Source organism: Providencia sp. PROV189 (assembly GCF_028480065.1).
Lineage (GTDB): Bacteria > Pseudomonadota > Gammaproteobacteria > Enterobacterales > Enterobacteriaceae > Providencia > Providencia stuartii.
Genome location: NZ_JAMPOG010000003.1, coordinates 115,344 through 230,686, shown reverse-complemented (window position 1 = coordinate 230,686; position 115,343 = coordinate 115,344). Strand labels below are relative to the sequence as shown.

At 41.6% G+C, this 115,343-nt stretch carries 102 protein-coding genes, 2 pseudogenes and 1 riboswitch (2 of these 105 cut by a window edge); of the genes and pseudogenes, 56 read left to right on the top strand and 48 right to left on the bottom strand.

The window, feature by feature from the left end:
* Positions 1–1,572, bottom strand: the 5' portion of a protein-coding gene (guaA, locus tag PR833_RS02385) for a glutamine-hydrolyzing GMP synthase (protein WP_060561063.1). It extends 6 nt beyond the left edge of the window; 1,572 of the gene's 1,578 nt are visible here — the first part of the coding sequence; its start codon is at positions 1,570–1,572; its stop codon lies beyond the left edge, outside the window.
* An 86-nt stretch (positions 1,573–1,658) separates the two neighbouring features.
* Positions 1,659–3,125, bottom strand: a complete 1,467-nt coding sequence (gene guaB / locus PR833_RS02380; protein WP_004920523.1) for an IMP dehydrogenase — start codon at positions 3,123–3,125, stop codon at positions 1,659–1,661.
* A gap of 171 nt (positions 3,126–3,296) precedes the next feature.
* On the opposite strand from guaB, the gene xseA reads away from it, so the two are divergent.
* A complete protein-coding gene (xseA, locus tag PR833_RS02375; RefSeq protein WP_272525853.1) occupies positions 3,297–4,676 on the top strand; it encodes an exodeoxyribonuclease VII large subunit in 1,380 nt (459 codons plus the stop codon).
* Between the two features lie 45 nt (positions 4,677–4,721).
* On the opposite strand, the gene PR833_RS02370 is transcribed toward xseA, so the two are convergent.
* The 5 genes from PR833_RS02370 to maeB all read right to left on the bottom strand — a co-directional run bounded on the left by PR833_RS02370 (position 4,722) and on the right by maeB (position 13,516).
* A complete protein-coding gene (locus tag PR833_RS02370) occupies positions 4,722–6,977 on the bottom strand; it encodes a TonB-dependent receptor domain-containing protein (RefSeq protein WP_036940515.1) in 2,256 nt (751 codons plus the stop codon).
* A 121-nt stretch (positions 6,978–7,098) separates the two neighbouring features.
* Entirely contained in the window at positions 7,099–9,288 is a 2,190-nt protein-coding gene (locus tag PR833_RS02365; protein ID WP_272525852.1) for a S9 family peptidase, read from the bottom strand.
* Between the two features lie 20 nt (positions 9,289–9,308).
* The gene (locus PR833_RS02360; protein ID WP_004920535.1) at positions 9,309–10,112 is read right to left on the bottom strand and encodes an energy transducer TonB; all 804 of its coding nucleotides are present in this window, start codon (positions 10,110–10,112) and stop codon (positions 9,309–9,311) included.
* Positions 10,113–10,233: 121 nt separating this feature from the next.
* On the bottom strand, positions 10,234–11,121 hold the full coding sequence (locus tag PR833_RS02355) for a ChaN family lipoprotein (RefSeq protein WP_036940522.1): 888 nt from the start codon (positions 11,119–11,121) through the stop codon (positions 10,234–10,236).
* A gap of 115 nt (positions 11,122–11,236) precedes the next feature.
* Positions 11,237–13,516, bottom strand: a complete 2,280-nt coding sequence (gene maeB, locus PR833_RS02350) for an NADP-dependent oxaloacetate-decarboxylating malate dehydrogenase (protein ID WP_014656109.1) — start codon at positions 13,514–13,516, stop codon at positions 11,237–11,239.
* 423 nt (positions 13,517–13,939) lie between these two features.
* On the opposite strand from maeB, the gene PR833_RS02345 reads away from it, so the two are divergent.
* The 4 genes from PR833_RS02345 to PR833_RS02330 all read left to right on the top strand — a co-directional run bounded on the left by PR833_RS02345 (position 13,940) and on the right by PR833_RS02330 (position 16,893).
* On the top strand, positions 13,940–14,560 hold the full coding sequence (locus PR833_RS02345) for a LuxR C-terminal-related transcriptional regulator (protein WP_014656110.1): 621 nt from the start codon (positions 13,940–13,942) through the stop codon (positions 14,558–14,560).
* Positions 14,561–14,711: 151 nt separating this feature from the next.
* A complete protein-coding gene (locus PR833_RS02340) occupies positions 14,712–15,083 on the top strand; it encodes an ArsC family reductase (protein ID WP_040133223.1) in 372 nt (123 codons plus the stop codon).
* A gap of 14 nt (positions 15,084–15,097) precedes the next feature.
* Positions 15,098–16,228, top strand: coding sequence for a succinyl-diaminopimelate desuccinylase (gene dapE, locus PR833_RS02335; protein WP_004920549.1), 1,131 nt, complete (start codon positions 15,098–15,100; stop codon positions 16,226–16,228).
* Positions 16,225–16,893, top strand: coding sequence for a M15 family metallopeptidase (locus PR833_RS02330; protein WP_004920553.1), 669 nt, complete (start codon positions 16,225–16,227; stop codon positions 16,891–16,893). The genes dapE and PR833_RS02330 overlap by 4 nt, the downstream gene beginning before the upstream one ends.
* Positions 16,894–16,938: 45 nt before the next feature.
* On the opposite strand, the gene PR833_RS02325 is transcribed toward PR833_RS02330, so the two are convergent.
* Positions 16,939–17,325, bottom strand: a complete 387-nt coding sequence (locus tag PR833_RS02325; protein WP_181710202.1) for a DUF454 family protein — start codon at positions 17,323–17,325, stop codon at positions 16,939–16,941.
* 173 nt (positions 17,326–17,498) lie between these two features.
* On the opposite strand from PR833_RS02325, the gene PR833_RS02320 reads away from it, so the two are divergent.
* Entirely contained in the window at positions 17,499–17,690 is a 192-nt protein-coding gene (locus tag PR833_RS02320; RefSeq protein ID WP_004920559.1) for a YpfN family protein, read from the top strand.
* On the opposite strand, the gene PR833_RS02315 is transcribed toward PR833_RS02320, so the two are convergent.
* The 5 genes from PR833_RS02315 to ypfJ all read right to left on the bottom strand — a co-directional run bounded on the left by PR833_RS02315 (position 17,671) and on the right by ypfJ (position 22,786).
* Positions 17,671–19,683: a tRNA(Met) cytidine acetyltransferase TmcA gene (locus PR833_RS02315; protein ID WP_113532671.1), complete on the bottom strand. Its 2,013-nt coding sequence runs from the start codon at positions 19,681–19,683 to the stop codon at positions 17,671–17,673. The genes PR833_RS02320 and PR833_RS02315 overlap by 20 nt on opposite strands.
* 7 nt (positions 19,684–19,690) lie before the next feature.
* Entirely contained in the window at positions 19,691–20,143 is a 453-nt protein-coding gene (locus PR833_RS02310; protein WP_272525851.1) for a DUF441 domain-containing protein, read from the bottom strand.
* 108 nt (positions 20,144–20,251) lie between these two features.
* Positions 20,252–21,592, bottom strand: a complete 1,341-nt coding sequence (locus tag PR833_RS02305; protein ID WP_088499236.1) for a hypothetical protein — start codon at positions 21,590–21,592, stop codon at positions 20,252–20,254.
* A complete protein-coding gene (locus tag PR833_RS02300) occupies positions 21,592–21,885 on the bottom strand; it encodes a DUF7677 family protein (protein ID WP_004920570.1) in 294 nt (97 codons plus the stop codon). Before PR833_RS02300 ends, PR833_RS02305 begins: the two co-directional genes overlap by 1 nt.
* Positions 21,886–21,895: 10 nt before the next feature.
* Positions 21,896–22,786 (bottom strand): KPN_02809 family neutral zinc metallopeptidase, encoded by an 891-nt coding sequence (gene ypfJ / locus PR833_RS02295; RefSeq protein ID WP_116820361.1) that lies wholly within the window; start codon positions 22,784–22,786, stop codon positions 21,896–21,898.
* Positions 22,787–23,163: 377 nt separating this feature from the next.
* Between ypfJ and PR833_RS02290 the strand changes: the two genes are divergently transcribed.
* The 6 genes from PR833_RS02290 (at position 23,164) to PR833_RS02265 (ending at position 27,468) form a co-directional block, all read left to right on the top strand.
* On the top strand, positions 23,164–23,622 hold the full coding sequence (locus PR833_RS02290; RefSeq protein ID WP_014656117.1) for a PPC domain-containing DNA-binding protein: 459 nt from the start codon (positions 23,164–23,166) through the stop codon (positions 23,620–23,622).
* A 14-nt stretch (positions 23,623–23,636) separates the two neighbouring features.
* Positions 23,637–24,218, top strand: coding sequence for a membrane protein (locus PR833_RS02285; RefSeq protein ID WP_014656118.1), 582 nt, complete (start codon positions 23,637–23,639; stop codon positions 24,216–24,218).
* 2 nt (positions 24,219–24,220) lie between these two features.
* Entirely contained in the window at positions 24,221–24,925 is a 705-nt protein-coding gene (locus PR833_RS02280; RefSeq protein ID WP_036940535.1) for an energy-coupling factor transporter transmembrane component T, read from the top strand.
* Complete coding sequence (locus PR833_RS02275) at positions 24,916–25,761, top strand: energy-coupling factor ABC transporter ATP-binding protein (protein WP_272525850.1); 846 nt, start codon at positions 24,916–24,918, stop codon at positions 25,759–25,761. Before PR833_RS02280 ends, PR833_RS02275 begins: the two co-directional genes overlap by 10 nt.
* Positions 25,748–26,560, top strand: coding sequence for an energy-coupling factor ABC transporter ATP-binding protein (locus PR833_RS02270; protein WP_004920586.1), 813 nt, complete (start codon positions 25,748–25,750; stop codon positions 26,558–26,560). Before PR833_RS02275 ends, PR833_RS02270 begins: the two co-directional genes overlap by 14 nt.
* Positions 26,561–27,072: 512 nt before the next feature.
* Complete coding sequence (locus PR833_RS02265) at positions 27,073–27,468, top strand: hypothetical protein (protein ID WP_102780501.1); 396 nt, start codon at positions 27,073–27,075, stop codon at positions 27,466–27,468.
* Positions 27,469–28,018: 550 nt separating this feature from the next.
* Here the strand turns inward: PR833_RS02265 and purC are convergent.
* The 3 genes from purC to dapA all read right to left on the bottom strand — a co-directional run bounded on the left by purC (position 28,019) and on the right by dapA (position 31,096).
* Complete coding sequence (purC, locus tag PR833_RS02260) at positions 28,019–28,732, bottom strand: phosphoribosylaminoimidazolesuccinocarboxamide synthase (protein ID WP_004920604.1); 714 nt, start codon at positions 28,730–28,732, stop codon at positions 28,019–28,021.
* A 389-nt stretch (positions 28,733–29,121) separates the two neighbouring features.
* Positions 29,122–30,171 (bottom strand): outer membrane protein assembly factor BamC, encoded by a 1,050-nt coding sequence (gene bamC / locus PR833_RS02255; RefSeq protein WP_004920611.1) that lies wholly within the window; start codon positions 30,169–30,171, stop codon positions 29,122–29,124.
* A 16-nt stretch (positions 30,172–30,187) separates the two neighbouring features.
* Positions 30,188–31,096 (bottom strand): 4-hydroxy-tetrahydrodipicolinate synthase, encoded by a 909-nt coding sequence (dapA, locus tag PR833_RS02250; protein ID WP_004920614.1) that lies wholly within the window; start codon positions 31,094–31,096, stop codon positions 30,188–30,190.
* A gap of 274 nt (positions 31,097–31,370) precedes the next feature.
* Between dapA and PR833_RS02245 the strand changes: the two genes are divergently transcribed.
* Both PR833_RS02245 and bcp read left to right on the top strand, forming a co-directional pair.
* Entirely contained in the window at positions 31,371–31,928 is a 558-nt protein-coding gene (locus PR833_RS02245; RefSeq protein WP_004920620.1) for a glycine cleavage system transcriptional repressor, read from the top strand.
* Positions 31,929–31,942: 14 nt separating this feature from the next.
* Positions 31,943–32,413, top strand: a complete 471-nt coding sequence (bcp, locus tag PR833_RS02240) for a thioredoxin-dependent thiol peroxidase (RefSeq protein WP_004920623.1) — start codon at positions 31,943–31,945, stop codon at positions 32,411–32,413.
* A gap of 230 nt (positions 32,414–32,643) precedes the next feature.
* Here the strand turns inward: bcp and PR833_RS02235 are convergent.
* A pseudogene (locus PR833_RS02235) lies at positions 32,644–33,165 on the bottom strand (O-acetyl-ADP-ribose deacetylase).
* Positions 33,166–33,176: 11 nt separating this feature from the next.
* Positions 33,177–34,250, bottom strand: a complete 1,074-nt coding sequence (locus tag PR833_RS02230; protein ID WP_004920629.1) for an AI-2E family transporter — start codon at positions 34,248–34,250, stop codon at positions 33,177–33,179.
* A 139-nt stretch (positions 34,251–34,389) separates the two neighbouring features.
* Here PR833_RS02230 and PR833_RS02225 point away from each other — a divergent pair, with 139 nt between their 5' ends.
* A complete protein-coding gene (locus tag PR833_RS02225) occupies positions 34,390–35,853 on the top strand; it encodes a beta-barrel assembly-enhancing protease (protein ID WP_061063943.1) in 1,464 nt (487 codons plus the stop codon).
* Positions 35,854–35,865: 12 nt separating this feature from the next.
* Positions 35,866–36,222, top strand: a complete 357-nt coding sequence (arsC, locus tag PR833_RS02220; protein ID WP_014656124.1) for an arsenate reductase (glutaredoxin) — start codon at positions 35,866–35,868, stop codon at positions 36,220–36,222.
* A gap of 31 nt (positions 36,223–36,253) precedes the next feature.
* Here arsC and hda read toward each other — a convergent pair whose 3' ends face one another.
* From hda to upp, 3 genes are all read right to left on the bottom strand, one after another.
* Entirely contained in the window at positions 36,254–37,015 is a 762-nt protein-coding gene (gene hda / locus PR833_RS02215) for a DnaA inactivator Hda (RefSeq protein WP_004920642.1), read from the bottom strand.
* A gap of 62 nt (positions 37,016–37,077) precedes the next feature.
* On the bottom strand, positions 37,078–38,379 hold the full coding sequence (uraA, locus tag PR833_RS02210) for a uracil permease (RefSeq protein ID WP_004920645.1): 1,302 nt from the start codon (positions 38,377–38,379) through the stop codon (positions 37,078–37,080).
* A 66-nt stretch (positions 38,380–38,445) separates the two neighbouring features.
* The gene (gene upp / locus PR833_RS02205; protein WP_004920648.1) at positions 38,446–39,072 is read right to left on the bottom strand and encodes a uracil phosphoribosyltransferase; all 627 of its coding nucleotides are present in this window, start codon (positions 39,070–39,072) and stop codon (positions 38,446–38,448) included.
* Between the two features lie 439 nt (positions 39,073–39,511).
* Here upp and purM point away from each other — a divergent pair, with 439 nt between their 5' ends.
* The 15 genes from purM (at position 39,512) to fbaB (ending at position 63,183) form a co-directional block, all read left to right on the top strand.
* Positions 39,512–40,552 carry a phosphoribosylformylglycinamidine cyclo-ligase gene (gene purM, locus PR833_RS02200; protein ID WP_036940555.1) on the top strand — a complete coding sequence of 347 codons (1,041 nt, stop codon included), beginning with the start codon at positions 39,512–39,514 and terminating at the stop codon, positions 40,550–40,552.
* Positions 40,552–41,187 carry a phosphoribosylglycinamide formyltransferase gene (gene purN, locus PR833_RS02195; RefSeq protein WP_004920661.1) on the top strand — a complete coding sequence of 212 codons (636 nt, stop codon included), beginning with the start codon at positions 40,552–40,554 and terminating at the stop codon, positions 41,185–41,187. Before purM ends, purN begins: the two co-directional genes overlap by 1 nt.
* A 264-nt stretch (positions 41,188–41,451) precedes the next feature.
* A complete protein-coding gene (gene speG, locus PR833_RS02190; RefSeq protein ID WP_004920666.1) occupies positions 41,452–42,039 on the top strand; it encodes a spermidine N1-acetyltransferase in 588 nt (195 codons plus the stop codon).
* Between the two features lie 183 nt (positions 42,040–42,222).
* The gene (ppk1, locus tag PR833_RS02185) at positions 42,223–44,292 is read left to right on the top strand and encodes a polyphosphate kinase 1 (protein WP_104873531.1); all 2,070 of its coding nucleotides are present in this window, start codon (positions 42,223–42,225) and stop codon (positions 44,290–44,292) included.
* A 6-nt stretch (positions 44,293–44,298) separates the two neighbouring features.
* Positions 44,299–45,828, top strand: a complete 1,530-nt coding sequence (gene ppx / locus PR833_RS02180) for an exopolyphosphatase (protein ID WP_004920671.1) — start codon at positions 44,299–44,301, stop codon at positions 45,826–45,828.
* A gap of 184 nt (positions 45,829–46,012) precedes the next feature.
* On the top strand, positions 46,013–47,473 hold the full coding sequence (mgtE, locus tag PR833_RS02175; RefSeq protein ID WP_004920674.1) for a magnesium transporter: 1,461 nt from the start codon (positions 46,013–46,015) through the stop codon (positions 47,471–47,473).
* A 597-nt stretch (positions 47,474–48,070) separates the two neighbouring features.
* Positions 48,071–49,426, top strand: a complete 1,356-nt coding sequence (locus tag PR833_RS02170) for an MFS transporter (protein WP_004920676.1) — start codon at positions 48,071–48,073, stop codon at positions 49,424–49,426.
* A gap of 273 nt (positions 49,427–49,699) precedes the next feature.
* Positions 49,700–50,929 carry an MdtA/MuxA family multidrug efflux RND transporter periplasmic adaptor subunit gene (locus PR833_RS02165; RefSeq protein WP_004920679.1) on the top strand — a complete coding sequence of 410 codons (1,230 nt, stop codon included), beginning with the start codon at positions 49,700–49,702 and terminating at the stop codon, positions 50,927–50,929.
* Positions 50,929–54,051, top strand: a complete 3,123-nt coding sequence (locus tag PR833_RS02160; RefSeq protein WP_004920682.1) for an MdtB/MuxB family multidrug efflux RND transporter permease subunit — start codon at positions 50,929–50,931, stop codon at positions 54,049–54,051. Before PR833_RS02165 ends, PR833_RS02160 begins: the two co-directional genes overlap by 1 nt.
* A complete protein-coding gene (gene mdtC, locus PR833_RS02155; RefSeq protein ID WP_272525849.1) occupies positions 54,051–57,128 on the top strand; it encodes a multidrug efflux RND transporter permease subunit MdtC in 3,078 nt (1,025 codons plus the stop codon). The genes PR833_RS02160 and mdtC overlap by 1 nt, the downstream gene beginning before the upstream one ends.
* Positions 57,129–57,141: 13 nt before the next feature.
* Positions 57,142–58,536 carry a two-component system sensor histidine kinase BaeS gene (gene baeS, locus PR833_RS02150; protein ID WP_014656130.1) on the top strand — a complete coding sequence of 465 codons (1,395 nt, stop codon included), beginning with the start codon at positions 57,142–57,144 and terminating at the stop codon, positions 58,534–58,536.
* Positions 58,533–59,228 carry a two-component system response regulator BaeR gene (baeR, locus tag PR833_RS02145; protein ID WP_004920688.1) on the top strand — a complete coding sequence of 232 codons (696 nt, stop codon included), beginning with the start codon at positions 58,533–58,535 and terminating at the stop codon, positions 59,226–59,228. The genes baeS and baeR overlap by 4 nt, the downstream gene beginning before the upstream one ends.
* Positions 59,229–59,373: 145 nt before the next feature.
* Positions 59,374–60,753: a prephenate-dependent tRNA uridine(34) hydroxylase TrhP gene (trhP, locus tag PR833_RS02140; RefSeq protein WP_004920692.1), complete on the top strand. Its 1,380-nt coding sequence runs from the start codon at positions 59,374–59,376 to the stop codon at positions 60,751–60,753.
* A gap of 428 nt (positions 60,754–61,181) precedes the next feature.
* On the top strand, positions 61,182–62,087 hold the full coding sequence (gene yegS / locus PR833_RS02135; RefSeq protein WP_004920694.1) for a lipid kinase YegS: 906 nt from the start codon (positions 61,182–61,184) through the stop codon (positions 62,085–62,087).
* 46 nt (positions 62,088–62,133) lie between these two features.
* Positions 62,134–63,183: a class I fructose-bisphosphate aldolase gene (gene fbaB / locus PR833_RS02130; protein WP_036940565.1), complete on the top strand. Its 1,050-nt coding sequence runs from the start codon at positions 62,134–62,136 to the stop codon at positions 63,181–63,183.
* A 46-nt stretch (positions 63,184–63,229) separates the two neighbouring features.
* On the opposite strand, the gene thiD is transcribed toward fbaB, so the two are convergent.
* Positions 63,230–64,027 (bottom strand): bifunctional hydroxymethylpyrimidine kinase/phosphomethylpyrimidine kinase, encoded by a 798-nt coding sequence (gene thiD / locus PR833_RS02125; protein WP_004920698.1) that lies wholly within the window; start codon positions 64,025–64,027, stop codon positions 63,230–63,232.
* A gap of 52 nt (positions 64,028–64,079) precedes the next feature.
* A riboswitch (TPP riboswitch) is annotated at positions 64,080–64,170 on the bottom strand.
* 274 nt (positions 64,171–64,444) lie between these two features.
* On the opposite strand from thiD, the gene pagP reads away from it, so the two are divergent.
* Entirely contained in the window at positions 64,445–65,020 is a 576-nt protein-coding gene (gene pagP, locus PR833_RS02120) for a lipid IV(A) palmitoyltransferase PagP (protein ID WP_014656133.1), read from the top strand.
* A gap of 79 nt (positions 65,021–65,099) precedes the next feature.
* Here pagP and PR833_RS02115 read toward each other — a convergent pair whose 3' ends face one another.
* From PR833_RS02115 to mgrB, 3 genes are all read right to left on the bottom strand, one after another.
* Positions 65,100–65,510, bottom strand: a complete 411-nt coding sequence (locus PR833_RS02115; protein ID WP_036940567.1) for a GFA family protein — start codon at positions 65,508–65,510, stop codon at positions 65,100–65,102.
* Between the two features lie 52 nt (positions 65,511–65,562).
* Positions 65,563–66,945: an amino acid permease gene (locus PR833_RS02110; protein WP_004920703.1), complete on the bottom strand. Its 1,383-nt coding sequence runs from the start codon at positions 66,943–66,945 to the stop codon at positions 65,563–65,565.
* Positions 66,946–67,141: 196 nt separating this feature from the next.
* On the bottom strand, positions 67,142–67,252 hold the full coding sequence (gene mgrB, locus PR833_RS02105; RefSeq protein WP_376738365.1) for a PhoP/PhoQ regulator MgrB: 111 nt from the start codon (positions 67,250–67,252) through the stop codon (positions 67,142–67,144).
* A gap of 623 nt (positions 67,253–67,875) precedes the next feature.
* Here mgrB and PR833_RS02100 point away from each other — a divergent pair.
* The 3 genes from PR833_RS02100 to brnQ all read left to right on the top strand — a co-directional run bounded on the left by PR833_RS02100 (position 67,876) and on the right by brnQ (position 70,883).
* Positions 67,876–68,259 carry a helix-turn-helix domain-containing protein gene (locus tag PR833_RS02100; RefSeq protein WP_004920708.1) on the top strand — a complete coding sequence of 128 codons (384 nt, stop codon included), beginning with the start codon at positions 67,876–67,878 and terminating at the stop codon, positions 68,257–68,259.
* A gap of 262 nt (positions 68,260–68,521) precedes the next feature.
* Positions 68,522–69,334, top strand: a complete 813-nt coding sequence (gene yidA, locus PR833_RS02095) for a sugar-phosphatase (RefSeq protein ID WP_272525848.1) — start codon at positions 68,522–68,524, stop codon at positions 69,332–69,334.
* Positions 69,335–69,551: 217 nt separating this feature from the next.
* Entirely contained in the window at positions 69,552–70,883 is a 1,332-nt protein-coding gene (brnQ, locus tag PR833_RS02090; protein WP_004920713.1) for a branched-chain amino acid transport system II carrier protein, read from the top strand.
* A gap of 26 nt (positions 70,884–70,909) precedes the next feature.
* Here brnQ and yddG read toward each other — a convergent pair whose 3' ends face one another.
* Both yddG and PR833_RS02080 read right to left on the bottom strand, forming a co-directional pair.
* Complete coding sequence (yddG, locus tag PR833_RS02085; RefSeq protein WP_004920715.1) at positions 70,910–71,818, bottom strand: aromatic amino acid DMT transporter YddG; 909 nt, start codon at positions 71,816–71,818, stop codon at positions 70,910–70,912.
* Between the two features lie 183 nt (positions 71,819–72,001).
* Positions 72,002–73,459 (bottom strand): alanine/glycine:cation symporter family protein, encoded by a 1,458-nt coding sequence (locus PR833_RS02080; protein ID WP_004920719.1) that lies wholly within the window; start codon positions 73,457–73,459, stop codon positions 72,002–72,004.
* Positions 73,460–74,110: 651 nt separating this feature from the next.
* Between PR833_RS02080 and PR833_RS02075 the strand changes: the two genes are divergently transcribed.
* Complete coding sequence (locus PR833_RS02075) at positions 74,111–74,347, top strand: DinI-like family protein (RefSeq protein ID WP_004920724.1); 237 nt, start codon at positions 74,111–74,113, stop codon at positions 74,345–74,347.
* 354 nt (positions 74,348–74,701) lie between these two features.
* Entirely contained in the window at positions 74,702–75,076 is a 375-nt protein-coding gene (locus tag PR833_RS02070; RefSeq protein WP_004920727.1) for a hypothetical protein, read from the top strand.
* A gap of 67 nt (positions 75,077–75,143) precedes the next feature.
* Here PR833_RS02070 and PR833_RS02065 read toward each other — a convergent pair whose 3' ends face one another.
* Positions 75,144–75,518: a hypothetical protein gene (locus PR833_RS02065; RefSeq protein WP_014656135.1), complete on the bottom strand. Its 375-nt coding sequence runs from the start codon at positions 75,516–75,518 to the stop codon at positions 75,144–75,146.
* Between the two features lie 336 nt (positions 75,519–75,854).
* On the opposite strand from PR833_RS02065, the gene PR833_RS02060 reads away from it, so the two are divergent.
* Together PR833_RS02060 and PR833_RS02055 are read left to right on the top strand one after the other, a co-directional pair.
* Positions 75,855–76,076: a hypothetical protein gene (locus tag PR833_RS02060; protein WP_004920733.1), complete on the top strand. Its 222-nt coding sequence runs from the start codon at positions 75,855–75,857 to the stop codon at positions 76,074–76,076.
* Positions 76,077–76,382: 306 nt separating this feature from the next.
* Positions 76,383–76,739: a hypothetical protein gene (locus PR833_RS02055; RefSeq protein ID WP_272525847.1), complete on the top strand. Its 357-nt coding sequence runs from the start codon at positions 76,383–76,385 to the stop codon at positions 76,737–76,739.
* A gap of 63 nt (positions 76,740–76,802) precedes the next feature.
* On the opposite strand, the gene PR833_RS02050 is transcribed toward PR833_RS02055, so the two are convergent.
* Positions 76,803–77,306: a DUF1543 domain-containing protein gene (locus PR833_RS02050; protein ID WP_014656136.1), complete on the bottom strand. Its 504-nt coding sequence runs from the start codon at positions 77,304–77,306 to the stop codon at positions 76,803–76,805.
* A gap of 266 nt (positions 77,307–77,572) precedes the next feature.
* Between PR833_RS02050 and PR833_RS02045 the strand changes: the two genes are divergently transcribed.
* On the top strand, positions 77,573–78,724 hold the full coding sequence (locus PR833_RS02045) for a pyridoxal phosphate-dependent aminotransferase (protein WP_272525846.1): 1,152 nt from the start codon (positions 77,573–77,575) through the stop codon (positions 78,722–78,724).
* Between the two features lie 51 nt (positions 78,725–78,775).
* Here the strand turns inward: PR833_RS02045 and PR833_RS02040 are convergent, their stop codons facing one another.
* The gene (locus PR833_RS02040) at positions 78,776–79,120 is read right to left on the bottom strand and encodes a DMT family protein (protein WP_036943916.1); all 345 of its coding nucleotides are present in this window, start codon (positions 79,118–79,120) and stop codon (positions 78,776–78,778) included.
* A gap of 162 nt (positions 79,121–79,282) precedes the next feature.
* On the opposite strand from PR833_RS02040, the gene PR833_RS02035 reads away from it, so the two are divergent.
* Both PR833_RS02035 and PR833_RS02030 read left to right on the top strand, forming a co-directional pair.
* On the top strand, positions 79,283–79,768 hold the full coding sequence (locus tag PR833_RS02035; protein WP_104873537.1) for an N-acetyltransferase: 486 nt from the start codon (positions 79,283–79,285) through the stop codon (positions 79,766–79,768).
* Positions 79,769–79,894: 126 nt separating this feature from the next.
* Entirely contained in the window at positions 79,895–80,677 is a 783-nt protein-coding gene (locus tag PR833_RS02030) for a class I SAM-dependent methyltransferase (protein ID WP_053109926.1), read from the top strand.
* On the opposite strand, the gene PR833_RS02025 is transcribed toward PR833_RS02030, so the two are convergent.
* Both PR833_RS02025 and PR833_RS02020 read right to left on the bottom strand, forming a co-directional pair.
* The gene (locus tag PR833_RS02025) at positions 80,674–81,120 is read right to left on the bottom strand and encodes a hypothetical protein (RefSeq protein WP_041704994.1); all 447 of its coding nucleotides are present in this window, start codon (positions 81,118–81,120) and stop codon (positions 80,674–80,676) included. The two genes, PR833_RS02030 and PR833_RS02025, sit on opposite strands and share 4 nt — an antisense overlap.
* A gap of 149 nt (positions 81,121–81,269) precedes the next feature.
* Positions 81,270–81,608: a GlpM family protein gene (locus tag PR833_RS02020; protein ID WP_004920759.1), complete on the bottom strand. Its 339-nt coding sequence runs from the start codon at positions 81,606–81,608 to the stop codon at positions 81,270–81,272.
* A gap of 361 nt (positions 81,609–81,969) precedes the next feature.
* Here PR833_RS02020 and PR833_RS02015 point away from each other — a divergent pair, with 361 nt between their 5' ends.
* Together PR833_RS02015 and PR833_RS02010 are read left to right on the top strand one after the other, a co-directional pair.
* Positions 81,970–83,607 (top strand): methyl-accepting chemotaxis protein, encoded by a 1,638-nt coding sequence (locus PR833_RS02015; protein ID WP_014656143.1) that lies wholly within the window; start codon positions 81,970–81,972, stop codon positions 83,605–83,607.
* Positions 83,608–83,751: 144 nt separating this feature from the next.
* Positions 83,752–84,594 carry an MBL fold metallo-hydrolase gene (locus PR833_RS02010; RefSeq protein WP_014656144.1) on the top strand — a complete coding sequence of 281 codons (843 nt, stop codon included), beginning with the start codon at positions 83,752–83,754 and terminating at the stop codon, positions 84,592–84,594.
* A 149-nt stretch (positions 84,595–84,743) separates the two neighbouring features.
* Here the strand turns inward: PR833_RS02010 and PR833_RS02005 are convergent, their stop codons facing one another.
* The 4 genes and pseudogenes from PR833_RS02005 to icd form a co-directional block, all read right to left on the bottom strand.
* Positions 84,744–85,133 carry a nuclear transport factor 2 family protein gene (locus PR833_RS02005; protein WP_004920765.1) on the bottom strand — a complete coding sequence of 130 codons (390 nt, stop codon included), beginning with the start codon at positions 85,131–85,133 and terminating at the stop codon, positions 84,744–84,746.
* 311 nt (positions 85,134–85,444) lie between these two features.
* Positions 85,445–86,085: pseudogene (gene catA, locus PR833_RS02000) on the bottom strand (type A chloramphenicol O-acetyltransferase).
* Between the two features lie 261 nt (positions 86,086–86,346).
* On the bottom strand, positions 86,347–86,622 hold the full coding sequence (locus tag PR833_RS01995; protein ID WP_014656146.1) for a hypothetical protein: 276 nt from the start codon (positions 86,620–86,622) through the stop codon (positions 86,347–86,349).
* A gap of 262 nt (positions 86,623–86,884) precedes the next feature.
* Entirely contained in the window at positions 86,885–88,138 is a 1,254-nt protein-coding gene (gene icd / locus PR833_RS01990; protein ID WP_004920773.1) for an NADP-dependent isocitrate dehydrogenase, read from the bottom strand.
* A gap of 806 nt (positions 88,139–88,944) precedes the next feature.
* Between icd and rluE the strand changes: the two genes are divergently transcribed.
* From rluE to PR833_RS01950, 8 genes are all read left to right on the top strand, one after another.
* On the top strand, positions 88,945–89,619 hold the full coding sequence (gene rluE / locus PR833_RS01985; RefSeq protein WP_272525845.1) for a 23S rRNA pseudouridine(2457) synthase RluE: 675 nt from the start codon (positions 88,945–88,947) through the stop codon (positions 89,617–89,619).
* Entirely contained in the window at positions 89,612–90,061 is a 450-nt protein-coding gene (locus PR833_RS01980) for an NUDIX domain-containing protein (protein WP_053109924.1), read from the top strand. The genes rluE and PR833_RS01980 overlap by 8 nt, the downstream gene beginning before the upstream one ends.
* A gap of 181 nt (positions 90,062–90,242) precedes the next feature.
* Entirely contained in the window at positions 90,243–91,346 is a 1,104-nt protein-coding gene (gene mnmA, locus PR833_RS01975) for a tRNA 2-thiouridine(34) synthase MnmA (RefSeq protein ID WP_004920779.1), read from the top strand.
* Positions 91,347–91,348: 2 nt separating this feature from the next.
* The gene (hflD, locus tag PR833_RS01970; protein WP_004920781.1) at positions 91,349–91,981 is read left to right on the top strand and encodes a high frequency lysogenization protein HflD; all 633 of its coding nucleotides are present in this window, start codon (positions 91,349–91,351) and stop codon (positions 91,979–91,981) included.
* Positions 91,982–91,999: 18 nt separating this feature from the next.
* Positions 92,000–93,370, top strand: coding sequence for an adenylosuccinate lyase (gene purB, locus PR833_RS01965; RefSeq protein WP_060561081.1), 1,371 nt, complete (start codon positions 92,000–92,002; stop codon positions 93,368–93,370).
* A 210-nt stretch (positions 93,371–93,580) separates the two neighbouring features.
* On the top strand, positions 93,581–94,255 hold the full coding sequence (gene phoP / locus PR833_RS01960) for a two-component system response regulator PhoP (RefSeq protein WP_004920785.1): 675 nt from the start codon (positions 93,581–93,583) through the stop codon (positions 94,253–94,255).
* Between the two features lies 1 nt (position 94,256).
* Entirely contained in the window at positions 94,257–95,714 is a 1,458-nt protein-coding gene (phoQ, locus tag PR833_RS01955; protein WP_169342236.1) for a two-component system sensor histidine kinase PhoQ, read from the top strand.
* A gap of 86 nt (positions 95,715–95,800) precedes the next feature.
* Positions 95,801–96,925: a ribosomal protein uL16 3-hydroxylase gene (locus PR833_RS01950; RefSeq protein WP_061063935.1), complete on the top strand. Its 1,125-nt coding sequence runs from the start codon at positions 95,801–95,803 to the stop codon at positions 96,923–96,925.
* A 67-nt stretch (positions 96,926–96,992) separates the two neighbouring features.
* Here PR833_RS01950 and pepT read toward each other — a convergent pair whose 3' ends face one another.
* The 6 genes from pepT to ssuE all read right to left on the bottom strand — a co-directional run bounded on the left by pepT (position 96,993) and on the right by ssuE (position 102,764).
* The gene (pepT, locus tag PR833_RS01945) at positions 96,993–98,225 is read right to left on the bottom strand and encodes a peptidase T (protein ID WP_004920791.1); all 1,233 of its coding nucleotides are present in this window, start codon (positions 98,223–98,225) and stop codon (positions 96,993–96,995) included.
* 205 nt (positions 98,226–98,430) lie between these two features.
* The gene (locus PR833_RS01940; RefSeq protein WP_148271227.1) at positions 98,431–99,360 is read right to left on the bottom strand and encodes a sulfonate ABC transporter substrate-binding protein; all 930 of its coding nucleotides are present in this window, start codon (positions 99,358–99,360) and stop codon (positions 98,431–98,433) included.
* A gap of 106 nt (positions 99,361–99,466) precedes the next feature.
* Positions 99,467–100,615 carry an FMNH2-dependent alkanesulfonate monooxygenase gene (gene ssuD, locus PR833_RS01935; protein WP_053109919.1) on the bottom strand — a complete coding sequence of 383 codons (1,149 nt, stop codon included), beginning with the start codon at positions 100,613–100,615 and terminating at the stop codon, positions 99,467–99,469.
* Positions 100,616–100,639: 24 nt separating this feature from the next.
* Positions 100,640–101,395 carry an ATP-binding cassette domain-containing protein gene (locus PR833_RS01930; RefSeq protein WP_040133239.1) on the bottom strand — a complete coding sequence of 252 codons (756 nt, stop codon included), beginning with the start codon at positions 101,393–101,395 and terminating at the stop codon, positions 100,640–100,642.
* Entirely contained in the window at positions 101,392–102,171 is a 780-nt protein-coding gene (ssuC, locus tag PR833_RS01925; protein WP_004920799.1) for an aliphatic sulfonate ABC transporter permease SsuC, read from the bottom strand. The genes PR833_RS01930 and ssuC overlap by 4 nt, the downstream gene beginning before the upstream one ends.
* Positions 102,172–102,173: 2 nt before the next feature.
* Positions 102,174–102,764, bottom strand: a complete 591-nt coding sequence (gene ssuE / locus PR833_RS01920; RefSeq protein ID WP_004920800.1) for an NADPH-dependent FMN reductase — start codon at positions 102,762–102,764, stop codon at positions 102,174–102,176.
* Positions 102,765–103,163: 399 nt separating this feature from the next.
* On the opposite strand from ssuE, the gene PR833_RS01915 reads away from it, so the two are divergent.
* Positions 103,164–103,874 (top strand): SDR family oxidoreductase, encoded by a 711-nt coding sequence (locus PR833_RS01915; RefSeq protein ID WP_061063932.1) that lies wholly within the window; start codon positions 103,164–103,166, stop codon positions 103,872–103,874.
* A 63-nt stretch (positions 103,875–103,937) separates the two neighbouring features.
* Here PR833_RS01915 and cobB read toward each other — a convergent pair whose 3' ends face one another.
* Positions 103,938–104,774, bottom strand: coding sequence for a Sir2 family NAD+-dependent deacetylase (cobB, locus tag PR833_RS01910; protein WP_014656156.1), 837 nt, complete (start codon positions 104,772–104,774; stop codon positions 103,938–103,940).
* A gap of 305 nt (positions 104,775–105,079) precedes the next feature.
* On the opposite strand from cobB, the gene PR833_RS01905 reads away from it, so the two are divergent.
* Together PR833_RS01905 and PR833_RS01900 are read left to right on the top strand one after the other, a co-directional pair.
* Positions 105,080–105,577: a TIGR00645 family protein gene (locus PR833_RS01905; RefSeq protein WP_196734031.1), complete on the top strand. Its 498-nt coding sequence runs from the start codon at positions 105,080–105,082 to the stop codon at positions 105,575–105,577.
* A gap of 131 nt (positions 105,578–105,708) precedes the next feature.
* On the top strand, positions 105,709–106,266 hold the full coding sequence (locus PR833_RS01900; protein ID WP_121874556.1) for a class IV adenylate cyclase: 558 nt from the start codon (positions 105,709–105,711) through the stop codon (positions 106,264–106,266).
* A 36-nt stretch (positions 106,267–106,302) separates the two neighbouring features.
* Here PR833_RS01900 and lolE read toward each other — a convergent pair whose 3' ends face one another.
* From lolE to lolC, 3 genes are read right to left on the bottom strand one after another with little or no spacing between them, the layout of a single operon-like run.
* Positions 106,303–107,550 carry a lipoprotein-releasing ABC transporter permease subunit LolE gene (gene lolE, locus PR833_RS01895; RefSeq protein ID WP_014656158.1) on the bottom strand — a complete coding sequence of 416 codons (1,248 nt, stop codon included), beginning with the start codon at positions 107,548–107,550 and terminating at the stop codon, positions 106,303–106,305.
* Entirely contained in the window at positions 107,550–108,251 is a 702-nt protein-coding gene (lolD, locus tag PR833_RS01890; RefSeq protein ID WP_004920807.1) for a lipoprotein-releasing ABC transporter ATP-binding protein LolD, read from the bottom strand. The genes lolE and lolD overlap by 1 nt, the downstream gene beginning before the upstream one ends.
* On the bottom strand, positions 108,244–109,446 hold the full coding sequence (gene lolC, locus PR833_RS01885) for a lipoprotein-releasing ABC transporter permease subunit LolC (RefSeq protein ID WP_272525844.1): 1,203 nt from the start codon (positions 109,444–109,446) through the stop codon (positions 108,244–108,246). The genes lolD and lolC overlap by 8 nt, the downstream gene beginning before the upstream one ends.
* Before the next feature lie 195 nt (positions 109,447–109,641).
* On the opposite strand from lolC, the gene mfd reads away from it, so the two are divergent.
* A complete protein-coding gene (gene mfd / locus PR833_RS01880) occupies positions 109,642–113,088 on the top strand; it encodes a transcription-repair coupling factor (protein WP_272525843.1) in 3,447 nt (1,148 codons plus the stop codon).
* A 71-nt stretch (positions 113,089–113,159) separates the two neighbouring features.
* Here the strand turns inward: mfd and umoD are convergent, their stop codons facing one another.
* Positions 113,160–113,768: a UmoD family flagellar biogenesis regulator gene (gene umoD, locus PR833_RS01875; protein ID WP_004920810.1), complete on the bottom strand. Its 609-nt coding sequence runs from the start codon at positions 113,766–113,768 to the stop codon at positions 113,160–113,162.
* A gap of 812 nt (positions 113,769–114,580) precedes the next feature.
* Positions 114,581–115,343: the 3' portion of an NAD(P)/FAD-dependent oxidoreductase gene (locus PR833_RS01870; protein ID WP_036940768.1), read on the bottom strand. Its footprint extends 542 nt past the window's final position; only the last 763 of its 1,305 coding nucleotides appear in the window; its start codon lies off the right edge, out of view; the stop codon is at positions 114,581–114,583.

Genomic DNA, 115,343 nt, shown 5'->3' with positions numbered 1-115,343 from the left:
CCATTCGATCGTTGCTGGTGGCTTACCGCTGATATCATACACGACCCTTGAAATCCCATCGACCTCATTGATAATGCGGTTTGAAACACGGCCTAAGAAATCATATGGTAAATGAGCCCAGTGTGCGGTCATAAAGTCAATTGTCTCAACTGCACGTAAAGAAACAACCCAATCGTATTTACGACCATCACCCATCACACCAACAGAACGCACAGGCAGGAATACCGTAAATGCTTGGCTAACCTTGTGATAAAGCTCTGCTTTGTGTAGCTCTTCAATAAAGATAGCATCGGCACGACGCAGAAGATCACAATACTCTTTTTTCACTTCACCTAAAACACGTACGCCGAGGCCTGGACCTGGGAATGGGTGACGATATAGCATGTCGTATGGCAAGCCAAGTTCAAGACCAATTTTACGAACTTCATCTTTGAACAGCTCTTTCAATGGCTCAACTAGGCCTAACTTCATGTCTTCTGGTAACCCACCGACGTTATGGTGAGATTTAATGACATGCGCTTTACCCGTCGCTGACGCCGCAGATTCAATAATATCTGGATAGATAGTACCTTGTGCCAACCATTTAACTTGCGTTTGTTTTGAAGCTTCTTCATCAAACACATCGATAAATACATGACCAATCGCTTTACGTTTTGCTTCTGGGTCGTGAATACCTGCTAATGCACTCAGGAAACGATCTTCTGCTTTCACATGGATAATGTTTAGGTCAAATTTACCTGCAAACATCTCCATCACTTGATCAGCTTCGTTTAAACGCAACAAGCCGTTATCAACAAATACACACGTGAGTCGTTTACCAATCGCACGGTTTAACAACAAAGCGGTTACAGAAGAATCGACACCGCCAGACAGTGCTAAAATCACATGATCATCGCCAATCTGCTCTTTGAGGCGTGCTACAGTATCATCAATAATCGCCGCTGGCGTCCACAGAGCTTCACATTGGCAAATATCCTGCACAAAGCGCTTCAGAATATTGAGGCCTTGGTAAGTGTGTGTTACTTCTGGGTGGAATTGAACACCATAGAATTTTTTCTCTTCATTTGCCATGATTGCAAATGGGCAGTTTGGTGTACTTGCGATAGTTTTAAAATCCGCGGGGATCGCAGTCACTTTATCGCCATGGCTCATCCAGACATCCAGCACTGGCGTACCATTTTCGTTGAGTGAGTCTTGAATATCACGGAACAAATCACATTGCTCAGTGATTTCAACTTTTGCGTAACCAAATTCACGCTCACCAGAAACCTCGACGGTACCACCAAGTTGCATTGACATGGTTTGCATGCCATAGCAGATACCTAAAACGGGTATACCTGCATTAAATACATACTCAGGAGCACGTGGGCTATCATTTTCTGTGGTGCTTTCTGGGCCACCAGAAAGGATGATACCGTTTGGATTGAATTCACGGATTTGCTCTTCTGAAACGTCCCACGCCCAGAGTTCACAATAAACGCCAATTTCACGAACACGGCGAGCAATCAGTTGTGAGTACTGTGAGCCGAAATCAAGGATAAGAATGCGATGCTTATGGATATTTGTTGTCATTTGAGGAGAATTCCAAAAATTCAAGTCAAAAATAGAAAATTGGTAGCTCCGTAATTAACTACGGAGCTACCCTGAATCATTATCTGTTATTGTCCCAGACGGTAATTCGGGGACTCTTTAGTGATGGTTACATCATGTACGTGGCTTTCTTGGATACCCGCACCACTAATACGGACAAACTCGGCTTTAGTACGAAGATCATCAATAGTACCACAACCTGTCAGCCCCATACAGGAACGTAATCCACCCATTTGTTGATGGATAATATCTTTTAGACGGCCTTTATAAGCAACACGCCCTTCAATCCCTTCTGGAACTAATTTGTCAGCCGCATTATCAGACTGGAAATAACGGTCTGAAGAGCCTTTAGACATTGCGCCTAATGAGCCCATGCCTCGATAGGCTTTATAGCTACGTCCTTGGAAAAGGATAGTTTCACCCGGAGATTCTTCTGTTCCTGCAAACATGGAGCCAACCATAACACAGGCTGCCCCTGCGGCAATCGCCTTAGAAATATCGCCAGAAAAACGAATACCGCCATCGGCAATTACAGGGATACCTGTTCCTTCTAATGCCTCGACAGCATCAGCAATTGCCGTAATTTGCGGTACACCGACCCCCGTCACGATACGCGTAGTACAAATAGAACCAGGGCCGATACCCACTTTAACGGCACTCACACCCGCTTCCGCTAGTGCTTTTGCACCCTCAGCCGTTGCGACGTTACCACCGATAATCGGTAAGTCTGGGTATTTTTTGCGTGTTTCACGAATACGTTGCAATACACCTTCAGAGTGACCGTGTGAAGAGTCGATCAATAATACGTCGATTCCCGCAGCCACCAGCGCATCAACACGTTCTTCGTTGCCCGCGCCAGCACCAACTGCCGCACCAACACGCAGACGACCTTGTTCGTCTTTACAAGCATTTGGTTTACGTTCTGCTTTTTGGAAATCTTTAACTGTGATCATCCCTAACAGGTGGAAGTTATCATCGATCACTAGGGCTTTTTCAACGCGTTTTTCGTGCATTTTTTGCAGTACAACTTCACGAGCTTCGCCCTCTTTTACCGTAACGAGACGCTCTTTCGGTGTCATTACCGCAGTGACAGGCTGATCCAGATCGGTAACAAAACGAACGTCACGACCTGTAATGATCCCCACAAGCGATTTATCCGCAGCCACAACAGGATAACCAGCAAAACCATTACGTTCTGCCATTTCTTGAACTTCGCGGATCGTTGTCTCAGGGGTAACGGTAACCGGATCAGTTACAACCCCACTTTCATGTTTTTTCACGCGACGAACTTCTTCCGCTTGGCGCTCAATAGACATGTTTTTGTGGATAAAACCAAGGCCACCCTCTTGAGCCAGTGCAATCGCAAGATCAGATTCAGTCACTGTATCCATCGCTGCAGAAAGCATAGGAATATTCAGGCGGATAGTTGCAGTCAGTTGGGTTGATAGATCGGCCGTGTTTGGTAATACGGTTGAGTGTGCAGGAACGAGCAATACGTCGTCGAAAGTTAGAGCTTCTTTTTTTATGCGTAACATAGGCAATATCTCACCAGGCAGCGTTATGGAAAGGTATAAAATATTGCCGCGGCATTATACACACCGAAACCGATTGCCTCCAGTCCTTTTTTGAAAAAAAACTTGATAACTCCTCTGACTAGGTTAGTATCAACCAATTAAGTCATTGTTTTAGAATTTGATCTAGCTCACATGTCGACTCAACAAAATAGTGGAATTTATTCTGTCAGCAAACTCAATCAAGCTGTCCGTGAACTTCTAGACCGCCAAATGGGTAAAATATGGCTGACAGCCGAAATATCAAACTTTTCGCAACCTAGCTCTGGTCATTGGTATCTCACATTAAAAGATGACAAAGCTCAGGTTCGTGCGGCTATGTTTCGCGGACAAAATGCACGCGTCACATTTCGTCCACAAAATGGTCAACAAGTTTTAGTACGGGCAAGTGTCACACTTTATGAGCCTCGTGGTGACTATCAAATTATCATTGAAAGCATGCAACCGGCTGGCGAAGGTCTGCTACAGCAGCGTTTTGAGTTACTCAAACAAATGTTAGGCGCAGAAGGCTTATTTGATGTAACACATAAGCAGCCTTTACCCTCCCCTGCAAAACGCATTGGTGTTATTACCTCAGCAACAGGCGCTGCATTACACGACATTCTGCATATTTTACGTCGCCGTGACCCATCACTCCCAGTTGTGATCTACCCAACAGCCGTTCAAGGAGATCAAGCTCCTGCACAAATTGCCCGAGCGATTGAGTTAGCCAATAAACGAGGTGAGTGTGATGTACTGATTGTGGGGCGTGGTGGTGGCTCATTAGAAGATTTGTGGGCGTTTAATGAAGAAATTGTCGCTAGAGCTATTTTTGCTAGCCGATTACCTATTGTTAGTGCGGTAGGTCATGAAACGGATATCACGATCGCCGATTTTGTGGCCGATGTTCGCGCTCCGACGCCTTCGGCTGCCGCTGAATTGGTTAGCCGTAACCAAGTGGAATTAATTCGCCAATTAGATTCTGCTCAACAGCGTCTTGAAATAGCGATGGATTATTACCTTGCAGGGCAGCAGCAACGTTTTAGTCGTTTACAGCATCGCTTACAGCAACAACATCCACAACTCCGTTTAGCAAGGCAACAACATCAATTGAGCCTGCTTAATCAGAAACTGACCCAAACTATCACAAGGCGGTTGCAAACCGCTCAGCTACGTCATGACCAATTGCAACGTCGGCTGTCACAACAAGACTTGCGGCCTCAATTACAACAGCAACATCGGTCGCTACAACAGACACAATACCATTTACAGAATATGATGACCGAGTTACTGAATAGCTATAAGCAGCGTTTTGCGGTCGCTTGTTCAAAAATGGAAACGGTCAGCCCACTGGCTACATTGGCTCGTGGCTTTAGTATTAGTGAAACCTCTGACGGTGCAGTATTGAAAAAAACTTCTCAGGTGAAATTAGGCCAAAAGCTTAAAACACGCCTAAATGATGGGTGGGTAGAAAGTGAAGTCACTGATATCACTAAAATGAAAATGAAACGTGCACCTCGTTCTGTTTTAAAATAGGCGTAAAGGGTATCAACACGTTGATACCCTGATATTGATTACGAGTTAGAAGCGAACGACACCACCTAGCATATATGAACGCCCTCTTGCCGTTGCGTTATTATTACCACGCACTTCCATAATGGCCGTCGAATTTGAACGGTTCAAGGCGTCAGAATAAACCTCATTGGTCACATTATTCACTGTAAACATCAATGTGACATTTTTATTGATTTCATAATCAGCATACAAGTCAATAACTGTCGGTTGCTTTTCATATTTATCTTTCAATGCATCACCATTATTATCAACTAATGATTCAACGCCAATACGCTTTGCTGGCCCTGTAACAGTGATGACTGAGCCTAATGTCAACTTTTCATCTAATAACCGAACACCTGTATCTAGCGTCAAATAATAGTCTGGTAACTCAGTAAAATCCCCCGCACTAAAATCAGCAACGCTGGCTATCGAATTAGGCTGGTCACCCGTCTCTTTGGTATAAGATAATGTTGAATAAAAAACGCCTGCATCATAATTAGCTTGTAATTCATAACCCCGTAAGTTGACCTCGCGTGGATCGTTCATATAGATATAACTTTTCTGCATAAAATCCGGGAACTCTTTATCCCAGACACTTTCATTCATCAAACACCATGTAAATTCAGCATATGATCTTGGTCGACACAACAAATAAGGCTTACTGGTAATATAATCCTTAATTCTAGTATGGAACCAAAGCGCTTTCATCGTGAATTGGTCATCTTGCACGATGAGATCAGGTCTCATGCTATTGAAACCAATTTGCCATGTTTGTGCTTTTTCTCCTTTTAAGAATGGGTTCATTGAGTTACCGCCATTCTGAGAGAAAAATACCTCTTGGGAATTTGGTGCACGCATTGAGTGTGCGTAACTTACAAAAGGTTGAAATTCAGGAATGATTTCTGCCGAAAGCAATACCCCCGGGTTGAAGCCTCCCTCTTTTAAGTTTATTGATGCGTCGCCTTGAGGAAAACATTTAACGTCATCATCGCAAGCGGGTTTAAACCCTTTTAGCTTGTAATGTGCATAATTCAGATTAAAAGTGGCTGAGTAAATATCATATTTAGCATTGAATTGCGTATACAAACTCATTAAGTCTAATGTGCCACTGGGTGAGAACTGGTTATAAATGATTGTATTTTGGTCAGATACCGAACTTACTTTACGTTCATATTTATTTTTTAACAGCTTAGAACCTATTTTCCATTCATAGTCCGTCTCCCCATAAGAAAAACGACTCGTATTGGCAAGATTGATCCCATCTGCATTATTTTTGGATTCACCTTGACGTAATGCCCAACCCAATGAATCCCCTTCAAATGTCTGCTTACTCTCTCCATGACTAATAATAAGCTCAGTATCAATTAACTCATTAAGTGGCGTATATTTATATTTAAGATAATAATCCTCGCTATTTATTTTACGGCGAGTTAATTTATTTTGATAAAAACGCCCACTAAATTCTAATTCATGGCTATCATCAGGTTTATATTTCAATTTGGTGAGTTGCGATTGGGGTTTTTGTTTAAAAGTATGATCAGTGGCAAAATCATCACTATCATAACCTGCACCATTTTTATAATTCGCGGGGATATTATGACCACTGACTGCAATTAAGCCACCTAAATATCCATCATTGGTATTAACTGGCGTTTTCCCTGCAACGGCAACCATGCCATTATAGCCTAATCCATTATCCCCCCAACGGGCTTTGCTTCTTAAGCCATATAAGTTGCCATCAAAAATCACATCGTCAATACCGATAGTTCTAAAATTAGCGCTACCTACAAGTGCATTGACACTCTCTCCACCATTTAACTGCCCTTTTTCAACTTCAACTTTAACAATAAAGTTGGGATCAATTAATGCCCCAAAATCATTATTTGGTTGTTGACCATGGGTGTAGTTACTCGGTGAAATGCCATAATATGTTTGGCTAATACCATCCACCATCATATTAACACGACCAAATCCACTCAAACCGCGGATATTGACATTGACTGTACCTTGGCTCGCGTCCATTTGGGTGTAGGTTCCCGGCATAGTACGAATAATTTTATCTAATCCTTCCAGTTTATTTTGCGTACCTACTGCACTAAATGCCCCAGGCTTTTCTAAGGCTTTAACTAATGGCGTTTGTTTCTCAGTACCTGAAATTTTTAATTTACTAAATTGTACGATATCTTTATTTTGTTGTTGCTGTGTATCTTCTGCAAAAGCAATACTATGAAGCCCAGCACATAATAAGCTGGCTCCTACTATTTTTAATTTATTATTCATTAAACCATTCCTGTAAACGCGATAATTAAACATGCGCTCACATGCATCCAAATAAAATTTAATGCTTTAATTTTGCCATGCAACTGTTCGGCTATCGTTAAGAAACAATAGCCGAACCATTTTACAATAATGAGTTATTAGTATATTCGTTTTTCAATTGTGGAAAATAATGTTTTTTATCTTCCAGCATTAAAATAAAGCTGTAATCTAGGGCAATATCATCCAATGCATTATAGCGGCCTGATTTACCACCATGCCCCGCATTCATATTTGTCTCTAACAATAATAATGAATCTCCTTGTTTATATTCACGCAATTTTGCCACCCATTTTGCCGGCTCCCAATATTGCACTTGAGAATCATGTAAGCCCGTTGTCACTAACATATGAGGGTATTTTTGTTTTTTGACATTATCATAAGGGCTATAAGCCTTAATACGCCAATATGCCTCTTCATTTTCAGGATTACCCCATTCGTCATATTCACCGGTGGTCAATGGAATTGATGGATCTAACATTGTCGTCACCACATCAACGAATGGAACAGAAGCGACAACCCCTTCATACAGTTCAGGCGCCATATTCACTACGGCTCCCATTAACAGTCCACCTGCACTTCCTCCCATGGCATAGACATGGCCTTGTTTTCCATAACCCTGATTTATCAGTGCATTTGTCACGTCAACAAAGTCAGTGAATGAGTTCATTTTATTCACTGTTTTCCCTTGTAGATACCACCGTTTACCCAGTTCACCACCACCGCGAATATGGGCAATCGCGTACACAAAGCCTCTATCTAGCAGTGACAGACGTGAAGAGCTGAATGAGGGATCAATGCTGTAACCATACGCACCGTAGCCATAGACTAATAATGGATTTTGCCCCTCTTTAAATAAATCTTTTCGGTAAACTAATGAAACAGGAACTTTCACACCATCTTGTGCCGTCACCCACAAACGTTCACTTTGATATTTGGATTTATCAAAATCTTTCACTTCTTGCTGTTTTAATAACTGCCTTTCTTGTGTCTGCATATTAATTTCATACACAGAAGAAGGTGTCGTCATTGATGAATAGCCATAGCGCAACTTATCGGTATCAGACTCTGGGTTGTTATCAATCCATGCCATATAAGCGGGATCATCAAAACGGACATAATTTTCAGCTTTGGTTTGCCAATTAATTTGACGGAGATTAACCAAACCGTTTTGCCGCTCTTCCAGTACTAACCATTGGTTAAATAGCTCAAAATCTTCCAAATCCACATCATCACGTGGAGCGACTAAAGTCTCCCAATCGCTTTTGCCATCATGACTTGTGATATACAGACCAAACAATGGGTGTTGATGGTTCGAACGAATATAAAATTGACCGCGAAAATGATCAGGATAATATTCAACGCCCGTTTTACGAGGTTGGAAAACGTTAGCCTCATTATGTGGCTTGTTTGCATCAATTAAGCGATATTCCGACGTCTCAGTACTTGTGATTCCAATAAAAATATAATCTTTGGAAGTTGATTTAGAGATGCTGACATAAAAAGTATCATCTTTTTCTTCATACATCATGACATCTTGATGCTGTTGTTCACCGATTTGGTGGCGGAACACTTGATATGGCAACAAGGTTTGTAGGTCTTTATTTACATAAAATAAAGTGTTGCTATCATTGGCCCAAACAATATTGCCCGATGTATTCGTTAACTCATCATTTTTCCACGCTTGGCTGTCTAATGAACGGAAAGAGACCGCATAGTTATTACGACCCTCTCTATCTTCCGCAATCGCCACGATTTTATTGTCTGGTGAAACGGTAAGCGCACCTAAACGGTAGTACTCGCTCCCCTCCGCTCGTTGATTACCATCAACCAGTGTTTGCCACTCTCCTTCGCTATTCACAGGTCTGCGTTCATAAATAGGATAGTTTTTACCTGCTTCAAATCGGCTACGATAGGTATAGCCATTAAAGTCATAAGGTACAGACTCATCATCTTGTTTCATGCGTGAAAGTAATTCATCATAAATCTGTTTTTTTAATGGTTGGCCCAACGCCAGTTGCTGTTGACTATAGGCATTTTCTTTTTCTAAATAATCAATAACTTCTTGTGATTTTCTATGGTCGTCTCTCATCCAATAATAGTTATCGACACGCACATCACCGTGTGTCGTCATTGTATATGGCTGCTTTTTCGCTTTTGGTGCTGACATCTGTTCCTCCGCAAGGGCATGGCCTGCATGTAGTCCAATAAATGCTATTAGACAGAATTTAGCGATTCGAGTGGATACTGACAATAAATCTGTTCTTATAATCATTCTGTTACCCTGATTAACCGTTAGTTTTCAAGTGTGAAGTCTATTGGCATTCTTACCGTAACTTTGCCATTCCTAAGCATTTCGGCTGGAGGGATGGGAAGTGGTTGTGCTCGAGAAAGGACTTTTTCGGCTTCCCTATCAAGAGAGCGAGTTCCTGACCCTTTAATCAGTGAGCTTTTAATAACATAGCCCTGAGCATCAACGTCAAATTCAACCACAGGAATTCCTGTGCGGTTACGTCGCCGAGCATCATCAGGGTAGCGTTTAAATTTATTCAATTGGCCGAGAACGAGAGCCTGCCACGCTTTTTCTGCATCCAGTTGCGATTGTGATTGACTATTGAAATCAGCCGCAATCTTATTGCTCTGTTTCAATGCAGCAGCATCACTAGTCACAGGCGCTGAATTTGATTTTGAGTTATCACTTTCAAGCTTTTTAATAGGCTTTTTAGGCGGTTCTTTCTTCTCTTTTTTAGGCGTCGGTTGTGGCTTTTTCTTTTCGGTTTTGGTTACTAACAGTTCAGCATTTTCATTTACGGGTGCGGTAGGTAGCTCAGACTGCTCAGGTTCAGCTTCTTGGGCTTTACTTGCCACAGAGACCTCCTGCACTTGGCCGATATTCACTTCTGTGACCTGTTTAGCTTCCGCTTCCATGGAAACTTCCACCACAACGGATGGTGGTGGCACGGGATTATCCCACTGTTGATCGTCAGAGCTGCGTAAAAAAAGTCCAATAACTAAAAAATGTAATGCAATTGCAACAATAACCGCACTACCCATTTTCATACTTTGGTTCTGGTAGTGCTCAAATGTAATCGTACTCATTTTAATCTTATTTGCTGTGCCAAAAAACCCAAATGATAATCAATTTCATATGCAAATGAAAACTATTTTTATTCAAATTTGTTTCATTATCACAATTACATTACAAATAATTATAAAATGATTATTTTTCAACCGCTTGATTTACACTAGGCGTATACCAAACATAATCCGCATGAAGATTATCGATAGCATTCCCTTTTTCTGAAATGATCAGCACAGTAAATTCAGCATCAGGAGCCAGATCTTGCACATGTAACGGTACACCAATAGCTCGTGTCGCATGATACCCCCCCACAAACAACAAGGCTGGGGTTGGTGCTTGTAACAGTGATTTAGCCATACGACGATCACGCATTTGTTGAATAACCGTCATCTTTTCAACCTGCTCCGGTGTTAATTTGCCGTCATGAGAGGTTTCAATCGTCTTACTGATCAACTCCTGCACGACAGGTTGAGTCGAATATACGCCATTTAATACTGGCGGATTTTTGTATGCTTCCTTGACCTCTTCCTTATTCAAATTTGCTGAAAGTAGTGGGTACGGGGCTTTTAATAGTTGTTTAGTCAACTCGCCATACTGCTCCCACGGCCATCCACTATTCCATTTAATCGACAACTGCAATTTTTCATCGCGAATATACGGATCTCCCTGCATTTGTGCTTTCACTGAGTTAATACTTTTTTGCTGATCTGGTTGGAGCATTTCAAGTAACACTGAGCCTTGTGGACGCGTTTTGTGCATCTCTTGAGCCAGCCACTGCTCTATTTGGTGATGATACATATTGTCGTGTTTTTCACCGACAATAACGCGAGATGATTGAGATAACTGCTCAATAAGCTGTTGAGGTGTAATGGATTGACCTGATTGTAAGTCAATGATTTGCCCTTGTCCGGTAAGCTGACTATCTAGCTCTACCGGCTTTTGTTCTATTTGCTGTGCACAACCCGCAACCAACAATAGCGCCATTGCGATAAGGGAGGACTTTGCCTTCAATGTTACTGATATCATTATCTTTTCCATCTATTGAGTACAGGATTACCCAAAATACAGATAATGAGAATGATTTTCAATTAAAAAGGCCTCTAAATATTAAAATTTAGAGGCCTTTAGATATTAAGTGAAATTATAGTGGATGTGTTTGTGCTTCAACAGCAGCCAATGCCACCATATTAACAATACGACGTACAGAAGCTATCGCGGTGAGGATGTGTACAGGTTTTGAAACCCCCATTAACACCGGACCTACCGTCACACCATCAGAGCTTGTTACACGTAATAAGTTATAGCTAATACGTGCCGCTTCCATATTTGGCATGATCAACAAGTTTGCTGACCCTTTTAGTGGGCTATCAGGCATGACATCTTTACGGATAGATTCAATCAATGCAGCATCGGCATGCATTTCGCCATCGATTTCAAGATGCGGCGCTTGAGCCTTGACCAGCGCTAATGTATCACGCATTTTTTGTGCGGATGCACAATCAGAAGAGCCGAAACTGGAACGGGATAACAGTGCCACTTTCGGTTCAATACCAAAACGGCGCACCGTATCGGCTGCCATTAAGGTAATTTCCGCTAGCTCTTCTGGTGTTGGATCTTCGTTCACATAGGTATCGGCAACAAACGTGTTACCCGTTGGTAATAATAGTGCGTTCATCGCCCCTGCTGCATGAGCGCCTTCACGGAAACCGAACAGATTTTTTACTACGCTATAGTGTTCGCTGTAACTACCAACGGTTCCACAGATCATACCATCCGCTTCACCACGAAGTACCATGATACCGCCGATTAAAGTCGGGTTACCAATCACCGCACGACGTGCCATCTCTTGTGAAACACCACGGCGTTTCATGATTTGGTAATATTCTTGCCAGTACTCTTTGAAACGTGGATCGTTTTCATTGTTAACCACTTCAAAATCTTTCCCTAGCTCAATATGCAGGCCAAGTTTTTGAATACGTTTCTCAATCACACTTGGGCGTCCAACTAGAATTGGGAATGCTAAGCCAAGGGAAACCAACTCTTGTGTCGCATGTAATACGCGCTCTTCTTCCCCTTCTGCCAAAACAATACGTTTTTTCTCTTTTTTGGCTTGTGAAAAGATAGGCTTCATAAACAAGTTTGTTTTATAGACAAACTGGTTCAGTTTTTCGATATAAGCATCAAAGTCTGCAATTGGACGTGTGGCAACCCCTGAATCCATCGCCGCTTTTGCCACTGCTGGCGCAATTTTAACTATCAAACGTGGATCAAAAGGCTTCGGAATAATGTATTCAGGGCCGAAGAATAAGTCTTGGTTGCCATAAGCAGAAGCAACTTCCTCACTCTGCTCTGCCAACGCTAAATCAGCAATCGCATAAACACAAGCGAGTTTCATCTCTTCGTTGATGGTCGTTGCGCCAACATCCAACGCGCCACGGAAGATGAACGGGAAACATAATACGTTGTTCACTTGGTTAGGATAATCAGAGCGGCCTGTACAAATAATGGCATCTGGACGTACTTCTTTTGCTAATGGCGGTAAAATTTCAGGTTCAGGGTTAGCAAGCGCTAAAATAAGCGGGTCTTTCGCCATGGTTTTCACCATGTCTTGGGTCAGCACACCAGGACCAGAACAACCTAAGAAAATATCTGCATTTGGGATCACATCCGCAAGGGTTCTTGCGCCATTATCTTCAATGGCATAGGCGGCTTTTGTGACATCCATTTTTTCATCACGGCCTTTATAAATCACCCCTTTGGAGTCGCAGACTGTGATATTTTCGTGTTTTAAACCTAGTGCAACAAGCAGGTTCATACATGCAATTGACGCTGCACCTGCACCTGAAACGACTAGGCGAACATCACCGATATCTTTTTTAACAATACGAAGGCCGTTGATCACCGCCGCCGTACAAATAATTGCGGTTCCGTGCTGATCATCATGGAACACAGGGATATTCATTCTTTCGCGCAGCTTCTGCTCAATATAAAAACATTCAGGCGCTTTAATATCTTCTAGGTTGATACCCCCAAAAGTTGGCTCAAGAGAAGCAATAATATCAACAAGTTTATCGGGATCGGTTTCATCAACTTCGATGTCGAACACATCAATGCCAGAAAACTTCTTAAATAGCACCCCTTTCCCTTCCATAACGGGTTTACCCGCCAAGGCCCCAATATTACCTAATCCCAAAACCGCTGTACCGTTTGAGATCACACCGACAAGGTTCCCTTTCGCGGTATAACGATACGCTGATAGTGGCTCTGAGGCGATTTCAAGACATGGAACCGCAACCCCTGGTGAGTATGCAAGAGCCAAATCGCGTTGAGTCGTTAATGGTTTAGTCGGTGTTACAGTTATTTTTCCTGGATGAGGAAACTCATGAAAATCAAGAGCACTTTGTTTTAATTTATCATCCATCATCAAGTCCTTTCAAAGTAGGTAGGGTAAAAGCAGTAAACAGTATAAACAGTTCAGACAAGCAAATCATGATCTTGATGACAATTTCCAGAAAATTCTTTCGGTTACATCAGTTAGTAATACGAGTTAGCCTAAAATATCACCTCAAACTCTCACTCAATCAATATACTTGAAGGCCAATTATATATTATAGATATAATTACTTTTGATAATTTTAATCATATAAAAATCGAGTTATTATTTTTTTGGTTTTCTATTTCGGGGTTCTGAATATTAATTATATAAATTAATAATTAAATACAATGAGCATTAAAAAATAGTAATAAAGGCGAAAATTGAAGGCTATAACATATTTAATGTAATGGCGTGTTTGCTATTAAGCTGTCCTCTTTTATTATTGTCAGGCATAAAAAGGAATCTACTATGTCTTCCCAAACCGTTATGATTATTGATGAACATCCTATTTATCGCTATGGTTTACGGCACCTTATCGACTCAGATGCATATTTCACTGTCGCAGCTGAATGCTGTAATTGCTCTGAAGCACTTGATATTGCTGACAAACTACAACCTGACATAATACTAACTGATATCAATATTTATGGTACTAAAACATTCGAAACAATTCGCTTATTACGTAAACGCTGCCTTAAGTCGTATTTATTAGTTTTATCATTTTCAGCTTTAAAAACAGATATCTACAATGCTATTGATGCAGGCGCACAAGGCTATCTGCTTAAAAATAGTGAACTTGATATGCTGATGAATAGCATGCGAAAAGCAGCGGCTGGGCACCATGTATTTAGCGAAAAAGTCTATCAATATCTCGTTAATCGCCATAAAATTAATGACCCATTATCATCATTAACGCGCAGAGAATGCGAAATATTGCATGAAATGGCGGCTGGATTAAAAAATAGGGAAATTTCCCAATTACTTTTTATTTCAGAAGAAACAGTAAAAGTGCACATCCGTAATTTACTTAAAAAACTAAATGTACGCTCCCGATTAGAAGCAAGTCTAATATACATGAGAGCAAAATAATATATTTACTATAATTAATTTATTATGAAATAATTTAATTAACTATTAATTTAATCATTAGATTAACTTTTCTTTCCCACAGAAAGCTAGATCCTGAATAGATTTTCGCGCATTATGTAGGGCTAACAGTAAATCATCAAAGGAAAATTTTATGTCAAACAGCACTTCTTCCCCTTACATTATGTATGGTATTAAAAATTGTGACACGATCAAAAAGGCGCGTCGCTACTTGGAAGATAATGGCATTAATTATCAATTTCATGATTACCGTGTTGAGGGGATTGATGATGCCTTATTATCGGCGTTCATCGCTCAGCTCGGTTGGGAAGTTTTAGTTAATAAAAGAGGCACAACTTGGCGTAAACTCAGTGATGCTGAAAAAAATGCCGTTGTTGATGCTGAAAGCGCCAAAAAAGTGTTATTGGCTGAACCTGCGATGATCAAGCGCCCAATTCTCGTTTCAGCAGACAACCGCTATCTTGTCGGTTTTTCCGCTGATGAATATCAACAATTTACTCAATAAGCCGGAGCGCAGTGATGGATTGTCCTGTTATACAACTCGCTCAAGAACTCATCTCTCGCCCATCAATTAGCCCTGATGACCAAGGGTGTCAGGCATTATTAATTGAACGACTCGAAAAAGTAGGGTTCACCGTTGAAAAAATGTTATTTGATGATACGGCTAATTTCTGGGCTTATCGAGGTGCCGACGGCGAGACCTTAGCATTTGCAGGCCATACGGATGTCGTTCCCGCTGGGGATGAGACAAAATGGCAAACGCCCCCTTTCATACCAACCATTATCAACCAACACCTTTATGGTCGTGGTGCAGCGGATATGAAAGGCTCCGTTGCAGCTATGGTCGTCGCTGCCGAGCGTTTTGTACAAAAACATCCCGATCATCGTGGTCGGTTAGCCTTTTTAATCACGTCCGATGAAGAGGCAAAGGCGACAAATGGTACGGTTAAGGTCGTTGAAACGTTGATGCAACGTAATGAGCGGTTAGATTACTGTTTAGTGGGCGAGCCTTCTAGCCAAACTCAACTCGGTGATATCGTTAAAAATGGCCGCCGAGGCTCTATCACAGCGAATTTAACGATTTTAGGCACGCAAGGGCATGTCGCATATCCACACCTTGCCGATAATCCAGTACATCGAGCGACAAATTTTTTACAAGAACTTGTATCAACACAGTGGGATCAAGGTAATGAATTTTTCCCCGCGACCAGTATGCAGATCGCCAATCTTCATGCGGGTACTGGTGCGACAAATGTTATTCCGGGTGAGTTTTTCGTTCAGTTTAATTTCCGATTTAGCACAGAATTAACCGACAAAATCATCCGTGAGCGTGTTGAAGAGATGCTAGCACGACACCAATTACGCTATGAAATTGAATGGAAGCTTTCGGGCCAGCCTTTCTTAACCCGTACAGGGAAATTAGTCGACGCCACCGTGCAAGCTATTCATGAATTCACGGGGCGCACTACAGAGCTCTCAACGAGTGGTGGGACATCTGATGGGCGTTTTATTGCTCAAATGGGGGCACAGGTCATTGAATTAGGGCCACTCAATGCCACTATTCATAAAGTTGACGAGTGTGTCAGTGTACATGACCTACAGCAACTGGCACGGATTTATGAACGCATAATGGAGCTACTGTTACTATGATGACCATCGCCATGCTCACCGGCCGTTCAACCGACCATCTCGTGACATTAGGCGGTAATCACCGCCTACAATTTAATGCGACAAAAGCATTTTTGTCCATGCAACAAGCGGCGGCGAAGGCTGGCTTCAAGCTCCAATCCGCCAGTGCATTCCGTGATTTTTCACGTCAGCAACTGATTTGGAATGAGAAGTTTACCGGAAAGCGCCCCGTTCTTGATAAACAAAGTAATCCGCTAGATATTAGCGTATTAAGCGAAGGCGAATTATGTGAAGCTATTTTGCATTGGTCCGCCCTGCCGGGCGCAAGCCGCCACCATTGGGGCACGGAAATTGACGTCTATGACCCATTGCGTCTCCCTGAAGGGCAATCACTGCAACTTGAGCCATGGGAATACGAACAAGGCGGCTATTTTGCTGAGCTGAATCAGTGGCTAAGTGACAATATGGCCACATATGACTTCTACCGCCCTTTCACCGCTAAAAATGCAGGTGTTGCCTATGAACCTTGGCATATTAGCTATTGGCCCTTATCCCATGACGCTGAGCAACTGTTGACCCCTCAAGTGGTTCAATCTGTTTTACAAGAAGAAGTTATCTTGGGTAAAGATTGGCTATTAGCGAATCTAGAATATGTTTTTAATCGCTACATTAAAATTCCAGAATAGCCTCAAAAAGCGCCAAATCTCTTGGCGCTTTTTCATTTAACACCATCATACTTTATTATCATTCGATACAGGTTTATCTATCACCGGTAATCGATACATAAAAATCACTAGCCAGCATAACAGGACAAATAGACCTAACTTTAACCACCAAAAGTTCACAACCCAAATTGAAATCGTAAACGTAACTAATATCACGGCTATCGCTTTAGGTTTAGCGCCTTTTGGCAAACCTTTATACGTTTGCCAATGTCGGATATAGCCACCAAACCATGAACGATAAAGTAACCAGTGATGAAAACGCGGCGATGAGCGAGAAAAGCACCATGCCGCCAATAAGAGAAAGGGGGTTGTTGGCAGTACCGGCAATACAACGCCTAAGCATGCTAATATTACCGCGAGCCAACCTATTAGGATCAACAATCCTTTTTTTATATTCAAAATGGCTCTCCCAACGGCTTCAAAAACATGATTAAATAAACCCAATGACTAGGGTATACCCTATCGAAATTCAAATAGTAATGTGATGCCAAATGTGTGCCTGTAAAAGTTTCAACTTTTCATCCACCTTTTTAATCACCTCTTATTAGCAAGCACAAAGGCGACATATGCATTGGTTAGCAGATTATTGGTGGGTGATCCTACTGATTTTAGTTGGCGTCATCTGGAATTCTATCAAAGAGATGATGCGAGTAGATCATAAAAAATTTCTTGATAATAAACCCGAGCTTCCCCCTCATAAAGATAACAATCATCTTTGGGATGATAACGATGATTGGCCTAAAGATAAGAAGGGCTAATTTTTTGCGCTATCGTTTTAACAAGCTCAGGGTGGTCACGTTGCACAACGTCTTTAACTTCTGCCCTTGCTTGTTGTAACCACGCTTTTTGCCCCGTTAATGATAGCTGTTGGCAAATCTCTTCCAAAGATAACTGTAGTTGAAAATAGAAACGCAGCAGCTTCAACCCACCTTCTTGATGCGCTAATAAACGTTGTATCGCCGCACTACTCGCTGCCAACGTACGATGATAAAAGCCAAATCCAACCAGTTCAATCCAATCTTCGGGCGTTAAATGCTGCTTATCACATGTCGGCAAGTGGAATGGCTCAAGGTCACGACGCCAAAAGAGATCCCTTGGCAAGTTGTGTTTGGCTTGCTCACACATGCGTTGTGCTTGTGATGATAGCGGTAAAATCGCCATCGCCGTGTAACATCCACTGCTTGCTTCAAGGTGTTCACCAACACGTACTAATTGATAACCCGCTTGTTGCCAAAAACGTAATAACTCCGGTGTCAGACCAAAACTCACTGATAAAAAATCTTTGCCTTGGTAAACGGCCTGCTGTTTTTGAGCGTCAAGCAGTTGTGAGCCAATTTTTTGTCGGCGATAAGCAGCCTCAACCGCGATCCTCGTTGCACGTAGTGATGACATCTGAGGCGCCTCAGGGAAGTAATAATGAGCAGCAAGGGATTGTGCCACTAAACTCCCCCTAGGGCGGCGGAGACCAGCCCAAATTTGCCAACTTAGTTGGCTATCTAACCCACCTTCTTCAACCATCCATAAGGCTCCAATCAATTGCGTCGCCGATTTGGCCAACATAAATTGCTGGCGACTTGCATCAAGTAACCGACGAAGATCGAGAGGGGATGTTCGATAATGTGCACTGGTGAGTAATCCATAAAAACTTTTCAGTTGTTTAGGATCATCAACTAATTGTTGCTGGCTGATAGGCTCAATTAGCTGTAATGGCGAGTGATCGTTTACACCTTCAGGCTCTTCTAGTAATAATGCCTGATTGAGCCAATGTTCAAGGGGATCATGCTTAGCCCAGCGGATAGGCTCGACTAAATCGAGAGCAGTAAAACCGCCCAATTGCGCACAAAACTTATTGATAAAGCCTCGCCCTGTTCCTTCATAGCCATCCACCGTTGTCGTTAATAAAACACGTGGAAAATAATTGACCAGTTGGCGCAGAATATAACTTGGAATCGCTGCCGCTTCATCAATAATCAACCAGTCAGCTTTTATGTCACCATTCTTCTTACAGTAACGTAATAATTCATCTGGCGCCCAAAAATTGAGCGGCTGACCGGCTGATTTTTCTAGTGTTCGTATCGCGACTTTAGCAGGCGCACAGCACCAGCACTCCCCTTGCCAGTTGCGGATCAACATTCCTGCAAGGGTCGATTTCCCTCGCCCACGGGGAGCGATGATCCCCCAAACACCGTCATTTGCGGATAACAACTGTTCCAGTACATATTGCTGAGCCGGTGTCGCCTCACCCGAAGGTGGTTGCCAATGCTCTTTTTCGGGTAAAAGAGAAAAATGCGCTGGCTTATCTTGTTGCCAAACCAGCACGTCAGATTGCGCCTGTATCAACTGCTGTAAATGATGCACAAAATTAGGCGTGGCGATCATGCCATTTTGCTCATTCCATCGAATACTATCGTTATCCAATGAATACGCCCACTCAGTTTGTGGTGGCGTACATAAAACCAGCAAGCTCCCAGCCTTTAATGCCCCAGCAAGCATAGCGAGAGCCTCGCTATGCAAACCTTCTCTTGCATCAAAGACCCCATGTAAAAACTCTCTGCCTAATAATAAATGTGCATTTTTAACGGGCAATGCCCCCGTTATTGTTGATGAAAGGGCCTGCCAATCACCCGCGATAATTGATTGAATTTCATTTAATTGTTTATCTATCCACAAGCTCTCACCAGAGAGCACCAACAAGCGCCGATGACCACAATCATTAAGTTGAGCACAGATTTTAGGAAGTGAATAATTCATATACCCGCTAAGATTTACCGATCAATAATGACAAGATCCCTGCTGCGATAAGAGGACCAACAGGAACACCACGGAAGAGTGCTACGCCGACAACCGTGCCAACAAGTAGGCCTGCTACTGTTGAAGGTTGATGTGACATTAACGTAACACCACGGCTTCCCAACCAAGAAACTAACACCCCGATCACAATAGCAAGCAGTGATTTCCAATTTAAAAAGGAACCTAATACATCTTGTGCTGAAATTTTACCACTAGCAATAGGAGCCATCACACCAATAGTTAATATTAATATCCCAATCGTTAACCCATATTTCTCTACCCAAGGAAAGAAATTATTTAAAGGTGTGATCCGCACCACCAGCAAAAATAACATAGCTAATGTCACCGTCATATTATGACTGATGATCCCAAGGCCTGCTAAAACCAGTAAAATTATCAAGGTAGGATCGACTTGACTCATATTGTATTCCCTGTAAAACGTGCTGCTTTTGCTTATAAAATTAGCGAAAGATAAAAAGTACGGCTTATGTTATTGGCTCACCGAATAAGAAGCAAACGTCACGGCATATTATTGCCCGATATATTGTTGAAATAAGATATTTACAGGCTCTCCTCCGATAGCGATCATTTTATTTTTGAAAGATGCGGGTAAATCACCATTCGACTCGGAAGGTAATGTCATTAATTCAGTAATGAACGGGTCTAATCCTGATGGATTATTGGCGACCTTCTGTAAAATAGTATCTAATTTTCGCCAAAATGTAGCGCCTTGAGAATAGAACTCAGCATAAACAGAGCGATCCCCTGCTTTAAATCGCTTATCTAGTTCAATAAAAGTATGTGTCACTGGAGCATTTAATGGCATCATTGCAGATTCAATTGACGAAACAATTTGTGGCTGGCTTTCCATCTGTTTTAATGCTTTCAAAGCATAATATTGAGCAAGGCCTTCCTCAACCCAAGCTGGCTGCGTTGATTTATTTTCCCTTACCATATCAATAAGTTGATGAAATTGCTCATGGGCAATAACAAGTTGGGTTTTTGCATTATTGAGATTAATGTTTTTATCATCCTTTTTATCAGAATATAAATAGTTAGCCACGAAACTGCGACCACCCGCCGCCCCACCAATAAAGCCATTTTTTTCATTACTGCCGAGCCAAATCACCAACAATGTATTATCACGCTTGTCTTGAGGTGAAATTGATAACGCTTTGGTTAAATACTTTAAGGCTTGTTGGTGATAACCATTTAGCTGATATTGATCGGTTAACGTGACGTTGTCACTAAAATAGCGAACTTTCATATTCGTTAAGTCCACTTGTTGCAATCGAATATCCCCCACTAAATAAAATTCAGGCGCCTTATAATAGGCAGGAACCGACCACGCGCTTGTATTTTCAGCTTTCGCGCCATAGATAGCGATCCCATCGGCAGCACGAATAATCCCTTCTTCATCATTGACTAAGCGCAATAATGACGTAGGCTCAGAAAGCAATATCTGTTTTTTGTTTTGATATTCACTGGTAATGAAAATAGTCGCTTGCTTCGAGGCGTCAACATGCCCTTTTGCAACTTTATTAGGGAGGACATGCCACGAAACCCGTTCACAACCTATAGGCACAATCCATTCATTTTCGGTATTTTTCTTTAACAACGTACCTTGGCACTGAGGATGGTTAATTTGCGGTTTTAACCCCCACGCTTCCCCTCTCACGATCAATTTTTGTTCCTGCTCGGATTTAGGTAAATCCATGGAGAGCGTTAACATCCCCTCCGTTGATAGATCATCAATGGTATAATGGGTTTTCGCTGACGCATTTATCAACCCGAAAAATAAAAGCGTGGTTATCAATATGGTACGCGTCAAATAGAACACTTTAACCTCATATTTGGGCAGGTCATACATTAATATAGAGCGACTTCCCACTCTTCAAAAGGAGGGTCAACGTTAAAAGAAGCATCACAGTAACTTCGAATATAATCCGTTGCTCTTTTCTGCGCATGAGTAAAATTCAATACTTCCCCTGCCTCATCAATTTCCAGTGTATTGATAAATATTGCGTACGCTTGTTCAATAGCACTCGGCTCCTCGCCATACAGCGACAAATAATCAATCCCCTCGAGCATGTAATGTGAACCACTTGCCATAAAATAGCTGAAAGTTCTAATCGCCCCACTAACGCTATGGCTGAGCTTCATCTGAGCCTCCTTAAAATGTATTTTGCGCTGAAAAGGTGTTGCAGCTATTGATATCTCCCGTCTCAAACCCTTTTTTAAACCAAAAATAGCGCTGTTGTGAGGTGCCATGCGTAAAACTATCTGGGATCACGCGACCTTGGCTCTGCTGCTGTAATCTGTCATCACCAATTGCCTGAGCCGCATTCAACGCGGATTGTAAGTCGCCATCGTCTAAGATGCCCTCTTTATCCATATTGTGCCCCCAAACACCCGCAAAACAATCGGCCTGTAATTCAAGTTTCACCGACAGTTTGTTGGCTTCTTTTGTACTTACACCTTGCTGTAATTTTCTTACTTGCCGTTCAATGCCTAATAAGTGCTGCACATGATGGCCGATTTCATGAGCCACGACGTACCCTTGCGCAAATTCACCACCAGCCCCTAATTTGGTTTTCATGTCATTATAAAATGACAGGTCGATATAAACTTTATTATCAGCTGGACAATAAAACGGCCCCATAAATGCTTTACCTTGCCCACACGCTGTCGAAGTACCATTGCGATAAATGACTAATTTAGGCTGCTGGTATTGTTTGCCTAGCTTTTTAAATTCCGTTTGCCAAACATCTTCTGTGGAAGCAAGCATCACTGACGTAAAGTCGGCTAACTGTGCCTCTTGTGGGCTAATGGTACGATTTTGGGCTTGTTGCGAAGAGTGATTACCGATAGGCTCTCCGGTAATTAACCCCGTGAGATCAACGCCATAATAGCCAGCTACGACAATAACAATCAGAATAACAACGCCACTTTTTCCTCGTAATGGAATTCGTATCCCCCGACCATTGCCTTGAAAACCCCCTGATGAATTTTCTGATCTTCTATCTTCAATATTGTCGCTACGACGACGGTCTTGCCAACGCATAATCACCTCTATAATCAGCAAATAAACGGTTTAGTCACAGTTTAAACTCAAAATCGTTACAATTGACTTAATTATTTTTATTCATACCACGTCATCGCCTGCTTAGCACTCTGAACTAACACAGATGTTCAACATTTTAACCTTATTAATTAAGTGGATATATTGTTTTTTAACTGATTGTTTTTCACTTAACGCAAATTAATCGCAATTCCAATTAAATAAGCAATAGAAAACACTTCGTTACTGATATCTCCTTGATTGTTACTTATAATAATATGAGGTCAATATAAAATTATTATCACTGACGATATCACTGTATTTCGCCGAGTTGACAAATCACCTTATATTCAAGTCGTCATATAATTAGGATCACTCATATGAATGTAGCTTTCCCTCCCGCCTCCAATGCGCGCTATTTTGCCCTGCGATTACGGCCCGGCGAGGATGTTATTCCAACACTGCGTCATTTTATTCAGCAGAACCACTTAAAAGCCGCTTTCATTGCTGGTTGTGTTGGTAGCTTAACTCGCGTTAATTTGCGTTTTGCAGGAAAAGAGACAACCGATCAATTTGTTGGTCGATACGAAATTGTTTCACTTATCGGCACATTAGATAGCGAAGGCGAACATTTGCATTTAGCCATTTCAGATGAAAATGGTCATGTGCAAGGGGGGCATATGATGCTTGACTGTACCGTTAGAACAACGTTAGAGCTTGTTATTGGGGAATTAGAGCATATCACTTTCACTCGTCAATATTGCGAATTATCTGGATATGACGAATTAGCAGTTTCTGAACGCACGCCCCACAACTCCCATTCTTCTGTTCATCGCTAAGGAGCGGTGTATTCATGCCAAAATCATCTACTCTTTCGAGCCGTACTTTAGCGTTAATTGTTTTTTCAATCGCTATTAACATGTTAGTTGGGCAAATAAGCTCAAGCATTAAGTTGCCAATTTTTCTTGATTCAATTGGCACAATCATTTGTGCTTTATTAGCCGGCCCTTGGATCGCTGCATTAACCGGATTATTAACCAATCTATTATGGGGGTTACTCAGTGGCCCAATTGCCGCCGCTTTTGCCCCTGTTGCGATGATGATAGGCCTCAGTGCAGGGTTACTCGCTCATGCTGGATTTTTTCGGACGTTACCTAGAGTTATCTTTTCCGGCATCGTCATTACATTAGCATTGATGTTAGTTGCTGTGCCTATCCGTACTTATTTATTTGCAGGTACAACAGGTAGCGGAGCCGATTTTTTCGTCGCTTACTTCCATGCTGTGGGAGAAAACCTACTTGAATCTGTTGCCATTACCGTACTAGGAGCCAACATTGCAGATAAAATAGTGTCGGCACTCATTGCGTGGTTATTAGTGCGTCGCTTACCGCTGCGTGCACAACAAAACTTTCCAAATATGGCGCGAGTAAGATAAATATGCATCCTTTTACCTCGCTGACATTATGGTTCTGGCTCAGCTTTACTGTTGTTCTATTACCATTTGACTGGCCGTTAATTGTCGTCAGCCTGGTGACTTTTGCTATGCTACTCGCATGGCGCCAAGCACGTTACCGCTATCGCTATGTTATTGGCTTGATGCTACCAATGGCATTAGGGCTATGGCTGATCCATAGTGGTTGGCTAACCTACTGGCTGACAGGCGAGTTTTCTGTTGCGACACAGCAGCAAAAAGCCTTGGCTTTATGGTTTCGGCTTTTAGCCATTATCAGTAGTGCACAACTGTGGCTACAGTATGTGTCGACTGAAAAATTGATTAGAGCGCTATTTGCTAGCCGTTTACCAACCAGCTTTTCATATTTATTAGCTGGGCCACTCTTGTTTGTTGAACAACTACGGCAACAAATCAGCAGTATCAAAGAGGCACAGTTGGCACGAGGCGTCCCCCTTGATGGCAATCTGTTACAACGATTTATGTCATTACCGGCATTGATACTGCCACTCGCAACCCAAGCACTCAGTGAACTGGCTATCCGTGGAGCTGCCTTGGATATGCGTGGTTTTCGTGCCGTGAGTCAGCGAACAACGTTGGGCGCCCCAAAAGACAACCTCTTTCAAGCCATTTGTCGTTATGCCATTTTAGTCATTATCATCATTGAAGGAGGGATCGACTGGTGGTGGTAAATTTACAACGACTATGTTTTACCCACAAAGGTGCGGGATCAACCACCTTAGGCCCTATTGATATACAATTAGCAGCAGGACAGTGGCTTGCCATCTTAGGGGGCAACGGTAGCGGTAAAAGTACACTCGCTCAACTGCTCTGTGGTTGGTTACCTGAATTGATTACAGGTGAACTTAGTGGTGTCGCTGAGGTTTTATCACAACCCATATCACAAGGCCACTTAGCAATACTCAGTGCGCAACGCCAACTGATCCAACAATCACCACAATTACAATTATCCGGTTGCACATTCAATGTGGAACAAGAAATTGCCTTTGGCCCTGAAAACCTTGGGTTACCTGAAGCACAAATCAGGCAGCGGGTTAACGAAGCCATTGCGCTTACGGACTGCGAAGCTTTACGCCATCGACACCCCGCGACCTTATCAGGTGGAGAAGCCCAACGCGTTGTCATCGCAAGCGCACTCGCCATGCAGCCTAAGTTATTATTATTGGATGAGGCATTTAGTCGCCTCACACCAAAAGCCGCCCATACCCTGCTACTTGCGTTGAAACACTATTCTCAACGTACCAATTGCAGTGTGATCCTGTTTGAGCGCCAACTACTTCCTGCGATGAGTTTTTGTGAGCAACTGATGTTATTAGATGCGGGTAACGTCATCGCCACAGGTACTGATAGAAAAAAACTTTTTTCGGTGGCACAAACCACCATTAATATGCCCGATGCTTGGCGTGCACTTGGTTATTTAATCAATCAAAATGCTTGGCCTACTGACATTCCCAATGATAACAACGCATTACTTAAGGCATTTAAGGAGTATTATGCTACTTTTTGAACATATTGATTATCGTTGGCCTAAAAGTACCCAAGAGACCATTTCACAGCTTTGTTTGCGTCTCGAAGCGGGCGAATGGGTTGCATTAGTTGGTGACAATGGTGCTGGAAAATCGACACTCCTGCGGCTTGCTGCGGGTCTATTGCGCCCAACACAAGGTGAGATCCACTTTAATCACCAAAAACTTGCCGCACTGAACGCTATACAACGTGCCAGTCAAATTGGTGTTTTATTCCAAGAGGTCGAAAAACAAGTTTTCCATAGTCGAGTAAAAGATGAAGTCGCATTCGGCCTTAAACGACAAAAGCTATCTCAATCAGAGATAGAAAAACGGACGTTGGAAGCCCTTGAATGTTGCCATTTGCAAGATGTTGCCAATAGTCACCCTCTTGATTTAGATGCAGGTCAACGGCGTATGGTGGCTGTCGCCAGCCTGAGTGCGATTTCCCCCAAAGTGCTGCTATTAGATGAACCTACTCGTGACTTTGATGCACGTTGGCTCGCTTGCTTTGAGCGTTGGTTGGCATTACAGCGTACGATGGGCACGACGCTACTCGCCATTAGCCATGATCTTGATTTTGTTGCTCGCCATTTCAAGCGGGTTATTCATCTATCAGCAGGTAAAATCATTGCTGATGGTCCGCCTGAAACCGTACTTAACCACCCTGATTTACAACCGGAATCCGTGCTTCCAACACCAACACTGTATTCATTGAGTCACGCATTGGATATCGCGTTAGAAAGCGACCCTAAACGTTGGGCTGATAAATTTATCCGTATTAGCCGCGAGCCAATCTGACTTTTCAGCTTGAACGTTATCAGTTTTTATATGGTTGTCGACCCTTGATATCAACACTAAGGTTTGATTTATTGCGGTGATAACGTCTTAGCTTATATCTAGATATCGATATCAGACAGGTAAAAAATGCCATGTTAATGGTAAACTATCCCGAGTCAAGGTTGGGCAAGTGTGTGTCATGCTGCTCTGTTTTATTATTTGTAGCATGATAGGCCCGATGTATATAAATAACCCGTAAGAGAACTTTGGCTGTATAGACGAATTAAAACCAGAAAACTAATTATCTTCCTAAGTAAAAGCTGTAAACATCCATTATGCAGCTTCCCCACTAAAACAGCTCAGTAAAACCGATAACCTAAACGCCAAGATGTTAGTTAAAGCGTCAATACAGTTGTATAATGAAAAGTGGTCACAATTATCTGTGTTATATGTATGAAACTAAAATATGAATTCCTTAAATATCACTTTGTATTCTATGATCTGATCTTCGAACAGATGACTAAGGTTTAATCATGCGGGCAATCCAAACGCTATTTTGTATCTTCTCCCTACTATTTTCGGTGATAGGATACTCTGCTGACAATAAGTTAACCTTAGTTATTGCAGGTATGACTTCGCAACAAGTGGTTTCTATTATGGGGGAACCTTCTGATTCAGCAACGATAGAAAATGCCACCCTATTGCTCTATACCAAGCGCCCTACCATGCTTAAAATGCAAAATACTGTTCAACACTTTATTTTCCTTGATAACAAATTGGTAGAGTACGGTGAAAAGCATATTGAACCCACACATTCAGCCTATAACCTGATACCTGCCACTGAGCAACTACAGTTATGGTTAGCAGAGCAAGGCAAAGATCTTAATCCATCTGCGGCGGCTCATGACCTTACGACCAACAAAAAATAGCACCAATAATAGCGGCTTAGCTTTCTGACATCCCCCTCGTTTAAGGGCATTTCGTCCAAAAAATCGAATGTCGAGTGTATTCGCAAAGTTGCCCATCGTATTTTCAAAGCTAAAAGTGTTGATAAGACAGCCATCATTCTCCTTATCGCCCATGAATAACAGATGAGCAGCTAAAGATACCAAACCAACTCATCGCTGACGTAATCAACTCGCCCTTTACACCATGATTTAAAAAAAAGAAATTCTTTGAAAACGGAAAATGAGCAACATGCGTGTCCATTGTAATGCCATGTTTCTCACCTACGACACGATAGTTGATAGGTGGTCGTTCTTCGGGTTGTGTCGGTGTACAACAGCATCACAGCATCGATTTTGCGAGTGCGATGATTTTCGACCTAATGCCATGGTTTCGAACTGACATCATTGAGGGGAAGGTTTTTTAGGTTGCCGCTTAGTGCATTATTCATACTGATTAGTTCAAAGCCCTCACTAAACAGCGAGGGCTTTGTCAGCACTCTAAGCGACTTTTTAAAACCGATTAGATAACAAATTAATCTAATTTTACGCCGATACGACGCGCAACTTCCTCGTAAGCTTCAATTAAGCCACCGAGGCTTTGACGAAAACGGTCTTTATCCATTTTATTGAGGGTCTCTTTATCCCACAGGCGGCTACCATCTGGAGAGAACTCATCACCAAGTACGACCTTGCCTTTGAACAGGCCAAACTCCAATTTAAAATCAACGAGGATCAGCCCTGCATCCGCAAAAATTTTTGATAACACTTCATTGGCTTTATAACTTAAGCGCTTCATTTCCGCCAAGTTTTCTTTGTTCACCCACCCAAAAGTTTCACAATACGACTCATTCACCATCGGGTCATGTTTTGCATCATCTTTTAAGAACAAATCAAACAATGGTGGATTTAATTCCATCCCTTCTTCGACGCCAAGACGTTTAACCAAAGAGCCTGCTGCACGATTACGAATAACGCACTCTACGGGCACCATATCCAGTTTTTTTACCAATGCTTCTGTGTCAGAGAGCAACGCTTCCATCTGTGTTGGAATACCCGCCTCTTCTAATTTGCTCATAATAAAATGGTTAAACTTATTGTTTACCATCCCTTTACGCTCGAACTGCTCGATACGCTCGCCATCGAGTGCTGATGTATCATTACGGAATTCCAGAATTAAAAGGTCAGGATCCTCAGTGGTATAGACCGTTTTCGCCTTACCACGATACAACTCAGCTTTCTTTTGCATCTTACACACTCCAGAGATGGGATTATTCAATTAGGGTATCAACCTGCAAAATTGTGTCTGCAGATCCAGATAAGTAACAATAAAATGGTTGAAATTTACCCTTTTACCGTTACTTTTCTGCTCTGTTTCAATAAGTTATTGAATAAAAGCACCTAACAAGCTAACTAACTGATATTCAATATTTTATCTACTGTACCTAATTATAATAATAAAATCCACGCACAGACGCAAACGATTACTTAAGCTTAAACACTGGTTTTTTGTCCATTTCGCTGACCATAAAAATGAAGCTATTAATCGATTGGCATAAAGGAAGGTTGTAGGTATGACTTAAATGCAAAAAAGCCGCAACCTCAAATAGAGGCTGCGGCTCCATAACAAAGTAATAATTACTTGTCGCCGACTTTACTGAAAGCCGCTTTCAGTGCAGACACCATCTCATCATTTTGTTTCTGAGTCAGTGGTGTACCCTTAGTATTAATAAACTGCAAGCTACTGCGGTTATTCAAATCACCGACTTGAATTTTATAATCCGCTTCTGGAATTGATGGGTCATCAATCCCTAAATTTTGCCATTCTGAACTGCTCAGGCCTTTATAAGTTACCATCACAGAGCCATTTGAACGACTGCGATCACCCACTTTCATACCGATGCTTTCCAGTTTACGTGGTAAACGCTCCCAAACAGCATCAAATGGTGCACGTACGATGACAACAGGCAAGCCCGTGGCATCACTGCCAGATTGAACATCAATAATGCCATATGCACTTTGGATACTATTTTTATTGGATGTATCACGTAAAGCATACAGGCTATCGGTTAACTCATTTAGCAATAATTTGTTATAACGCTGAATTTCAGCCTGGTCCGTCACCGCTTCTGTACCTTGACGTAGGCCTAAATTCGTTACCGTCAGCGCGATCATGCCCCCTTGAGGTTGCACAGTGACTTTATGACGGCTTTCTAATGGAACGTCTTCATCCGCACGTTCCCATTTTACCCAATCCGTTTCAATCGAGCGCGACCCATCGTCTTTTGTCGTGACTGGAATATTACGCTGTTCCAAAATCATAGTGACTTGTGACCATAGCGCACTATTCTCAGGTGTATTTTCAAGCAACAAGCGGCTTGCTTCCGCGCTATCTTCAGTACGTGAACCCGCTAATTGCGAAATAGACAGTACAGGAGGGCGAATATCGAGTGCTTTACCTACTGGGCCAGATGAGGCAACTTTAGGGACGTCATATTCGCCATTTTGCAATGGTAATGTCATTCCCTGAGGTATATTCAACACTTTCAATGGCGCGGCATCGAGATAATCTTCGTTACCGCTGACCTGACGTTTATAGCGCTGATCGCTGGAACAGGCTGCCAGTAACACAACGAGTGACAGGCCAGCAACCTTCATAACCTTCGATTTTTGCAATAATGTTGCCATTAAAATTCCCTAAATTTTACAGTAGCCCAGCGAATCTCAGGGCCTGCTCCACTTTTTGTTGGCCTGACTCTGTTAACGGTGTCATTGGTAACCGTAATGTAGCGTCAGCAATCAAGCCAAGACGGTGGCAGCCCCATTTCGCTGGAATTGGATTAGGCTCAACAAATAACTGATGATGCAGACCCATCAGACGTTTGTTTAATTCACGAGCCTCAGTATATTTGCCCGCAAGCGCTAAGTCACACATTTTTACCATTTGTGCGGCTGCAACGTTAGCTGTAACAGAAATAACGCCCTGACCACCCAACTGCATGAAGTCGAGTGCCGTTGCATCATCACCGGTGAGCAACACAAAATTATCATCAACCAGTTCTTTGATTTGGTGAACCCTTGCTAAGTTCCCTGTCGCCTCTTTAATTGAAACAATATTCGCCAATTTAGCCAAGCGACCTACCGTTTCAGGCAATAAGTCACAACCTGTACGTGATGGTACATTATAGAGAATTTGTGGCAAGCTCGTGTTTTCTGATATTGCTTTAAAATGCTGATACAACCCTTCTTGTGAAGGCCTATTATAATAAGGTGTGACTGTCAGACAAGCAACAACACCTGAATTTTCAAACTCTTTTGTCAGAGAGATAGCTTCTGCAGTGGCATTTGCGCCAGCTCCTGCAATGATGGGGATGCGTCCGTCTGCCAGTTCTAGAGTTGTATGCACCACTTCAACATGTTCTTTATGAGTTAAGGTGGCAGACTCACCCGTTGTCCCAACAGACACAATCGCAGAAGTGCCGCTCTCAACGTGGTAATCAACTAATCTTTTCAAACTTTGTTTATCCAAACGACCATTTGAATCCATTGGTGTAATTACCGCAACAATACTGCCAGTTAAAAATTGTTTATAGTTTGTGTTTGAGTGAGACATAGCTATACCCCCTAAATAGTTTAGTCTCCATGGTACTTTTTCATTTCAAAGAAGAAAACCACCCAACCACAGGTTTTTAATGAATTTTGTTAATACCGCTAGGATTAACTTAAATAGAAGTAATAATTCTCGATCATGACTCGCAAGAGTGAATCTGCCCTCTTGGCAGATTCTTATTTTTGTGGTTTCCTTACCATCATCACCAAGCAGATTTTGTGCTTGAAAACATTGAGCAAAAAAGCGAATCTGCAAATTAAAAAATAAGGAACAGACTTTGCCTAAGACTGAACAGCAATTTCTTGTAATTACTGCGCTGGGTACCGATCGTCCGGGCATTGTGAATACCATCACTCGATTGGTGAGTGAATGTGATTGCAACATCGAAGACAGCCGTTTAGCGATGTTTGGTAAAGAATTTACCTTTATTATGATGCTTTCGGGTAGTTGGAATGCGATTGCACAAATTGAGGCTATTTTGCCACTAAAAGGGGCTGAATTAGAGTTACTCATTGTGATGAAACGGACGCAGAGCGTACAGACGACAGATTACCCATCAACGGTAACCGTCAATGTCGTCGTCGATGATGCACCACGCATCGTAGAACAATTTACGAATTTATTTACAACCCAGCAATGTAATATCGCGGAGCTTGTGTCAAAAACACAGCCTGCAAGTAATGGTATGCCGGCGCAACTTGAAATACAAATCACGGCACATCATCCATTGGATGATAATGGCATAATTATAAAGAATAAATTTCAACAACTATGTACAATGCTCAACGCTAAAGGCAACATAAGCATTGTAAATAATCCCAAAATGCAGAGTTAACGGAGATATATGTAATGAACCCATTGAAAGCCGGTGATAAGGCGCCTCAATTCAGCCTTCCTGACCAAGATGGTGAAATCATCAATCTTTCAGATTATCAGGGTCAACGCGTATTAGTTTACTTCTACCCTAAAGCTATGACCCCAGGGTGTACCGTTCAGGCATGCGGCCTGCGCGACGAAATGGAGACACTAAGAGAAAAGGGTGTTGAAGTTTTAGGCATTAGCACAGATAAACCCGAAAAATTGTCTCGTTTCGCTGAAAAAGAGCTATTGAACTTCGCACTATTATCAGATGAAGATCATCAAGTATGTGAACAATTTGGTGTATGGGGTGAAAAACAATTCATGGGTAAAACTTATGACGGCATTCACCGCATTAGTTTTCTCATTGATGCAAATGGAACTATTGAACATGTATTCGATAATTTCAAAACAAGCAATCACCATGAAATTGTTCTCGAGTACATAAATACTCACGCTTAACATTTAATTTGATAGGGTTGTTTAGCTTTATGCAACCCTTCTCATCCCCCTTCCCTTTATATATTTCATTACTGACTAACCTAAAAGCTAAAAGTTTTTTAGTCATCTGATTGACTGAATCATTTGAGTTAAATGGCATACTGATGGTAATGAAAGGGAAGATAGAAAAGATAGCCAAATACAGGCTCAACTTAGACTTGTTGAACCTGTTTAGCCATTAATACTATTTGCTACCGTTGAAGCTGTTGTTGGTATAAACGGTAGTTTTCCTCATCGAAGCAAACAAAAATAACTTTCTTTGGCAAGCTATTGGCGGCGAGATAGTTAGCCACAGTTTCACAGGCAATCTGTGCCGCTAATGGCTTAGGAAAGCGATAAATGCCTGTACTGATATTGGGAAAAGCAATGGTTTCGATTTGATATTCGCTCGCCAACCTCAAACTAGATAAATACGCATTGGCTAAGATTTGCGCCTCTTCATGGGTTCCATCTTGCCAAACAGGCCCTACCGTATGGATAACATACTTAGCAGGTAACTTACCTGCGGTGGTGATCACCGCGTTTCCAGGCTTACAACTACCCTATTTTGCTCTAATTTGCCGGCATTCATCAAGGATTGCACTACCACCCGCGCGATGAATCGCGCCATCAACGCCACTACCACCGAGTAAAGCACGATTCGCGGTATTAACAATCGCATCGACGGCAGTTTTCGTGATATCACCTTGCTGTAGTTCAATTTGAGTTTGCATTTCCCTCTCCATCATTCCAATTTTTGCTGACTCTCGGACGTATCCTCTGGCCACACATTGATAACAGCCTTAATCAGCGTTGCCAATGGAATAGCAAAGAAAACGCCCCAAAAACCCCATAAGCCACCAAAAATCACGACCGATAAAATAATCACTAACGGATGAAGGTTAACCGCTTCAGAAAAGAGTAATGGAACAAATAAATTACTATCTAACCCTTGAATAACAAGATAAACAATAATTAATGACCAAAAATCACTGCCAATTCCCCACTGGAATAGCGCCACCAATACCACCGGGATCGTCACAGCCACCGCACCAATATAGGGGATCAAGACTGAAACCCCAACCAGCACTGACAACAATACTGAATAGCGCAAATCAAAGTAGGCAAACCCAGCGTAGGTACAGACCCCGACAATCACCATTTCGGTCACTTTGCCGCGTAAATAGTTGGTGATTTGCTGATTCATCTCGACCCAAACTTTCCCCACCAACAAGCGGTTTCTTGGCAATACCTTTTGAACGCTACTGATAATTTTTTGTTTATCTTTTAATAAGAAAAACATCATTAAAGGCACAAGTACGGTATAAATTGCCAAGGTAAATACGCCAATGAGCGAGGCCACCGACATTTTAACCACCGATTCCGCCACTCCAGATAAACGGCTGCGGAGATTATCTGCCATCATATCGATAATACCCGCATCAACCAACGCTGGGTAACGCTCTGGTAATGTTTGCGCGAACTCGTTAAAACGCGTTACCATTTTAGGTAAGTCACCAACGAGATTGATCCCTTGTTGCCACGCCGTTGGTGCAATAATTAAAATAACCATGGCACTAATTCCAGCAAACAAGGTCAAAATAATACTGACTGCAACAACACGCGAGCAACCGATACGCTCAAGTAAGTGTGTTGGCCATTCAAGGAGATAAGCCAATACTATCGCGACCAATAAAGGGGCTAAGATATTGCTGAAGAAAAAGATGATACAGAAGCCGACAATGAGCAACGTAAACAGTGCAACAGCCTGTGGATCAGCAAAACGTCGCCGATACCATTGTAATAACATTTCCAGCATTTATTAGCTCCTTGGAAATTAATGCTTTAAAGACAGTTCCTAAATTATCGAAAATTATACCAATTAACAGACATTTCGGTAGCTTTTGCTATCATGGATTGATCTCAAAATTAATCGTTGTACGGGATGCAATTGTTTCATGAATAAAAAACTGAAAAATCCACTTCTAGTTTTATTGATAGCCGCGTGCGTCAACGGCGCTGTGCTCCCTGCTTACAGTGCCGTTGAGGACACACTTCCTGATATCGGTACGACAGCGGGTGGTACACTGAGCATCAATCAAGAAATTATTATGGGTGATGCTATCACTCGCCAGATCCGTGCCAGTACACCATTGATTTACGACCCACTGCTTAATCAATACATCAATAAGCTGGGGATGCGGTTAGTGAAAAGTGCCGACTCCGTGAGAACGCCCTTTAAATTCTATTTGGTGAATAACCCCAATATTAACGCCTATGCCTATTTTGGGGGTAATGTGGTGCTGCACTCCGCACTATTTCGCTATAGCCAAAATGAGAGCCAATTAGCTTCTGTCATGGCGCACGAAATTTCTCACGTAACGCAGCGTCACTTAGCACGCATGATGGAAGACCAAAAAAGCACCACTCCCCTTGCGATTGCCGGTACGATTGGGTCGTTATTATTAGTTATGGCAAACCCACAAGCAGGGTTCGCCGCTTTAACGGGAACCATGGCAGGCGTCCAACAAGGAATGATCAGTTTTACTCAAGCCAACGAGCAAGAAGCAGACCGTATTGGCTTACAGACCTTAAGGCGAGCAGGTTTTGATCCTCACTCTATGGCCGACTTTATGCAAGTGATGTCAGATCAAACCCGCTATATGTCAAAACCCCCTGAAATATTGCTGACTCACCCACTACCAGATAGCCGTTTAGCGGATGCGCGTAACCGTTCTAATCAGTATCCAAAGGTTACCATACCTTCATCAGAAGACTTTATGCTAGCCCGTGTTCGTATTTTATCCATGTATACGTCAGGACAACAGCATGCATTAGATCAAATTCTGGATAATTATAGTCGAGGCACTCCTCAAGAAAAGATAGCGGCTGACTATGGTCGTGCTTTGAAGTTATCGCAAGATAAGAAATATGCCGAAGCGACCAAGATCATGAGCAACCTACTGGAAAAACAACCCGATAATCCTTGGTTTATCGATGTTATGACAGATTTGGATATTGAGCAAAATCGTGCAGCCCAAGCGGTGACTCGTTTACAAAATGCATTAAAAAAATCACCAAGCAACCCCGTATTACAAATCAACCTTGCCAACGCTTTAATTAACAATAAGCAGTATCAAACGGCTATTTCATTACTGAACAAATATACCTTCAATTATCCCGAGGATCCTAATGGTTGGGATCTGTTAGCTGAAGCCTCAGCGAAATCAGGTAAGCGTAATGAAGAGCTAGCCGCTTATGCAGAAGGTATGGCGCTTCGAGGTAACTATGATAACGCGATTAATTATCTCAGCGAAGCGAGTCGAAAAAGTCGTCTGGGAAGTTATGAGCAACAACGCTATGATGCTCGCATAGATGAGCTAAGAAAATTACAATTAAGAGACAGTAAAGCTAAACCGTAAGGAATGATGACCATGACGGATACAATTACCATTTATCATAATCCTCGTTGCTCTAAAAGCCGTGAAACGCTTGCATTATTAGAATCTAAAGGGGTCACACCAACAATCGTTGAGTATTTAAAAAATCCCCCTAGCGTTGCTGAAATCAAACGGTTATTAAAGGCATTAGGCTTCTCTGATGCACGGCAATTAATGCGTAGCAAAGAGGATATCTACAAAGAATTGGGTCTTGGAAACGACGCTTTAACGCAAGAGCAATTAATTCAAGCCATGCATGACAACCCAAAATTAATTGAGCGCCCTATTGTTGTCAAAGGGAAAACGGCAAAATTAGGTCGCCCGCCAGAGCAGGTTCTTGATGTTCTCTAATGGCTCAAAAAAAGGCAGTGGATCACTGCCTTTATAATTGGAGGATATCTTTAACAAACGGGATAGTCAGTTTGCGTTGTGCAACGATCGAGGCATGATCCAGTTTGTTCAAAATATCAAACAATGTTCCCATTTTTCTATCTAACCGTTTTAATACAAAACGGCATACATCTTCGGGTAATTCAAACCCTCGCATTCTTGCCCGCAATTGTAGCGCACAAATTTTATCTTCATCGCTAAGTGGATGGAGTTTATAAATCTGCCCCCAATCCAACCGAGAGGCTAAATCAGGCAGTGAGAGATCGATTTGTCTTGGTGGTCTATCACCAGTGATCAGCAAACAAGTTCGACCAATTTCTAAAATGCGATTATACAAATTGAAAACGGCCATTTCCCATTCAGGATCGCCTGCGATACATTGAATATTATCAATACAAACCAGTGAAAGGTGTTCCATCCCATCAAGGACTTCAGGTACAAAATAGGCACGCTTATCAAGCGGAACATAGCCCACGGCCATATCTTGTTCTGATAATTCAGCGCATGCGGCATGCAGTAGGTGACTCTTACCGCCCCCTTCACGAGACCAATAATAAATATAACTACCATGCGATTGGTTAATGGCGAGTTTAATAGCAGATAGCAACGCCTCATTTTCGCCTGCATAAAAGCTGGCAAACGTTTCGTCATCGGGTAGATACAGTGGTAGTGAAAGTTGCGATGGTGTGTTCAGAAGCACCTCTGACTGTGCAAAACAATTAACACTTGCAAGTTTACCATAAATTTCAAGCATAAATGAACAAGAAGAAACTTAATTGCCGATGCTTTCATCACATCGGCAATGAGACAACTGTTTTATTTCGTGGAATGTTTCGTATCAACTTCTTCGATATCTGAGGTTACAAACTGCTTTTCAGGACGAACAAAAGTGATAAAACGGAATAATAGTGCCATGACAATACCCACGATGGTTGCCAATGCCATGCCTTTCAATTCGGCTTGACCAATATGAATAACCGCACCACTAACACCAATAATCAAGATCACAGAGGTCAAGATCAAGTTTTGGGGTTTATTGTAGTCAACTTTAGAGTCGATTAGCACACGAATACCTGAAGCCCCGATCACCCCATAAAGCAGCAAAGACACCCCTCCCATTACAGGTACTGGCACTAACTGAATCGCCGCCGCTAATTTCCCCACACAAGAAAGTAAAATTGCGATGATTGCTGCCCCACCAATGACCCAAGAGCTATACACCTTAGTGATCGCCATTACACCAATATTTTCACCGTAGGTGGTATTAGGTGTTGAACCAAAGAACCCTGACAACACCGTAGAGAAACCGTTTGCAAACATTGAACGATGTAAGCCAGGGTTTTTCAATAAGTCACGCTCAACAATATTTGCAGTTACCACCAAGTGGCCTACATGTTCAGCAATAACGACTAATGCGGCAGGTAGAATAGTCAAAATAGCGAACCATTCAAAACGTGGCGTATAAAACGTTGGAATTGCAAACCATGGTGCTTCAATAACAGGCGTAAAGTCCACAATGCCCATAAAGTAGGATAAGGCGTAGCCAACTAAGAAACCAATCAAAATAGGAATGATGGATAAGAACCCGCGGAACACGACAGCACACAAAATAGTCACTGACAGTGTTGTGATAGAAATAATTAACGTATTAGGATCTACCGCGACCCCTTCTTTTGGCAGTAACCCTGCCATACCGGCGGCCGTTTGAGCCAATTCGAGGCCAATAACCGCGACAATCGCTCCCATCGCAGCAGGAGGAAACATGACGTTAATCCAACCTCGACCCGCCACCTTAACAATCAAGGCCACAATGCAAAACAGTATTCCGCAAATAATAAAGCCACCCAATGCAAGTTCATAACCGAGTGGTAGCAAAATCATGACTGGTGAAATAAAAGCAAAACTCGACCCTAAATAGGCAGGAATTTTCCCTTTACAAATAAATAAATAAAGTAAGGTGCCAATCCCATTGAACAGCAAAATAGTTGCTGGGTTAACACCAAACAAGATCGGTACAATTACAGTCGCGCCAAACATGGCAAACAGATGTTGAAAACTAAGCGGTATGGTTTGTAATAATGGTGGCCTTTCTTCAACACTAATTGCACGACGTGTCATTTCTTTTCATCCCCTTAATGTATTTTTATAATCAAAAAAAAGCCGACTTCTAAAGTCGGCTAATTATTATTTAGTACCAAATATCTTATCGCCAGCATCACCTAGCCCAGGAACAATATACCCGTGTTCATTTAAATATTGATCAATAGACGCGGTATATAGCTCAACATCTGGATGGGCAGCTTCTAATGCTGCAATTCCTTCAGGAGCAGCAACAAGTACGAGTACTTTAATGGATTTACAACCTGCGCCTTTTAATAGATCGATAGTTGCAATCATTGAACCACCCGTTGCTAACATTGGGTCAACAACCAACGCCATACGCTCATCAATGTTTGAAACTAATTTCTGGAAGTAAGAGACAGGTTTAAAGGTTTCTTCATCACGATAAACACCCACCACACTGATACGTGCGCTTGGAATGCTTTCTAAAACCCCGTTCATCATACCAATACCGGCACGAAGGATAGGTACGACAGTGATTTTTTTCCCTTTTATTTGCTCTATTTCTACAGGACCACACCAACCTTCAATGGTGACTTTCTCAGTTTCTAGGTCAGCGGTTGCTTCATAAGTCAGTAGGCTACCAACCTCTGAGGCCAGTTCACGAAAGCGTTTAGTGCTTATATCATGATCTCGCATCAGGCCGAGTTTATGTTTAACGAGAGGGTGTTTTACCTCAACGATCTTCATGGGATTCTCCTACTATTTTAGTCGCCAGCGCACAAAAAAATCGCGGGATTATAACTCTTTTTACAGAAGATGCCACTAGGCAGCGTTTGATTGATGTCAAAACAATCAGAAATAACCTATTTTTATTATTACACTGTAAGTATATCCACCACTATTTTATCTGTTTGATTGAACATGGCAGCAATATCAATGCCATGATAAATACGCACACCAATCTCAATTTAAGATTATAGATGTATCCCATTATTTTACCCTAATGTGATAGACATAAATTCTTGCCATAAAAAGCAGGAACCAGATAACGGCAATGCCTTATTTCCCACCAACCAAAATCCCCTCATTTTTTCATTCACAAAGCTATCGCAAACGTTTGCTTTGCCTGTTAGAATAGTATTTATTGAAGTTTATTTTCCGAAACGCAATTGCCTTGGGGGCCGTAGTGACTGATAAAACCTCTCTCAGCTATAAAGATGCCGGTGTTGACATTGATGCAGGTAACGCATTGGTTGATCGAATTAAAGGTGTAGTGAAAGAAACTCGCCGACCAGAAGTTATGGGAGGATTAGGCGGATTTGGCGCATTATGTTCCCTGCCACAAAAATACCGTGAGCCTGTTTTAGTTTCAGGTACAGATGGTGTAGGCACTAAACTACGCCTCGCGATGGACCTAAACCGTCATGACACTATCGGTATCGATTTAGTGGCGATGTGTGTTAATGACTTAATTGTCCAAGGTGCTGAGCCTCTATTTTTCCTTGATTACTACGCAACAGGTAAGCTAGATGTTGATACTGCCACCAGCGTGATCACAGGTATCGCAGAAGGTTGTAAACAATCAGGTTGTGCCCTCGTGGGGGGTGAAACCGCTGAAATGCCTGGCATGTACCATGGTGACGATTACGATGTAGCGGGTTTCTGCGTTGGTGTGGTCGAACGCGCTGAGATCATTGATGGTAGCAAAGTCAGTGCTGGTGATGCGCTGATCGCCCTCGCCTCAAGCGGTCCTCACTCTAACGGCTACTCTTTGATCCGCAAAATTTTAGAAGTCAGTCAAACGAACCCAGAGGTCACGCAACTGGAAGGCCAATCACTGGCAGATCACCTGTTAGCGCCTACACGTATTTACGTCAAAAATGTATTAGCGCTGATTGAAAAATGCGATATTCACGCCATCGCGCACATTACTGGTGGTGGTTTCTGGGAAAATATTCCTCGTGTATTACCTGAAAACACCCAAGCACAAATCGATGAAAATAGCTGGCAGTGGCCGGCGGTATTCAATTGGCTACAAACGGCGGGCAGCGTGACTACTCACGAAATGTATCGCACATTTAACTGTGGTGTCGGTATTATCATCGCGCTGCCACAAGCTGAAGTCGATGCGGCACTCACTTTACTTAATGGTTTAGGTGAAACCGCATGGCAGATAGGTACCATTGCTGAATTGCCTGCTGGTGAAGAGCAGGTTGTTATCCGCTAATGAAAAAAATCGTCGTGCTTATCTCAGGCAGCGGCAGTAATTTACAGTCGCTGATGGATGCCACTTCGCATGATCTTCAAGCGCAAGTTGTGGCAGTGATCAGTAATCAACCTGAGGCTTACGGGCTTATTCGTGCGCAGAAGGCTGGGATCCCAGCCTTATCACTCAGCGCGAGCGCTTTTGCTAACCGCGAAGCATATGATGCTGCACTAATGGGGATGATTGACGAATATCAGCCTGATTTGGTTGTGTTAGCTGGATTTATGCGAATTTTGACCGCGGGCTTCGTTAAACACTATGCAGGAAGAATGCTCAATATCCACCCTTCTCTATTGCCTAAATATCCGGGCCTACACACCCATCGTAAAGCGATAGAAAACGGCGATAGCGAGCATGGAACATCAGTGCATTTTGTTACCGAGGAGTTGGATGGCGGCCCAGTGATCTTACAGGCTAAAGTTCCTATTTTCCCGGATGATACCGAAAAAGAGGTCATTGAGCGGGTAAAGGCGCAAGAGCACAATATTTACCCCCAAGTTGTACAATGGTTCGTCAGTGGTCGTTTGGCCATGGTCGGCAACCATGCTTACTTAGATGGTCAGTGTTTACCGCCCCAAGGCTATGTAAATGAATAACACTTGGTTATTTCCACATTGATTTATGTTGAGGGCAAAGAGAAATCTCTGCCCTTTTTGCTGTTCACGAAAAGTCGCAGTATAAATAAAGTGCATTAATCTTCACCAGTTAGAAAGAGTCACTGCTTTGTGTCATTATTTTATCGTAAATTAGTGGTATCCTTATCAACTGAGAGTGAAAATAAATTTGCTCTGTTATTTATCGTGATGATCTGCAAAATCGATAATTAACTATCTACTTTTTAAACAAAACTGAGGTGTTATATGACGACCGGGCAAGTTCATCCGTTTAGGTTGCGCCCACTTGAACGTGAAGATTTAGCGTTTATCCACCAACTTGATAATAATGCCAGTGTTATGCGCTACTGGTTTGAAGAGCCTTATGAGGCTTTCGTCGAGCTGAGTGACCTTTATGATAAACATATTCATGACCAATCAGAGCGGCGTTTTATTGTTGAAAATGACAGTGAAAAAGTCGGCTTAGTTGAATTGGTGGAAATCGATTATGTTCACCGTCGTTCTGAGTTTCAGATCATCATCGCACCAAGCCATCAAGGCCACGGTTATGCAACTCGCGCTGCGAAATTGGCTATGGATTACGCTTTTTCTGTGCTCAATCTATATAAGCTTTACCTCATTGTAGATAAAGAAAATATCAAAGCTATCCACATTTATAATAAACTGGGCTTCCACACAGAAGGCGAACTAATTGACGAGTTTTTTGTCAACGGACGTTATCATACCGCGATCCGTATGTGCATTTTCCAGCACCAATATTTTGCGAGTAAAGCACAGTCAACGCATCCTGAAAGTGTTGTCAGCCCGCATGCGACCATCAAACAGCAAGTTTAGTGCTCTATCCTCGCGACGTTATTTGAGGTGCAACTAAACACAAGATAAATGTGTCGCCAGAGAAATACAGAAATCTGTAACTCATGCGAATAAAAATAGCCATAATATGGCGAAAACTTAAGGTGTGCTGTCGCTAGGTTATACACCTTTAAGTTTATGTATTTAGTACAATATGGAGCAACAATGTCCCAAGAACGCCTATACCACGAAAAAGAGTTAAGCTGGCTTGCTTTTAACGAACGCGTTTTACAAGAAGCAGCAGATAAGCGAAATCCTCTTATCGAGCGTATGCGCTTTTTGGGCATTTATTCCAATAACCTAGATGAATTCTACAAAGTCCGTTTTGCAGACGTGAAACGGCGTATCTTAATCAATGAGGAGCGTGGCTCCGCCAGCGGTGCACGCCACCTACTTAAGCGCATTCAAAATAAAGTAGCCAAGCAAGATCAAGAGTTCGACATTCTCTATAACGACCTTTTGCTTGAAATGGCGCGCAACCAAATTTTCTTAATTAACGAGCGGCAAATATCGCCCCGCCAACAAATTTGGTTACGTCAATACTTTCGCCAACATTTGCGCCAACACATTACCCCTATTTTGATTAATCCAGATACCAACCTAGTCGAGTTTCTCAAAGATGACTATACCTATCTGGCTGTTGAAATTATTAACGGCGGTAATGTGCAATATGCTCTGTTAGAGATCCCCTCTGACAAGGTGCCTCGGTTTGTCAATCTGCCACCGGAAATGCCCAAACGGCGCAAATCAATGGTGCTTATCGACAACATTTTGCGCTATACCTTGGATGAAATCTTCAAGGGCTTCTTTGATTATGATGAATTAAACGCTTATTCCATGAAAATGACCCGCGATGCGGAATATGACATCGCCACCGAAATGGAATCAAGCTTACTGGAAATCATGTCATCGACATTAAAACAGCGCTTAACCGCAGAGCCTGTCCGTTTTGTTTATCAGCGCGATATGCCTGATGAAATGGTTGCCGTCTTACGTGAAAAACTGGGATTATCCAATGATGACTCAGTTATTGCGGGCGGGCGTTACCACAATTTTAAAGATTTTATTAACTTCCCCAACGAAGGCAATAAAACCCTTTTAAACAAACCATTGCCACGATTACGCCACCGCTGGTTTGATAACTTCCGTAACGGTTTTGATGCCATTCGCGAACGCGATGTGCTGCTCTACTACCCTTATTACACCTTTGAGCACACGCTTGAGTTGCTCAGGCAAGCCTCATTTGATCCCAGCGTATTATCTATCAAGATCAATATTTATCGTGTGGCAAAAGATTCACGCATTATTGATTCGATGATCCATGCGGCCCATAACGGCAAAAAAGTCACTGTTGTGGTTGAATTACAGGCTCGATTCGATGAAGAAGCGAATATTCATTGGGCGAAACGGCTGACAGAGGCTGGGGTCCACGTCATTTTCTCGGCCCCGGGTCTGAAAATCCATGCGAAACTCTTTATTATTTCGCGAATGGAAGATGGCGAAATTATTCGTTATGCCCATATCGGTACAGGTAACTTTAATGAAAAAACCGCGCGCCTCTATACTGATTACTCGTTGTTAACAGCAAATGAACAGATCACCAATGAGGTTCGTCGGGTATTTAGCTTTATTGAAAACCCATATCGTCCTGTCACCTTTGATAATTTAATGGTTTCACCACAAAATACACGGATCCGCCTCAATGCGCTAATTGACCAAGAAATTGCTAATGCGCGAGCGGGGCTTCCCAGTGGGATCACCTTAAAAATTAATAATCTGGTTGATAAAGAACTGACTGATAAACTGTATGATGCTTCCAATGCGGGTGTTAAAATTCGTCTACTAGTAAGAGGGATGTGTTCACTTGTTGCAGGGCAACCGGGCTACAGTGAAAACATTCAAGTCACCAGTATTGTTGACCGCTTTTTGGAGCATGACCGCGTTTATGTCTTTACTAATGCGGGTGATGAAAAAGTCTTTATCTCCTCGGCAGATTGGATGACTCGAAATATTGATTACCGTATTGAAGTGGCGGTGCGCTTAGTCGATGACCGGCTCAAACAACGGGTTTTAGATATCCTTGAGCTCCAATTTAACGATACCGTCAAGGCACGTTATGTTGACAAAGATCTCAGTAATCATTATGTTCCCCGCGGTAATAAGCGCAAAATTCAGGCGCAACTTGCTATATACGACTATTTGAAATCACTCGAAACGCCTGAGACAAGGTCCTAACATACTATGCCATTAACTAATATATCGACGCCTAGGCCTCAAGAAATTGCGGCTATCGACCTTGGTTCTAACAGCTTTCATATGGTGATTGCACGTATTGTCAACGGTGCACTGCAAATCCTGACGCGTTTAAAAAAACGGGTACACCTTGCTGACGGATTAAGTGATACCAATGAGCTTAGTGAAGAAGCCATGGAACGCGGTTTGGCTTGCCTTGCGCTTTTTGCCGAACGCCTACAAGGTTTTACAGAAGAAAACGTCTGTATCGTAGGCACTCACTCTTTGCGTGTTGCAACCAATGTTGAAGAGTTTTTGAACCGTGCAAAAAAAATAATTCCCTATCCCATTGAAATTATTTCTGGGCAAGAAGAAGCGCGTTTGATTTTTATGGGGGTGGAACACACCCAGCCTGAAAAAGGCCGTAAACTGGTAATAGATATTGGTGGTGGCTCAACAGAATTAGTCATTGGCGAGAAATTCGAACCATTATTAATTGATAGCCGCCGTATGGGGTGTGTCAGCTTTGCGCGTAACTATTTCCCCAATGAAACCATTACGGCAGATAATTTCAACCGAGCCTACCTCACGGCCTGCTTAAAACTTGAGCAAACCGCCACAAAATTTAAGCGTATGCACTGGGATGTTGCCATGGGGGCATCAGGTACGATTAAAGCGGCTCATGCCGTGATTGTTGAAATGGGTGAGCGCGACGGCATCATTACGCGTGATCGGCTAGAAAAAATTAAGCAAATGGCGCTGAAATATAAAACCTTTTCGGCAGTGGATCTACCGGGTTTATCCGTTGAACGTAAACATGTTTTTGTGCCCGGATTAGCCATTTTATGTGCTGTCTTTGATACATTAGAGATTAAAGAGTTACGGCTCTCAGATGGCGCATTGCGTGAAGGGGTGCTTTATGAAATGGAAGGTCGTTTCCGTCATCAAGACATTCGCCAACGTACGGCACTTAGCCTTGCCGAGCATTATAATATCGATAGAGAGCAAGCTAGACGTGTATTAAAAACCATGGAGGAGCTGTATCACCAATGGAGCCAGCAAAATCCAAAGTTAGCCAACCCGCAACTTGAGTCTATCCTTATTTGGGCGGTTATGCTGCATGAGGTCGGTCTACATATCAACCAAAGTGGGTTACATCGCCACTCCGCCTATATTTTGCAAAATACTACGTTACCGGGGTTTAATCAGGAGCAACAGCTGTTACTTGCAACACTGGTTCGTAACCATCGGCGTGCTATTAAATTTGATGATATCCCTAAATTTAATTTATATAAAAGAAAACAATTTTTACCCTTGATACAAATTTTACGCTTATCAATACTTCTGAATAATCAAAGACAATCAACAACTACCCCATCATCATTACGCTTAGAAACCGATGATGGCCACTGGACACTGTATCTACCTGCCCAGTATTTGACTCAGAATGCGTTGATGCAGCTCGATCTTGAGAAAGAAAGCGCTTACTGGGAGGATGTCCCTGGCTGGAAATTAGACATCCGCGAAGAGCCAAATTAGTTATAATATTAATGCACTACATGGCGTTTTTTTGCACTACTCATAATGAATCGGTTTTCGCCCATTTGTTATAATTATTAATATTTATTTGGGTTAATGGACAATAAATGGCAAAATAAAGGTATTTATTTGTAAATGGACCCATAAAAGGTACAAAAGTGCCTATAAAGCTTTAAGGATTAAAATGTCACAAACTGCTTTTTCAACCGATGCGGTACAAACAATCAATCCGCACTCTCAAAAACTGGCCTATATCCGCCAGCAAATCCTAACACTATTTTTGGATGACGAGGAGTTCGTCCAAGCTCTGATTGAGCACGACCAACATGTTAGTTTGAGTGATAAAGCATTAAGTGAAAAAATCAATGCTGTAAAAGAATTATTGATTGACTTACATGCCGCGGATATCGCCGATATTTTAGAGATGTTGCCTTATGATGAACGTCTCGCACTTTGGCATCTGATCGATAACACCGAACGCGGTGAGGTGTTAGTCGAAGCTTCTGTCGCTGTTTGGGATAGCCTGATTAAGGATATGTCTGACAGGGAACTTCTACGCGCTGTTGCTAACCTACATGTTGATGAACAAGCGTATATTGCAGAGCATTTACCACAAGATACCATGCGTAGGTTATTGACCTACCTTGATCCAAGCTTACGAAGTCGTATTCGTGAAGTTCTGCAATATGCAAAAGACAGCGTCGGTCAAATGATGGATTTCGAGTTTGTCACCGTACGTCCAAATGTCACACTAAAAACCGTTCAACGCTATTTACGCCAGCGCGGTAAAATTCCAGAAGCAACAGATAAAATCTTTGTTGTCGACAATAATAACTATTTGCAGGGTGAATTACCTCTAACAACCATATTAACGCAATCCCCTGAGCGGATTGTGGCTGACGTGATGAAAACAGACACGGTCACTTTCTTGCCAGATGAAAAAGGCGAAGATGCAGCCAGTGCGTTCGAACGTTATGACTTGATCTCCGCCGCGGTGGTTGACAGCAGTGGTCTATTGATGGGTCGTTTAACCGTTGAAGATATCGTTGATAACTTAAATGAAGAAAACGATAACAGCATCCGTCGTATGGGGGGGTTAAGCCCTGAAGAAGACGTGTTCGCCCCTGTCGGTCAAGCCGTCAAAACGCGTTGGACATGGCTAGCCATCAACCTGTGTACTGCGTTCGTCGCATCACGGGTGATTGGGGTATTCGAAGATACCATTTCCCAATTGGTTGCCTTAGCCACCTTAATGCCTATTGTCGCAGGTATTGGGGGAAATACGGGTAACCAAACAATTACCATGATCGTACGTGCGATTGCTTTACACCAAATCCAAACCGGAAGCTTCTCATTCTTAATGCTCAGAGAGCTAGGCGTTGCCTTTATTAACGGTGTTGTTTGGGGGGGGATCATGGGGGTTATCACCTATTTCCTCTATGGCGACCTTGCAATGGGAGCCGTAATGACGCTCGCGATGATCTTAAACTTACTCATGGCGGCAATTATGGGGGTACTTATCCCTCTCATTATGCTTAAACTTGGTAAAGACCCTGCCATCGGCTCCAGTGTAATGATCACCGCTATCACTGACACAGGTGGTTTCTTTATCTTCTTAGGCTTAGCCACCCTGTTCTTGGTTTAACCACCTACTTGGCATACCCAGAAAATAATACGCTGGGTATGCCTAATGATAATATTCCGCCCTTCTCGCCTTTGCCGACATATTTAGACTGAAAATTTCCTAAATAACGACTCAATGAATGCTATTTCATTTTTCAGCTATTTTTAATTTTCATTACTATTATTAAGATTATTAATTACGAATAATCAAATTAATAATTTGTTACTTTATCGATGAATTAATCGGCGAAAACAGATGTGAAATAACCAATTCCCCTGCCTTTTTTGAAAAAGAACTATATGATCTGCTGCAAAAAATCATTTATTAACATCAAATAATGTTATTGTTTTAAGCAATAGATGATAAAATCAATCAAGATAATACAAATAGAATATTCATCTTGTTTTGAGAGTTGCGGTTTACAAAATATGGAATTTCCTGCTATAAATGAGGGTATGCATAAAGATACAGAGTATTAACTAGGTTATTCCATCCAACGTTTTATACCATTTATCTGCACATACTTAATATTATTTACTGACGCGTAGTCGGTAAATATAGCTGTTATTCCGAATTTAAAACAAAAAAATATATTCGGTATTTTAAAAGGATAATATTATGACATCGCAAACAACCAGCCAGCCCTCGGCAAGGCCATTGAAAAAAGAGGATTATAAAACATTAGGGTTGTCATCTTTAGGTGGAACTCTTGAATTTTATGATTTTGTTATTTTCGTTTTTTACGCGAAAATTATTTCACAACTCTTTTTCCCTAGTGGTAACGCAGTTCTCGCCCTCTTGGCAACGCTCGGTTTGTTTGCGGCCGGTTATCTCGCGCGCCCACTCGGTGGCATCATCATGGCACACTTTGGTGATAAACTCGGCCGTAAGAAAATGTTCACCCTCAGTATTTTCATGATGGCATTCCCGACATTCGTGATCGGTTTCTTACCAACCTATGCATCTATTGGCGCTGCCGCACCAATATTGCTGTTATTGATGCGTATTATGCAAGGCGCCGCGATTGGCGGTGAAATGCCTGGGGCATGGGTATTTATCGCTGAACATACCCCAAAACAGCGCTACGGCCTCGGTGTTGGAACATTAACCTCTGGTATCACAGGCGGTATTTTATTAGGGTCTATCGTCGCTATCATCATTGAGAACAGTTATACCTCACAAGAGATCCATGACTTTGCATGGCGTATTCCATTTATTCTTGGTGGTATTTTTGGCTTTATTTCTGTTTATTTACGCCGTTTTTTGGAAGAGACACCTATTTTTAAAGAGTTGGCTGCTAAAAAAGCTTTAGCGGATGAGTTACCCGTTAAGACTGTTGTGAAGTCTCATAAACAAGCCTGCTTGATCACCGCGGCACTGACATGGTCATTATCAACAGCCATCGTTGTAACCATTTTGATGACGCCTGATATCGTGCTTCAAGGGATCTATCAAATTGACCGAAATATCGCCTTACAAGCTAACTGTGCAGCAACATTGACATTAACTTTAGGCTGTATTTTTTGGGGTTGGTTCGGCGATAAGATGGGAACGCGCGCTTCAATGACCTTGTCATGGGGTGGTCTGGCGGTGACTGCATTATATTTTTATTCATCTTTGTCGCCAGAGATTTCAGCAACGACTTTGATTTTTAACTATGGCTTAATGGGCTTTTTTGTTGGCGCGATTGCAACGACACCAATTGTCAGTACGCGCGCGTTTCCACCTGAAATCCGTTATTCCGGCTTATCATTTGCCTACAATATTGCCTATGCAGTCTTTGGGGGTCTGACACCAATGTTAACGGGAACATGGTTGCAACAATCTCATATGGCACCTGCCTACTATGTTGCCGCGGTTTCTTTACTGGCTGTCGCTGTCGCCTATATTCCTTTAGCATGGAAAGGATGGACAGTGAATGCTGAGCAAGACAAAGAAACATTAGGGGCATTAAACACCAGTACAACTCGCTAATTGACCTCATTTCTTTAATCCATTAACGTATAAACCTGTGGTGATTAATTCCCACAGGTTTTTTTATACAATGTTAGTCTACTAATCTGCCGATTCTGCACACTAGTTGACGTTTTTTTCATATTTCCTTCATTTTTACGTGTAACCCCCACGCTAAACTATTAACATATCGCAACTGACTAATTTTTAACTATATAGCAGGTTCATCTCTGCTAATTTAATCATCATAATATGATGCTTTTTTACTCGACTTTGAATTAAGCGAAAATATAAATGAATAAACAAAAACGCCGTACCACTCTAACCCGTTCAGCCATTTTCGTTGCCATCATTGTCGCTGCAGGTGCCGGTTGGTATTTTTATTCTCAAAATACGCCATCTGATACAGCACAAAACAGTGCTCGTCCTACACGATCAAATAGTGCGCCACACCGTATGCTTGCCCCCGTTCAATACGCTAATGCGCAAGAAAAAGTGGTTCCTCGATATTTAACTGGTCTCGGCACAGTACAAGCTGCCAATGTTGTCACGGTCACGAGCCGTGTTGAAGGGCAATTGATGTCTTTGCATTTTACCGAAGGGCAACAGGTAAAAGCGGGCGATTTGCTTGCTGAAATCGATCCTCGCCCTTTTGAAGTCCAATTAGCTCAGGCAGAAGGCCAACTGGCTAAAGATAAAGCGACGTTGGCAAATGCTCGATTAGACTTAAATCGTTATCAAAAGCTTGCGGGAACAAAAGTGATTTCACAGCAAGAGCTAGATAACCAAAAAGCGCTCGTTTTACAGGCAGAAGGCAGTATTAAGGTCGATCAAGCCGCCGTTGATAATGCGAAGCTACAATTAACCTACAGTAAAATCACAGCCCCTATTTCAGGCCGTGTTGGTTTAAAACAGGTCGACGTCGGTAATTTTATTTCTGCGGGCACAGCAACCCCAATCGTGGTTATCACACAGACTCAACCTGCTGATGTGCTTTTTGCCCTTCCCGAGGGAGACATTCCTGCCGTACAAAAAGCTCAATCCTCAAATCAACCGGTAAAAGTGGAAGCTTGGGATAGAAATAATATCGCGATGATCAGCGAAGGCTATTTGTTAAGTATAGATAATCAGATAGACCCTGCTACTGGCACACTAAAAATGAAAGCACGTTTTACGAACGAGCTACAAACTTTATTTCCAAATCAATTTGTGAACATCAAAATGCAGATCGAAACCTTGCAAAATGCCGTCGTTATCCCTACTGCGGCATTGCAGATGGGTAACGAAGGTCATTATGTTTGGGTACTGAACGATGATAATCGTGTGAGTAAACATGTTGTGACGGTAGGTATGCAAGATAGCCAGCAGGTGGTGATTGAAAGTGGGCTAACTGCAAATACAAAAGTGATTACTGACGGTGTCGACCGTTTAACAGATGGCACCAGCGTGGAAGTAGTTAACACCGAAACGGCTTCTAAATCCGCAAAACCACAAAAAAATAAAAATACAGCGGAGAAAGCCTGATGCAACCCGGGATCCAAAAAGGTGGCGGCCCTTCCCGCTTATTTATTTTACGTCCAGTCGCTACCACCTTATTTATGGTAGCCATTCTGCTTGCAGGGATCATTGGCTATCGTTTCCTACCTGTATCGGCTTTACCAGAAGTCGATTATCCAACGATCCAAGTGGTCACCCTCTATCCGGGGGCGAGTCCTGAAGTCATGACATCCGCGGTAACCGCACCGCTAGAAACCCAGTTTGGGCAGATGTCTGGGCTAAAACAAATGTCTTCCCAAAGTTCAGGGGGCGCATCTGTGATCACCTTGATGTTCCAGCTAACACTCCCCTTGGAGGTTGCAGAACAGGAAGTTCAGGCCGCCATTAATTCAGCTTCAAGTTTACTGCCTTCAGATTTACCTTATCCGCCTATTTACAATAAGGTCAACCCAGCGGATCCACCGGTACTCACTCTCGCCGTCACTTCTGACGCCATGCCTTTGACACAAGTTCAAGACATGATTGAGAACCGTATTGCGCAAAAAATATCACAGGTCAATGGCGTGGGGCTTGTCACCCTTGCGGGTGGGCAACGCCCAGCGGTGCGAGTGAACTTAAACCCACAAGCGATGGCAGCAAAAGGATTAGACAGCGAGACGATCCGAGCCGCGATAAACAATGCTAACGTCAACTCAGCAAAAGGCAGTTTTGATGGCCCAACACGCGCGGTAACCCTCTCTGCAAATGACCAAATGAAATCCTTAGAGGACTATCGCCGCTTAATTGTGGCCTTTCAAAACGGTGCTCCCGTCCGTTTAGGTGATATCGCCACTATTGAGCAAGGGGCGGAAAACGCCTATCTAGGCGCGTGGGCAAATGCACAACAGGCTATTGTTATTAATGTACAACGCCAACCTGGCGCTAACGTTATCGAAACCACTGATACCATTCGCAACCTGCTTCCTGAGCTAATTGAAACACTGCCTAAATCGGTGGATGTGAAAATTTTAACGGATAGAACCAGCACAATCCGTGCCTCCGTTAGCGATGTGCAGTTTGAATTAATGCTTGCGATTGCACTGGTTGTCATGGTGATCTACCTGTTCCTACGCAACGGTATCGCGACACTCATTCCCGGTATTGCCGTTCCTCTTTCCCTTGTCGGCACCTTTGCCGTCATGTATTTCTGTGGTTTCTCTGTCAATAACCTCACTTTGATGGCTCTCACTATCGCCACAGGGTTTGTGGTCGATGATGCCATCGTGGTTATTGAAAATATTTCGCGCTACCTTGAACAAGGTGACAAGCCTGTCGTCGCCGCTTTAAAAGGCGCGGGAGAAATTGGTTTTACCATTATTTCATTAACATTTTCTTTGGTAGCAGTACTGATCCCATTACTGTTTATGGGCGATATTGTTGGTCGGTTGTTTAGGGAATTTGCCATCACCCTTGCCGTTGCCATTCTGATCTCGGCGGTAGTGTCCTTGACACTCACACCAATGATGTGTGCTCGCTTGTTAAAACCTGAATCAGAGCATAAACATAACCGCTTTGAAATCGCCTGCGAGCGCTTTTTTGACCGCATGATTGCAGGATATGCCATTTGGTTAAAGCGGATATTAAATCACCGCTGGCTAACACTTTCCGTTGCTATCGGCACGCTGGTTTTAACCGTATTACTGTATATGTGGATCCCGAAAGGTTTCTTTCCATTACAAGATAACGGGATCATTCAAGGCACCATTGAAAGCCGCCAATCCATCTCCTTTGTGGCTATGTCACAGAAACAGCAGGAAGTGGCTGAAAAATTACTGTCTGATCCTGCGGTAGAAAATATCACCACTTATGTTGGGATAGATGGAACCAATCCGACTCTCAATAATGGGCGCATTCAAATTACCTTGAAGCCTTTAGATGAACGTCCAGATCGCGTCAATACGATTATTCCACGCTTGCAACGTTTAGCTGATAGCGTTTCTGGGGTCAATTTGTATTTGCAACCGATGCAAGACCTCACGATTGATACCCAATTGGCTCGCACCCAATATCAATTTACGCTGCAAGCAGGCTCGCTAGATGAACTTTCTCTTTGGGTGCCTAAGCTATTGAGCCAATTAAAACAACAGCCCGAGTTAGTGGATGTCAGCAGTGATTGGCAGGATAAAGGACTTGTCGCCTACGTTAATGTTGATAGAGATACGGCGAGTCGTTTTGGTATCACGATGGCTGCAATTGATAACGCCCTATACAATGCGTTCGGTCAACGCATGATCTCGACCATTTATACCCAATCGAATCAGTACCGCGTTATTATTGAGCATGATACGCAAACTCGCGATGGTATTAACGCCCTGAATGATATTCGTCTCAAAGGCACCGATGGCGCCATTGTGCCATTAAGCACGTTAGTCAATATTCAGGAAGGCTATGGGCCGCTTGCGATTAACCATTTGGATCAGTTCCCAGCAGCGACCTTCTCGTTTAATCTTGCTGACGATGCGTCTCTTGAGTCTGCGGTTAATGCGGTGAAAAATGCAGAAGCGCAAATTAATATGCCAAAATCCATTACGACTCAGTTCCAAGGCGCTACTTTAGCGTTTGAAGCCGCACTGAGTAGTACGGTTTGGTTAATTGCCGCCGCAATCATCGCCATGTATATCGTTCTTGGGATTTTATATGAAAGCTTTATTCATCCTATTACTATCCTCTCAACACTCCCTACTGCTGGCGTAGGGGCATTATTAGCTCTGATGATGGCTGGCAGCGAATTAGATGTGATTGCTGTTATTGGTATTATTTTGTTAATCGGGATAGTTAAAAAGAACGCAATCATGATGATTGACTTTGCACTTGCCGCCGAACGTGAGCAAGGCATGTCTCCTAAAGATGCTATTTACCAAGCCTGTTTATTACGATTCCGCCCAATATTGATGACCACCATGGCGGCTCTGCTCGGCGCATTACCGCTGATGCTCAGTAGCGGCGTAGGTGCAGAGCTTCGTCAACCACTTGGGATCTGTATGGTGGGAGGGCTGATTATGAGTCAGATCTTAACCCTATTTACGACACCGGTGATTTATCTGTTATTTGATAGCCTTTCAAATAACTTAAAAGCACGCCGCCAAAGTCGCAAACAACAGGTGTCATAATGAAGCGTTTCTTTGCCTTATTCATTAGTCGCCCTGTTGCAACCACACTGATTAGCGTTGCAATCTCGCTATGTGGTGCACTGAGCTTCATTTTTTTGCCCGTTGCACCACTGCCACAAGTTGACTACCCCGTAATAAACGTGACAGCGTCACTTCCTGGGGCATCCCCAGAAACCATGGCATCGTCTATTGCAACGCCGTTAGAGCGTTCATTGGGAAGTATTGCGGGTATCAGTGAAATGACCTCCAGCAGTTCGCTTGGTCGTACCACCATCACCCTCGAATTTAATCTTGATAAAGACATTAACAACGCTGCCCGTGAAGTACAAGCCGCGATAAATGCGGCACAAACCTTGTTACCGAGCGGAATGCCAAGCAAGCCTCGATACTATAAATCGAACCCTTCCGACGCCCCTATTATGATCTTAACCTTAACCTCTAAGACGATGAGTACAGGTGAGATTTATGATATTGCATCAACCCGTTTATCACAGCGTATAGCGCAAATTGAAGGGGTCAGTGAAGTCTCCGTTGGTGGTGGCTCCCTGCCCGCGGTACGTGTTGAGCTCAATCCAACGGCTCTATTTAATCAAGGCGTCTCCTTAGATAAGGTGCGCTCCGCAATCAGTAGCGCCAACGTGCGCCAACCTCAAGGCTACATTAACAACGATGACAGCCGCTGGCAGATACAAACCAATGATGAGCTAAAAAAAGCAGTGGACTATCAACCTATCATCGTCCACTACAAAGAGGGCAATGCCGTCAAACTCAGTGATGTGGCGAATGTGAAAGATTCGGTTCAAGACGTACGTGCAGCAGGGATGTCAGGTGGTGAGCCCGCTATTTTGATTGTCATCCGTCGCGAAGCGGGAGCTAATATCATTGAAACCGTAAATCGCATTCGCGCAGAGCTTCCTGACTTCCAAGAAATGATCCCTGCCGCGATTGACCTAAAAGTAGCGCAAGACAGAACGCCGACGATCCGCGCTTCACTCGTTGAAGTCGAGCGCGCATTGATGATCGCTATTGCGTTAGTCATATTAGTTGTGTTGTTATTTCTGCGCTCTGGTCGCGCCACCCTGATCCCTGCAATTGCGGTTCCTGTATCTCTCATTGGCACCTTTACTGCCATGTATCTTTGCGGGTTCAGTTTAAATAACTTGTCATTAATGGCATTGACCGTCGCAACAGGCTTTGTTGTCGATGATGCGATTGTGGTACTCGAAAACATTTCACGTCATATCGAAAATGGCTGTAAACCCTTTATTGCTGCGGTCAGAGGGGTGAGTGAAGTCGGTTTTACGGTTGTTTCAATGAGCATCTCCCTCGTAGCCGTTTTTATTCCTTTATTATTAATGGAGGGGTTAGTTGGCCGGCTATTTCGTGAGTTTGCGATTACCCTCGCCACGGCAATTGGCATCTCGCTGGTCGTTTCGCTGACCCTCACCCCCATGATGTGCGCCCATTTGCTTAAACGACACAAAGGCAAACAGGCTGAAAAAACCAGTGTTATCGGCGGCTACTTACACCGTATACAAAACGGTTACGGTGCGACATTAAATTGGGTACTGTCTCATAAACGCAGTGTACTCGCTATCTTGTTCGCCACTATCGGATTGAACATTTATTTGTATATCGCTATCCCAAAAACATTTTTCCCTGAACAAGATACAGGCCGTTTACTTGGCTTTGTTCGTGCCGACCAAAGCATTTCATTCCAAGCAATGAAAGAGAAAATGACGCGCTTTATGCAGCAAGTGAATGCCGATCCTGCCGTGGATAGCGTGACAGGTTTTACTGGTGGAAGCCGTGTAAACAGCGGCTCCATGTTTATCTCATTGAAACCGATTGATGAACGTAAAGAGAGTGCCAACGCGGTAATCAACCGACTTCGAGCTAAGTTAGCTAAAGAGCCGGGAGCTAATTTATTTATGATGCCCGTGCAAGATATCCGTGTTGGTGGTCGTCAAGCGCATTCCAGTTATCAGTTTTCATTACTTGCCGATGAACTCAATGCGTTACGTGAATGGGAGCCTGCGGTACGTAAAGCCATTGCCGAACTCCCGCAAGTGACTGATGTAAACTCAGATAAAGAGGATAAAGGCGCTGAGATGGCCATTACCTATGATAGGGATTTAATGGCCCAACTTGGTATTGATGTGCGAGCCGCCAATGACCTGTTGAATAATGCCTTCGGACAACGTCAAATATCCACCATCTATGAACCCATGAACCAATACAAGGTGGTGATGGAAGTGGCGCCTGAATATACTCAGGATGTCAGTTCTCTCGACAAAATGTTTGTTATCAATAGTCATGGAGACGCTATTCCATTATCTTATTTTGCCCGTTGGCAGCCCGCCAATGCCCCTTTGAGTGTTAACCACCAAGGGTTATCGGCATCATCCACTATCGCATTTAACATCGCTGAAGGTTATACCCTCAATGACGCCATTTCAGCTATCGAAAAAACCATGACCACACTTGGTGTGCCATCAACAATACGAGGCACTTTTGCGGGTACGGCTCAGATATTCCAAGATACCTTAAAATCACAATTGTTTTTAATTTTAGCGGCCATTGTCACTGTCTACCTTGTTTTAGGCATTTTGTATGAAAGCTATATTCATCCACTGACCATTTTATCCACACTACCTTCGGCGGGGGTCGGCGCTCTCCTCGCCTTAGAGTTATTTGATACCCCATTTAGTTTAATTGCTCTAATCGGCATTATGCTGCTGATTGGTATTGTGAAGAAAAATGCCATTATCATGGTGGATTTTGCTATCCAAGCACAACGTCAGCATGGTTTAACCGCACGTGAGGCGATTTTGCGTGCGAGCTTACTGCGCTTTAGGCCTATTTTAATGACGACGCTGGCAGCAATTTTTGGTGCCCTACCACTTGCTTTAGGCAGTGGTGATGGCGCGGAGTTACGCCAACCATTAGGTATCACTATTGTTGGTGGCTTAGTGATGAGTCAACTACTCACCTTATTCACAACACCGGTCGTCTATTTATGTTTCGATCAACTCAGACAGCGCTATACCAAAAAAGCGGTAGCTCTAAACGAATAAGGGCTTATATATAATGAAACTCAGATTTAATAGCGTCAGTACTCGATTATTTTTGGCTATCTTTGCGACATGCATACTCCTCGTTGTGATCATGCACCAAGGAGTACGTTTAAGCTTCCAGCATGGTTTTACCGACTATATTAAAGAAAATGACCAACAGCGTGCTGAGCTGATCGCTGACGCTCTTGCTGAGCAATACGATGAAACGGGGAGTTGGCGCTTCTTGATCCGTAATGAACGTGCTTTCTTTCATATTTTACGCAGCATTGAACACCACCAGCGCACCCTACCGCCGACTAAACCAAAGGGGTGGCGCTCATATTTTTGGGTTTATGATAGCCAAGACCGCCGAATATTAGGCCGCGATGTTCCTTTACCGGATGATGTTATCCGACAACCCGTCATCTCATCTAATGGCAAAACGGTAGGTTGGGTCATTGCAAGTAGTGGAGATGGGATTAGCAATGAAATTGACCGCCGTTTTGATGATCAACAGATGCTCACCAGTTGGTTTATTGCTGGCTTATCATTAATCGTTGCCTTGATTGCTACATTTTTCTTAGCTCGTGGTTTTTTAAGACCCATCAAACGGCTGTTAGATGGGACGAACCAACTTGCCAATGGCGACTTTTCAACCCGCGTTCCTGAAGTCGGTCACGATGAACTCGGTCAGCTAGCAAAAGACTTTAATCACCTCGCATCAACGCTGGAAAAAAATGAGCATATGCGCCGAGACTATATGGCAGATATTTCTCATGAACTGCGCACCCCCCTATCCGTTCTGCAAGGTGAACTCGAAGCCGTTCAGGATGGCGTTCGCCAAGCGACACCTGAGACCATCAATTCATTACTGGCAGAGACACACACATTAATCAAATTAGTCAACGACCTACATCAACTTTCCCTATCGGATAGAGGCTCGTTGGTGTATCGCATCCAATCTGCTGATATTGTGCCTTTAATTAATATGACCGTTGGGCAATCACGCTGGCGGCTCGAAGAAAAACAGCTTTCAGTTACGCTAAATTTACCTGAGCAGCAGATCATCAATATTGACCCAGACCGAATCACGCAGCTATTTTACAATTTGATGGAAAATAGCCTACGTTATACCGACCCGCAAGGTGAAATAGTCATTCGAGCCTTGGTTGAAGAGAATCAATTTTCTATTTATTGGGAAGACAGTGCACCGGGGTTAACTATCCAACAGTGTAGCCACCTATTTGAGCGTTTCTACCGAGCCGAAGGGTCTCGTAACCGCGCTAGCGGAGGCTCTGGCTTAGGGTTAGCGATTTGCTATAATATCATTGAAGCGCATAAGGGAAGCATACACGCTAGCCCTTCCCCTTTAGGCGGCGTGTGTATTGCTATCCACTTACCGCTCAATCAAAAGGAAAATGAACAGTGACAGTGTTAGAGCCTTCAAGTGCCAACGTATTAGTTGTTGAGGATGAGCCAAAACTTGGGCAACTGCTTTATGATTACCTTCAGGCGGCAGGTTATCAGCCTTCAATATTGCAGCGTGGTGATGAAGTCATTGACTATGTGCGTCAGCAACAACCCGACATTATCCTCCTTGATTTGATGCTACCGGGGATGGACGGGCTAACAATCTGCCGTGAACTGCGCAAATTTTGCGAGATACCGATCATTATGGTGACGGCTAAAACGGAAGAAATTGACCGCCTGTTAGGGTTAGAAATTGGTGCCGATGACTATATCTGTAAACCCTTTAGTCCTCGCGAAGTAGTCGCAAGGGTAAAGACTATTTTACGGCGTTGCCAACGCGCGGCTTCTCCGGATAAAAGCAGACCCCAGCTCATTATCGATGAAAATGCGTTTCAAGTCCGCTATGGCGAACAACTGCTTGAGTTAACTCCCGCCGAGTTCCGTTTACTCAAGTTTATGTCGGACAACGCTGGCACCGTCTTTTCCCGTGACCAGCTATTAGATATTCTGTATGACGATCACCGCATCGTCACCGATAGAACAATTGATAGCCATGTTAAAAACTTACGGCGTAAACTCGAATTACTCGATAACGAGAAAACATTTATTCGCTCTATTTATGGTTTAGGTTATCGCTGGGATGAGGTGTAATCCTAGACATTGAGGCAAATCAGTTATACTTACTATTTGTAGGGAATATTTTGATTTCCTGAAAAATAGAGTTAAAATCAGCTCCCTTTAAAATGCTTATCCGCCCTAGGGTAAGTACTGACTTGATATCAGACTGAGAAGCAACATGTTTACACCAGAATTATTATCGCCCGCAGGTTCATTAAAGAACATGCGTTATGCTTTTGCTTATGGCGCAGATGCCGTTTATGCAGGGCAACCTCGTTATAGCCTTCGCGTGCGTAACAACGAATTTAACCACGAAAACCTTGCTAAAGGGATCCAAGAAGCCCACGAACTTGGCAAAAAGTTCTATGTCGTTGTTAACATCGCACCGCATAATGCCAAGCTAAAAACCTTTATTCGCGACCTAACCCCTGTCATTGAAATGGGGCCAGATGCGTTGATCATGTCAGACCCTGGTTTGATTATGATGGTTCGCGAAGCCTTCCCTGACATGGATATTCATTTATCCGTACAAGCAAACGCAGTTAACTGGGCATCGGTAAAATTTTGGAAGCAAATGGGTCTGACTCGCGTCATTTTATCACGTGAGCTTTCACTTGAAGAAATCGCTGAAATTCGTAAACAGGTGCCTGATATTGAATTAGAGGTATTCGTTCACGGTGCACTGTGTATGGCCTACTCTGGCCGTTGCCTACTGTCAGGTTATATCAATAAACGCGACCCAAACCAAGGTACTTGCACCAACGCCTGCCGCTGGGAATATAAAGTTGAAGAAGGCAAAGAAGATGATGTGGGAAATATCGTGCATATGCATGAGCCTATCCCTGTCAAAAACATAGCGCCAACTTTAGGTGAAGGTGCCCCGACCGATAAAGTGTTTATGATCGAAGAGGCTAAACGTCCGGGTGAGTATATGACCGCCTTTGAAGACGAACATGGCACTTATATCATGAACTCCAAAGATTTACGCGCGATAGAACACGTTGAAAACTTGACTAAAATGGGTGTGCACTCCTTAAAAATTGAAGGACGCACAAAATCATTCTATTACTGTGCACGTACAGCACAAGTCTATCGCCGTGCAATTGATGATGCGGTTGCCGGTAAGCCATTCGACCCAACTCTCCTTTCGACCTTAGAAGGCTTAGCTCACCGTGGCTATACCGAAGGCTTTTTACGCCGTCACACCCATGATGCCTATCAAACCTATGAATATGGCTATTCGGTTTCTGAAACTCAGCAATTTGTGGGTGAATTTACGGGTAAACGTGTTAACGGCCTCGCAGAAGTTGACGTCAAAAATAAATTTAGTCTAGGTGATAGCTTAGAATTAATGACTCCAGCTGGAAACATTGTGTTTACCCTTGATGCGCTCCATAACCGTAAAGGGGAAGCCATTGACGTGGCACCGGGCAACGGTCATATTGTTTATCTGCCTGTTCCTGATGATGTTGATCTAAATTTTGGCCTGCTAATACGTAACCTATCAGGCACAACGACTCGCTCACCACATCAAACTGAATCATCAACTACGGCTTAATTTCGTTACGCATTAAGCTAATTGATTATAATGCTAGAATTCATTAATTTAATTGATTGAATTTCTAGCATTTTTTATTTTTCCGTTTCAAACTATCTCAGTATAAAACATCAACTTCAATTGATAATCATTCTCATAAATAGTGTTTTACCGTAAAAATGTATTTAATATCCATTTTTATGCAATAGATCACAACAATTAGCTATTCAATGTCGTATAGTCACAATCGAAAATGAAGAACTAGAAAGTCATAAAATAAGACTAGGAACCACCTCCTTGGCTGGCTCAATCTCCCTTGAGCTAGCCATTTCTTTTTTATCTCCCCTATAGAATGATTTAATCTATCAATGTGATTATTGAATTATTGTCATTTATCCCTCCGTTGTGTCTATACTGTGATCACTGTTGTTATCACTACAAGGATCAAAATGGCTATCGATAAACTTCATCGCGCACTTATCATCCTCAACGGTAAACAATCTGCCAACCCTGAGCTAAGAAAAGCCATCTACCAGCTACGTGAAGAAGGTCATACAATTTTGGTGAGGATCCCATGGGAAACCAGTGAATTACCTACTTTTATTGATGAAGCAATCCGCGAAGGTGCAGAAACAATTATCGCCGGTGGCGGCGATGGCACAATTAACGCTGTAGCCAGTGCGTTAATGCGCTTACCTGAAAAGCAACGCCCCGCGATTGGTATCTTACCGCTAGGTACAGCTAATGATTTTGCTACTGGCGCCAACATCCCTATGGATATCCATGCTGCTTTAGCATTAGCAGTAAAAGGCAAATCAGTGGCGATAGATATTGCTAGAGTCAATCATGATGCTTTTTTTATGAATATGGCCACGGGGGGGTTTGGCACTCGGATCACAACGGAAACGCCGGATGCTCTTAAGTCAGCACTGGGTGGCGCAGCTTATGTTATTAATGGCTTGTTGCGCCCTGACACACTAAAAACTGATACCTGTCGGATTGAAACAGAGCATTTTCATTGGGAAGGCGAAACTCTGGTTGTTGCTATCGGTAATGGAATACAGGCGGGTGGTGGACAACAATTAACCCCCGATGCATTAATCGATGATGGTAAATTGAATTTGCTCATCATACCCGCTCGCGATGTGATACCCGCTCTACTGACCAATTTGTTCAGCAATGATAAAAATCAGCATTTAATTGAAAAAACAACTCGTTGGGTAAAAATTTCATCGCCCCATGAAATGGTATTTAATTTGGACGGAGAGCCGCTTTCTGGTGAAACTTTCACCTTTGAATTGCTACCTGAAGCGATCCACTGCCGGTTACCGCCTCAATGTGGCTTGTTATCTTAAATTTTATGATTAACATCCCCTAGACTTTTGTTAAATGGAGGAAGTCATGACTGATATCGCTAAGCTGTTAGGTTCCGAAGCTTCAACTCTTTTAGACCATCGTTGCCAAACTATCCCTCGTGAAAACCTTTATCTGCCTGGCTCAGATTTTGTTGACCGTGTGATGATCGATAATAACCGCCCCAATAGTGTACTTCGTTCAATGCAGACTTTATTTAACCATGGTCGCTTAGCTGGCACCGGTTATCTGTCTATTCTTCCCGTTGACCAAGGCGTTGAACACTCAGCCGCTGCCTCATTTGCTGCCAACCCGCTCTATTTCGACCCTAAAAATATAGTTGAATTAGCGATTGAGGCTGGTTGTAACTGCGTAGCCTCTACCTATGGTGTCTTAGCTGCCGTTTCGCGCCGCTACGCGCATAAAATTCCTTTCTTAGTCAAACTGAACCATAACGAAACCCTCAGTTACCCTACTCAATACGACCAAACCTTATATGCCAGTGTTGAACAAGCGTTTGAAATGGGTGCCGTTGCGGTCGGTGCGACTATCTATTTCGGCTCTCCTGAGTCTCGTCGCCAAATTGAAGAGATTTCTGCGGCATTTGAACGAGCACATGAACTCGGCATGGTAACCGTTCTATGGGCTTATTTACGCAATTCCGCATTTAAAAAAGATGGCGTTGATTACCACGCAAGTGCCGATTTAACGGGGCAAGCAAACCATATCGCGGCAACTATCGGTGCGGATATCGTAAAACAAAAAATGGCTGAAAATAACGGCGGCTATAAAGCGATTGGCTTTGGTCACACCGATGAGCGCGTGTATACCAAACTCACAACCGATAACCCAATCGATCTTGTTCGTTATCAATTAGCGAACTGTTATATGGGTCGTGCAGGTCTTATCAACTCAGGTGGCGCTTCTGGACAAAATGATCTGAGCGAATCAGTACGCACTGCGGTTATCAATAAACGTGCAGGCGGCATGGGGCTCATCTTAGGCCGTAAAGCCTTTAAGAAATCCATGCAAGAAGGTGTGGCATTGATCAATGCCGTACAGGATGTTTACCTCAGTAAAGACGTGACTATCGCTTAATTCGCCTCGCATATGCCCTCATACGAGGGCATTTTCAATCTATGCATCACCACCATGCATGAAAATGGTGAACCGGCCCAATCCCCGACCCCACTTCTAAGCTATCAGCTTGCTCTAACGCCGCTTGTAAATAAGCTTTTGCTTCCGGAACAGTCTGTTGCCAATCCTTAAAGCGTGGCCTTAATGCAGCGAGTGCAGCAGACAATGTACATCCCGTACCGTGTGTATGACGAGTATTCACTCTTGGTGAGGTAAAGCGCCATTCACCTTCTGAAGTTATTAACCAATCAGGGCTTTCACTGTCGCTAAGATGCCCCCCTTTCATCAAAACAGCTTGGCACCCCATATCCAGTAATCGATGCCCTTGACTTAACATTTGAGATTCTGTTTTGGCAGTGTGTTCACCTAATAGCGAGGCAGCTTCAGGTAAATTCGGGGTAATCAATGATACCAATGGCAACAGCTTTCGTCTCATTGCATCAACGGCATCAGGCTGTAGTAGAGGATCGCCACTTTTGGCAATCATGACCGTATCTAAAATCACATGAGGGATGTTGTACTGCTCTAAAGCCTGAGCAACGACCGCAATCACCTTCTGATTGAACAGCATGCCAATTTTAGCACTGTCAATGCGTACGTCACTGAGTACGGATTCAAGTTGTGCTGCCACGAACGTCTCAGGGAGTTCATGAACTGATTGAACACCACGGGTATTTTGCGCCACCAACGCCGTCATGACACTCGTGCCATAAGCACCAAGAGCCGAAAAGGTTTTTAAATCTGCTTGGATCCCCGCTCCACCCGATGGGTCTGTTCCCGCGATGGTTAACGCATTGATTCTCATGAAATCTCACTCCTAAGCACAACGTAAGGAGCGGTCTTATTGGAAGGTTTATCATTGACGCTTCCGACTTCCCTACGCTGGCATTATCCAGATCAGGTAATACGGGTGCTTCTCAGTCTTTATCGACGCCCCGAGCCAAAAATACTTATAGAGTATCGCATTTTTCCTTGCCACAAACCAGCCTATCCACCACTTGCTGACGCCTGTTATTCAGGAAAAACCGAATAATACTCGCATTAGTATCTAAATAATTAAGACTATTGCCAATATTAGTAAATATCAATTAATGCTGTTATATCGCACCTAGGTAATCTAAAATAATTAATGAGCACAATCATTTCGTGAGCAGTGATATTTTTGGCTCACTACCTCAATCTACAATATCCAAAACATGCATTAACCTGAGTCGGATTTACCATGAGAGTTAACAAAAAATTGCAGCAAGTTGTAGGGGCATCAGCCTTAATGATGACCGCCTTCTGCTTTGCTTCATCCCCTTCTACTGATAAGGAGTCTGAGGGGCTATGGGATAAATTTACCCGAAATGTCAGTACCACTTGGGATTCAAATCAATACGATATCTATGTTCCCGTTTTAACATGGCATAACCGCTTTACTTACGATAAAGAGAAAACCGATAGTTATAACGAAACCCCATGGGGATTTGGGCTAGGTAAATATCGCTATGATGAAGACAATGACTGGCATGCACTATATGCTATGGCATTCATGGACTCTCATAATAAAGTAGAGCCAATTGCGGGCTATGCTTATCAAAAAATGTGGATCCCTGGGGAACTAGACGGTTTTAAAATGGGGGCTGGCTTCACCTTGAGTGTAACCGCGCGTGATGATTATTATTACATCCCGCTGCCACTTCCTCTTCCATTAGTTTCTATGGAGTATGACAGATTAGCACTGCAAGCAACCTATATCCCTGGAACATATAACAACGGTAACGTGCTCTTTGCTTGGTTACGTTGGCAATGGTAATACCAACCTTTTATTAAGCACCTAAAAAAATAGCCAGTCACAACGCTCTGTCACTGGCTATTTTATTGTTTAAATGAAGTTATTCAGCAACTTTCCGATAAGTTAAATACCCGATAACGCCACCACCGCCATCTTTTGGGTGATTTACGCCATCCATCACATTGACTGTCTCGAAATCAAAAGGTGAAACACCCTCTAGGCAAGCCACATTGACCCCATACTGTTCAGGGTTTGAACGTCGTTGATGAAAGGTATAAATGCCACACATTGAGCAGAAAAAGTGGGCGGCTTGGCGTGTATTGAAACGATACTCCGTCAATTTATCTTTGCCTTCGATAATTTCAATACCTGATAACGGAGCAGAGACCGCAATTGCTCCCCTCATACGACAGTAGGAGCAATTGCATCTTCTTGCGGTATTCAATCCATCGGATAGTGTGACTTTGAATTTAACGCTGCCACAGTGGCACTGAGCAAACCGTGTATCCATAGTGTCTCCTATCAATGTATTGAATAATTACACTAATTGATATGAGTGCTAATTAATTAGCTGTCGATGCCTTCTTTTTCGCCATTCCTTGTTTTTTCGCACCTGAGAATTGATAGCCAATCCACAGGACGCCTATCCATAATGGCATAATCAGTACAGAAATTCTCAAACTCTCCATCATCAAGATCACAATCAAGATCAATGCCAAGAAAGCGAGACACAAGTAGTTGCCGAACGGATACCAGATACTTTTAAACTTAGTTTCAATACCTTGCTTGTTCATTTGCGCTCTAAACTTTAAGTTAGAAATACAAATCATAATCCAGTTAATGACTAGCGTTGTCACGACTAATGACATTAAAAATACAAAGGCTTTCCCTTCCATCACAAAATTGATCAAGATACCTACCGAAGTCACAATACCTGAAACAATTAATGCCATAATAGGTACACCACCTTTATTGACTTTCGCCAGAAACTTAGGTGCATTATCTTGTTGAGCAAGGCCAAATAGCATACGGCTGGTACAGTATACGCCGCTGTTATAAACGGACAGCGCCGCTATCAACATAACCACATTTAATGCGTTGGCGACCAGAGCATCACCTAAATTATGGAAGATGATATAGAATGGGCTTGTATCGTTATCTAATTTAACCCATGGGTACAACAGCAATAAAATTAATATCGAGCCTATATAGAAAATCAAGATACGATAAACAACTTGGTTAATCGCTTTAGGAATGCTTTGTTCAGGTTTTTCAGCTTCTGCGGCGGTGATCCCGACCAACTCTAAGCCACCAAATGAAAACATAATAATAGCAAGAGCCATTAATAAACCAAGAAAATCGTTAGCAAAGAAGCCGCCATATTCCCATAGGTTAGACAGCCCAGATTCTGAACCACCTCGCCCACTAAACAGTAAATAACAACCAAAGAGGATCATCGCAACAATTGCAACCACCTTGATTAAGGCAAACCAGAACTCAGTTTCACCATAAGCGCGCACATTAATAAAGTTGACCGCATTTACAACGATAAAAAAGACGATGGCAGAAACCCAAATCGGTAAATCAGGCCACCACCCTTGCATATATTTCCCCGCGGCAGTCAGTTCCGTCATCCCAACGAGGATAAACATAAACCAATAATTCCATCCGGAGAGGAAGCCTGCAAAGCCTCCCCAATACTTAAATGCGAAGTGACTAAATGAACCTGCAACAGGCTCTTGAACGATCATTTCCCCTAACTGGCGCATGATCAGAAAAGCGATAACCCCACATAATGCATACCCTAACAATACCGAAGGGCCTGCCATTTTGATGGTTGTTGCTATTCCAAGAAACAGCCCTGTGCCAACGGCACCTCCCAAAGCAATCAATTGGATATGCCTATTCTTTAATCCACGCTTTAGCGTTTGCTGCTCTTGCGCCATAACTTTACCCTTATCATCCTATGTACTTGCTTGTTATCTCTATTGATTGAGCTAAGCATACAAGTTTATTTGAATTTTATTATTAACACTACTGAAACACATACTCTGCCCTATCTTGAGCCTTTATCATATTAAATATTGATGTTATCTGATAAAGATGCGCAAGACGCACAGTATGGCGTATTAAAGGATAAAATCAAAACGGTAACAAGTCAGTTATTTGACATATTCCAAATATAAAATTTTCACCACCTTGGTCGCAAAGGCTATCCATGGCTAAAAGATATAAAAAAATACAGGTTATCACGATGCATACACCGATGATCAATTTGTATTTCAACAATACTCTCCCTTAAAAAAACAGCACCATAATTATTAATTATCAATAAATTACGGTAAAGCTAAGATAAACAGAATGATACTATTGGCGAATAGACTATGTTTTGATGCCAAATGTTACCTCAGCCATCAGAATAAAATTTGAGGAAAATAAGCAGTTCATGTCAATTTTCGTCTTTATGCTTATTTTTCCTACTCATTGCCAAAAATTGTGTTTAATTGGCTTTTTTTTCATCAATTTAATCGTAATACCGCACAAGCGGCCTTTGTCATGATCAAATGAAGTTGTGTATACTTCAGCTACCTTATTTAGCCCATTAGCTATTCGTGTTTATTTTTTAGTCTTACCAATAAATACTTAGCTAATCTCTAAATAAATGAAGCTGGGTAGATACGTTTATGCGAGATCGCTGTACCATGCTAAAAGGGGTATAAACTCGCCCTATGGGGTTCGGATGCAATCTGTTTTACTATTGTTTTCTATTACGTGATTGAGGAATAATGCTTTCGTTGACTCAATTCGACAAAACAGATGTATTTTGAACAAAAATCTAACACCAAAAGGTCAACGACCTCAGTAATTGAATCGAGATGCCACAAGACAACCACTTAGCACTTGTTGATGCTCTAAGCAAATGGATCGAAGAACATTTAGGTCGTGTTATCCATTTGGAAGAGCTTGCCGCCTACTCAGGCTACTCCCTCTGGCATATGCAGAAAATCTTTAAGGAAGTCACAGGGATTTCATTAGGTAAATATATTCGCCAACGTCGACTGGCGGGTGCAGTCAACCTATTAAGAAATAGCGATCAGTCTATTTTTGATATCGCCTTAGACTTTGGATTTGGCTCACAATCACATTTTACCTATATGTTTAGGAAGGAATACGGCATTACACCGTTTGATTTCAGACAAAATGTTGATATTGATTTAGATGTAAAGGAGCCACTGCATTTAACCCATAACGGTGAGTGAAGATGCCTTATTTGCGTTGAGGCCCCTCCCCCTACATCACCCAATGCCATAAGCCATTGTCACTTATGCCGTTTTATTTTCTAACTCAGTTAGGTTATCAATAAGCGGCAAAAATCATTTACTTAATCATTTTAAGATCGTGGCGAACGATAAAATGGCTCATGTTGCACCGGTTTCTCGTTATTGCTCTTTTTTAGCTAATTTACATTTTGTGTAAATAGAGTAAGGTATTTCAATAAAACATCATTAACCGGAGGCGTTGATGTCTATCAAACTGGTAGCGATTGATTTAGATGGCACTTTACTCAACTCTCAACACCAAATCACCCCTGCTGTTAAAGAGGCGGTTATTCAGGCAAAAAATAAAGGTGTCCGTGTCGTACTTGCATCTGGGCGACCATTTTCTGGGATCTTCCCCTACCTTCAAGAACTTGGGCTAGATAATGCATCAGATTATTGCATCAGCAATAATGGTAGTGTGATACATCAAGCCAATGATGGTACCCATTTAATTGAAAACCTTCTCGATTTTGAGGATTACCAATATTTTGTTTCTCTCGCTAACGATGTTGGTGTGCATATGCATGCACTTGCACAAAACACCATGTTCACCGCCAACCGTCACATTAGCCATTACACCGTCCATGATGCTTATTTGACAAATACTCCACTCGTATATTGTCCAGCAAACGAAATGGATCCCAGTCTCAAATTTACTAAAGTGATGATGATAGACCAGCCTGAAAAGCTGAGCGTTGGGATCAGTTATATTCCTGAAGATACTTTTGAAAGTTATTCTCTCATAAAAACCAGCCCTTACTTTTTAGAAATCTCCAGTAAAACGGCAAGTAAAGGCGCAGCACTACAGCTAATTTGTGAAAAACTCGGCATTACACCTGATAAAGTCATGAGTATTGGCGATCAAAATAATGATATACAAATGCTGCAATACGCCAAATTTCCCGTCGCTATGGGAAATGCTATCGATAACGTTCGTGATATTGCAAAATTTGTCACTGCCACCAATAACGAAGACGGTGTCGCCGTTGCGCTAAATAAATTTATTAACCAATAATAGTCTTTTTGGCAGTGATATTCACTGCCAATTAATCATATCTTACAGAATCAGACTGCTTGTTTACCCATTCCCTTCCCTATTTCCCTACATCCAAAAGCCAAATGGATGACTAAAACCTTACTTAGCTTTCTAAATTTGATACTATCTGCCCCCTTAAAAATACTGTAATACTAAAATATTCATTGCAAAATATACATTACAAACAGGTAGTAACATGTTTTCGACTAAAGATATGGTAATTCTTGGGATGATGGTCTTCGCGCTATTTTTAGGCGCAGGAAACATTATTTTCCCTCCTATGGCAGGCTACCAATCGGGTACAGATTGGTTCAGCACATCGCTTGGCTTTATTATTACGGGTGTTATCCTGCCCTTTATGACTCTGGTTACCGTCGCCGTTAAAGGCCGTGGTGAGCGCCTATCTGTGGATTTACCTAAGTGGGTTGCTGTCATTTTTTGGGTGGCGCTATACTTAATTGTAGGTTCAACCTTTGCGATGCCAAGGGTGACAAATACGGCTTTTGAAATGGGCTTCATTCCATTAGGTTTCATTGAAAAAAGCACCACCTCACACCTTACCTTTGCCTTGATTTTTAACGTGTGCTCTTTGTTCTTTATGCTTAAACAAGGCACGATGATCAGCGCAATCGGCAAGTTTATGACCCCAGCCTTGCTTATTCTATTGGTTGTGGTCGGGATCGCTGTGGTGGCAGAGCCATTATCTCCGATTAATGCACCAGTAAAACAATATGCCGATTATGCCTTTTTTGGTGGGGTAATTGATGGCTATCAAACCATGGACGTGCTATCTGCCATGGCCTTTGGTGGGATTGTCGCTCGTGCTTTAGCATCAAAAAATATCACTCAGCCTCGCCAAGTGGCTTTTATTACCATCAAAGCAGGCTTAATCTCTGTTAGCTTACTCGCTGCACTCTATATTTGCTTATTCTATCTTGGCGCAACCAGTGAACTTGTAGCCAATACAGCAACCAATGGTGGTCAAATATTCTCACGTTACGTGGATACATTATTCGGCTCAATTGGCACATGGATCATGTGTGGGATTGTCTTATTAGCTAGCATGACAACCCTTGTTGGCGTAACGAGTGCTTGTGCTGACTACTTTGCGACTTTCCACCATCGCTTAGGTTACCGTTTTTGGGTGGTCTTTTTCACATTGCTGACCACCATTGTCTCTACTTTCGGCCTAGACACATTATTAAGAGTGACTATTCCTGCGCTATTAATGATCTACCCATCTTCGGTCACCATTGTATTCCTGCAATTTGCAAGACGTTATATGGCTGCACCAAGAGTCACTTACGGTATTACTATCGCTGTTATCGTCTTTATGAGCCTATTAGATACATTAAATAATATGACGTTGCTAAGTGATAATGTGAAGGGCTTCCTTGTTTCAAACTTACCACTATTTGAACAAGGTATGGGCTGGTTGATACCGGGTGTTATCGCTTTCATAATTTCACTGTTTGTTGGCAACCTCTTTTGCAACAAAACCGTGCAATTAACCGATGAAAAAGCATAATTAATTACCAACGATAGCGCCCTACTTTATTGGGCGCTTTTTACCTTAGATGGCCGCCGAGTTGCAAGAAAGCAGATAATCGACCCAAGAGTTACCATTACCACTCCTTGCCAAAAACCTAATGTCAGCGCAGTGCTTAATAGAATTGACGAAAACGCCGTTGATATGACAGGTGTAAAGTAAGATAACGTACCTAATAAAGCGACATTGCCTCGGATCACAGCGAGCGTCCATAACGCATTCGCACCGCCTGTTGCTAAGGATGCCACTAACAGCAATGTGATACTGTGCCATGAAATATTGAATTGCTTATTAGGTTCAAACGCAAAAAGTATCCATAACCCTATCGCAGTGAGTAGAAAAAATAGCACCATTCCATTATGCCCCCCAGAAATACGCTTAGTCACATTGCTATAAAACGCCCAGAGGACAGCTCCAATAAAAGCGAGTAAATAACTTAATGGGTTACTTGAAATATTATCCGCAATTGCCGCGACTGAAATAGGTTGATCACCCGAAATGACCCATATTAACCCAGCAAATGCTAACAGTAGCCCAATACCAAGCAATAGAGTAAACCGCTGGCGATTAAACAAAACAGCTAATGCTATCGTAAAGCTGGGCCATAAATAATTCACCATCCCTAATTCAATAGCCTGTTGTCGGTCTTTTGCCAACCCCAGAGCTAATACAAAACACATTTCATAACTAACAAAGAGTAATGTTCCCCAAATTAAGTAGCGCTTAGGATAAGCACGAATTTTGGGAAACCCCATAAATACAACCAGAATGGCAGTACCAAGGCTATAAATTAATGCGGCTCCACCAACAGCACCAAAGTTTTCACTCGCACTTCGCACTAAACCAACAATCGTACTCCACAGTAAAATAGAGACTACGCCATAAAATGTTGCTGCATGTTGCCCTAATTTCATTGTTTACTCAATTTAACCGTTAGTTTTGAATTTATGAGAAAAACCTTAAAGCTCAGCCTATTAGAAAGCAAGTATTATTGATAACCTTTATTAAATTGAGTGAAAATGGGCTAGCTGACATCGGCGTCAATAAAAGGGAAATAAGAGCCAGCCAGAATGACATGACTCTTATTTTTATGATGATTAAATAGATTTTTGCTTATCCCACTGGGCTACATTTTCCTTATCCCAAATCCCCTCTTCTACCTGCGTTTTTAATTCAGGGTGCTGAGCAATATCAAATGTAGGAATTTTTCCTGCTTTCCTTTGCAAGTTATAATCTTTGGTTAATTTAAACGCGATACCAGACAGTAGCAAGATGGCAATTAAATTAGTAATTGCCATCAGCCCCATCGATAAATCCGCCATTTTCCATATCAATGGCATCTCGGCTAAGGCACCAAACATCACCATGCCTAATGCAGCTAGGCGCAAGATAAGCAAACCTGCGGTGTGATTATTTTCTAAGAATATCATATTGCTCTCTGCGTAAGCATAGTTGGCAATAATTGAAGTGAATGCAAAGAAAAAGATTGCGATTGCGATAAAGGTTGACCCCCAACTTCCCACGACAGATGACAAGGCCTGCTGCGTTAATTCAATTCCGCTGATTTTATCCATTGGGTTTTCAAGTACACCAGACGAGAGAATAATGATCGCCGTCGCACTGCAAATAACAATCGTATCCATAAAAACACCCAGCATTTGCACATAACCTTGTGAAGCAGGATGTGGGGGATATGGAGCGGCAGAAGCGGCTGCATTCGGTGCAGACCCCATCCCCGCTTCATTCGAAAATAACCCGCGCTGGATACCTTGAGTCATCGCTTGAGCAACACCGTAACCAATTGCCCCCCCTGCCGCTTCCTGTAACCCAAAAGCGTTGCGGATAATCATCATAAAGACGTCAGGTAAGCGTTCAATATGATGTCCAAGTACCCAAAATGCTAGCAGTAAATAAGCCAATGCCATAATAGGAACGATTAGCTCAGCAACCTTTGCAATTGATTTTAATCCGCCAAAAATAACAACACCACTCATCACCACAAGCGCAATGCCAACATATAGAGGGTTAAAATCAAATGCTACAGCAGTTGCTTGTGCAATTGAGTTTGCTTGAACGGCATTGAATACCAATCCAAATGCAATAATTAAAAAGATGGAAAATAACACGCCCATCCAACGGCGGTTTAACCCTTTTTGCATATAGTAGGCAGGACCGCCTCGATAATTTCCTTGGTCATCTTTTGTTTTGTACAATTGAGCGAGGGTTGATTCAATAAATGAGGTTGCCATCCCTAACATCGCAACCACCCACATCCAAAAAATGGCTCCAGGGCCTCCTGCCGTTATCGCAATGGCAACACCGGTTAAGTTCCCTGTTCCCACCCGAGCCGCTAAGCTGGTACACAATGCTTGAAAAGACGATATCCCTGCTTTATCGGCTTGATTACTATTTTTTAAAACACCAAACATATGACCAAAATGGCGAAACTGAATAAATCCTGTACGAAGTGTAAAGTAAACACCTACGCCAAGTAATAAATAGATGAGGAGCGACCCCCAAACAATGTCGTTTAGATAATTTACGATTTCTACCAAACCATTCCCCTTACTTTATTATATGTAAATAAAGATCGCTGTATAATTAATGATAATCTTTGTAATGTTTCATCTCACCAAGCACCCTTTCGATTATAAGAAACCAATCCCTAAACGTGCACAATGAAATACAAAACAAAGAGTCATAAAACTATATTTTTTTATCTTCCGTGTAAAACATTTTTTAAGTTTAAATTTTAAGATTGATATTTGTTATATAAACACCTAATATAAAGATGTGTGCTAGATAATATTTTTGATTTAAAATCAACAAATTGCACTCACAACAAGAGTGAACTCATAAAGTTAATCATTTGATTTTATGATATTATCGCTTTATTCACCAACTTGGTTATATAATAATCAAAATCTTATATTATTCCCTTTTATAAATACATATTTCTTTATTATTAATAATTCCTGCTCTACTAATAAAATGAATAATTTAATTTCACCAACATATTCAGTTTATTATTCAATAAATTTATCGCCTTATATTAAGGGTGAATACCCTCAAACTGTTTATTAAACAAGCAAATAGAACATTTAAAAAAAACATCGTAAAAAGAGCATTGAAAAATGATTATTGCTTCTATTTATACATCACCATAAAATTTACAATTAAATCGAAACCCTATTTAAGGTTAAAAAATGAAAATCACCATTAAAATCTCTGATGATGCTGTATCCCAAAGCCTTTATGACGCATTTGCTTCAGAACTAAGAGCAAGGGTATTAGAAGTTTATCCAGGTAGCGATCTCTATATTATTCATGATACTGGAGCAACTACATTTGAAACTTCTGGTTTTCATGATGACAAAGAAGCTCATATCGTTCTTCATGAATTAGTTGAAGACGTTCTCCATCATGGGCATTGGTCAAAATAATTATTCGCCTATGTTTTAGCCAGCCTTTACTTATATTCATTAAATTAAAGGCTGGTTACTCTCTCCTCCTCCATCTCTCCATAATGGCAATTGCTGATCAAGATCATATTTGTTACAAAATAAGCTAATCTTAGTCATAAAACCGCTTTTCTTATTACCGTTGTATGATAAATTATATAACGTAATTTACATTGCTTTTGCTCAATATGGCAGCCAGTGTTTTTACTGGCTCTTTTTTGTTTCAAAATGCGAAATAATACTTAGGACACCCTCTTTTCGGCCTATTCTGCTATAGTCTCTGTCTATTATCCGATAAAGTTAAAATTCATTTAGTGTAAAACTAGAGGTACTGCCATGAAACGTCTTTTACTTGCTGTATGCTTTACACCGATTATCGCACTAGGCGCTAATGAACCACTAAATATTAGCCAAACTGCCATTGATTATTGTGATATTACAGGCCAAACACTCAATGATGCCTATCGTTCAGATAAAAGCAGCAACGAATTAGCAGCAGATGCACTTACTCAGCTAAAAAGTAAAAATGTTGATCTCGCTAAATTAGAGACAAACGAAGCTGATTTACAAAAGAACTTGGCTGTTGTCATTAAAACCATCCGCGATAATAAAGGTAGCTTTAAGAGCCAGGACGAATTCGCGAAATCGCTAAATGACTCAATCTCCGCTTGCAAAATCCAAACTGAGCTTCTGTTGAACAAAACGAAATAAGCATCAATCTATAAAAATGTACCCAGTCTCTATCGAAACTGGGCACATTCTATTATCTCATGAGCTGTTATGGTTGCTCTTTTTGGCATATCGTCTTGATAGAGGCCTGAATGTCCTCGTTATCGCTCAACAATAACTGATTCTTTCCTGAAAATTGCCCGTCACGAATATCAATATTAGCAACAAAAAGTAGTGCACGACCATCATTACCGACCTGATATGTGCCGCATACGCCTACACTTTCACCTTCTTTGTATTGATTCCGCTTAACAACCTTAACGTCATTGAAGTTCACAGGTTGCTGTGAGGCGAGTTTATTTTCGACCAATTGCTGAGCCATTTTTTGAATGTCGGAGTCATGAATTGCTGTAACATATTGATATACAAAGCCAGCAATAATAATCAAAATGACGATAAACAGTTTGGTTTTTATACGTTTCAATACATAATCCTTCTTGGCATTTAGCTAGTCAGACTAATTATAACGATATTAACTTGTTTTATGTGAACAAAATGAGCCAAGTTCGCCAAAATTTGATTTATTGGTGAATACAACAAGCGTGTTCTATAAGCCGTTATTAAGGATATCTTATCTTTTATTAATTAACTTATAATATTGTCAATTTAATTAATTTTTCATTCAATATAATATTCCATCACATTAATTTGATATTTAATTTTTATATTTTTTCATTATTCATTAATAAAAAAAACGTTTTCTAATTTCACTCATAATATTATAATCGAGAAATGATTATCATTTAAATATGGGAATAGAATGAAAGAGAGGATCGTAAAAAATCTTGTTGAGCTTACTTATGGTACTAACAACGATGTAAAAATAGCGGCAATTAATGCTTTAGGTGATTATAAATGTTCAATCGAGCAAGAAGACGCTATTGATAGATTGTTAGTTTTATGTGACGATTATAATAAAGAGATTGCCGTCGCTTCAATTAGTTCATTGAGTAAATTAGCGAAGTTTTTCTCTGATCTATAACGGTAGCATGCCATAACCAATTTAACCCGTGCCAATCAACATAAAAATTACTTATAAATCAATTAATTGTAATTGAAAGAAGAAGCGTATTCAAAATACCAATATTTTTATTACGTATTACTGCCTATAAAAAATAAAAATAGTTACTTTATTTTAAAGATCAATACAACTTTTTTTCATTGTGAAGGAAATAAGAGTAGTTAGTGATGAAACTATGATATATCTCTTTATTTAGGTAAATAGCATTGAAATAATAAATAAAAGAGCCAAAATAATTATTAGTCGGTACCCAACAGGAGTATAAATATGAATTATTTAAAGCCTCTTTTTATTTCAGCAAGTTTATTTGCCATTAGCTTTTCTTCTCTCGCATATAACGATAATAATTATTGTGATGGTGCTTGGCATAAAAATGGTTATCACAATCAGCAACAATATAATGACCGCCCTTGTGATAATAACCGTCACTACAACGGTTCTGGCCGTCACTATGGTCGCCATAATGGAGCTATGCAATATTCAACGTCAATTCAGACAACTCAGCCAGATGAGACCCTGAAAAAAATTGCAGCTGATGCGCCAAAGGGAGAAAGTGGTAAACAATACGTTGTTCGAGTCTCCGTTATTGAAATTTCAAACAATAATACCCCTCAACAGCGATAAACGAATTAGGGCAGTTAACACTGCCCTACAACTCACATCATCAAACGACCTACGAGATAAAAATCATATACCGATAGGCTGATAGCCTTGCCATTCAGGCTTAAAATGCTCACCGTCTGGCTGAGGGATAAGGTGAATATAATAATTGCCAATTTGATCCAATAAGAGACAATCATCAACATCCTTTAAATTGTCTTTATGCTGCTGTTGGCAATTAACTAATAATGCATTAATCGCTTTTTGCTTTGCTTCCGCCGCCGATTCAGCAACGAATAGATCAAACTCATGCAGTTCGGCCAGAGTAGATGGCTGATACCCTCCAACATTAATAAAGTATAGCCGCTGTGTCGTTAAAGAAGGCTCCTGATGTAGTTCGATTTTAAATCCATCCACCCAATTAATCGTTGCATAGCCGTCGATATGGATCTTATCCTTATCGCCAAACCAAGCTTCCCGCAATGCAGGCCAAGCATCTGTCGGTTTTTCGGCTACAACGAATTGAATATCATGAACTTCTATATTTGACTTCCCTGCATTGCCACCAACATAAAACATAAATAACTTCATTTTATCATCCAAATTATTATACAACCCTCGATATGTAATTCATTACACAACCATTGATGTATGAAAAGAAATTTTTTATCACAACAAACCATAAATTCTGAGTGATTATTTATATTTATCAATATATTAAAGTAATAATTAACCTGTATTTTGCTTAAAGTCCGATCTTAACAAAATGAATAAATAATCACTTGTGATAAATAATTATTTACAACAAATCTATTTTCAGTAATCTAATGATTACTATTTTTTTGCAAGGAAACACCATGGATCGTCGTTCTTTTCTAAAAACAAGCTCAGCCGTTATGGGCGGATTAGCTGTAAACTCTCTTTTCAATCAAGCTATTGCGGAAACAAAAACGCAATTTTTGCTTGATGCGCAACACCCTTTGCTGCTTAATTTTAATGAAAATTCACTCGGCATGTCGCCAAAAGCAAAAGATGCCGTTATTGCCGCTCTACCCGGTTCATTCCGCTATCCTGATGATGCTAGAGCTGACCTAATTGCAGCACTAGGTAAACACTATGCCTTGACCGACAAGCATGTCACATTGGGAAATGGCTCTTCAGAAACCATCCAAGCTGCCGTTGCGATGCTAGCAGCAAAAGCACGCCAACAAAATCAAGGACTTCAACTTATTACGCCCGACCCAACATTCAATTACGCCGAGTTATATACTCAATCATTTGCAGGTAAAATCACTAAAGTTCCGTTAAAAGAAGATTTGTCATTCGACCTAAAAAAAATGGAACAACTTGCTGATGAATTTGATGGGTTATCAATCATTTATATTTGTAACCCAAATAACCCAACGGCGATGATCACACCAGCAAGCGAATTAAGCGAATGGATGCATAAATCTTCAGATAAACAATTTTTCATCGTAGACGAAGCCTACGCTGAATTCGTTGAAGACCCGAAATTTATCAGTGCCATTGAGCTTGTGAAACAGGGTAAAAATAACCTTGTTGTCACTCGCACCTTTTCAAAAATTTTTGCGTTAGCAGGACTGCGTGTTGGTTACGGTATCGCAACCCCTGAAGTTATTGCTGCCATTGATGCGTTTTTACCTTTAGATAATACCAATACGGCTGGCGCCGTTGCCGCTCTTGCTTCTTTGCAGGATAAATCATTTATTGCATATAGTCTGAAATCCAATAACTTATCTAGAAAAATCGTTGAAACCGCATTAGATGAACTCGGTATTACCTATGCCCCTTCACAAGCGAATTTTATCTTTCATAAAGTTAAAGGTGATGTCAAAACATACCAAAAAAGAATGGCCGATGCGCACATTATGGTTGGACGTGAATTTCCACCAGCAATGGGTTGGAGCCGTTTAACGCTAGGAACCCCCGAAGAGATGGAGCAATTTGTTATTATATTAAAACAGTTCCGCGAGAAAGGTTGGGTATAGTCGCTCGTCTCTCCCCTATATTTAAGACAGGGGAGAGACATATTTAAGCCCTTAAAATGGGCCTTTGAAGATAAAAAAGGCGCCCGCAAAGATCAAAATAAAGCCAATAATATGGTTTATCGAAATACTCTCCCCAAGATAAAGCACAGAAAACACCACAAAGACACAAAGTGTGATAACTTCCTGCATCGTTTTTAATTCAGCTGCACTATAATATTGATGCCCTAGCCGATTGGCTGGAACCGCAAAGCAATATTCTACAAATGCAATTAACCAACTGAAAAAAATGATGCTATACAGTGGCTTATCTGTAAACTTTAAGTGTCCATACCATGCAAACATCATAAAAACATTCGAAATCACTAATAATAAAATAGGATAAGATTTAGCAAGCATTTTGGTTAACGTTGAGCAGATAATTTTGACCATTATGAGATCAAAACAAATAAAATTCATTAGAATTTATTTTTCACTCTCACTATCGACACTGCGGATCCTTATTGGTAAAACCACCTGCTATATTCATCAATAAATGAAGAGATTTTGAGGAATCGTATTATGATCCAGTACCGATTAATGGAAATAACGGATTGTGAAAAAGTTGCCCAATTGTTGCAAATTAACGCACAATCACAAGGTGGTGGGTTATTAGGTGAGTACCCTTTAGGTAAAGTTAAAGGGATGTTTGCTAGCGCAAGTCATACCGTTGTAGCCTATGAAAATGAACATATTGTTGGCGTCGTTTTTAGTTTTAGCCCTCTCGCTAAAGCCCTCCCTGCATTGGCGCAATATATCACCCAACACTTTGCCCCCATTATAGAAAATAATTGGTTTTACGGTCCCGTATGTATTGATACTGCATATCGAGGGAAAAGTATTCTTAAATCCCTGTATGACACGATATGTGCTAAACAGACCGGTCAACCCGTCGCATTTATTAATAGTAGTAACATACGCTCTTTAAAAGCACATCAGAAATTAGGTATGCAGAAAATTGCTGAATTTACCTTCGAGCATGTTCTCTACTATTTAGTTAAACCATAAACCATCATAGCGCTACAGTTCCATTTTCCACAATACCCCATCAAATGTACCAATTAGTACATTTTTGTTTTCATTCCTCGTTTCTTACGTTACATTAGTAAAATAATGTTTTGAGGAGTTCTTTTTATGACTGATTTTTTAGCTGCTAATCAAAAAGCATGGGATAAGCAAGCTTTACTGCAACAGCCTTGGTCAATTCCCGTTGACTCTCCGACCATTGCAAAAGCAAAACAAGGTGAATGGCAAGTTCATTTGACGCCTTCGCCATTACCTAAAGCGTGGCTTGGCGATATAAAAGGGAAAAAAATTCTATGTCTAGCCTCAGCAGGAGGGCAACAAGCCCCTGTTTTATCTGCTGCTGGTGCTGATGTCACTGTTTTTGACCTATCAGATAAACAATTAGAACAAGATAGACAAGTTGCTATTCGTGAGAATTTAAAACTAGAAACTATCCAAGGTGATATGCGAGATCTACACGTATTCCCAGATAACCACTTTGATCTCATTTTCCACCCTATTTCTAATCTTTATATACCGGATGTAAATCCTGTTTGGCGTGAATGTCATCGTGTTTTAAATACACATGGCAGACTACTATCCAGCTTTTTTAACCCAATCGTTTTTGTCGGTGACCGTGACCCACAATATAAGGAGCAACAAATAATTAAGCCGACTTATAAAATGCCTTTTTCTGAAATAGAGGCATTAACCCAGGAACAAATCCACTTGAAACAGCAAAATCAAGAAGCTTTTGTTTTTGGTCATTCATTAACCGATTTAATTGGTGGACAAATAAAGGCCGGTTTTCAGCTCGCTGGGTTTTATGAAGATTGGCAACCTAACCCTCGATTTGTTATTGACCATTACCTGCCGACTTTTTTAGCGACATTTGCGATTAAAACCGCCTAGTCATTTAGAAATGATGAAAGCTGATTTTTTGATAAATCAGCCTGCTTGTTTGGCTGGCAATATTTTTCCCATACAAATTCAAATTGTTCTATTGGGATAATGTCATCAATTTCTTCAACAAAAGGAATGGATACCATCGTGTTACCTGACGCATTTTTATGGGAGCGCACGATAAACCGTTTAAAGCCATAGGGTAACTCATTTTTAAACCCAAATACTTCACCACAATAATAACCCGTTTCTTCACCATCCTGGGTTTTATTCAGCACATGGTAATTAACATTTCGATACTTAGCCGCCGTTGGGTAAGCGAGAAAATCTTCTACTGAGTTTTCAATTTTCTTTTTAGTGTCGAATTCTGATACTTGAGCGATATTCGTCATAATACCCGCAATATAAGCACCACCAACCATAAGCAACAGAACTAGGCTTCTTAATAACATTTTTACCACAGCGATTTTTTATAAAACGTACCTAATTACTATATTGAAATTGTAACAAAATGCGACAAATAAGTGAGCGCAGAATGAATTATTTACATTAAAATATAATTATTCCTGATAAGGAGACATATAACACTGTCTTTTGTGAATTATTGATACATTCTCCAGAGGTAGATCAATATCGCCGCTGAGAGACACCAGACAACCGTCGCAGACCCTAAACAAAACCACGCTGAAAATTTTGTGGCGAGCCAATAGACTGTCAGTAAATACAATAGATATGGAATTAATGACCATATACCAAATAATGCGGTCTTACGTAGTGCTAATGCTCCCTGCTCTTGAACAATGATCACATGGGCGATCAAGGCAAATGTTGGGAACAAAGGTACTAAACCTGCTATATAAAATGTCTTACTTTTTGATAGTAAAGCAATAATTAAAACGGCTAATGCCCCTAATGAACACTTTAAGAACAATGAAAGCATAGTGGTATCTTATTATTTAATAACATTAACAGTTATATTATCTCTAAATATAAAAAAGTAATCAGTTATTTTTTTGCTTAGGTACATTGCTGTGCCACCAAAAAATAATCATTATAAAACAATAAGTTAATTTCAATTTCCTCGATTAAGCCCTCGTTATATTTCGGTTAGCATTCAGTTTGAATATAAAGTATACGCATTTCCTGCCGATACCATTAGGGAATACCTACACCTGACTTCTGTATGACCACCATAAGGTGTGTAGCAAATCACTTAGCGATTTGATCATCACCTTATATCAAATAAGTCGTTTATTTGTACGTGTTGAAACATGTTACCGACAGTATGTAAGGAAATAATAATGATGTTCGCGACTTCACAAAAAACTGATTCCCCTTTTTCCCGGTTCTCATTTTCAGGTCTTAAAACAACAACTCTCATTTGGATATTATCTGGATTACTGATCCTACTATTACTCTCTTCATGTTGGTTATTTTTTAGTTATCTTAAAAATTATCAAACGGCACTAGAAAGACTAGATGATATTTATCAAGAGCAGTCTGCACTAAATGATACATGGCAATCTCTTTTACAGGCTCGAAATACCTTAAATAGAGCCAGCTCAAGACATTTGTTAGTGATAAACAAAATGCAAACTGCTAATACTGATATTGATAGTTTAGTTCAACAATTTCAGGAGAAGATGAATAAAACCGAATCACAATGGGCAACTTTTACAGAATTAACACAAAATAAAAACGAATTAGCATTTAATGAGTTACAACAAAGCTATACTCAATTACATTCAGCGTTAATGGAACTATCTCTATTTTTAGTTCAAGGAAAAACTTATGAATTCTTAAATCAACCTACACAAGGTTTTCAAGATACTTTCGAACAAAATTTCAATTATTATCATCAGCAGTTAAATCAGGGTTATCATGATATCACCGCGGCAAGCGAAGAATTGTATCGCAAAAGTCTGATTGGTATTATCGCGGTGATCATTAGCCTAACATTGGTAACCTTACTCGTACGTTTAGTTCTACAACATTTATTTATTCGCCCTCTTAATCAAGTCATTGATGGCATAGAAAAAGTCAGTCAAGGGGTCCTTCACCATCATTTTGACAATAAAGGGTTAGCAGAAATTAAACTGTTGAAACAGCATGTTTCGAATATGCAGAGTAAGTTAATTAATATCGTCAAAAATATCTATTCTAATACCCATACTATCAAAGATGAGATCGGTGATATCACTCAAATGAATCAGGACCTATCTATTCGTGCAGATCAACAAGCTGCTGCTATTGTGGAAACGGCTGCAAGTATAGAGGAATTAGATTCATCCTTTAAACTTAATAGCGCCCATACTCATGAATCCTGCCAACTAATGGCACAGAACGGCATTACTATTGATAAGAGTAGTGAACTTATTTCTGACGTCGTTGAGAACATGGATGATATCGTCGATTTCTCTAAAGAGATCAGCAAAATCACATCAACCATTGATAATATTGCCTTTCAAACTAATTTATTGGCTTTAAATGCCGCAGTAGAGGCCGCCCGAGTTGGCGAGCATGGCAAAGGTTTTGCTGTTGTTGCAAATGAGGTACGTGAGCTGTCGATGAGCTGTAATCAAGCATCTAAAGAAATCAAAGTGCTGATTGATAATTCAAATGAAAAAATTCATCACTGCTTCCAATTAGCCGCTGATGCTAACGATAATATTGTGGCTATCGCAAGAAGTACCGCTAATATTAATGAAATGATACAGAACATCTCGCATGCGTCTAATGAGCAGACTCATGGTGTTGGACAAATCCATATTGCAATTAATGAACTCGATAACACCACCCAAGCGAATGCGGCAATGACGAAAGAATTGCAAGGTTCATTACAATCCTTAAAAACTCAATCTGAATTACTTGAGGAGGTCATTGCGACCTTTCACATTGAACCTACCTCTACACCAACCAAATCGCATAACCAAGAATAAGCCATACTCGTCCAAACAAGGTAGTTACTCAGTAACTGCCTTTACGACTGTCTATAAAAGCATTTTTAATTGGATATTCATTGCTTTTTGTCTGATATAACAGTAAGACTAATTAGCTATTCACCAATTAAATAATGAGTAAAAATGACAATAAAAATATCTGTACTTGTTGATAACAATACCCTTATCGATAGCTACTTTTGTGGTGAGCCAGGTGTTTGCTACCATATCGAAGCTGATGGCCATAAAATTCTTTTTGACACTGGTTACTCCGATATTTTTATCGATAACGCACACACATTAGGGATAGACCTTGCTACGATCACTGATTTAGCCCTGTCTCACGGACATAACGACCATACATGGGGACTGAATCATTTAATACAGCACTACGATAGACGTAATTGCTATTTTCCACAAAAGATCCGCTTGATTTACCATCCAGATGCACTTCTTCCAAAGCAATTTGACACCAAAGTGATTGGTGCCAATATCCCCAAAGATGTATTAAAGGCTTATTTTGATAACTATGAAACAGATAAGCCGTTTTACCTTTCCGACAATGTTATATTCTTAGGGCAGATCCCGAGAAATAATACTTTTGAAGGGAAAGAACCTATTGGAACGACGATTAATGCAGACCATCAAACTATTGATGACTATGTTTGGGACGATAGTGCATTGGCAATAAAAACCACGGAAGGGTTGATTATAGTTACCGGATGTTCGCATTCAGGTATTTGCAATATTGTTGAATATGCAAAACAAGTGACAAAAATAGATAAGATAGTGACAGTCATCGGTGGTTTCCATTTACAAGAAGCCTCTGATGAGGTTTTAAATCAAACTGGGCACTATTTTAGCCAACTTAATGTCGATCAAATACATCCCTGCCATTGTACGGATTTAGCGGCTAAAATTCATCTTTCCAAGTTTGCAGCCATTAAAGAAGTTGGCGTTGGATTAGTGTTAACTTACCCTTCATAATTAAATCAAATTGAGTGACGATAAAAATCTTTTTCGTCACTCTTTATGTTTTTCAGCGAAATAACAGTAAAAAAGTCACCATTGCAACATGGCGTTAACATGATTGACTTATTTTCAATGTTTTTAGTAAATTAATGATAGTGCTATAATTAAACTCGAGAGCCAAGGTCACCATCTGCTTTTTCACCAGCAATCATGCGTGTTAATTCTTCACAACGCACGATTTTCCCTTCAGATAAATGGAAGCAGGCAAATACTTCAAATTCACTGACATCGCCGCTCTTTTTCTCAGCATGTGCAATATGTTGGGTATGTACACAGTCTTGCCCTTCGGCAATGGATTTTATGGTAATACTAATATTATTCGTGGCCTCTTTTAATACCTTAAGATGCGCAACAAATTCTTCATAATTAATTTTTTTACCGTCGACAATTTGTATGTAGTTTGGCGAAAAATATTGTTCAATCACTTCCACTGAACCAATCTCTTTGCCAAGCACATCCGTTAGAGCTTGTTCAACAAATTTTATCTTATTCATTCTTTATCCCATTTAGTTTATATATCATGATTTGATAGATATCTTGGCATCGACGTGTTATTTCAAGCTTACCTTTAAAAAATTATCATAAAATGCCTAGAAACAGATAAAAAGTGCGAACAAAAGCCGACAAAAAACATTTTATTGTTTATGGTTTTTAGCCTTTTGCGGAAGGATGATATAATAATTCGGCTCACACATTTATTTGAGGGTAAACAGTCGGTTCTATGACCGCCATTGAAGATAAGTTAACTCAAAACATAATAAAACAGGGCTTCACTAGATATGAAACCCTTTAATTTAACCTGAGCTTATTTTAATTTACTGTTACACAACTCTTGTAGCCGATTAATAAAGCGTGCAACATGGAAGCCATCACAAACTGCATGATGAACCTGTACTGAGAGCGGCAATAACAGTCTATCCCCTTCTTGCTGATATTTTGCCATTGTTATAATGGGTGCAAAATAATCGGTAAAATTAGCAACATTTAAATTAAAGCTATCAAAATTAACCCAAGGTAATGCTGAAATATTTAAATGATTTTCTGGTGTTACCCCTTGAGGAAATAACTTGGTATCACTTTTATAACGTTCCATTACCGATAAATAATTCACCATAAATTGATCAATATCGGATGAGTATGGGCAACTCAGTGCTGAAAATGTCTCTGTTTCTTGATGGAATACGGTGAATTGTGGGTCGACTGAATCCCATACGATCAATTCATCATCTTTTATCGCCATTCTCAACTCATCAAATTGATTCACGGCCTGAGCAATCAGATAGATCATTACCGGATAAAACTTATACGCTGAATCATCCAATGACTTTTTAACGTCGTGATATCAATTTTGCTTGTTAAGCTAAAACCACATGGTAAACGATGCCGATAAAACTCAAAATGCTCACGGCGAACCCAATTTTTTACATCAAATTTTGTATAGTTCATAACATATCCCTTCTGAATTTTTATTTACTAAATGACTTTAATCAGAAGGGCATTCTCTCTGTCTGGATGGATAACATTTTCCCTCCACTTTTAGCTCAAAATGCGATAGGTAATAATAATAGCAAAATTCCGCACAAACACTAAACCCTAACTAAAAACATCCATCATATTTCTAGCATGTCTAAATGATCCCGTCATTTTTATCGCTGTTGCTCACGATAATCAGCTACATTTCCCGAGTAATTCGCCTTAAGAAGCGGGTTATCTGTAGCAAAAGAGAATATAAATTATTACTACCAATACGATAAGAATAACTATACTAAAAATTATCAAGGTCATCCTTTCTTCATTATCAATCTGTTTTGCTATTACCTCTGGCTTCTCTATTTTCTCCATTTCACGTTGATACTTTGTTACTGATTGCTTCTTTGCTTCCCTGCTTTTATCAAACAGTGACAAAATAATAACCGGAAGGATAAGGACCAGAGCAATAAAACCGATAATGATTGAGAATGTAATAACAATTAGCCCATCCATAAAACTCCTGTTATTAATATGTTATTGTATTACTTTTATACCAATACAAACCAACAAATATTTTTATATCTTCCCCATATATTTTTTTCTAAGCTCTTCAATACTAGGTCTATCACTTTTGTCTTTTGGTAAATTAATTATGGTAGAAATAATATAATACCTACCTTAAGGCAGGTAACCCAAAAAGAACAATCAAATTAATTTAAGACAACAAAAAACGGGAGCCATTACGCTCCCGTTATTAATTATATTACGCAACAAATTACATATGGCTAATAATTGCGTCGCCGAACTCGCTACATTTCAGTAGTTTAGCGCCGTCCATCAGACGTTCGAAGTCATAAGTTACGGTCTTAGCTTCGATTGCGCCTTCCATACCTTTAACGATTAGGTCAGCCGCTTCAGTCCAGCCCATGTGACGTAACATCATCTCTGCGGAAAGAATAATTGAACCTGGGTTCACTTTATCCTGACCTGCATACTTAGGTGCTGTACCATGTGTTGCTTCAAACAGTGCGCATTCTGAACCAATGTTTGCACCTGGAGCGATACCGATACCACCAACTTGTGCCGCCAATGCATCAGAAATATAGTCACCATTTAGGTTCATACATGCGATAACATCATATTCCGCTGGGCGCAGAAGAATTTGTTGTAAGAACGCATCAGCAATCACATCTTTGATAATGATGTCTTTGCCATTTTTTGGATTCTTAATTTTCACCCATGGGCCGCCATCAAGTAGCTCACCACCGAACTCTTCTAATGCCAGTTGGTAACCCCAATCTTTAAAGGCACCTTCAGTGAACTTCATAATGTTGCCTTTATGAACCAAAGTCACTGAATCACGACCGTTATCGATAGCATATTCAATCGCAGCACGAACTAGACGTTTTGTTCCTTCTTCTGAGCAAGGTTTAACGCCAATACCACAATTTTCTGGGAAACGGATCTTAGTTACACCCATTTCATTTTTCAGGAAATTAATGACTTTATCTGCTTCTGCGCTACCTGCTTTCCATTCAATACCCGCATAGATATCTTCTGAGTTTTCGCGGAAGATAACCATATCAGTGAGTTCAGGTTGCTTAACAGGACTTGGCGTACCTTTATAGTAACGCACAGGGCGTAGACAGATATAGAGGTCGAGTTGTTGACGTAGCGCTACGTTCAAAGAACGAATACCACCGCCAACTGGGGTTGTCAGAGGGCCTTTAATTGAAACACGGTAATCACGGATTAAATCGAGAGTTTCTTGCGGTAACCAAACATCTTTACCATAAACTTGAGTAGATTTTTCGCCGGTATAGATTTCCATCCAAGAAATCTTGCGCTCGCCGTTGTAGGCTTTTTTAACTGCTGCATCAACCACTTTCAACATCGCTGGCGTCACATCAACACCAATACCATCACCTTCGATGTAAGGAATGATCGGGTTGTTCGGAACATTCAGTTTGCCTTTAGCATCAATGGTAATTTTAGCGCCTTCTGCCGGAACTACTACTTTGCTTTCCATTAACCTCTCCTTTCACTTGCGCATTTGCTTGTTAATTTTTTGTAAGAGACCTGTCAATACTACTTCAAACTTTCTCTAACGCCAATGGTTAGTCGTTCAAGGTTTTATGCGGATCGCATTAAACGTACTAACTGACTCACATTTTTTGTTGATTTAGTTAACACATTTCCCATTAAATCAACAAGGTACGATAAAAGTCTAATCTTAAAGAAATTACGTAACCAAGATGTTGCTTCGATGATTTAGTGAATAAATGAATAGTTGTTGAAAAAAGAGACTATTTGCAGTTTATCTTAAATGCTATTAAGAAAAATTCGTTTTGCTCACATAAACTAGGTTTATTAAAGCAATTTATCATTGTAAATTAATAGGTTTTAACAGATTTAATGATTTTAAAGTTTTTTATTATATTATTTGTTTTTTTTAATTAATAACCACTGATAAAAATAAGCTCTATTATTCTTCTATTAAGTTTATCAATAAGATAAGCTCATACGCCTTAGATGTATAAAATTAACATCTCTAGATAGAGATACAACTTTAAATATAAAAAATTATTCTCAAGCTTAATAAATAATAAACTATCTCCGTCTCCTTATACTTTTATATCTTTCATTTTGAACTTTTTTAAATGCCCCTCTTTAAATGACATTTTTTATCTTCTCTTTGTGATTGACAATAAACCTCATCTCCCTCCTTGCTCTTTTGTGTCATTTTTCTTAAAAATCAACTACACTGAAAGCTCAGCCAACATTTTGTTGGCCTGTTTTTATCAATATTTAGTTAATCTGTTAAAATGGATTCTCATGTCTACATCGAATTATAAAGCTAGACCACCAGCCAGTAAGAAAGCGCCGCGCAAGTTTGGGTCAAAAGCCACCTCTGAGCATTTTCGTTCTTCATTGTCATCTCGGACTCAATCTAAGCCCCTTACGTCGCGTAAAGTGATCTTATTTAATAAACCTTTCGATGTATTACCGCAGTTTACCGATGAGCAAGGCCGAGATACCCTAAAAAAATATATTCCAATAACCGATGTTTATGCGGCTGGCAGGTTAGATCGTGACAGCGAAGGATTACTCATTTTGACTAATGATAGGAAATTACAAGCGCGTTTAACACAACCGCAAAAAAACACCAATAAAGTCTATTATGCGCAAGTTGAAGGTATCCCTGATGACGCGGCTCTTGTGAAATTTCGCCAAGGTCTGACTCTTAAAGATGGTCCGACACGCCCTGCTGGTATAGAACGAGTCAATGAACCTGATTGGTTATGGCCGAGAACCCCACCAATTCGTGAACGTAAGAACATCCCGACTAGCTGGCTAAAAATCACACTTAGTGAAGGAAGAAATCGTCAAGTTAGGCGCATGACGGCGCATATTGGTTATCCGACTTTGCGGCTAATTCGCTATCAAATTGGTGAGTATACTCTTAATAATTTAGCACCTGGTGAATGGAAGGAGATCACTCTTGTTTAAACCTCATGTTACTGTCGCAACGATTGTCCATGCGAAGGATAAGTTTTTGGTTGTTGAAGAATGGGTTAATGGCAAACCGACGTGGAACCAACCCGCAGGTCATCTAGAAGCAGATGAAACACTATTAGCCGCTGCTGAACGTGAATTATTCGAAGAAACGGGCATTAAAGGGCGACCGCAAAAACTGCTTAAAATTCACCAATGGATAGCTCCCGATAACACCCCCTTTATTCGCTTTCTCTTTGCATTGGAACTGCCTGAGCGTTGTGATACCCAGCCACAAGATAGCGATATCACTTGCTGCTATTGGGTGAGCGCGCAGGATATTTTGAACAGTGATTGCTTGCGTTCACCGCTTGTCGCCGAAAGCATACGCTGTTTTCTCGAAGGCACCCAATATCCACTTGATGTGTTATCCGCATTTGGGGAGCACTTTGGCTGATTCACGTTGTGTCACAACACGGCTGGCTCTAAGCGCTAACAGATACTTATCGTTTGCGGGTATGCCAATACCCATTTCGAGCAGAAATCATGATTAGAATATTCCCCCTGCTAACGCTGGCGTAACAAGGGTACAACATGGTAAAGTATGGGGCTTAATTTTTCCGCAGTGAGAGTATTCCATGTCAGATAACAGCCAAAAAAAAGTCATCGTCGGTATGTCCGGAGGTGTAGACTCATCCGTTTCAGCTTATTTGCTTCAACAGCAAGGGTATCAGGTTGTTGGTCTGTTCATGAAAAACTGGGAAGAGGATGATGACGAAGAGTATTGTTCCGCCGCGACCGATCTTGCTGATGCACAATCTGTTTGCGATAAATTAGGCATTGAACTTCATACCATTAATTTTGCAGCAGAATATTGGGATAATGTGTTTGAACACTTTTTGTCCGAGTACAAAGCAGGCCGTACGCCAAACCCTGATATTTTGTGTAACAAAGAGATCAAATTCAAAGCCTTCCTTGAATTTGCCGCAGAAGATCTCGGTGCCGACTATATCGCAACGGGCCATTATGTGCGCCGCCGCGATGTGAATGGTAAAAGCCAATTGCTTCGAGGCTTAGATAACAATAAAGACCAAAGCTATTTTCTCTATACCCTCAGCTATGCGCAAATTGCTAAAAGCCTATTCCCTGTTGGTGAATTAGAGAAACCAGAAGTCCGCCGTATTGCAGAAGAAGTCGGTTTAGTCACCGCAAAGAAAAAAGACTCTACGGGGATTTGCTTTATTGGTGAGCGTAAATTCCGTGATTTCCTTGGGCGCTATTTACCTGCACAACCAGGCCCTATTGTGACCGTTGATGGTGAAACCATTGGTCAACACGAAGGTTTGATGTACCACACGCTAGGCCAACGTAAAGGGCTGGGTATTGGCGGTATGAAAGAAGGCTCGGATGAACCTTGGTACGTTGTCGATAAAGACGTTGAAAATAATCGCCTAATTGTTGCACAAGGGCATGAACATCCTCGTCTGATGTCAACAGGTTTGATCGCCCAACAATTAGATTGGGTCGACAGAGAGCCTTTAACACAAACATTACGTTGTGCTGTCAAAACCCGCTATCGTCAAGCTGACATCCCCTGTACTGTCACGCCACTTAATGACGGGAAAGTTGAAGTTATTTTTGATTACCCTGTTGCAGCAGTGACTCCAGGTCAATCAGCCGTATTTTACCTTGATGAAGTGTGTCTAGGTGGCGGTATTATCGAATCTCGTATTCAGGAGTAGTTGTGGCTAAAAATTATCGCGATATTACACTTGCGCTCGCGGGCATCTGCCAAGCCAGTTACATGGTTCAAAAACTTGCACAAGAAGGTAGTTGTAACGACCATGATCTTGAAGTCATGGTCAATAGCTTAACCAACATGAATCCATCTTCCACCATCGATGTTTATGGGAATGACCCTGTCAACCTAAAAACAGGTCTTGGTGCGATGCTTGGCATGTTATCTGGCGGCAATAACGCAAGCGCATTATCCGCTGAAGTGACCCGCTATATGCTCAGTATTATCGTACTAGAACGCCGCCTCAATAAGAATCAACAAGCTATGGATAAGCTAGGGCAACGAATCGAACAGTTTGAGCGTCAAGCAAGCTATTTTGACCCTATGTCTGACGGTGTTTTTAACGCATTAGCGGGGATCTACGTGGATGTAATTAGTCCACTAGGCCCTCGGATTCAAGTGACTGGCTCCCCTGATATTTTAAAAAATTCACTGGTTCAAGCGAAAGTCAGAACACTTTTGCTCAGTGGTATCCGTAGTGCTGTGCTCTGGCAGCAAGTTGGGGGAAGTCGTCTGCAATTAATGTTTTCCCGAAGCCGTCTGAGTAATCAGGCGAAAGAAATTCTGTCTCACTTTTAAAATTTGGAGTTGCTACCAATGGAATTATCCTCACTGACCGCTGTATCCCCGATTGACGGCCGTTACGGTGATAAAGTCAGCGCACTACGCACTATTTTTAGTGAGTTTGGCTTACTGAAATTTCGCGTGCAAGTTGAAGTTCGCTGGCTACAAAAACTGGCGGCAACCGCTCAAATCAAAGAGGTTCCATCATTTGATGATGACGCAAACGCTTACCTAGATGCAATTGTTGCGAACTTCAGCGAAAAAGATGCTATGCGCATTAAAGAGATCGAGCGTACAACTAACCATGATGTGAAAGCCGTCGAGTACTTTCTAAAAGAAAAAGTGGCGCAAGTACCTGCATTACACGCTGTTTCTGAATTTATTCACTTTGCCTGTACTTCTGAAGACATTAACAACTTATCTCATGCGCTGATGCTAAAAACAGCGCGAGAAGAAGTGCTACTGCCACAATGGCGTCAAATTATTGACAAAGTTAAAGCAATGGCTCAGGAATATCGTCACCTACCTTTGCTGTCACGTACCCATGGTCAACCAGCAACACCGTCAACAATCGGTAAAGAGTTTGCGAACGTTGCTTACCGTATGGAGCGCCAATACCGTCAGTTAGAGCAAGTTGAGATCTTAGGTAAAATTAATGGTGCGGTTGGTAACTATAATGCGCATATCGCAGCTTACCCAGAAGTTAACTGGCACGAGTTTAGCGAAACATTTGTCACTTCTTTAGGTATTACTTGGAACCCATTCACCACGCAAATCGAGCCGCATGATTATATTGCCGAGTTGTTCGATTGTGTCGCACGCTTTAATACCATTGTGTTAGATTTTGACCGTGATATCTGGGGCTACATTGCACTGAATCACTTCAAACAAAAAACCATTGCTGGTGAAATTGGTTCTTCAACCATGCCACATAAGGTTAACCCTATTGATTTTGAGAACTCAGAGGGTAACTTAGGTTTAGCGAATGCAGTATTGGGCCATTTAGCGAGCAAACTGCCGGTTTCACGTTGGCAACGTGACCTGACTGACTCGACTGTATTGCGTAATCTGGGGGTTGGTCTTGGCTATTCGCTAATCGCTTATCAATCTACCCTAAAAGGTTTAAATAAATTAGAAGTTAATGAGCAACACCTGCTCGATGAATTAGACCAAAACTGGGAAGTACTTGCTGAGCCTATTCAGACCGTTATGCGCCGTTATGGCATTGAAAAACCTTATGAGAAGCTTAAAGAGCTTACTCGCGGTAAACGCGTCACGGCTGAAGGCATGCAGCAATTTATCGACGGACTTGCCCTTCCAGAAGAAGAAAAAACGCGCTTGAAAGGGATGACGCCAGCTAATTACATTGGTTACGCTGTCACTTTTATTGATGAGTTAAAATAATTTTCACCTTTTTAAGTCCTCTCTCTAAGCAAAAGTAGGCAGGAAATATCCCGCCTACTTTTACTGTTTCTGCCCATATCTTGGGTTTGTTTGCCTTTGGTTTACTTAATCACTTGTTGTAAAGCGCTTATCTTTTTACCATAGAGCTTCTAATGCTATTCTTGTTGCAATAATATCGAGCAATTCTCTCTTTTTAATGTGAGGTTTTAGATGCGTATTCTTATCGTTGAAGACAATGCTCTTCTTCGTCACCACCTAACGGTTCAACTCAAAGAGCTTGGTCATCAAGTCGATGCAGCCGAAGACGCTAAAGAAGCTGACTATTTTTTACGTGAAAGCTGTCCCGATATTGCGATGGTCGACCTAGGGTTACCTGATGAAGATGGTTTATCTATGATCAAGCGCTGGCGCAGTACACAAATCAACATTCCTGTACTGGTACTAACTGCACGTGAAAGTTGGCAAGAAAAGGTCCAAGCGCTCAATAGTGGTGCAGATGATTATGTTACTAAGCCTTTTCATCTTGAAGAGCTGGTTGCACGTATGCAAGCTCTGATGCGCAGAAATAGTGGCCTCGCCTCTCAGGTATTAGAATTAGATGGCTTCGTCATTGATTTATCAAGAAAAGAGTTCACGGTAAATGGTGAACCCGTTAAATTAACCGCTTTTGAATACACGATTATTGAAACTTTGCTACGTAACAATGGGAAAGTGGTTAGCAAAGATTCGTTGATGCGCCAGCTCTACCCTGATGCTGAGCTACGTGAAAGCCATACAATTGATGTGTTAATGGGCCGTTTACGTAAAAAAATACAGCAGTTTCATGCTAATGACGTGATAGTGACTGTCCGTGGGCAAGGCTATCGTTTTGATGTGAATGGCTAATATGCGGCTAAAGAAATTTAAATTTAAGCCTTTATCCCTGAGGGCACGCTTTTTGTGTGCGACCTCAGCGGTGATCCTCGCCCTAACGCTCTCCTATGGTATTGTCGCCATATTAGGCTATTTAATTAGTTTTGATAAAACGACCTATACCTTGTTACGTAGTCAAAGCAATCTTATTTATAGTTTAGTGCAGTGGCAAAATAACAAAATTGATATTCGCGTACCGCCTAATTTCACCTTAAATAATCCAACGTTAATCATAATATACAATGAAAACGGGCAGGTCCTATGGCGCCAACGGGAAATGCCTAACGTCGAAAACCTCATTCGCCGTGATTGGTTAAAAAAAGAAGGGTTGTATGAAATTGACACTGATATCGGTGAAACTCGCCTGTTGTTACAAAACAACCCTGAATTTAACAGTAAACTTGATGATATGAACCATAATGACGAACCGCTAACCCACTCAGTGTCCGTCAATCAATATGGTGCGACAGAAAATCTCCCACCGCTGACTATTGTGGTCGTTGATACATTGCCTCAGGACTTACAAAAAACGGGGTTAGTCTGGGAATGGTTTGGCTATGTACTGCTTGCTAATCTTATTTTAGTGATCCCTCTACTTTGGCTCGCCGCTTATTGGAGCTTGCGCCCCATTAAATCGCTCGTTTCACAAATTAGTAGCCTAGAAAAAGGTGAACGCGAGATGTTGGATGAAAATCCACCTTATGAGTTGCGTGGCTTGGTTCGAAACTTAAATAATTTGCTGACTAACGAGCGTAAGCGTTATAGCAAATATCGCACCACGCTTTCTGATTTAACCCATAGCCTAAAAACCCCTCTTGCCGTTTTACAGTCCACTTTGCGCTCACTAAGAACAGGTAAACAGATGACGATTGAGCAAGCAGAGCCTGTGATGCTTGAGCAAATTGGTCGTATTTCTCAACAAGTGGGTTATTACTTGCATCGGGCTTCTGCTCAAGGTGACAATAACCTTATGTTGCGCGAGATATCCTCAGTTCCCTCTTTGCTCGATAGTCTTGCTAGCGCCTTACATAAGGTTTATCAAAATAAAGGTGTCTCGATTACCGTTGATATTTCGCCTGAAGTGACTTGGCTAGGCCAACCGAATGACTTTATGGAAGTGATGGGCAACATAATGGAAAACGCCTGTAAGTACTGCCTTGAGTTTGTCGAAGTGACCGCCCGTGTTGGGGATGACCATTTGGTGATCACTGTCGATGATGATGGCCCCGGTGTACCCGAAAGCCAACGTAACCTTATTTTTGCGCGGGGGCAACGTGTTGATACCTTAAGGCCCGGTCAAGGCCTTGGCTTATCTATCGCCGTTGAAATTATTGACCAATATGATGGCGATATTACGATCAGTGACAGCCCGCTCGGTGGTGCACGAGTGGAAGTAACTTTTCGTCGGCAAGAAGTGAATCAAGATAATTAATCTGTGATCATCGCGCTTGTTTAACCCCTGCTATGGCGGCAAATTCAGGTATACTATCAATAGATATGTTAACGCAGGACAATAAGATGGATTATAAACTGAATCTTGACTGGCAGAGTTTTCTGGATAGTCATTGGCAGAAACGCCCTTTACTCATTAAAAATGGTTTTACACGTTTTATTGATCCTATCTCGCCTGATGAACTTGCGGGACTGGCGATGGAAGATGAGGTTGACAGTCGTTTAGTCAGCCATAAAGAAGGGTTATGGGAAGTTGCTCATGGTCCTTTTGAAAGTTATGACCACTTAGGCGAAGAGAATTGGTCTATCCTAGTACAAGCCGTTGACCATTGGCATCATCCCAGCGCGGCGTTGATGAAACCCTTTAGAGTCTTGTCTGACTGGCGAATGGATGACTTAATGATCTCCTACTCTGTTCCTGGCGGCGGTGTCGGCCCACATTTAGACCAATATGATGTTTTTATCATTCAAGGTGAAGGTCGTAGGCGTTGGCGCGTTGGTGAAAAAGTGCCGATGAAACAACACTGCCCTCACCCTGATCTTCTGCAAGTGCAACCATTCGATGCCATTATTGATGAAGAGATGGAGCCGGGGGATATTCTGTATATTCCACCTGGGTTCCCACATGAAGGTTACGCCATTGAGCCTTCTCTCAACTACTCTGTTGGCTTCCGTGCACCGAATACCCGTGAGCTTATTAGTAGCTTTGCGGATTATTTGATTTCCAATGATTTGGGGAGCTACCGCTATAGTGACCCTGACCTCTCATTCCGAGATAACCCAGCTGAAATCTTGCAGGGCGAACAAATCAAGTTACGTGAAATGATGGAGTCCATGCTCCACGACCCTGAGCTTTTCCGTAAATGGCTCGGTGAATTTATTTCACAATCACGCCATGAGCTAGACCTTGCACCGCCAGAGCCGCCTTATGAGCAAGATGAGGTGTACGATCTGCTTAAAACACAGCAAGAGACCTTGTATAAACTCAATGGCCTCAGGGCATTACGTGTCGGCGATCAATTCTTTGTTAATGGTGAATGCTTAGAAACGACTTGTTATGCTGCGGCAGATAGCCTATGCCGTTATGACGCGGTGAATACTCAGCAGCTTGGTGATGCAATTGATGACGTGAATTTCATTGCGTTAATGACTGCGCTCATCAATAGTGGTTATTGGTACTTTGATGACTAATCAATAATATCATTCTGCACCTTATGGTGAATTCATAAGGTGCAGACTCTTAGCCTACGCCTACGGTTTAATTGCGCGCACGTTCAGCCGTCAACTCAACAATACGCATTATCACGCTTACAGCCTGCTCCATACCCTCTTGGGTAATAAATTCATGCTTACTATGAAAGTTATAGCCACCCGTAAAAATATTCGGGCAAGGTAGGCCTCGGTATGACAGTTGAGCGCCATCGGTTCCACCACGAATCGGCTTCACGATAGGTTCAATACCGCAATCTCTCATGGCTTGGTGAGCTATTTCAATAACATGTGGATGTTTCATTACCTCTTTATGCATATTGTAATAGCTATCATCGATAGTCAGTTCAATGTAGCAGCTTGGGTGTAATCCCTGCCCTACTTTTTCTGCAATACGGATAATATTTTTCTTACGCTCTTCAAATTTTTGGCTATCAAAGTCACGAATAATATAGTTCATTTCTGTTTTTTCAACTGTCCCCTTCATGGAGTTCAGGTGATAAAAACCTTCGTAACCATCGGTATTTTCCGGTGTTTCTTCTCTCGGTAATTCAGCGTGAATACGGTTTGCCAGTGTTAACGCATTCACCATCACCCCTTTTGCCGTACCTGGGTGTACATTATTACCCACGATTTTTATCGCTACATTCGCGGCATTAAAGTTTTCATACTCGAGTTCACCGACCGCCCCCCCATCAACGGTATAAGCCCAGCGTGCGTCAAAGACATTTAAATCAATATATTGAGCACCACGCCCTATCTCTTCATCAGGAGTAAAGGCAAGACAAATTTTACCATGTGGCACATTATTGGCCTTTAAACGCACAAATGCGGTTATTATCTCTGCTATACCTGCTTTATCATCCGCACCAAGTAAGGTTTTACCATCTGTCATGATCAATGTTTTGCCGATCATCTCATGCAATACAGGAAACATCACTGGAGATAGCACCTCATCACCAATGCCTAAAGCGATATCACCACCTCGATAATTTTCTAAAATCTGGGGGGAAACATGTTTACCAGAGCAATCCGGGGAAGTGTCTAAATGTGAAATAAAACCAATAGTAGGAACATCCCAATCAACATTCGCAGATAAACAAGCGGTCACACACCCCTGTTCTGAAAGAGCGACATCTTCAAAACCGAGCTCTCTTAGTTCCTTGACCAGTGCACGAGCAAATTTTAGCTGGCCTGTGCTACTAGGTATTGTTTTAGCATTTAATTTTGATTGTGTATCAAAAGCAGTATATTCAAAAAACCGCTCTAAAAGTTTGTCCATACGTAATTCCCCCAAGTATCAATAAGATTATTATGAGAAAGAACGTATGAACAATTCTTGTTTTAAATCACCTTTGGGGCTAATGGTGGCTTATTTCCGATAAAATAATACTGATAAGATAAATCGAGTACCACTTATTGATAAGTTTTGTCGCCTTATCAATATTTAATAAAATTTATCTTGTTATGACTTATTGTTGATAAAGTTAGGCTTTATTTGCATTAGCTTCTACTTTCCATTGTGCCTTTTTGACATCAATAGCAACAGGTATTAAACGTATCTTCGCGAAGATATTCGCAATATTTTGTTGCTCTAAAAATGCACTATCACTCATACGAATAAAACCATAATTTGTGCGTTGTAACGCTTTTAACCATATTTTTTTATCGAGCCCCGTTGATGCAGACAAAATTGCAGCCGTTTCTTGCGGGTTGGCATTTGCCCACTCACTTTGCTGGCTCAATTGCGTAATAATCGCTTCAGCGTATTGTGGTTGTTTTTCAGCAAACTGCCGACTAGCAAGGAAAAACGTATAGTGAGAAGCTAAATTTTCCCCATTCACAATTTCACGTACAGGCAAGCTTGTTTCAACTTCTGCTAAAAAAGGGTCCCAAATTGCCCATGCATCGACAGCACCTTGTTCAAAAGCCACTCTGGCATCTGATGGTGGTAAATAAACTGGCGTTATTTCGTTATATTTCAATCCGGCCCGCTGTAAGGCAGCAACTAGCAAATAGTTAACATCGGAGCCTTTATTTAAGGCAACCCGCTTGCCTTTTAAATCACTTACGGATTGAATGGGCGAGTTTTTAGGTACGACAATCGCTTCTGATTGAGGGTTACTGGGGGAATGGCCTAAATATACAAAATCTGCTTGAGCCGCCTGAGCAAATATTGGTGGTGCATCCCCTGTTGCCGCAAGGTCAATACTGCCAATATTTAAGCCTTCTAGCATTTGAGGGCCTGCTGGAAACTCAATCCAGCGAACATTCACATTATATTCTTTAAATACCGGCTCTAGCGTTCCTCGATATTTAAGCAATGCTAAAATATTCGCTTTCTGATACCCAATATTAATTACTTTCGTTTCTGAATAAGCAAAACTGGTAAAGGTATACATAACCCACAATACCATCAATAAAATAAACTTTTTCACCAAGGCTCTCCTAACACGCTAAATAGTGTTGCATTGCCAACAATAATTATTGGCAAGAATCGAATAAAATAGTGAGGCTATTACCTTACACTGCCTGCTTTGGCCGCATATGGATACCGATCGTTTCACCAAGTGACCTAACGTGTTGCGGTGATAGCGCGGCCTCTTTATCCACTAACAGCGGCATCACTAATTCTGCAAATTGATGGGCTTCGTCTAAGTGTGGATACCCTGAAAAAATAAATTTGCTGATCCCAAGCGATTGGTACTCCCTGATACGTGCCGCAACTTGCTGAGGATCGCCCACTAAAGCTGTACCAGCCCCAGAACGCACCAAGCCAATCCCCGCCCATAAATTAGGGGCAATGAAAAGGTTATCTTTTGAACCGCTGTGCAATGATTGCATGCGTTTTTGGCCGGCGGAGTCCATCCGAGAAAAGACCGATTGCGCCTTGGCAATTGTTTCATCATCGATGTGTGAAATAAGGCGGTTGGCGGCATCAATGGCCTCTTGCTCCGTCTCTCGCACAATCACATGCAACCGAATACCAAATTCCACATAATTCCCTTTAGCTTGAGCATGTCTTTTCACCGCATTAATTTTCTCACTAACCTCCGCGAGTGGCTCTCCCCATGTTAAATAGGTATCAATCTGTTCAGCGGCAATCTCCATTGCTTCTGGTGATGACCCGCCAAAATAGAGAGGAGGCCCGTATGGTTGTGCCGGAGGAAATAGCAAACTGGCATCTTCGACCTGTATATGTTCACCCTGATAATCAACCGCTTCCCCTCTCATAAGGCGTCTGTATATATCAAGGAACTCTTTAGTTACTTTATATCTGTCACTGTGATTTAAAAAAATACCATCGCCTCTGTTTTCAACAGGATCACCACCTGTCACCACATTGATTAGCACACGACCGTCAGAGAGCCTATCCAATGTTGATGTCATTCGAGCCGCCAATGTCGGTGACTGTAAGCCGGGTCTCACCGCGACTAAAAAGCGTAATTTTTGAGTGACTGAGAGTAAGGATGCCGCCGTTATCCACGGATCCTCACAACTTTTTCCTGTCGGGATCAGGACACCATGAAAACCAAGGCTATCGGCTGCAATCGCAATCTGCTGTAAATATTGGAGTGTGACAGCCCGACCACCTTTTTGAGTTCCTAAATAACGCCCTTCCCCTTGCGTTGGTAAAAACCAAAACAATTGCAGTTTTTGTTGTATCGCCATCTTGAGATTCCTTATTTTCAGTGATCAAGCAAACTTTCGCTCAGTCAACGCATTGAGTACTTGTGATTCCAAATCAATTAAAAAGGCATTGGTTAAGCTTCTGGGGTAGTTTTCGTTGATATTAATATCCAGATGCAGCATCCCTTCCTTTAGCATCAATACTCGCTCCGAGGTCCATACTGCTTCATGAATATCATGCGTGACCAAAACCACCGTAAATTGATACTGGTGCCATAATTTGATCAGCAGTTGTTGCATTTCCATACGTGTTAAGGCGTCCAATGCCCCAAAAGGCTCGTCGAGTAGTAACAAACGAGGCTGATGGATTAATGCTCTCGCTAAAGCGACTCGTTGTTTTTGTCCTCCTGAAAGTTCTTCTGGCCATTCACCCGCCTTGTCTGACAGACCCACGGAGGCTAGCACCTTAAGTGCCTCATTGTGCGACGTTCTGTTTAACCCGAGCGCCACATTTTCAATCACCGTTTTCCAAGGTAAGAGCCGAGGCTCCTGAAACATGATGCGAATATCCCCATGAAAATTGGATAAAGGCTGTTTTGCCACGGTGATCTCCCCTGATGTTGGCGAATCTAAATTAGCCAACAAACGTAATAAGGTACTTTTTCCGCAACCACTGTGCCCCACGATGGTCACGAATTGCCCAGCGGGGATAGCAAAATTGAGTGACCGTAAGACGTTATTTCCCCTAAAGCCTTTTATCACGCCCTCTAATTGAATTGGGATCCCCGTATTGGCTGCAAAACATTGTGTTTTCGTTATCATGCTGTGACCTCTTTTTTATGCCATTTGGGATGCCATTGAAGTAGAACTCTTTCGAGTAAATAGGTGAGTGTATCGGCTGTTTTTCCTAATAAGGCGTAAATAATTAAGGTGAAAACCACGATATCCGTTCTTAAAAACTCGCGAGCGTTCATCGCTAAGTAGCCGATCCCCGCATTAGCCGAAATCGTCTCTGCAACAATTAATGTCAGCCACATCAAGCCCAATGAAAAACGTACCCCTACAAATATTGCAGGTAGTGCTCCCGGGAAAATAACATGGCGAAATAGGCTATAACCGTGTAAACCATAGCTTTTTGCCATTTCAATTAATTTATGGTCGAGATGTTTAATACCATGCAACGTATTCAAATAAATTGGGAAAAAGGTTCCTAGTGCGACAAGAAATATTTTTGCCGATTCATCAATACCAAACCAAAGGATCACCAAGGGAATTAATGCTAAATGAGGCACATTACGGATCATTTGAATGGAACTATCTAATAAGAGTTCACCTAATCGAGAAAGTCCTGTTATTAATCCCAATATTAATCCGATTGAGCTGCCAATAATAAATCCAATGCCCGCACGTAATGCACTAATTCCTAAGTTCTCCCAAAGTTCACCATTTTTTATAAGGTTCCACCCCGCACTAAAAACTTGTAGAGGTTCAGGTAATATTCGGCTCGAAAGCCAACCTGTACTGACTGAAAATTGCCAAACGATTAATAAACTCAGTGGCACTAACCAACTCAAAATAACAATACGTGAGTAGCCCATACTTAAAGCCTCATTTCATTGATTAATGGTAATTGAGTCTGATAGTTAATATGCTGAAAATAATTTTTATTTAACGTGTGATAAAAAGCCTGTAAATTACTATTTAGTCGCTCAATTATTTCTTGGGAAATAAGATATTGATGCGTATTTTCTGAATACTGAAAATGCTGGTCACTGGTATAGATGCCACTAATAATCTCTTCTGCTTTCAATGCGGTAAGTAATGGTTTAAAGGCATAATCTAATGCTAGCTGATGATGTTCACTCCCCCCTGTCATGATGGGTAATACTGTTTTATGTAATAAAGAGCGTTGAGGTAATAGGTCTATCACGGCTTTAAGTACGCCACTGTATGAGGATTGGTAAACCGGCGACGCAATAATAATACCGTCAGCTTCTTTGACTTGTTGGATAAATTTTTGAATTTGTGCATGTTGATATTTACCCTGTAACAGCACACTCGCATCAAATTCATTCACACTTATCCGTTGAATTATCAAATTAAACTGACTCAGCCATTGTTGAGCATAATCAAGCAATGCTGATGAACGCGACTTTAGCGCGGGGCTACCTGAAATGATTAAGACATTCATATTTATCTCGCATTAAGAACTAACCGTCCTTAATCTTTATCGAGTTACTCTGATAAACAGAAATAATTATTTGTTCTTAGTCAGAACATATTTATCATAAGCATATTTATTTATATCTAATAACAAATAATAAATTCCATAAAATAAATCGCCTAACCCTATTTTTGATAGCAGCATTCAACAAAATAAAACTATTCTTATACTTATTATTATCCAGTTATCAGGGGATTATTATTTTTTAGTCAACTGTTTAACTTTGCCTATTATTTATTTTAGCCATCGCTGAATTAAAGCTTATACTTCCCAATAGCATTATTTTTATTCCTCTATTATTATCTATGCAAAGCAAACCATCGCGACGGTATCTATTTCATTCAGCTTAAAATAAAGAGAATATCGATGACAAAAAAATTTTTAGTTTATGGTGTCAGTAAAGGGTTGGGAAAAGCATTAATTGAAGGTATTCCTACCGCACAAGATACTATTTATGGCGTTTCTCGCTCTATGCCTTCTTTCTCCAATAACAATTTTCATTGGATCCAAGCTGATTTATCGGAAACGAATTCTGTACAAACCGTAAAGAGCACCCTGCAAGATAGCCCGATTGATTGCCTAATTTATAATGTCGGCATTTGGGAAAAATATGCGTTCACCGACGATTATCGATTTGAATCAACGGATGATGTTGAACTGCTCACGATGATCCAAACCAATATCAGTGCCTGTATCTTGCACCTCAAGGCAATGTTGCCTAATTTACGACTTGGCCAAAATAGCAAAATCATCTTAATTGGCTCAACGTGGGGATTAGATAACCATAACGGTCATGAAGTGGCTTTTTCTGCCTCAAAGTATGCACTACGCGGTATTGTTCACTCGCTAAGGGAGACATTACGCCAAGATAAAATAGCTATTTCTGTGATTAATCTCGGTTATTTAGCAACGGAATACCCCCTATCAGTACCTGTCGATGACGTTATTTCACGCACTGAAGGTGCATTAATCCCCTTGCAAGACGTCCTTAATGCCGTCAAGTTTGTTTTAAGTACGAGTAACGCAACTTGTGTAAAAGAGATTACGATGCCTGCTATGTTAGATGAAAACGTCTAACATCACGCCATGCAAGAAAGTGATATGATGAAGGGGTTTTACCCCCCTTCATTAAATCGCGTGTTAAATCTTGCTTTCACTCGCCATCGTCAGTTCGGCAATAAGATGCTTCACATAATCAACCACGACCTCACTAGCCAAACCATAATGTTTTTCTTCAAATTCACTCTCAACCTGACTTGGCTCTAAATTTAGCTCGACAGTATGTGCACCATTTAGCCTTGCCTCATGCACAAAACCTGCCGCAGGATAGACGTGACCAGACGTGCCAATTGCGATAAAGAGTGTCGCATTCTCAATAGCCTGATAAATTTCATCCATACCTAATGGCATCTCACCAAACCAAACTATATGCGGCCTTAGCGGTTGAGGAAATTGGCAACAATGGCAGCGTTCATCTGTGGATAAATCCCCTTTCCACTCTAATACCTGATTTGACCAACTACACCGGACTTTTAATAACTCACCGTGCATATGAATAATACGCTTACTACCCGCACGCTCATGTAAATTGTCGATATTTTGAGTCACTAGCAGAAAATTATCCCCTAACAAATCTTCTAATTGCGCTAAAGCATAATGTGCAGGGTTTGGTTTAATATTCTCTTGTTGAAGTTGGCGGCGGCGTTCATTATAAAAACGCTGCACTAATTGTGGGTCACGAGCAAACCCTTCCGGTGTTGCCACATCTTCAACGCGATGTTCTTCCCATAAACCATCCGAAGAACGAAAAGTTTGAATGCCTGATTCAGCAGAAATACCCGCCCCAGTTAGTACGACGACTTTCACATTTTTCATATTGGTTATTCTATTTTCACTGTAAAAAAAACGATCGCGAGCCCGTTGACGACGTAACATTTTAATTTTTTTAAGTTTCTTTAGCCTATGACGAAATCGCAACATCAATAAATACCTTTTTCTTCCATGTTGTTATCGCCGCGAGTTTTATACCTTACTCGCAATGATCATAATCGTTACCCAAACCTAATTCGAATGTCAGTATAACGCAACAAATAACAAAAGGAATTGTGAGGCTAAATGTTTATCTATCACTTATCTTAAACGCCACTAAGCCATAATAATACGTTTTTCTCAGTGATTATATCTTCATAACCAAACTAAATATCGCAGTCTGAATTTAGACTCGCTAAAATAGACGAGTTTACTTTTAACACGATTAATTCATCACACAGTAAAAGGTTTATATGGAAAAATTGTTTGAAAAGACGCTGTATGCATCACGTTGGTTACTTGCCCCTATCTACTTTGGCCTATCACTGACTCTATTTGCATTAACGATTAAGTTCTTTCAAGAACTATGGCATGTGATCCCCAATATTTTCTCAATCCCTGAGGCAGATTTAATTCTGATACTATTATCATTAATTGATATGGCGTTAGTCGGTAGTTTACTCGTAATGGTGATGTTTTCAGGCTATGAGAACTTTGTTTCCCAGCTCAATATCCCTGAGAATAGCGAAAAATTGGGTTGGTTAGGTAAGATGGATGCAACCTCATTAAAAAATAAAGTAGCTGCTTCTATCGTAGCCATTTCATCAATCCATTTGTTAAAAGTTTTTATGAACTCACAGAATATCCCTGATAACAAATTAATGTGGTATGTCATTATCCATTTAACATTTGTTTTATCCGCATTTGTGATGGGTTACCTTGATCAATCTATTATGAAAAAAAGCAAATAACACATCTAAATCGGAGGGAAAGACTATTTTTCCCTCTTTTTATAAGTTGTACTCTTTCGCATTTAAATACCTGCATTGTTCCACAGCTTAGAAGAAAATACCTTGCCCCATAAATAAAACTAGGAATTACCATGAGTGAACATTTTGTTGGTCAATATGAAGCCGAAATTAAATTTAGATTGCCTGACCCAAACCGTTTTTTACAACGGATCATGGCTGATGGCGCTGAAGTCTTTACGGAAAATAATACGGAAAAAGATGACTTTTTTGATATGCCTGATGGTCAGCTTGCGCAGCAAGGAATAAGTCTGTCAGTCCGTGAAATGTCCCCTTCAGGCATTAAATTATGGATAGTCAAAGGCCCTGGTAGTTCAGAATGTAAAGCGATTAATATTGAAGATTGTGCTCACGTCAAAAATATGCTGACAACACTTGGCTATCAATGCTATTTCGCCACCAGCAAACAACGTAGCATCTATTTTCTTGGCGATGTACATATCACTATTGATTATTTAGAGGGTATTGGCTGGTTTGCTGAATTTGCCATAATGACAGACACGCTTTCACTGCTCCCTCAGCTCACACAGCAGTTGATGTCTCTCGCTCAACAATATGATTTCAATGACACATTGATAGAAACGCGCAGTTATAAGCAGATACAACTTGCGCGTCGCAATGGGGAACAATAAAACAAGCTGGGTAACGATAGGCTACCCAGTTAGTTATCATTGACCACTCAGGATACGAGCTGGGTCAAGTTTACTTGCTCGGCGTGCAGGATACCAACTTGCCAACAAACTTAATACCACCGTTGTCAGCAACACATACACCACATCTAATAGGTGCAATTGAGAAGGAAGGAAGTCGATAAAATAGACATCGCCAGACAAGATAGGATGCCCGATAACATACTCAAGTCCTTTGATTATGGTGGTTAAATTTAATGAAACAACCACGCCAAGTATTGCCCCTATTAAGGAGCCAACGAGTCCACTTAGCAAACCATACCACAAAAAAATCGCCCGAATTTGCCTGTCTTTAGCACCAAGTGTCCGCAATACAGCAATATCACTACTCTTATCTTTGACCGCCATGACCAACGTAGACACGATATTAAAACAAGCAACCCCTATCACGAGGATCATAGCCAAGTACATGATACTACGTACCATCTGAATATCGTTATACATATAGCCGTAGTCGCCAATCCAACTTTTCACAACCACATGATGCATGGTTTTCAGGCCCGCATCATAAACAACTTTATCCGCATTAAATGGATTATCGGCTTTTATTTCAAACCCTGTAATGCCATCACCATAGCCTAAATACGCTTGCGCATCGGCAATAGGGATCAGCGCTAATTGGTGATCTAATAGTCCACTTAAACGAAAAACACCTGAAACTTGAACACGGATCCGTTTAGGTTGTTGGATTTTTAAACTCGCATCTGTATTGGGGATCATGATGGTTACCCAATCCCCAACTTTAACATTCAGTGAGTCAGCAACACCTTGCCCTAAAATAATCGATTGTTTCCCTGCTTTAAAATCTTTCCACGCATCATCGAGTACAAATTTAGGCAATGCACTGACTTCTGACTCGGTTTTCGGCGAAACCCCCATAACCTGTATTGCTTTGAGATTAGCTCCGCGCTCTAGCAAGCCAGTAAACCCAACATACGGGCTCACTGCTTTGACCCCGGGAGTATTGCGGATCACATTCTCAGCATATTGCCAATCTTGATATGGGGCTTTCACCGCATAGATTTGCCCATGTGGCACCACCGATAAAACGCGATTTTCAAGTTCGCGCTCAAACCCATTCATGGCGCTCAAACCTATAATCAAGACGGCCACACCTAAAACAATACCAAGTGTTGAAACGATAGAAACCAGTGATACCATCCCTGTACGGCGGCGACCACGGCTAAACCGTAACGCTGTAAGTAAAGTCAGCGGTAATCCAGACATTACACTGCCCCCAGTGTGATATCTTGTTGAAGGTGCCCGTCACGCATCTCAAGTTGGCGCGATAAACGATGCGCTAGCTTCATATCATGAGTCACCACCAAGAATGCGGTGCCTTGGGTTTTATTTAACTCACCGAGTAACTCAAAAATCGCATCTGCATTACGTAAATCAAGGTTCCCTGTTGGCTCATCCGCAAGTACCAATGCAGGCTGATTAACTAATGCTCGAGCAATCGCCACACGCTGCCGCTCACCACCAGAAAGCTCGGATGGCCTATGCCCTGAACGGTGGGCTAAGCCAACCGCATCCAGCATTTTAGTCGCTCTATCAAAGGCTTCTGATTTATTCATACCACCAATCAGTAATGGCATAGCCACATTTTCTAATGCCGTGAAATCAGGTAATAAGTGGTGAAACTGATAAATAAACCCCAAATCTTTGTTACGGATGGCGGCACGCTGATCCGATGAGAGGCGGTTAATATGTTGCCCCCGAAAAATCACCTCGCCTTCAGACGGGGTGTCAAGGCCACCTAATAGGTGCAGTAAGGTACTTTTCCCGGAGCCTGAACTACCAACAATTGCCATCATTTCGCTTTCATTAATCGAAAAACAGACATCTTTTAATACTTGCGTCGACAATGCGCCTTCCTGATAGACCTTGCTTAAATGTTCACAGATAAGAAGTGGTTGTTTATTCATAACGTAACGCCTCAGCAGGTTGCACAGCCGCCGCACGCCAAGAAGGATAAAGCGTCGCAAGCAGCGAAATGAGCATTGCGGATACCGCAATAATTAAAATACCATAAAAATCAAGTACAATGGGTAAGTGGACCCCTTTTGGCAACATGCCAAATAGCGGCATCAAGAAATTCAATTGGCTGGAAATTAACATACCAAGCAGTGAGCCTATTAATGCGCCAATAATCCCCGCACCTGCCCCTTGGATCATAAAAATCGCCAAAATGCGCCCACGCTTTAAACCTAACGTTTTTAAAATGGCCACCTCAGCTTGCTTTTCCATAACTAATAAAGAGAGTGAAGTAATAATATTGAAAGCCGCGACAGCAATGATGAGGCTGAGCAACAGACCCATCATATTTTTTTCCATTTTGACCGCTTGAAAAAACTCACCTTTGCGTTCACGCCAATCGGTCCAAATCAGTCCGTCAGGTAAATTTTGTTGGCTCAACGTATCGACCTTTAACGGTTCATTCAGAAATAACCGCCAGCCTGTAATATGCCCTGCGGGATAGCGCATCATCCTAGCAGCATCATTTTGCGCAACAATCAGTTCGCTGGCATCGGCCTCACCATTGGTTTGGAACACCCCCGCCACCGTGAATAAACGTTGGCTAGGAATACGCCCCATTGGCGTAAGCTGACTGACTCCAGGGATAATCAAACGAACTTCATCGCCACGCTTTAAACCTAAATTTTCCGCCAGCTTATTCCCCAAGAAGACACGATATTGCCCCTCGACTAATTCTGAGCGCTGCCCGTCAATCAAGTTATCTAATAGTGGTGATCGTTCGTCAGAAGTGATGCCAAGCATCATGCCTACCCCGACATTCGAGCGGCTTTGCAAAACAACATCCGACTGCACAAGCGGTGCAATATGAGAAACACCTTGCAGGCCCTGTAGATCTGCAATGGGGTATTTTTGTGGGTCAATATGCCCCGTTGCCGACGTTAAAACGGCCTGCGGCATATAAGAGAGTATGCTATCTTGTAACGATCGTTCGAATCCATTCATGACGGAGGTCACGGTGATCAATGCCGCAACCCCTAGCGTGATACCAATGGCTGATAAACTGGATACAAAACGGCCGAATTTGTCGACAGCTCGTCCGCGCATGTAACGCAGACCTATAAATGTTGAGACAGATTGAGACATGAAATCTGTAACGCCCCTGTTGCCAAAGCGAAGTGTTCAGCGATAATAAAGGGTACGAATGATGAATGGAACCACCCGGCCCCGGTTTTGTGGATTTTTTTCTTATTGGCACGGCCTGTTTGTCTTACTTTCAGACAATTGTACGGGGTAAAACAGGTCGTTTAGCCATTATGCTTTGAGAAACCGAATATTTTTATGTCTTCAAAATTTCGTTATGAACTTCCTACACGCGGTGGTGATGTCCGTCATCTTGGATGCTTGATTGGGGCCGCGGGTGCACTTGAATGTGCAGAGATGATAGAGCGTCATCAAGGGCCTGTGGTCATTATCACAAGAGACATGCAAAACACCTTGCGTCTCCGAGATGAAATTCAACAGTTTACGCAGCTGCCAATTGAAACATTGTCCGACTGGGAAACCTTGCCTTACGATAACTTTTCACCACATCAAGAAATTATCTCACACCGTTTATCAACACTGTATCGCTTACCTACTATGCAAAAAGGGGTTTTGATCCTTCCGGTCAACACCTTAATGCAGAAGGTTTGCCCATCTGAATTTCTGGCTAGCCATGCACTCGTGATGGCTAAAGGTGACAAACTTTCGCGCGATAACTTGCGCGACGAGCTAGATAAGGCAGGCTATCGCCATGTTGAACAAGTTTTGGAACACGGGGAATACGCTACACGTGGCGCATTATTAGACCTGTACCCAATGGGGAGCGCACTCCCTTACCGAATTGATTTCTTTGATGACGAAATTGATAGTCTGCGTACCTTTGATGTCGATAGCCAAAGAACGCTTGAAGAAGTTGAGAGCATCAACCTGTTGCCTGCACACGAGTTTCCAACAGACAAAGATGCCATCGAACGCTTCCGTAGCCAGTGGCGTGAACGATTCGAAGTCAGGCGCGACCCTGAACATATCTATCAACAAGTCAGCAAAAAAACACTTCCCACAGGGATTGAATACTGGCAACCGCTCTTTTTTAGTCAACCTTTGCCATCGCTATTTGGCTATCTACCAACAAATACGTTGTTTATCTCACAGCATTATCAAGAAGCTGCCGAACGTTTCCAAAGTGATACCCAACAACGTTTCGAAAGCCGCGGTGTTGACCCGATGCGCCCCTTGTTGCCACCGACAGATTTATGGCTGACCGTCGAGCAACTCAATCAGGCATTAAAAAAATGGCCGCGAGTACAGCTATCTGTTGAAAAATTAGCCGATAAGGCAGCTAACACTAATTTAGATTACCTACCGTTGCCAGATATCGGTACACAAGGGCAAAGTAAACAGCCGCTTGAAAAATTGCGTCAATTTGTTGAACATTTTGATGGCACCGTCATTTTCTCTGTTGAAAGTGAAGGCCGGCGCGAGACAGTCACTGAATTATTGGGAAGGATCAAAATTCGCCCTGAGACTATTAGTCACTACTCCAGCCCAGTAAGCAACCGTTTTGCCATCATGATCGGGGCTGCTGAACACGGTTTTATTCAATCAGTACAACACCGTGCGTTGATATGTGAAAGTGATTTATTAGGGGAACGTGTTGTTCGTCGCCGCACAGATAACCGCCGAACCATCAATACTGATACGCTGATCCGTAACTTAGCCGAACTACGTCCTGGGCAGCCAGTTGTTCATATTGAGCACGGAGTGGGTCGTTACCAAGGGTTAACAACACTTGAAGCAGGTGGAATTAAAGCGGAATATTTGATTTTGACCTATGCGGGTAACGACAAGCTATATGTTCCTGTCTCATCCTTGCATCTTATTAGCCGTTACTCCGGTGGTGCAGATGAAAATGCCCCGCTACACCGCCTTGGTAGCGATAGTTGGGGGAAAGCGCGACATAAAGCCGCAGAAAAAGTCCGTGATGTCGCGGCTGAACTACTTGATATCTATGCTCAGCGAGCCGCCAAACCCGGCTTTGCCTTCAAACATGACAAAGAGCAGTACCAAGAGTTTTGTCAAGGCTTCCCTTTTGAAACGACCCCCGATCAAGAGCAGGCAATTAATGCCGTGCTTAGCGATATGTGTCAACCTATCGCAATGGATCGCCTTGTGTGCGGTGATGTCGGTTTCGGTAAAACCGAAGTCGCTATGAGAGCAGCTTTCTTAGCCATCAATAATAATAAACAGGTTGCGGTGCTTGTGCCTACCACTTTGCTGGCTCAACAACATTTCGATAATTTCCGTGACCGTTTCGCAAATTGGCCGGTAAGAATTGAAATGCTCTCTCGTTTCAAAACCGCCAAAGAGCAGCAACAGATACTCGAAGAAACCGCTCAAGGGAAAGTCGATATTTTGATTGGTACCCACAAGTTACTGCAAAGTGACTTAGTGTGGCATGACTTAGGGTTGCTCGTGGTCGATGAAGAGCACCGTTTTGGTGTTCGTCATAAAGAGCGTATTAAGGCTATGCGTGCGGATGTGGATATTTTAACGCTCACCGCAACCCCTATCCCTCGTACACTCAATATGGCCATGAGTGGCATGCGGGATCTGTCGATTATCGCAACGCCTCCTGCTCGCCGTTTAGCCGTGAAAACCTTTGTACGCCAATATGATGACCTTGTGGTTCGTGAAGCCATTTTGCGTGAAACATTACGTGGAGGCCAAGTTTATTATCTCTACAACGATGTTGAAAATATTGAAAAAGCCAAAAAACGTCTGGAAGAATTAGTACCAGAAGCGCGCTTTGTGGTCGGTCATGGGCAAATGCGTGAGCGCGAACTGGAGCGTGTGATGACCGATTTCCACCATCAACGCTTCAATGTCCTGATTTGTACGACCATCATTGAAACGGGTATCGATATTCCAACAGCGAATACCATCATTATTGAACGTGCAGACCATTTTGGCTTAGCGCAGCTACACCAGCTACGAGGTCGTGTAGGCCGCTCTCATCATCAAGCCTATGCCTATTTATTAACGCCACATCCAAAAGCGATGACTGCTGACGCACATAAACGTTTAGAAGCTATCTCTTCCCTTGAAGATCTTGGTGCGGGATTTGCCCTTGCCACTCATGATTTGGAAATTCGGGGTGCAGGAGAATTGCTCGGTGAAGATCAAAGCGGGCAGATGACGACGATCGGGTTTACGCTGTATATGGAGTTACTGGAAAGCGCGGTAGAGGCATTAAAAGATGGGCGTGAGCCTTCATTAGAGGACTTAGTTAATCAGCAAACAGAAGTTGAACTGCGCATGCCCGTGCTGCTTCCCGACGATTACATTCATGATGTTAATATTCGTTTATCGTTCTATAAGCGTATCGCCAGTGCTCATAATGAAGATGAGTTAAATGATCTTCGTACTGAGCTGGTTGACCGTTTTGGCACATTACCCGATGCTGGACGTTTCTTACTTGCCAGCGCCGCTATCAGGCTCGAAGCGGAAAAATTAGGTATCAAGCGAATTGAAGCTCATGAGCAAGGTGGATTTATTGAATTTGGTGAAAAACATAAAGTCTCGCCAAACTTCTTAATCAGTCTATTACAAAATCAACCGAAAACCTTCCGCCTCGATGGTCCTGTAAGGTTGAAATTTGTGCATGACCTCAGCGAGCGCGTGACACGCATTGAGTTTATCAAACAGTTGTTGCGTGACTGTGCGGATAACTTACTAGAAGCATAATTTATGATGCGTTAGAACAAATGAAAAGCCCCAGCCACATAATGATGTTACTGGGGCTTTTCCGCTCATTTTTATTCAAAATAAGCGTAGGTGTTTTTTCCCGCATAAATCTCTACGGCATTATTCATATTCAGCGAGTTTCGGCTAGCTTCATCAAGTTTGACGCAATAAAACGGCACTAATGCATCAGTCTGGTTACGTGCCGCTTTACAAAGTTGACTACTAGAGGTACTTAAATCTAATCGCCCATTTTCATCAAGGGGGATAAATAGGCCTGGATCATAAACGGTGCGTACTTTGCCTAGGGTATTACCAATACGGTATACCACATCATAACCCACAATAATTTGTTCTACTTTTTCTGTTACTATGCATTTACGATTGTCACGTTCAAGTAGTGATGATAAGGAGTCCTTTTGGAGTGCCTCAATCATAAATACCATCTTACATTCACTTTGAGCTGGGTGATAGCGCGATAGATATTCCTGATTAAATCCATCAAATATCCCCATAACTGAACAATTCTCCTGTTCAATCAGCCGATGCGATTTTATTGGCTCTATCGAAATTACCGTCGCCAACCGACTTTCATCCTTGGAGAAACGCAGCGAAGTTATTGATACAATAATAATAAGGCAAATAACTATTGCTGCTAATAACACCTTATATGTTAGCTTCATAGGCTGCCCTTATTAATGACAATGTTAGTGAATAGTCCCATTGTAACTTTTCGCTTTAATAATTCGATAGTTACTGGCAAAACAATCAAAAGATTTAGAGTTTTCTTAATCAAGAACAAGTCAATAAAAATTTAACTTACTCCTGTTGGTTGTTAAGTCAATAAATTAAATTTTAATCTATTTTCACATATTGATTACGATCAATTTTTGGTAATTATAATTATAAAAAAGTCTTTTTTACACTTATTTTAAGTAATAACACGAAGATATCTTTTTATTAATTTCTATCAATTTCCCCCTTTATTTTTTTATTTCTCATTCAATGAATGCAAACGACCTTTTTAATTTTCATCAGAGAACACGACTAGCATTTTTTATATTACCTTTTCTTACCTACAGCTTTAACATGATTTCACCCCATTTCTATTTAACTAACGGTAACGCCCATTGAGAGCGGTTTTAGGTGACACTATGAGGTTGATACTCACATGACTCAACGGATACTTTTATAACTTTATATAAAACAAAAATTCCACATAATAGAAGGTAGCAACTGCCAATAATAAGTATATTAGCTTATAAGCTAATCCAGAATTTAATTAAAATGGCATATTTAAATTAATGCCGCTTCATATCAGGCATCTTTATAGTGTACCTCCTATAATGTATTTAATCGTTGGGGTTCGCTCAAAATAGTTTACTCATAAATAATCAATCAATTGATTAAAGTTTATATTTAAAAATACTTATAAAAAAATCCCCGTTTAATGAAAAACGAGGATTTTTCCTATTTATTGCGACTGACTAAAACGTTAGTGAAGTTTTAATTTCGGACGAATAATGCGGTTAATACTTCCGACTAACATCATTAACCCTGTTTTCACATAGCCATGAAGCGCAATTTGGTGCATTCGATACAATGAGATATACACAAAACGTGCAATACGCCCTTCCACCATCATATCCCCACGCATCAAGTTACCCATTAAGCTACCCACGGTACTAAAACGCGATAAAGAGACTAAAGAGCCATGGTCTTTATAGATATAATCTTTTAGTGGCTTATCTTTTATCATCGCCAAAATATTATCATAACAGCGGCTCGCCATTTGGTGTGCAGATTGCGCTCTAGGTGGCACAAAACCACCGTCAGGCTTAGCGCATGAGGCACAGTCACCAATCGCAAAAATGGTATCATCGCGGGTTGTCTGTAATGTCGACTTAACGACCAACTGATTGATACGATTCGTTTCTAACCTCGCAATCTCTTTCATAAAATCAGGTGCCTTGATACCGGCTGCCCATACCATTAAGTCAGCACGAATTTTCTCACCCTCTTTTGTATTCAAGCCATCGTCATCAGCGCTGGTCACCATCGTTTTAGTTAGCACTTTTACGCCTAACTTATTTAACTCTTGATGTGCTGCCGCAGAAATACGTGGTGGTAATGCAGGCAGAATACGTTCACCGGCTTCGACTAATGTCACATTTAACGCGTCAGTATCTAATCCTTTAAATCCATAACTGGTTAGCTGCTCTACCGCGTTATACAACTCAGCCGACAACTCAACACCT

What these genes read in the sequence shown, in the direction of transcription:
- PR833_RS02045 (WP_272525846.1), top strand. Translation starts at nt 77,573, where the DNA reads ATGGATCGTCGTTCTTTTCTAAAAACAAGCTCAGCCGTTATGGGCGGA.
- PR833_RS02285 (WP_014656118.1), top strand. Translation starts at nt 23,637, where the DNA reads ATGCCAAAATCATCTACTCTTTCGAGCCGTACTTTAGCGTTAATTGTT.
- yegS (WP_004920694.1), top strand. Translation starts at nt 61,182, where the DNA reads ATGGCTATCGATAAACTTCATCGCGCACTTATCATCCTCAACGGTAAA.
- PR833_RS02025 (WP_041704994.1), bottom strand. Translation starts at nt 81,120, where the DNA reads ATGTTATTAAGAAGCCTAGTTCTGTTGCTTATGGTTGGTGGTGCTTAT.
- PR833_RS02110 (WP_004920703.1), bottom strand. Translation starts at nt 66,945, where the DNA reads ATGGCGCAAGAGCAGCAAACGCTAAAGCGTGGATTAAAGAATAGGCAT.
- lolC (WP_272525844.1), bottom strand. Translation starts at nt 109,446, where the DNA reads ATGTCTCAATCTGTCTCAACATTTATAGGTCTGCGTTACATGCGCGGA.
- PR833_RS02315 (WP_113532671.1), bottom strand. Translation starts at nt 19,683, where the DNA reads ATGAATTATTCACTTCCTAAAATCTGTGCTCAACTTAATGATTGTGGT.
- PR833_RS02305 (WP_088499236.1), bottom strand. Translation starts at nt 21,592, where the DNA reads ATGTATGACCTGCCCAAATATGAGGTTAAAGTGTTCTATTTGACGCGT.
- PR833_RS02015 (WP_014656143.1), top strand. Translation starts at nt 81,970, where the DNA reads ATGATGTTCGCGACTTCACAAAAAACTGATTCCCCTTTTTCCCGGTTC.
- bcp (WP_004920623.1), top strand. Translation starts at nt 31,943, where the DNA reads ATGAACCCATTGAAAGCCGGTGATAAGGCGCCTCAATTCAGCCTTCCT.
- yidA (WP_272525848.1), top strand. Translation starts at nt 68,522, where the DNA reads ATGTCTATCAAACTGGTAGCGATTGATTTAGATGGCACTTTACTCAAC.
- PR833_RS02280 (WP_036940535.1), top strand. Translation starts at nt 24,221, where the DNA reads ATGCATCCTTTTACCTCGCTGACATTATGGTTCTGGCTCAGCTTTACT.
- PR833_RS02165 (WP_004920679.1), top strand. Translation starts at nt 49,700, where the DNA reads ATGAATAAACAAAAACGCCGTACCACTCTAACCCGTTCAGCCATTTTC.
- phoP (WP_004920785.1), top strand. Translation starts at nt 93,581, where the DNA reads ATGCGTATTCTTATCGTTGAAGACAATGCTCTTCTTCGTCACCACCTA.
- pepT (WP_004920791.1), bottom strand. Translation starts at nt 98,225, where the DNA reads ATGGACAAACTTTTAGAGCGGTTTTTTGAATATACTGCTTTTGATACA.
- purB (WP_060561081.1), top strand. Translation starts at nt 92,000, where the DNA reads ATGGAATTATCCTCACTGACCGCTGTATCCCCGATTGACGGCCGTTAC.
- PR833_RS02005 (WP_004920765.1), bottom strand. Translation starts at nt 85,133, where the DNA reads ATGAATAAGATAAAATTTGTTGAACAAGCTCTAACGGATGTGCTTGGC.
- ppk1 (WP_104873531.1), top strand. Translation starts at nt 42,223, where the DNA reads ATGTCCCAAGAACGCCTATACCACGAAAAAGAGTTAAGCTGGCTTGCT.
- ppx (WP_004920671.1), top strand. Translation starts at nt 44,299, where the DNA reads ATGCCATTAACTAATATATCGACGCCTAGGCCTCAAGAAATTGCGGCT.
- phoQ (WP_169342236.1), top strand. Translation starts at nt 94,257, where the DNA reads ATGCGGCTAAAGAAATTTAAATTTAAGCCTTTATCCCTGAGGGCACGC.
- PR833_RS02040 (WP_036943916.1), bottom strand. Translation starts at nt 79,120, where the DNA reads ATGCTTGCTAAATCTTATCCTATTTTATTATTAGTGATTTCGAATGTT.
- purC (WP_004920604.1), bottom strand. Translation starts at nt 28,732, where the DNA reads ATGCAAAAGAAAGCTGAGTTGTATCGTGGTAAGGCGAAAACGGTCTAT.
- PR833_RS02010 (WP_014656144.1), top strand. Translation starts at nt 83,752, where the DNA reads ATGACAATAAAAATATCTGTACTTGTTGATAACAATACCCTTATCGAT.
- PR833_RS02100 (WP_004920708.1), top strand. Translation starts at nt 67,876, where the DNA reads ATGCCACAAGACAACCACTTAGCACTTGTTGATGCTCTAAGCAAATGG.
- PR833_RS02330 (WP_004920553.1), top strand. Translation starts at nt 16,225, where the DNA reads ATGATGACCATCGCCATGCTCACCGGCCGTTCAACCGACCATCTCGTG.
- mfd (WP_272525843.1), top strand. Translation starts at nt 109,642, where the DNA reads ATGTCTTCAAAATTTCGTTATGAACTTCCTACACGCGGTGGTGATGTC.
- PR833_RS02365 (WP_272525852.1), bottom strand. Translation starts at nt 9,288, where the DNA reads ATGATTATAAGAACAGATTTATTGTCAGTATCCACTCGAATCGCTAAA.
- icd (WP_004920773.1), bottom strand. Translation starts at nt 88,138, where the DNA reads ATGGAAAGCAAAGTAGTAGTTCCGGCAGAAGGCGCTAAAATTACCATT.
- PR833_RS02170 (WP_004920676.1), top strand. Translation starts at nt 48,071, where the DNA reads ATGACATCGCAAACAACCAGCCAGCCCTCGGCAAGGCCATTGAAAAAA.
- xseA (WP_272525853.1), top strand. Translation starts at nt 3,297, where the DNA reads ATGTCGACTCAACAAAATAGTGGAATTTATTCTGTCAGCAAACTCAAT.
- trhP (WP_004920692.1), top strand. Translation starts at nt 59,374, where the DNA reads ATGTTTACACCAGAATTATTATCGCCCGCAGGTTCATTAAAGAACATG.
- baeS (WP_014656130.1), top strand. Translation starts at nt 57,142, where the DNA reads ATGAAACTCAGATTTAATAGCGTCAGTACTCGATTATTTTTGGCTATC.
- PR833_RS02075 (WP_004920724.1), top strand. Translation starts at nt 74,111, where the DNA reads ATGAAAATCACCATTAAAATCTCTGATGATGCTGTATCCCAAAGCCTT.
- PR833_RS02265 (WP_102780501.1), top strand. Translation starts at nt 27,073, where the DNA reads ATGCGGGCAATCCAAACGCTATTTTGTATCTTCTCCCTACTATTTTCG.
- mdtC (WP_272525849.1), top strand. Translation starts at nt 54,051, where the DNA reads ATGAAGCGTTTCTTTGCCTTATTCATTAGTCGCCCTGTTGCAACCACA.
- PR833_RS02290 (WP_014656117.1), top strand. Translation starts at nt 23,164, where the DNA reads ATGAATGTAGCTTTCCCTCCCGCCTCCAATGCGCGCTATTTTGCCCTG.
- PR833_RS01950 (WP_061063935.1), top strand. Translation starts at nt 95,801, where the DNA reads ATGGATTATAAACTGAATCTTGACTGGCAGAGTTTTCTGGATAGTCAT.
- PR833_RS01995 (WP_014656146.1), bottom strand. Translation starts at nt 86,622, where the DNA reads ATGGATGGGCTAATTGTTATTACATTCTCAATCATTATCGGTTTTATT.
- PR833_RS02345 (WP_014656110.1), top strand. Translation starts at nt 13,940, where the DNA reads ATGTCTTCCCAAACCGTTATGATTATTGATGAACATCCTATTTATCGC.
- PR833_RS02050 (WP_014656136.1), bottom strand. Translation starts at nt 77,306, where the DNA reads ATGAAGTTATTTATGTTTTATGTTGGTGGCAATGCAGGGAAGTCAAAT.
- PR833_RS02225 (WP_061063943.1), top strand. Translation starts at nt 34,390, where the DNA reads ATGAATAAAAAACTGAAAAATCCACTTCTAGTTTTATTGATAGCCGCG.
- PR833_RS02340 (WP_040133223.1), top strand. Translation starts at nt 14,712, where the DNA reads ATGTCAAACAGCACTTCTTCCCCTTACATTATGTATGGTATTAAAAAT.
- hda (WP_004920642.1), bottom strand. Translation starts at nt 37,015, where the DNA reads ATGCTTGAAATTTATGGTAAACTTGCAAGTGTTAATTGTTTTGCACAG.
- PR833_RS02035 (WP_104873537.1), top strand. Translation starts at nt 79,283, where the DNA reads ATGATCCAGTACCGATTAATGGAAATAACGGATTGTGAAAAAGTTGCC.
- bamC (WP_004920611.1), bottom strand. Translation starts at nt 30,171, where the DNA reads ATGGCAACATTATTGCAAAAATCGAAGGTTATGAAGGTTGCTGGCCTG.
- purN (WP_004920661.1), top strand. Translation starts at nt 40,552, where the DNA reads ATGAAAAAAATCGTCGTGCTTATCTCAGGCAGCGGCAGTAATTTACAG.
- mgtE (WP_004920674.1), top strand. Translation starts at nt 46,013, where the DNA reads ATGTCACAAACTGCTTTTTCAACCGATGCGGTACAAACAATCAATCCG.
- PR833_RS02310 (WP_272525851.1), bottom strand. Translation starts at nt 20,143, where the DNA reads ATGAGTCAAGTCGATCCTACCTTGATAATTTTACTGGTTTTAGCAGGC.
- PR833_RS02070 (WP_004920727.1), top strand. Translation starts at nt 74,702, where the DNA reads ATGAAACGTCTTTTACTTGCTGTATGCTTTACACCGATTATCGCACTA.
- ssuC (WP_004920799.1), bottom strand. Translation starts at nt 102,171, where the DNA reads ATGGGCTACTCACGTATTGTTATTTTGAGTTGGTTAGTGCCACTGAGT.
- lolE (WP_014656158.1), bottom strand. Translation starts at nt 107,550, where the DNA reads ATGTCTGGATTACCGCTGACTTTACTTACAGCGTTACGGTTTAGCCGT.
- ssuD (WP_053109919.1), bottom strand. Translation starts at nt 100,615, where the DNA reads ATGGCGATACAACAAAAACTGCAATTGTTTTGGTTTTTACCAACGCAA.
- PR833_RS02060 (WP_004920733.1), top strand. Translation starts at nt 75,855, where the DNA reads ATGAAAGAGAGGATCGTAAAAAATCTTGTTGAGCTTACTTATGGTACT.
- uraA (WP_004920645.1), bottom strand. Translation starts at nt 38,379, where the DNA reads ATGACACGTCGTGCAATTAGTGTTGAAGAAAGGCCACCATTATTACAA.
- PR833_RS02300 (WP_004920570.1), bottom strand. Translation starts at nt 21,885, where the DNA reads ATGAAGCTCAGCCATAGCGTTAGTGGGGCGATTAGAACTTTCAGCTAT.
- speG (WP_004920666.1), top strand. Translation starts at nt 41,452, where the DNA reads ATGACGACCGGGCAAGTTCATCCGTTTAGGTTGCGCCCACTTGAACGT.
- PR833_RS01940 (WP_148271227.1), bottom strand. Translation starts at nt 99,360, where the DNA reads ATGGTATTGTGGGTTATGTATACCTTTACCAGTTTTGCTTATTCAGAA.
- PR833_RS02320 (WP_004920559.1), top strand. Translation starts at nt 17,499, where the DNA reads ATGCATTGGTTAGCAGATTATTGGTGGGTGATCCTACTGATTTTAGTT.
- PR833_RS02160 (WP_004920682.1), top strand. Translation starts at nt 50,929, where the DNA reads ATGCAACCCGGGATCCAAAAAGGTGGCGGCCCTTCCCGCTTATTTATT.
- yddG (WP_004920715.1), bottom strand. Translation starts at nt 71,818, where the DNA reads ATGAAATTAGGGCAACATGCAGCAACATTTTATGGCGTAGTCTCTATT.
- dapA (WP_004920614.1), bottom strand. Translation starts at nt 31,096, where the DNA reads ATGTCTCACTCAAACACAAACTATAAACAATTTTTAACTGGCAGTATT.
- umoD (WP_004920810.1), bottom strand. Translation starts at nt 113,768, where the DNA reads ATGAAGCTAACATATAAGGTGTTATTAGCAGCAATAGTTATTTGCCTT.
- arsC (WP_014656124.1), top strand. Translation starts at nt 35,866, where the DNA reads ATGACGGATACAATTACCATTTATCATAATCCTCGTTGCTCTAAAAGC.
- ypfJ (WP_116820361.1), bottom strand. Translation starts at nt 22,786, where the DNA reads ATGCGTTGGCAAGACCGTCGTCGTAGCGACAATATTGAAGATAGAAGA.
- upp (WP_004920648.1), bottom strand. Translation starts at nt 39,072, where the DNA reads ATGAAGATCGTTGAGGTAAAACACCCTCTCGTTAAACATAAACTCGGC.
- guaB (WP_004920523.1), bottom strand. Translation starts at nt 3,125, where the DNA reads ATGTTACGCATAAAAAAAGAAGCTCTAACTTTCGACGACGTATTGCTC.
- PR833_RS02230 (WP_004920629.1), bottom strand. Translation starts at nt 34,250, where the DNA reads ATGCTGGAAATGTTATTACAATGGTATCGGCGACGTTTTGCTGATCCA.
- PR833_RS02270 (WP_004920586.1), top strand. Translation starts at nt 25,748, where the DNA reads ATGCTACTTTTTGAACATATTGATTATCGTTGGCCTAAAAGTACCCAA.
- rluE (WP_272525845.1), top strand. Translation starts at nt 88,945, where the DNA reads ATGTCTACATCGAATTATAAAGCTAGACCACCAGCCAGTAAGAAAGCG.
- PR833_RS02020 (WP_004920759.1), bottom strand. Translation starts at nt 81,608, where the DNA reads ATGCTTTCATTGTTCTTAAAGTGTTCATTAGGGGCATTAGCCGTTTTA.
- PR833_RS01905 (WP_196734031.1), top strand. Translation starts at nt 105,080, where the DNA reads ATGGAAAAATTGTTTGAAAAGACGCTGTATGCATCACGTTGGTTACTT.
- fbaB (WP_036940565.1), top strand. Translation starts at nt 62,134, where the DNA reads ATGACTGATATCGCTAAGCTGTTAGGTTCCGAAGCTTCAACTCTTTTA.
- PR833_RS02115 (WP_036940567.1), bottom strand. Translation starts at nt 65,510, where the DNA reads ATGGATACACGGTTTGCTCAGTGCCACTGTGGCAGCGTTAAATTCAAA.
- PR833_RS02355 (WP_036940522.1), bottom strand. Translation starts at nt 11,121, where the DNA reads ATGATATCAGTAACATTGAAGGCAAAGTCCTCCCTTATCGCAATGGCG.
- mnmA (WP_004920779.1), top strand. Translation starts at nt 90,243, where the DNA reads ATGTCAGATAACAGCCAAAAAAAAGTCATCGTCGGTATGTCCGGAGGT.
- lolD (WP_004920807.1), bottom strand. Translation starts at nt 108,251, where the DNA reads ATGAATAAACAACCACTTCTTATCTGTGAACATTTAAGCAAGGTCTAT.
- maeB (WP_014656109.1), bottom strand. Translation starts at nt 13,516, where the DNA reads ATGGATGATAAATTAAAACAAAGTGCTCTTGATTTTCATGAGTTTCCT.
- PR833_RS01900 (WP_121874556.1), top strand. Translation starts at nt 105,709, where the DNA reads ATGAGTGAACATTTTGTTGGTCAATATGAAGCCGAAATTAAATTTAGA.
- pagP (WP_014656133.1), top strand. Translation starts at nt 64,445, where the DNA reads ATGAGAGTTAACAAAAAATTGCAGCAAGTTGTAGGGGCATCAGCCTTA.
- PR833_RS02360 (WP_004920535.1), bottom strand. Translation starts at nt 10,112, where the DNA reads ATGAGTACGATTACATTTGAGCACTACCAGAACCAAAGTATGAAAATG.
- PR833_RS02370 (WP_036940515.1), bottom strand. Translation starts at nt 6,977, where the DNA reads ATGAATAATAAATTAAAAATAGTAGGAGCCAGCTTATTATGTGCTGGG.
- thiD (WP_004920698.1), bottom strand. Translation starts at nt 64,027, where the DNA reads ATGAGAATCAATGCGTTAACCATCGCGGGAACAGACCCATCGGGTGGA.
- PR833_RS02055 (WP_272525847.1), top strand. Translation starts at nt 76,383, where the DNA reads ATGAATTATTTAAAGCCTCTTTTTATTTCAGCAAGTTTATTTGCCATT.
- PR833_RS02030 (WP_053109926.1), top strand. Translation starts at nt 79,895, where the DNA reads ATGACTGATTTTTTAGCTGCTAATCAAAAAGCATGGGATAAGCAAGCT.
- ssuE (WP_004920800.1), bottom strand. Translation starts at nt 102,764, where the DNA reads ATGAATGTCTTAATCATTTCAGGTAGCCCCGCGCTAAAGTCGCGTTCA.
- PR833_RS01930 (WP_040133239.1), bottom strand. Translation starts at nt 101,395, where the DNA reads ATGATAACGAAAACACAATGTTTTGCAGCCAATACGGGGATCCCAATT.
- brnQ (WP_004920713.1), top strand. Translation starts at nt 69,552, where the DNA reads ATGTTTTCGACTAAAGATATGGTAATTCTTGGGATGATGGTCTTCGCG.
- PR833_RS01915 (WP_061063932.1), top strand. Translation starts at nt 103,164, where the DNA reads ATGACAAAAAAATTTTTAGTTTATGGTGTCAGTAAAGGGTTGGGAAAA.
- dapE (WP_004920549.1), top strand. Translation starts at nt 15,098, where the DNA reads ATGGATTGTCCTGTTATACAACTCGCTCAAGAACTCATCTCTCGCCCA.